The following is a 113,480-nucleotide window of genomic DNA, read 5'->3' as shown; positions in this document are numbered from 1 at the left end:
TGCCAGGTCGTTGAAGACGTCATAGCCGAGGCGAAGCGACTCCTCGTACTCGGTGCGGTTCTGGCTCGACGCAGGCAGACCCGTCGAGGGAATGACGCTGTAGGTGTTGTAGGTATATTGCGTAGCCGTTCCCTTCAGCTCGTAGAAGAAGCGGCTGAAATGTTGAAACAAGCCCAACCCAACCGGGATCGAGTTGACGACGGTCGGTGCCTGCGCGAACGCCACATTGGGCGTTCCGAGCGCCTGTGTCATGCGCTGGAAGCCGACGAGCCAGCGCGCGTAGAAGTCGGTGTAGATATCGATCTTTCCATCCGCCTGGAGCGTGAGGTTCTGATAGTTCTGCGTTGGCGCCGTGAGGTAGAAGCCTGCAATACCGCCCGCCAACAAGTGCAATTCGTGATTCGACCAGTTGGATCGCAAGTCGAATGTCGGAGCGACCGTGGTGTAGAAAGAGCCGGTCGTGCCCTGTGACACGTTCTGGGCAAAGACGTTGCTGTCCGCACCGGTATTCACTTCAAGCTGGGAGTAGAGCCGGAACGAGCCCAGCGTGATCCCCAATTCATCGCCACCAGGTCCCGAGCCGCCCCCACCGCCGATCGACGATTCGACCGGAATGCTTGTCCCGAACGGGGCATTCACGATTGTTGTCGTGTAGGACGGCAGGGATGTGACCTCGTTTACGGGGCCGCCGCCGGTGGTGGTGTTGATAGTGGACGCGCCAACGGACGATCCGGTATTCGACGGAGAGGTGATAGGCGGCAAAACAGTTGGCGGCGTGACCGAACTGTTTGTCGTCGTCGCGGACCTTACCGGCGAACTACCTCCGCCACCCGTAGCGGTTGTAGAGCCCGAAGAATCAGTCGACGTCACATCGGGAACAGGCAACCCAGTCAGCGGATCAATTGGCGATGGAGTCTGCGTTCCCGGCCCGACACTTTGTATGTCGACCGCCTGCGTGCCGACCGACTGCGCCAACGCGGCGCTCACGTCACCAGACAACAGCGCCCATCCCAGAAGCGGCGTCCAGATCCATTGAGTACGGGAGGCGTTAATCGACATGATTGGAACGCGCCATCCAGGCAGAGGTCCGAGGATAGGCTGGACAAATGTCTGCACGGGACGGGGTGGTCTGGAACTTTCGGTTTTTGCTCGTTACCACAGAGAAACCGTGGATCTGATCTGGCAAGATCGGCGCGTCGTCTCCTCGACGACGGCTTGGCTTCGTGAGCAACCCAACGATACGGCACCGCAGATCGACCCGCCGCAGTGAAGAGGCGTGAGGCGCCCAACACTCCGCGTTGAAAGTGCAATTTTTCTATCGATCAGGACCACCACATCCCCCGGAAACGCCGGCGTCCACTTCTTTGCAGCAAATCAGCGGCGTCAACTGCGGGGCACAGCAGCCGGCCCCCAATTCAACAATCTGCAGAGAAAAATACTGAAATGCGTTTCCAAAACCAAGCGGTATTAGACCTCTTGGATTTTGGCAGACCAACGCAATTAACAGTTCCCCATTGTGTAACTATCCCGCAGCAGTTCCTGCCCGGCAGACCGAGTCTGCCAACTCCTCGAGTGCGCTCGCGAACATTGCAGGATCACCGCAAGAAGTGCGCCAATAACGGACCCCGGAAGTGCGGGCAAGCAAGTCCACGTCGGACTCGGCGCTGCCGACGAAAATCAAAGGTCGACCGGACTCCAGGCAGGCATAGATCTTCGACGGCATCACGTAACCGACAAATCGGTCCTTCAACGTGACGAGGTGTGCGTGAGGGGCTCGAAGCAGGCCAGGGAGCCGCTCCAGGGGGACGGGCGCCGACCTGTGGAAGGGCAACTTCTCTTGCGTGAACCGGCGCACCAGCTCTTCTGTCCCCGCTCCAGAGGCACTGAGCCATAACCGGACCCGTCCGGTACCCTCGCGGTGGTGGCGGTGATAGCCTTCGGCCACCGTCTCGACTTCATGAGCGATACCGTAGTTGCCGGAGTAAAGCAGCACGCAGTGCCCAATCAGATCGGCGGGCAGCGGGTCTCCCTGACAGTTGGGCGGAAAGGAGACCGGCGACCCATCCCGGACCAGGGCGATCCGCGCAGCATCTACTCCGGTCGCGCGCAAGCGTCGGAGCTGATCCTCCCCTAGAACCTCGAAAGCATCGACGCGGCGGCGCCAGAAATTGGTCAACGCCAACAAGGCCTGCAAGCCAAGCGAGGGACGCTCTTGCGCAGCGATGAGGCATTCAGGGTGGAAATCTGTGATGCGATAGACGAGCCGCCCCTTCCAGAAGGGCTTCAGGGGCACCAGGAAATGGATAAGGAAGGGCGGCGAGCCCGTAAACAGGATGCCATCGGCCTGCCGGAGACGATCGAAGGCCCCGAAGACGAGTCGCAGATCGGTCCTGATCGTCCACGCCAAACGGCCCGCCAATGAACCGCGCGGCACCGGCCGAGCGGCCAATCGGATCTCCGTAAGCGACCCCTTGCCGATATGACTCTGTACGCGCGAAGCTTCCTTCGACGACAGGCCGAGCAACGTTACCTCGTGCCCCCGCTCCGCCAGCGACCGGGCGCGCATCAGCATGTATTGTCCGACGGCCCCGAAATCCGGCGGAAGCCAGTCGGCTATTATGACCAGCCGGCGCTCGGTCGAAAGGTCGAAGGGACTCTGCGCCAGAAGATCGATCATCGAACCATGCTCTTGCTGGTATTCGTCTGAAGGATGGACCGGTAAAGATCCTCCATTTGCTCGGCCACGGCGGGCCAGCCGTAATGAGCCACGACGTGGTTGCGGCCCGCCTCGCCCATCGCCTGCCGTTTAGCAGGATCGCACAGAATCGCATCCAGACCGGAGGAGATTGCCTGGGGGTTACCCTCCACGACGAGGCCGGCCTTTGCTTCTCGAACGATCTCCGACATTCCCACTTCGCGCGTGACGACAACAGGCAAGCCACGGCGCATGGCTTCGAAGGCGGCCAATCCGAAATTTTCGGACAGGGATGTCATGGCAAATGCGGCGGCATGGGCGAACAACGCTTCCTTGTCCGCGCCATCGACGTGACGGGAGAGAATGGTCACACGGTCGCCGACATCGGCTTGACGCGCCAGCTCCGCCAACATCGCTGCGTGACCTTCACGGTCCCCACCCGCGATGAGCAGTCGCGCCAACGGGACGTACGGCAACGCCGCGATCAAGCGGTCGAGCCCTTTCTCCCAATTGATGCGGCCCAGGGCCAGCACGTAGCCGCCCCCTGAGATTGCCGCAGCAACGTCGGGCGAGATGGTAGCATCGGCCAGCGGCTCAGGATCGTCCACGCCGTGAGGGATGATCCTGACAGGAGGCAAAGACCAACCAAGAGCGCGAAGATCATCGGCCTCGCCGGTAGACGTGGCATGGATCGCCGCTGCTTTTTCGAGATTTCTGCGCTCTATCAGAGCAAGCCAGGCCTCCTTGATGAGGCGGTTTTTCCGTCGGATCAGTTGCGGCGCCAGCATTCCGCGTGGGGATGAGACGTAGGGCACATGCGACGCACGAGCGATATGCGCTCCGGCCCACATCGGCCAGAGATAGATCGCATGCAGATGTACCAGGTCGAACTTCGGCAGGCTGGCCGTCAGGGCGCGATACAGAGGCGGCGACCAATAGAGCCGACGCAGCCAGCGGCTCTGGAAGTAGGTAACCTTGACTCCTTCGAGATCGACAACCTGCCCCAAAGGTACGTCACTGTCTCCGTCACCATCGACGCTGGTCGTGAAGACATGGACGTCGTGTCCCCGGGCCGCGAGCCCTCGACAGAGGGCGTGGACAGAGCGAATAGGTCCGCCATATCTCACCGCAGGCAAATAAGTCGGCACGATATGAAGAAGGCGCAAGAAACGTGGTCCATCCCGGCAAGGGCTTGCAGTTCGCCCGCAACTGATAGCATAGGTAGAATCCTGGACGCCGGGCAACCGGCAAGCAGCGTACGGCCCAGTCGAACGAACATCCGATGAAAGTCCGGCTTTTCTTCGCGCCGGCGCGCGCCGTCGCGCTGCTTGGAACTTTCGCGCTCCTGCTGTGTGCCGCCACGGTTTTTCTGGCACAGCCGCTATGCCTGTTCTTGCTGCCCTTCGCCGCCTTCTATCTCGGCCTGTTCGCACTATCTGCATGGGCGCTTGGCCGGATCATTGCGCTTGAGCATTGGATGGATTGGGACAAACCCCATCGGCTGCTCATTCTGGCCCCCCATGAGGACGACTGCGTCATTGCTGCCGGCGGGATTGGGATCCGCAACCACGCGCTTGGCGGCGCGACGCGCATTGTCTATCTCGCACCCGATCCGCTCCCGACGATGGCTGCAACACGAGCAGAAGAAGCGCGCGCGGCATGGGGTAACGGGGGTGTCGCTCCCGCCAGCCTCATGCATCTCGACCTCCTGCCCCCCTTGCGGCAACGTGATCCGCACAGGCTTCGCCTTGCGGCGACCAGACTGCGTTCGATCATTGATGAATTCAGTCCCACCGTACTGGTGATGCCCATGTTCGAGGGCGGTCACATTCATCACGACATGGTGGTTGGCCTCATCGGCTCGATCGTGACGGCCGAAGACAGGTTCGAGATCTTCGAGGCCCCGGAGTACAGCCCCTACGTTTCACTGCAATACACGCCTCACCGAGTTATAGCGCTATGCACACGGTGGCTTCTGGGGCTCGTTTCATACTACGGCCCTCCCGATGGCATCGACGGCCGGCCGGTACTGAAGGTTCGCTTGCGGCCAGACGAAATAGAGCGCAAACGCGGAATGCTGGGTGCGTTCGTGAGCCAGAATGCGGGCTCGCTGATGGAGACGCGCTGCTACCCTGACCGGCTCGTACGTTGGGATAGGACGCGGCGGCACCGTCGCCCTTTCGAATTCCGCGTTTCCTACGCGGCGTTCGCCCTGGCCGCGCAAAGATTGCTGCCCGCGGCGCTCGTCGGCCGATTGCTGCCCGGCGAACGTGGTACGATTGGACGAGATGGCTCCGTGACGGATTTGGACGACGAATTCGGCACCGGGCCCGACCGAGGTCAATAGCGGTACTTCTCCATGAGCCCGACATAGGTCTCAGCTGAGGCTTCCAGGGTCAGCTTCCTGTCGAGGATCATCTCTCTCGGCGCGAATGCATTGCCATTCACCCCCTGCCAGAAGGATGCGAAGGCTGGAACGAGATCAGCTGCATTGGTGAATTTGACGCCGCAGCGCTCGTCCCAATAGGGGACGGATGTGACCGGCCCGAAGCGCACGCCCCGCAACAAGTATTCGAGGCTCTGCCACTCGCCGCCCGGATCCCAAGCCAGAATGGGCACCCCTGCCGCCATCATCTGTTCAACGGCGATGCCCTGGGTCTCGTGATGGCTGAGATAGACCATCGACCGTGTCCGTCGACTGAGCGACAGCAATTCCGATTCGGCATAGAATCCGTATCGTAGATATTCGATCACGAGGCCGTGGCGGCGCAGTTCAGCCATCAACGGCTCGATCAACGTCTGCTGATACTCCTCTCGCCGGCGATAGATCTTGTCGTAGACGAGAATATCGACGTCCTTGGTCGCCGATGGCGACGGCGCCCATCGATGGGTGTCGATGCCGACGGGCCAGACCGAAACCAGGTTCGGCCATACGGTCGAGAACATGTTCTTGACCCATTCGCTCGGCACCAGGACCTGACGGATCAGATGGTGCGCCGGCAACTGCTCGTCGTCGATCGGATGATTGTAGATCGACGTTCCGAACACGATTGGCGTTTGCGGAGAGAACTTAGCCAGCAGATGCGGTTTGCCGATCAGGGAGACCAGATCCTCCGGATTGTTCCGCACATGCCGATAGTTGTTGAGGCGGTAAGGCGCTCCGATACGATCGAGCCCCGCCCTGAGGTTGAGGAACACACGCATTGCGCCGCCTGGCTTGCGGGTTCTCCCCATCAACTGACGGATCAGCCGCCGAGGATAGCGATCGAGCGGCACCCAGCGATCAGGATCGGGCTCCTCATAGAAGAGATTAAGTGGCTCTCTAAGCTTCACTACAGAACCGCCCGGCAAGCCCTCTTGAACGATCTCCGTTGCCCGCCGAGTAGGTACCACAGTTCAGCTTTGCCTCTTCACAAAATTCAGGCCTTTCCGGATCCTGTTGCAGGCAGCGACGCAACGCGGCGCGGATAATGGCTTATCGGCGGTTACTGCAAATTCCTTCCGGACGTCGGTCTCATGGCCGATCTGCCGGCATCCTGACGGTCTCGGCATGGCCAAGAGAGAGACGTCCGCCGATGATCTCTCGATATAGAACCGCCATTTCGTCGGCCACGTCGCCCATCGTCCTTGATGGCAGGATATTCGCCGTAAGCCTCTGCAAGCGACTTCTATCCTGTGCGGCTTCCCGCATAGCCACTGCCCAGGCGCGACTGTCATCGAAGGGCAGAAGCCAGCCGTCGATCCCATCGCGGACACGCTCCGCTATGCCCCCCAGGTTCGCGCCCATGACGGGGACACCGAAGGCATAAGCCTCGAGCACGACCAACGGGCCGGTCTCCATGTAGTTTGACGGCACGGCCAGAATGTCCACCTGGCGCAGAAAATCAGGTACCTGTTCGCGCGAGATACCGCCGCAGAATTCGATCCGCTTGTCGCTGCCCGCGGCCTGCTCCAGGGTTCGAAGGTAGGGCAACTCCGTGCCGGTCCCCGCGATCCGTAGCCGAATCGGCACGTCGCGCGGGATCTGCGCCATGGCCTCCAGCAGGATATGTGCACCCTTGTAATGCTCGAGCCGGCCAATGAAGCCGATCGTGAGATCCTTCTTGGCCGGCTCATGAGGCAGGCGTTGCGCTTCGACCGTCAGGGATCGCGACACGGCCTGGCGCGAAATCCGGAGCTTCTCGGGGGCGACGCCGTTGGCCAGCAGAGCCGAATAGACCCATTGGCTCGGGGCGACGATTCTCTCCGAAAACTCTGCCATACGATGCAGTTCGAGCGCCTGGACCACCGCGCGGGAACGGGCAGACAGCAGCGTCACCGCCTTCGATGAAATCCTCGACGTCCAGCCGCCGCTCCACGATCGTCTCGGCAAACTCGATACCGCATTGGCCAGTGCCGGCGGCAATCCGCGCGATGCCGCCCAGCACTGGGCACAGCGCTTGTCGTCGATCCGCCCGTCGCAGGCTTCGCGACCGTGCAGAAGCATCGTGCCGCGCAGGCACAAGGCAGACGGGACATGCATGGTGACCACGCAGGGTATGCCCAGCTGCGCGACTTGAGCCAAATGCGTAAGGCCCGCTCCGGACGTCCAGGAGTGCAGATGAAAAATATCCGGTGCGTTCTGGAGAATAAGCTCCTGAAACTTGCTCAGCCCGGCGCGCGAGCGCGCCGCCGAGTAGTCGCGGATTCCGGCCCAGTTACTGGGATAGCGGACGACAGGAACGCCCTCCCAGACATACTGCTCGAACGACTTGTCGGTCGCGGCGATGACATAGCCGTCGATCGACCTGTCCATCAGGGCCGCCCTCAAGTCCTGGACATAGACCTCGGTCCCACCCATGCCCTCGGGAAAGTAGAATCCGACGCAATGGGCAATGCGCAGCCGTTTGGAGCCAGTGTCAGATCCCTCGAGTGTCATGACGATGGTCCGGTTGGTGGCGGCTTGCGGAACAAGGCCCAGAGGCGAATCAGTCGTTCGGTCGCCCTGAACCCAAGCCACCTGTATCCAAGCAGGATGGGAGCCCGAACCGCAGGAACGAAGGCCGGGTCCACCTTCGCACTCCAGTCGGCCGCGGCCGCTGCCTCGTCGAGCTGCGTCTTGGCGAGATTGCGGATGACAGGCCAGATATACGATACGGCAGCGCGACGTTGCCGTGGGGAGACCTCCCCTTTCGCTTCCAGCAGGGCAATGGCCTTGCGATAGACCTCGATATTCGTCCAGTCCGCCAATGTCCGACGGAAACCGCTCGTCTTCTGCAGCCTTCCCCGACTGTGGTGACGATGGACGAAGGCCGACTTTCCATAGACCGCTAGGCGCGGATGACGGACCGCCACCTCGAGCATGAACATTCGATCGTCGCGCAAGGCGAACTCCGGTCGGTGCGGGACGTCCTGGACAAACGAGCGGCGGAACAGAAAGGCGGAATAGTGGGAAAACGGAACTTCCCCGAATTGTTGCGCAACGAAGTCGTCGCAATCGACCCACGGATGGGGCGCGAGGCGCTGCGAATCCTCAAAAAAATCGGTGTATCCGGCCACTACCACATCCGCCTCGGTTTCGTGCGCCAACCTCACCTGCTCGGCATTGGCGCCCGGCTCGAGCCAATCGTCGGAGTCCAGAAAGCGCACATAGTCTCCCCTCGCCACGGCCATCCCCGCCGCAACGGCCCAGCACTTGCCCCAATTGGCGGTTCGGATGCTGACGACATCCTTACGCTTCTGCAGCCAGTCCCAGGTGCCGTCCGCGCTGCCGTCGTCGATAACGATCACCTCGGCGGAACAATCCGCGGAGAAGCACGACTCCACCGCCTGTGGCAGTCCCCAGAGTCGATTGAAGGTCGGGATGATGATCGAAACGTCGACCATAGCGCTCGCGGCTCAGCCGCCTGTGCTGCCGGTATAGGCGGCGACCATAGGCCGGAGGTCCTCCGTCCTCACCCGGCCTTCGCTCTGGCGGCCGCACCGGACGAGTCCAGCCAGCGCACGATCTTGGGCGCGGCAAACCTGACAACCGTCAGGAAAACGATCATGAACATCAGGGCTGCGCCAAGGATCTTCGGCAAGGACACCTCGACGCCGTCGCGGGCCATGGTGAAGGCGAAAGCCATGGCGATGCCTTCGCGCATGACCAGCGGCAGGTTGAAGGACATCAGGATGCGAAGGCAGGTCGCGAGGATCAGTCCCAGGAAGGCGATCCCCACAAGCATGCCCGGAAAGCCGAGATCGGCATAATTCTCGCCCATATAGCCAACACTGATCGAAGTGCCCTGTGACACCTCATCCACCAGGTAGCGTTGCGTCAGACGCATATAGACGTCCGAGTCCGACAGTTCCGGCTTGTCGGGATACAAGAAACGCGGTTGGAAGACGTGCTCGAACGCCTCCTTCCACTGCCGCATGAAGATCGGCTCGGGCGACAGGGCGCGCACATCAATGACGGAGGCGAAAATATCGACATAGGCGAAGCGAGCGAGCAACTTGTAGGACGTCTCGCCGAAGTCCGTGTCGCCGAAGGTGAGCACCTTGTTGCCCAGATATGCCATGCGGTCGGACAGCGGCATCACGATCGCCTGCGAATCGGACGACTGCGAGGCGTATTCGCGATAGTCGGTCTTCACGGCGGTCCAGAACAGAGCCAGTGTCGTCAGGGCCACCAGCCCGGCAGCCAGCAACAGGCCGGTCGTGAACTTCCAGCGGATGCGGGCTGCTATGGCCGCGATGCCCAGGAAAACGAAGACGCCTCGGAAATCCGAAAGGAAGCCCGTAAAGCCGGTGCCGATCTCGAACAGCACCACCGCCAGCATGATCTTGGTGCCGCGTCCCGTCGACATCCCGTAAACGAACAACGTGAACAGGCCGACGATCTTGACGCGCGCCAGCGCCTCCATGGGCTGGGCAAGACCACCCCGGCCGAGAACCGCGGCCATCGTCGAAACGACGAAGGTCACCACGTAGAACATCACCACTTCGCGTGTGGCCCAACGGAAGTGCGCCGTGCGTTGAGCGGGTGTCGGCGGCTTCATGTTCGTCATCACCAGCCGAAACACGATCGCCAGCACGATAAGACTGGCCATCATGTACCAGTAGGCGTTGGTGACGTTCGGACCGCCCGTCCCGGCCGACATCGACTGGCCATCGACCCAAGCCTGCAGCACGCGGGCGAATATTTCCAGCCATTGCCAGATGAAGAGATAGAGCATCGCGGCCGGCATCGTCGGCGTATAGAGGATGCGCAGGCAGGCGAAGGGAACCATCGCCCCGACGGCGAACGGAACGGTGTCGGGCGTGAAAGGCGACAGGACCAGGCACAACCCGCCGAACACGGCCGATGCGTTCAGCACCAGCTTGAAATCCAGATAAACCGGAGCGTGGACGGACGAGACGGTGGCGGCAGTCATGGCTTGAACCGAAGCATTTACGCGGCTTTGGCGGCTTTGGCAAAACGCCGGGCCCGCACCGTCGCCGCCCCTTCCAGAATACCCGTCGCGGCCGCGGCCGGCGAGTAAGCTGCGATGCGCTCGGCGACGTTGCGCCGTTGCGCCGGCCGGTCGGCGTGCAACACGGTCTCGATTGCCTCGGCCAGGGCCGGGATATCGCCGAGCCGATGGACCGCGCCGGTCCTCCCCGTCTCCACAAGATCCGGCGCGCAGCCGACGGCATCGGAAACGATGGCCGGCAAGCCACAGGCCATCGCCTCGTTGACGACCAATCCCCAGGTTTCGATCCGGGACGGCAATACGATCACGTCGGCCGCGGCATAGATGGCCGGAAGCTGGGTCTGGTTCGCAAAGCCCAGAAATTGCACCGCCAGCCCCGCCGTCTTCGCGAAGTCCGCCAATTCGTCGGCAAGGTCACCGGATCCGGCAAACAGCACTTCCACCGCCACACCACGCTTCTGGAGCAATGCTGCAGCGCGCAGCAGGTCGAGGGGATTTTTGCGCGGGATGAGCTTGCCGACGAACAGCAGACGCGGCCTGTCCGAAGGTGGGGGCTCCGGCCGCAAGTGGCGCGCCGCCTCGCTGGCCTTCTTGAAGGCATCGTTGTCGACGCAGTGCGGCGAGAAGAACAGCCGCTCGGCGGGAACGCCATAGTGAATGAGATAGTCGCGATTCCTCTGGCCGACATAGAGAAATCCATCGAAGCAACGGAGAACCTGGGGAAATACAAGCTCCTTCACCAGGCGCATGACGCCCCCGCGCTGGGTGACCAATTGCGAATCGCCCCGGACCAGCACCGGCACGCCGTTGCGGCGGCAGGCGATGGTCGCTTGCCAGTAGCTCCACAAGGCCCAGCCCGGGACGATAAAGGCGTCGAACCTTCCGTCCGAAATCCTGCGCGCAATATCCGGCGTATTGCATCCCCAGAACGTGTCGGGCGACGGAGTCCCGGATATGTTGGACAGGAACTCGCTGCGATAGCCGGACAGCAGATCGAGATCCCACTCGAAGGCAACGCCGAAGCCGGAATCGGCCTGCTGTTCGGCGGTCTGCCGATGGGCGAAGTAGACCGTCAGATCGCAGCGCTTATCGAGTTCGCGAAACAGCGGTGTGAGATACTGGATCGGATGGCTGACCAGGAAGCCGATGCGCATCGCCATGTCAGGCCCACGCCGGCTTGAGACAAGCCCTGTCGAGCGCCTCGGCGAGTTGTCGCGTGGATTGGCGCGCCGACAAGGACTCGTAGGTGGCGGAATCGACGGCATCCGGGTCGTAGGACCTGTCCTCGAGAAAGCCGCTCAGAGCATGAGCGACAGCTTGAGGTGACGGCAGTTCGGTTTCGGTCAGCGTAAGCACTTGGCCCGCCTTCGCCGACCGGATCATGGTCACCGCCGTGCTCTCCGCATGAAGCATCGCAAAGATCGGTCGGCGCGACAGCATGCCCTGGAACACTTTCGACGGGGTGTAATGCCGCTCCGTCGAGCCCAGAACGAGAATGGCGTTGCTCTTGCCGAGATGGTTGAGCGTGTCGACATAACCGATGCGATGCGGATGCTCGGTGACCATCGCCTCGACACCCATCCTCCTTGCGCGCGGCAGCACCTGATAACCCTTGGGATCGTCGGGCGAGGTCCCGGTCCCGACAAAGTGGACCCTGATCCGGGCTGCGGCCTGAGGCTTCGTCTGCTGAAGGGCACCCAAGCCTGCGAGAAACGAGTCCAGCACGACGAATCCCGCCGGCAGCAGGGCTCCAGCATAGATCATGTGAAAGTGCCCGTCGTCCGGATCGAACAGGAAGGGCGATCGATCGAGGGCCCCTACGGCCTCGAAATCCTCAGGAGCGGTGCCCATCGGCATGAAGGCGGTGACCGCGTTACGGGCAACTTCAGGATTACGTTGCAGCATTCCCTCGACGTAGCCGGCCGCCATGCCGGTGATGAGCGCCGCGCCGCGGACCGCCCACGGCTCCAGCAAGCAGGCCAGACGATAGGAGGCCCAGGCCTTGGTGAAAGGGCGTTCGACGCCGGGCCAGGCGTTGACCCAGGGATCCTGGTAATCGATGCCGAATGGCAGGCCGTAGCGGAGATGAATGAGCCGACCGACCGGGGCCAGGAAGTTTGACGGGATCGTCACCAGGACGAAATCGATCTCGCGCCGCTTCGCCAATCCGGCCAGAACGCGATAGCAGCCGGCAAAGGCACGCACGCCAATATCACCGACAAGACGAACAGGCCGATTCGAGAAGGTCGGGGCATGGATCACGCGCAGCCCGGGTGCCACCAACCGTTCGAGCTCGGGATCCGGCCGCTCTTCGTAGCAGGCAGGATCTCCGGTCACCACGATCGGCGTCCAGCCGAACTCCGGCAGATAACGGGACCACAACCGCGCCCGCTGCGCTCCGACGAGGTTGCAGGGAACGAAATGCCCGCTGACCAAGGCGACCGTTTTCGTCACGTCGTCCTCAGGCCAGCCCGAACCTGCTGGTAAAGGTCGAGGTACCGGCCGACGACGACATCGGGCGCATAATGCTCCTCGGCGCGGCGCCTGCAGCTGGCACGGTCGATCGTGTGCAGCTTGCCCACCGCCTCGCACCCCTCCTCGATCGAGTTGATGAGGAAGCCGTCGATTCCCTGCCGGACGATCTCCGGCAGGGATCCACGCGGGCAGGAGATTATCGGCGTACCGCAGGCCAACGATTCGGCGAACACGATTCCGAACGGCTCGTTCCACTGGATCGGAACGACCATGGCCAGCGCCTGTCCCAACACACGGTTCTTCTGCGTATCGTCGACAGGTCCGACATACTCGATGCCGTCCCGGCCGATCCAAGGCTCGATCTCCTTGGTCCAATAGTCGCCTTCGGGACCGCTATCGGCATGATTGCCGGCGATCAGCAGCCGTCGTCCGGTTCGCCGCGCGATCTCGATGGCCCAGTGCGCGCCCTTGATGCTCTCGACGCGGCTCAGGAAGACCAGCGGCGCATCGGCCGCAACCGAGGGGCTGAACTTGAGCGAGTCCATGTCCGCGAAATTCGGAATACCGAGCCACGTCCCGCCCGTCTTGCGGCCGCACGAGGCGATATACTCGCTGCAGCCCGTGAAGGTGAGCACACCCGGGGCGGCAAGCTTCACGGCAAGGTTGACGGTACGCGGCGTCGGATCGCGCTGATAGGTCATGACGATGGGAATGCGGCCGCGCAGATGCGGCGTGAGATAGGCGATACGCGAAAAGCTGTGGATCACATCGGGCCGAAACGATCGGATAGCGCGACCAAGGGTCAAGGCATTGCGCACCGTATCGAGACGCGACTGCGACTTCTGGCCGGGCCAGGGCTGGAAGACATCGACCGGACAGGACGAGCCGGGTTTGGCAACAAGACAGATCTTGTGCCCTCGCGTCATAAGGCGTCGCGCCAGGCCATCGACGATCCGTTCGATCCCGCCATAAAGCTTCGGGGGGACCTCGATCTCGGGATCAGTGGACAGAAGAATGCGCATCAGCCGGCCGTTCTCGTGTCAGACGAAGCGGATAAGGGCTTGGCGCCGGAGAAAGCGGAGGCCACGGCCTCGACCAGAACCTTCTTCTCGACGTCCCAGTTGTAGCGCCGGCGCCCCAGATCGGCAGCCGCGGTCTTTGCCTCGGCAAGCGCCCCAGGCGTGGCTGCAAGCCCATCCAGCACCTTGGCCATTCCTTCCACATCAGTAACGGACACGACGGCCGCCGCCGGCCCCAACTCCGGCGCCAGGGCCTTTTGTGCAGGAGTATCGCTCATCATGACGGGCGTGCCGGCGAGGAGATAAGTGAAGATCTTGTTGGTGAGGCAGATGCGGCGATTCTCGGTGATCGGCATCTCAAGCGACAGGCCGAGATCATAATGCGCCGCCAGTCGCACCATCTCCTCTGGCGGGGCCATCGGCAGGAGCCGGACACGATCCCCTATTCCCAGGTCGCGGGCCATCTCCAGCAGCCTGTCGCCATACCCCCAGCGATTGCTGCCGCGAATGTCGAGCGTCACGCGGGTCCTGGCTCGAGCCATCGCCTGGACAAAGCCTTGCAGACCACGATCCAAGCCGATCGTTTGGGAGAACCAGTAGGCCTTCAAGGTGCCGGCTTCGTGTCGATGAGCGGCGTGGTCTTGAAGTGACGGAGCCATGGAGAGAGGGAACAGATTCAGTACCGTCGTCGGCTTCACCCCATAGCGGGCTGCATAGGCCTGACCGATCAGGGGTGATGCGGCCGTCATGTGGGCACACCGAGGAAGACAGGCTGCCTCGATCTGCTCCACCAGCCTGCTTTGGAAATGATCGGCCTGATCGTCCGGCTCCTCGCCCGAATGAAAGTCCTCGGCGTCGAAGCCCAGCAACGCGCCGCGCCGACGTGCAGCCTCAGCAGCGGCCGGCAGGGCCGGAACATAGTGCGCGATATAGAGATCCGCGCTCATGGTCCGGGTCACACCTCGCAATGCCCCTCCGGGGCCGCCGTAAGCGTGGACGGCAACCGCAAGCGGGATCGGCAGCCCCGCCCCAGACAGCGCGCGCGCCGCACGCCGAGCCGCCGTTGTGAAATACCTCTCGCTCCGCAAGCGCGGAACGCGGCGTACCGTCCAGGAAGCCTCGGCCGCAATCTCGTCGTCGAACGGTCTCAGCGCCTCGGTGTAGTCGCAGGAAATAGTCGTCACGGCGTATCCTGCTTCCTGTAGCGCTGCCGCTTCCTTCACCAGGCGGGGATTGGACGCAAGGTTGCCGGAACTGACGATGCATACCGTGCGCTTCATCAATCTCCTAACCCAGGCGCGCGTCGGACTGGAGACCAGGGAGTTCCGCGCTCGAGACGAGCTCGAACTGAAGCGGGCCGCTCGATCGCAGGGCCAGGGGCCCGAAACCCAGGTCCTGGCGAAAATCGAAGCCGAGTTCACCTGGGTTGCATGCATTCACGAAGAACTGGACCGCTCCGTCGACCCTGTGATCGACGACGATGGTCGTGCTCGTGGTCCTCAAATCGATATTGTAGCTGCCAGCGGCAAGGAACAGCGCATCGAGAGAGACAACGCACCGATAGCGGCCGGCCTTGGTTGGCAACGGGACATTGCCGAAGGCAGCGGACGAAAAGTAGCCGACCGGCACATTGTGCTGGTCGCGCAGGATCACGACTAGTGACATGCCGGGCATGCCCGTCGTCTCGACTTCGACCTCGAGCCGCAGCGGCATGCCGGGAACGAACTGCTCCGTCGGCCTGCCATCGGCGTCGAGGAGCTGGGCCGAAATCAGCGTGGCCTCCCTGCCCCGCCCCCAGTGCCGCACCTTGCCAAGCTTCCCGAGCGACGCCGTGTAATGCGCCAGACCGGCTTCGACCGGCCCATCGAAGGTAAGCTTGCCGCCCTCGAGCACGAGGCTTCGCCGCGTCAACGCCGTCACGGCCGCGAAATTATGACTCACGAACAGGACGGTCCGGCCGCTGCCGGCAACCTCGGACATGCGGTTGATGCAGCGCGCCTGGAACTCCGCATCGCCGACCGACAGGACCTCGTCGACCACGAGGATTTCCGCCTCCAGATGCGCGGCAACGGCAAAGGCCAGGCGAACATACATACCCACCGAGTAGCGCTTCACTGGCGTGTCGATGAACTTGCTGACGCCGGAGAATTCGACGATCTCGTCGAACCGGCGCCGCATCTCGATGCGGCTCATGCCGAGGATGGCGCCGTTGAGGAAAATGTTCTCTCGCCCGCTGAGTTCCGGATGAAAGCCCGTCCCCACTTCGAGCAGGCTGTTGACCCGACCATTGATCTCGACCCGGCCACGGGTCGGCTCGGTGATCCGCGACAGGATCTTCAGCAGAGTGGATTTACCCGCACCGTTGTGACCGATGATGCTGACCAACTCGCCGCGCTTGATCTCGAAGTTGAGATCGCGCAGGGCCCAGAACTCCTCCACCTCGCCCGGCGTATTGGAGACGCGGCCCTTGAAGAAATCGACACCCCTGCGTACCAGCGCCCGCGCGCCACGCGTCATGGCTTCCCGCAACAGGCCGTCGCGTTCGACCTTGTGGCCGATGATGAATCTCTTGGCGAGCCCTTCGGCGCGGATGACGGTGTCGTTCATGTCAGATCATGTCCGCAAAGCCACGCTCGATGCGTCGGAACGTCCTCACTCCCAGCCAGAGGAAGAACGCCGTCACCGCCAGACTCAGGATGAAGCCCGGCAGGTAGATCGGGCTTTCGCCACCCACGATGCACCAGCGGAACCCGTCGATGATGCCGACCATGGGGTTGAGATTGTACAGAAGCCGCCACTGCTCGGGCACGACAGAACTGGGAAATCCGACGGGAGAAACGTACAGCCCGAACTGCAGCACGAACGGGATGACGAAGCGGAAATCCCGATACTTCACCACAACGGCTGCCGCCCAGATTGCCGGACCGAGGCTGGCAAGCAGCGCCAACAGCACGAACAAAGGCAGCAGCAGGATCTGCCAATGCGGCACAACCCCGTACCAGATCATCAATCCCGCGAGGATGGACAGGCTGACCGCGAAGTCGATGACGACCACCAGCACCGTCGCCAGCGGAACGATGAGTCGCGGAAAGTAGACTTTGCTGATCAGGTTGGCATTGGCGACCACGCTGGCCGACGCTTCGCCCAGGACGGACGAGAACAGCGTCCACGGCAGCAAGCCCCCGATCACCACGATCGCATAGGGCACGCTCGTGTTGGTCTGCACTTTGGCAATGTGCCCGAACACCACGGTAAAGACGACCGTCGTCAGGAACGGTCGGATGAAGGCCCAGGCAATGCCGACTGCCGTCTGCTTGTACCGAACGGAAACGTCGCGCCAGGCGAGAATGAGCAGCAGTTCGCGATAGCGCCAGAGGTCCTGCCAATACTGGCGATCGGCGCGGCCTGCCTCCAGCACCAGGTGCGTTGAAACGGGGCGATCTAAAGAAGTCATGCAGCGCCCTTCATACGACGCGGATGGGCCATCAGGCGAGCAAGGAGTAAATTGGCAGCGGCTGCAAACCGGTCGCGACGGTATGGAGCAACGGCATCCGGGGTGGTTCTCCCCATCGCCAGCAGGCGAAGGATTGCGGCTTCTAGGGCCGTGCCGTCCGCCGGATCCACCAGCACGCCGATCTGTTCCCCGGAAACGGCATCTGCACTACCGCCACCGACGCCGCCCACGACCCGCAGTCCACAGCCAGCCGCCTCCAGGTAGACGATGCCGAACCCCTCCTTCGTACTCGGCATGACATAGAGATCAGCGGAACGGTAAAGATCAGGGAGGTCGGCTTCCGGCACGTAGCCCAAGAACCGCACAGCTGTACGATCGCCGCTCAGTTCGATGGCCCTGGCTTCCAGGCGAGCCCGGTCGTCGCCGTCGCCGGCAACCACATGCACCAGCGTGGGAAACTTGAGCCGCAGCGCCGGCAAGATCGCAAAGATCTGCTCGTGACCTTTGTATCTTTCCGACGCGGCCAGCCGGCCGACGGTCAGCAGGATGGGGCCTGCCCCAAGACCGAATCGTGCGCGCAGTGTCTCGGAACGCGGACCGGGAACGAACATGTCGCGGACCGTGTCCGGAAGAACCCGCACGCGTTCCGGTATGAGATTGGCCCAGGACAGCAACGTGTGCCGGGTTGCCCGACTGACGACGGTCACGAGGTCGGCTGCTTCGATCGCCGTTCGGGTCAAGCCGCCGGGAGCATCCTCGACCTCGACACCGTGAGCCTGCACCCAAAGTCGCGCGCGCAACAGCCTTGCCAGCATCCAGGCGAGTGGCGCCATGTAGAGGTGTCCGCAGAAGACGACATCGAACGGACCCAGGCGCAGGGCAGCAACAAGGGAATTGACCACATAGCGGAGCCGCCCGAATGCCGCCCTCTCCTGCCTGATCCCCGGCGGCAGGGCGATGGCACCCGCATCGCCATGCCGAGGGAGGATCACCGACTGCGCGCCGCCCTCGGCGAGCGAATCGAACAGGTCCTGGTTGTAGCGTGCAATACCGCCCTGCGCGCCGTAACCGTCGGTCAACAAGGCCAGGAGCCGGGGCTTTCGGGTCATCACGCCAAGACCGGGCCTGTCCATCCCACCTGCCAGACGTGTCGCAGCCAGTCGCGGGACGCAGCGGAGAATGACACAGCCGCCGCGGGAGCGGCGGCCTCGCGCAGCCAGTGACCGACCGGCGTCGCGAAACCAGTCTTGGGCCGTTGGCGCAGCGCATCGGGGAGCGGTGGTCGCGGTATATCAGCAATCGCCGATTTAGCGCCCGTCGCTTCAAGGACATCTCCCGGTGGCAGTGCCGCCAGAAAGAAGGGATCGACATAAGGAACACGAATCTCGATCGAGTGAGCCATCCCCGCCCAATCGGAATCGCGCAGCAACTGGTTGCGCATGTAAAGCGAGGTCTCGAGCGCGGCAACGCGATCGAAATCACCGAGCGGGTGATCGGCGTTCAATTCGCCGTCGATCCGATCGAACACGACCAACCGGCGCAGGCCCTCTTCGACGAGGTCAGGATCGAGAATGGCGTCAAGCTCCCACGGCATGAACACGCCACGACGCAGGAGATAAGCACCGGCCCAACTGCCACCATACTGGATCAGGCCTGCGGCCTTCGGATGCAATCCCAGGCGCGACCCCATACCGTGGGACAGCATCCAGCGGACCGCCTGTCCGAGGCCAGGCGCATAGCGGAAGGGACGCAGCAGACGAACGGCACGAGGCAACTCCCGAAACGAAGGATAGCCGCCGAAGCATTCATCGGCGCCCAAGCCGCTCAACGCCACCTTGATGCCGGCCTCGTGCGCCGCCTTCGAGACGAACCAGGTGTTGATTCCATCGATGGTCGGCAGGTCCATCGCGTCGAGGAGTGCTGGGAGATCGCGTTCGAACTCCGCTCGGTCGACCGTCCTTACGATGTGGCGAGCGCCATAGCGGGCTGCGACTTCCGCCGCCAGCGGCGTTTCGTCATTTGGGGTGCCTCGAAACTCCGCGAAGGAAAGCGTCACGGCCGATATATCGCGCAGTCCGAGCTCGGCCATGGTTCCAAGCAAGGCGCTGGAGTCGAGGCCAGCGGAGAGGAAGACGGCAACAGGGACGTCGGCGACAAGGTGATAGCGGACCGACTCATGTACTGCGGCACCCAGCCGTGCCTGCGCCTCCGAGGGATCGCATTTCGTCGACGCCCTACGGTCGAGCGCGTTCGCGACTCGATAATAAGGTGCCGGAATGTCCGGTCCCGCTGCATCGATCGTCAGCGTACTGCCAGCCGGGACGGAGCGGATCGACTGCCAGACGGTGAAAGGCTCGGGCACATTGCCGAAAAGATGAAACCCGACGATGCCGGCAGGATCAGGATCGCGTGAAACCACGCCTCCCGCCAGCAGGGCCTTTGCCTGCGACGCAAAGCGGAGAGTCCAACCGTCATCGGCGTAATAGAGGGGCTTGATGCCGAGTGGGTCGCGGGCCAGCAGAAGCGAATGCCGCTTCGAATCCCACAAGCCGAAGGCGAACATGCCACGCAGTGCCTCGACCATGGAGGAGCCGCGGTCGGCGTAGAGCTGCAACAACACTTCCGTGTCGGTCTCGGTCCGGAACGTATGTCCCTTTCGCTCCAGTTCGGCCCGCAGTTCGCGATAATTATAGATCTCGCCATTGAACGTGATGGTGAGCGTGCCGTCGGCGCTGTGCATGGGTTGAGCACCGCGCTCCGACAAGTCGATGATGGCAAGCCGTCGATGGGTGAATCCCACTCGACCGTCGGGCGAGAACCAATCGCCACTGCCGTCCGGTCCGCGGGGCGCCATGCGCGTATTCATGCGCGCCAGTTCGGCTCGATCGACGGGCGGCGCGACGTCGAGATAGGCAAATATGCCGGCTATTCCGCACATGATGGGATCAGGATGAAATCGGTCGAACCGGGTGACGGCACACTGCTCAGCGCGCGCCTGTGCCGCCGAAGATCACGGCGAAGGTCCGCAGGACGATCACGACATCGAGCCAGAGCGAGCAGTGCTTGAGGTAGTACAGGTCGTACTCGAGCTTGGAGCGCATCTCGTCGTGATCGTGGGCATAGCCCTGGTTTATCTGCGCCCAGCCGGTGACGCCGGGGCGCACGATGCCGCGCAAGGCGAAGTGGGGAATTTCGCGCACATATTGCTGATCGAGGGTCAGCGCCTCGGGCCGCGGGCCGACCCAGCTCATGTCGCCGCGGAGCACGTTGACGAGTTGGGGCAATTCGTCGAGCCGGCATCGACGCAGGAACCCGCCGATGCGTGTTACGCGTGGGTCTGCGGTCGTGGTGAAACTCGGACCGCCAGCGCCGTGATACATGGTGCGGAACTTGACCATGCGGAAGACACGCCCGCGCCGCCCGACACGTGGCTGCAGAAAGAAGATCGGGCCCGGACTGTCGAGCCGCACCACGATTGCAACGACCGCGAGCAGCGGCAGAAGCAGGGGCAGACAAAGGATCGTGAACACGATCTCGATGGCGCGCCGAACGAGGAGATACTGACGCGACGGCAGCAAGGCGCCGAACTCGTTCGGCGTAAGGCCGCCCAATGGCGTCCGCCCCGTCAATCCCTCGAGAATGAATCGCCGATCAAGCACGGGCACGCCGGCAATGGCCGCGTTGGCCAAGGCGGAGAGCTGGGCTTCCGTGAGATCGGCGCCCAGATCGGCAACGATTGCATCGACGCGAACGCCTCCCAACTGGACATCCTCGAAGGAATGCCATTTGCAATTTCCCAGTTCGGGCAGAGCGTCGACCAGAGATGCCGGCACGACCGCATAGTGCCGGGTGAGATAGCGCGCCCGCAGTTGGGCAATGGCCGCCATCCACACCATCGCCAACGCGCCGCTGCCAAACAGCTGGATGCGCGAATAGTCGGACCGCAGCAGGACGAGAACCACGGCAATCATCGCGTAGGCGAAGGTCGCAACCGGGGCGACGTAACTCAGATTGCCTTGCAGAGTTGCCCGCGGAAAGGCGTCGAGCCGACGGCCGGCATACCATACGACCGCATAGGCGAAAGCCGTGGCCAGGATGGTCTGCTCGGCTGCACCGAAGCCCGCCTTGAAGGGCTCGCCCGTTGCATAGAACGGGATGGGCACGACCACGCAGAACAGAAATCCGCCGATCGCATCAATCCAGGTCTCGATGAACCGCTGAGGCGCCGAGCGGATTTCCCGTGCCCGTCCTGACGGCTGTTCGGCCGCCGGCGACTCGGCTCCAACCGACATCGCTTTCCGCAAAGTCAATGCCCCCTCGACAGGACGTGGTAACGGCGCAGGCCCATCGCCGGATCAGCCGGCTCCACGTCGACCCCTTAGTGAATATTCTACTTCAAACCGAAGTGCCCGCACACAAACTACATCGAAACTGAATATAGTTTATCCATCGCGCTCCGTAAAGGGCCGCGGCTCGGGCTCCGACGGCGCGAAGGCCTGCGCCCATCCCATGCCGAGCAGAGCGCTGACGAAAAACCCGATCGCCGGCATCTGAAGGCTGAAATCGATTGTGGAATGCAGGATGGCGACGGCCGAGGCCGCAAAGGCTGCGGCCGGCAGATAGCGGTGGCGCCGGCGCCGCCATGCCGCCTGGCCCACGATCCACCAAGGCAGCAGCACGGACGCAATCGCGATCACTCCCCCGGGGATCCCAAGTTCGAGTATCGTTTCGAGCGGCGTTGAATGAGCCTTGTCGTTGGGCTGCGGGATCTGGGCCGGCTGCAGGACGCTGTAGATATCGGCGAAGCTGCCAAGGCCCCAGCCCAGCCATGGCGACTCCTGGATCGCCTTGAGCGTCGTCTCCCAGATGATGACGCGGTTGATGTTCCCCGACTCGGGCAGCCGCGACATCTTCTGAACGAAGGCACTTCCTGCCAGAACAAGGATCAGGCCGCCGACCGCCGTGCTGGCCAGAACCAATCGCCCCATTTGCCGGCGTGACCGCAATCGGCCATGCAGCAGGAACACCGCAAGGACGGCAAGGCCTGCCAGGGTCGCGGCGAATCCGGCCCGCGAGCCCGAAAGCAGCAAACCGCCGGCATAGATCAACGCCAAGGCCGCCATGGCCAGGCGGGGCAGCGTGAGCCATTCCAGCGGCTGCGCATTCTCGTCGAGATATTCGCCGTAGCGACGCCGTGAACGCTGGTTTCGGGAGATGAGAGCAATCGCGGCAACCAGCGCCATCCCCAGAAAGCACGCGAAGGAGTTGCTGTTCACGAAGGTGCCCGACATCAGGCAGTAGTCGTATTCCGATGAATAATCGCCTTCCTTCTTCAGATAATTTCCGACGAAGCAGGAATGATTCGCCGTTCCGAGGAAGGCATAGATGCTGACCAGCAAAGCGCTGACCAGCAGGGCCACCAACAGCAGCCGCGCCGTTCGGCGATCCACGCAGCAGGCGCGCGCGAAGGCGAAGATCAGCCCACAGGCCATGCATTTCAGCATGACATCGAGCGAGGCATCGATGGCGAGGGTCGGTACCGGTGCGTGGGCCGACCCGAGAATGGCTGCGGCTCGAGCATAGAAGGCCGCGCTCGCCGTCTTCGGAGCAAGCGTGGACATCTGCAGCGCACCGATACCCAGCATCAGCATGAAGCAGAGCGCCAGCAGCGCGAGCGGTCGCGCCTCTCCAGGCTGAACATCGATACCGCGACGCGTACCCAAACCGAACGCGCCGGCAACGGCAAGCGCGCCGACCACAATGGTCATGGGCGCCCAGGCCCAGTCCCGATTGCCACCCATCGGCAGCGGCGAAACCAGAAGCAAGAAGAGAAACAGGCCGATCACGCTTCCGTCCACGAGCCACCCAAGCAGGTCAAGCGGATGCCGCCGCGGTCGCCGCCTGGAACGCAGTCGCCTCGACTCCGACATCAGTGACGCATTTCTTGCTTGATCAACTTGCCGATCTCCTCCTGAGCGCCCGGCTCGTCACGCAGGAAAAAGCGCAGGATCAATTCGTCGGCCACGGAATGGATGGCCCAGGCAAAGAAGCGCCGGTCCTGAGCTGCTCGCCAGTTCTGTCTCAGATATGCGGTTATCTTTGCCTTCTGGGCATCGTCGAAATAGGGCCAGCAATCGAGAATGATCCGGAGCCTCGGGAACCATGTCTGCGGGATGAGCGGGGCGTAATCGATCGACAGGAAGAGCGGCGGCAAGACCTGACGCGACGCCCCCTCCAGGACCTCGATCATGGCCGCCAATCGAAGCCAGTCGATGCCCCGCGCCGGCGCATTCGCCAATCCCCGTCGAAGGTCGGCCTCGGCCCGGCGCAGCAACGCGGTGCGCTCTTCCTTGGACATCGCCAGGTTGTAGGTCAAGCCGGCGCCGCCCAGCAGTTCCGATCGCTCGAGGTAGCGGCCGGCGACGGGGTCGGCCGCCACGGCGCGGTCGAGATCGGCAATGCCAGCCTGCACGCGCGGTAGATCAAGAGGATGGCCGAGGCGCAGGTCCGTAACGATTCCGTCGGCCTTCTGCGCCTCCCACGCCCCACGCGCCACGGGCAAAGACAGAACCAGAAGACATGCGCCACCGCCCGCCATCAAGGCACGCATCAACCAACTCGGTATCGTAGACAGGCGCTTTCCCCCAAAACTCCGACGACCTTACTCCAGCGCTCCGGTCGCCCGATGTCAAAGGATTACGCGGCAGGCGTTGTCGTTGCAATCGCCGTGGCGTCGTCTTTGCTCTCGCACGACGACGGACTCGACGGCGGCAATGTCCGCACCTTTACGTCGACCAGCGTCTCGATGCCGACTCCGGCCGCGCCGGTGAAGGTGCCCTTGATCGGCATCGCCTGTTCGGGGTCGCGTCCGACCGCAACCCGAATCAGGCGTTCGCTGCCGACGATTCCATTGGTCGGATCGAACTCGACCCAACCGGCGCCTGGCAGATAGACCTCCATCCAGGCATGGGGGAAGGCGCTGTTCGGTCTGTTTTCCGCCTCGTCCTTGTCCAAGGCGGGATCGTAGAGATAACCGGTGATGAAGCGGGCCGCCAGGCTCAGCGACCTCGCCCCTTCCATCATCAGCAGCGCATAGTCGCGGCACGTGCCGCCGCCGGTCTCGAGGGTGGTGGCCGGCGGCTGCGTGCCGATCTCGAAGCGCATGGCATAGGTGAGGTTTTCCTGGATGCCTTTGCACATGCGCACGAGCGTGCCGAACGTGTCGCTGCCGCCCTCCCCTTCGAGGAATTGCTTGGCCCAGTTGCTCACCATCGCATTGGGATCGGGATAGTGCCGCTCGACATAGCGCGCGAGATCCGGCGCCTCCTCGGCCAGATAGCTGAAGGGCAAGGTGCGGGCATATTCCTCGATCGCCGGCTGATCCGGCGGCATGGCGAAATGCTCGAGATGAATGGTGCTCACGAACTCCAGGGCCTGGACCGGGCTGTCCGCGAATGAGGCGATGGCAATCGAATTGCCGAACGGATCGTGGATCCAACGCACCGTCGCTGCCGGTTCGATCGCCAGGCCTGTATGCAACAATCTCAGATCGTGGCTGTCCCGAGGTCGGAACATCAGGCGGTAATCGCCGAGCCTGACCGGTTCCGCATAGTCGTAGCGGGTACGATGAACGATCTCGAGCCTGCGCATGCGGGTCGATAATGCCCCATGATCGTGAAGGTTGCAGTAATGCAGGCCAGAGCCAGCTCAATGGCGAGCAGCGGCCCTCAGGCGAAAGGATAAGGCCCGGCAAACGCGCCGATCGGCAGAAAATGGGTGATCAGCCCGATAGCCGGCTGCCAATGATGGAGCAGCATGGCCGGCGGTTCCTCGAACGATGCGGGTTCCGCGTCAGGCTTCAGTCGGAGAGCGATGGCTGTCGCCGTCGACGGCGCCGTGCAGAGTATTGTACCGGCGAAGCGCAGTTGCATGTGGCGATGGACATGGCCGCAGACGATACGCTCGACCTGGGGATGGCGCGATACGATCGCAGCCAGACGATCCCCTTCCCGGCAAAGATAGGCATCGAGGTACGGGATGCCGCAGGCGAAAGGCGGCTGATGCATCATGAGAACCGTCGGCCGCTCGGGAGCCGCCGCCAACGCCTCTTCGAGCCACTGCGCGCCGACGTCGTCGATGACGCCGTGATGCAAGCCGGGCACGGTGACGTCGAGTGCGACCAGCCGCACCGGGCCGCAATCGTCCGCGACATAATTCATCGGCCCCGAACGCGGCAGATACGAATGCTCCGCGAAGGCCTCGGCGAAGGCGGTGCGCGAATCATGGTTGCCGGGGATGACCCGCAACGGTCTCTTCAGTCCCCGCAGCAAGCGACGCAGCATTGCGTACTCGGCCGGATCCCCCTCGTCGACGAGGTCACCGCTCAGAAGTACGAGATCGGGCCGAGGATCGAGCGCATTCACTTGGGCGATCGCGGCCGCGAACAACGCGTTGGAATCGACCACGCCCTTGTAGAGCACGCCGTCGGGACGGACATGCGGATCGGACAGCTGGGCGATCAGCATGGAAACCGCATCCTCATGGCGTCACCTCCCATCCGAACCGTGCCAGGCCGCGTTTGCCTTCCGGCGTGATCGTATAGATCCCGCGTTCCACCCGTTCGAACCAGCCATAGACGTCATCGCGCAGGATCGCGCCGGCATTGGGCGCATCGCAGGCTGCGCGTACTGCGGCTGCCTTCATCGGTCCGTTCTTCGCCAGCAGCGCCGCGCAACGTAACGCCGCCTGGCGATAGGCCGTCATGACGGGGACCCTGGTCGAAGACCCGCCGCGATTGGGGTCGCCGACACGGCGCGCATGTTCGCCCAGCAGGCGGCTCGCCTTGCGCTTGTTCTTGCGCGGCACATAGGGGAGCGGATCCACCACGACATCGACGCGCTCGGCCGCCACGATCATCAAGCCAAGCCCCAAGCGCCGGCACAGCTTCTTCACGGGGCGCATGTTCTTCGGCCAGGCGCCAACCGCCAGATAGACCGTGTCGGTGAGAGCCAACCGCTCCACGCCCTGCAAGACCAGCCCAAGGCCGAAGGTCTTCTTGAGTTCGACGATGACAGGCAACTCGGCACCGCGCACGCCCACGACGTCGCAGCCGCGGATTTCGCCCTTTACGCTGTACCCTTGGCCTTCGAGCAGCGCCTTCACCGGCGCATAGAGGTCGCTTTCCAACGACATGCGGCGGCACGATATCATGGTAAGAGGGAACAAATCCTGGGGAAGAGACATGACCGATTTGCTGGACCACGGTGCTGCCGCCATCGCTCGGGCGGTGCGCTCGGGCAAGGTGAAGGCCCGCCACATTGCCGAGATGGCAATTGCCCGGGTGGAAGCCCTCAACCCGGCCCTGACGGCTATCGTCGATTTCAATCCCGCCGAAGCACGCGCCTCGGCGGATGCCGTGGATGCGCGCCTCAAGCAGGGCTTCGATGGACCGATCCTCGGCGTGCCCTACACCGTGAAGGACACGACCTGGGTTGCCGGCCGGCGCGTGACCAACGGATCGCTGCTCTACAAGGATTTCATCCCGCCTCGCAATGCCGTGGCCGTGGAGCGCCTGAAGGAGGCCGGCGGCGTCTTCCTCGGCATGACCAACACGCCGGAAATGGCCGCCAAGGGCCACACGGAGAACAAGGTCTACGGCCCTACGCGCCATCCCCTCGATCACAACCTCACTCCGGGCGGCTCGTCGGGCGGTGCGGCCGCGGCCCTCGCCGCGGGCTTCAGTCCGATCGCCCTCGGCACCGACGGCGGCGGTTCCGGCCGCCGACCCGCCTCTCATTGCGGCGTGGTCGGTCTCAAGACCTCCGCCGGCGCCATCCCCAACCCGTTCGGCTTCGGCGGCGCCTATGGCCCCCTCTATGGCGTGACGGCGCCGATGGGCCGGACTGTCGCCGATGCCAAGGTCGCCTTCGAGGTCATGGCCGGTCCCGACCCACACGATCCGCATTCCGTGCCGACGCTCGATATTCCGCCGCCCGCCCAGCCGCGCATCGCCTTCAGCCCGCGTCTCGGCCTTGGCGTTGCGGTCGACCCGGATGTCATGTCGGCAGTCGAGGCGGCAGTCGAGAAGCTGCGCGCAGCCGGCTGGCGAATCGAACTCGCGGACATCGCCTGGCCCGAAGGGACCAACGAGGCAGCCTTTGGCGCGGTCAATGCCGCGGCCAGCGCCCTGCTCTATGGCGAACGCGAGCGTCAGGACAAGGCGCTGTTCGGCGACAACGTCACGGCCCTGATCGAGCGCGGTCGCACGCTCGCCGGCACCGAGGTGGTCGCGGCCTACCGCTTTGCCGACGCCTGCGCCCGCGCCGTTGCCGAGTTCTTCACGCGCTATGATTATCTGATCACACCGACCACAGCCTGCGTCTCCTGGCCGGTCGAACAGGTCTCCCCCAAGGTGATCGAGAACAGGGAGGTCGGGCCGCGCGGCCATGCCGTGTTCACGCCGCTTTTCAATCTGGCGCTGGTGCCTGGCATCTCCGTTCCCTGTGGCACCGGCCGCGCCGGTCTTCCGGTCGGCCTGCAGATCGTGGCGCCGCGCCTGCACGATCGCCCGCTTCTGGCCATGGCGCAACGCGCGGAAACGGCTCTGACGCAGTAGTGATCTCGCCGCGTCGACCGACTGTCACGACGCGGGCAACAAAGTCCGCGCCGGAAGGTGGATGTCGAGCCAGGCCTGGACCTGTCGCTCTGCCTCGTCAGGCCAATCTGAGCCGCGGGGCATGGCTTCGAGATGCAGGAAGCGGATCGTGTGGATGCCGAGCGTCCGCAATATCGCGTCGAGGTAGGGCGTAAGGAAGTCCGGCTGCCGGGCGCGCTCGCCGCTGATCGCGCCTCCCGTAGAGACGACGACATAGGTTGGACGATCGGCCAGCAACCCCACCTTGCCCGACGGCGTCGAACGGAAGGTCCGGTTCAGGCGGAGGACCTGGTCGATCCAGGCCTTCAGCACGGCCGGCACCGTGAAATTGTGCATCGGCGTGCTGATGATGAGTGTTCCGCTCTGCTCGAGTTCCTCGATCAGGCGCTCCGATTGCGCCAGCGCCTCTCGTTCGGCCGCGCTGAGCGCGGGCGGTGCGAGGTAGATCGCCTCGGTGAAGGCCTCGTCGAGGGGCATCAATGGCTCCGCGACGAGATCGCGCCGCAGGACATCGAGGCCTGGCCGAACGTCGGCCAGGCGCCCGATGATCTTCTCCGCCGCCATCCGGCTACGCGAAGTCCCAAAGCGCGGGCTCGCCTCGACCAACAGCACGGGCTTCATGTCAGCGCCTTGCCGAAATGCAGGGCCGTCGAGAGCATCCCCCACCGGAAGTAGAAGCGCTGGCCGAGGGCGTTGTTGAGCGCGGTATCGAGCGTCATCCAGGGATATCCCTCGGCCTTGGCGATTCGGGAAACCTCGTCGAGCAGGCGGGCGCCGAGACCGCCGCGCCTTTCGCTGTCGAGCACGACCAGGTCGTCGACATAGACGAACCGACCGCGGATCAGATTCTCCTGCATCCGGTAGCCGGCGGCGCCGACGGCGCGGCCGTCGCGCCACGCCGCCAGCAACCGATAGCCTTGCCGGCGCTGCCGTTGCACGCGCGCACAGAGCTCGGCGGGATCGGCAAGGTGCGGCCTGAGCTGGTGCAGGACCGGGAAGCAGGCCGCGATGTCCTCGTCGGTTTCGGCTTGCCGCAGCTGGAGAGCGCTCATGCCGCTTCGGCGCGCGCGATCGCCTGCTCCGAATACAGGCCGACGGCATAGCGATTCCAGAGATTGATCATGCCGATCAGGATGGTGAGATCGACGATCTCCTTGTCCGAGAAATGCTGGCGCAGGAAGCCGAAGTCCGGGTGCGCGTCGCCGCGCTGGGCCATCAGCGTCAAGGTCTCCGTCCACGCCAGGGCCGCCTTCTCCGCCGGCGTATAGAGAGACGATTCGCGCCAGGCATTGAGCAGGTAGAGCCGCTCCTCGGTCTCGCCGTGCTTGCGCGCATCCTTGCTATGCATGGCGAGGCAGTAGGCGCAGCCATTGATCTGGGAGGCGCGCATCTTGACCAGTTCGATCAGGCTGAACGGCAAGCCGCAATTGCGGACGTAGGTCTCGACGCTGCGCAGGGCGGCGTATCCTTCGGGCGCAGCCTGGGGGGCGGAAATGGGCTTGGTCTGCATGGCTCGCTCCTTTGTTGAACGGCCAAGACATGGCATCGCAATGGCCTATATGGATGGGCCAAGATCTGAGAAAATCACTGGGCCATGCCCGATGCCCGCAGATCCCTCGTCCGGCCCCTGTCCCGCTCCTCGCTTCCGTTGCAGGAGCAACTCTACCAGCGACTGCGCGATGCAATCACGGAGGGCCGTCTCGCCCCCGGCGAGCGCCTGCCCGCCGTGCGAACACTGGCAAGCGACCTTGGCGTCGCGCGCGGTACGGCCGAAAGCGCCTATGCCCGTCTCGCCGGAGAAGGCTATCTGGTGCCGCGCGGTCCAGCCGGCACGATCGTATCGCCCTCCCTGCGGCTGGAGATGCTGCGCCGGCCGACACCGCCGAAGGAGACGGCCCGGCCCGCCGAGAGTGATCTGCGCGAGCCGTTGCCGTTCCAACTCGGCCTGCCCGCGCTCGACCAGTTCCCCCGCACGCTTTGGGCGCGGCTGACCGCACGAGCCGGCCGGCGGCTTTCGGCTGCCCTGCTGGCCTATCAGGATGCGATGGGCCTTCCCGAACTGCGGCAGGCCATCGCCTCCTATCTGGCCGTTTCGCGCGGCGTCCGCTGCCAGCCGGGACAAGTCCTCATCACCGGCGGCTACCAGGCGGGTTTGGATCTGATCGTGCGCTTGCTGCTGACACCCGGCGATGAGGTGTGGTTCGAGGAGCCCGGCTATTTCCTGGCGCGACAGCAGTTGCAGGCCACGGGCATCGTGTTGCGTCCCATACCCGTCGACGAGGATGGACTCGATGTCGAGGCTGGACGCCGGCTGGCACCGGCGGCGAAGCTCGCCATCGTCACACCCGCACATCAGAGCCCGCTCGGCGTTGCCTTGTCCCTGCCGCGCCGGCAGGCGTTGCTTGGCTGGGCCGCCGAGACGGGCGCGTGGATCGTCGAGGACGATTACGACGGCGAGTTCCACTATGTCGGCCGCAAGCTGCCGGCGCTCAAGAGCCTCGATAGCGCCGATCGCGTCATCTATGCCGGCAGCTTCAGCAAAACGATCTTCCCGTCCCTTCGTCTTGGTTACCTGGTCCTGCCCATGGCGCTTCTTCAAGGGGCGGCGGCCGCGCGCCGCCGGACTCTCCATGGCGAACCCGTCCTCGGCCAAATGGTGACCGCGGACTTCCTCGCCGAAGGTCATTTCGGGCGACACCTCAAGCGCATGCGTACGCTCTATGCAGCCCGCCGGCAGGCTCTGGTCCGGGCGCTCGGCGACAGCTTCGGCGATCAACTGGAAATCGCGACGCGGCCCGGCGGCATGCAGCTTCTGGCGCGCTTTCCAACGTCCCAGGACGATCTGGTCCTGGCGCATCGAGCAGCGAGCCGGGGGTTCGCCGCGACAGCCCTGTCTTCGCAATACCTCGGACGCAAGCGGGAGCATGGTCTCCTGTTGGGCTTCACGAACATTCCGGAGCAACAGGCTCTCGCCATCGCCCATGCGTTGCGACAAGCGGTTTCGGATCTGCTTCCGCGCCCTTGAAAGCGAGGCCTCCCACGGTGAGACCGCAGCGGACTGGCAAGCATGACCACATGCGCGCCAGCTACTCCAACATCGCTCGGGAGGGTGGCAGGAATGGATTGGTCATAGCTGTACGGCTCCGACTGGGAGGTAAGGAAACGAACGAATCTGCGCGGCCTCCTGTCGGTCCCATGATAGATGCTTGGGCGACATGACAGATCGTCGGCACTTCCCCAGATGAAATCGCAGACGCTTTCCGCCGCCGCGGCGCGTCGCATCGCCCTGGCGGCCCAGGGCTTCACCGGCCCCCGCCCCTCGGGCGCCCTCAATGCCGGGACAGTGAAGCGCGCGGTCGATCGCCTGGGTCTGCTGCAGATCGATTCCGTGAATGTGCTGGCACGGGCACATTATCTGCCGCTCTTCTCCCGCCTGGGGCGTTACGACAGCGGGCTGCTCGACCGCCTGGCCTGGGGCCGTCGAAGCGAGCGCCGGCTGTTCGAGTTCTGGGCTCACGAGGCGTCACTGCTGCCGGTCGAGAACCAGCCGCTCTGGCGTTGGCGCATGCAGCGCGCCGCCTCGAACGCAGGCGACGGCAAGGGAAAGCTGCACACTTTCAAGAAAGAGAAAGCAGCCTTCATCGACGAGGTCCGACGCGAACTCGCGGATCGTGGCCCTCTTGCCGCTTCCGAGCTTTCCAATGGCGGCGAGCGGCGCGGGCCGTGGTGGGGCTGGAACGATGGCAAGCTCGCGCTCGAATGGCTGTTCTTCGCCGGCGAGGCGACGACGGCGACCCGCCGCGGGACGTTCGAGCGCGTCTACGATCTGACCGAGCGCGTCCTGCCGAGGTCCATTCTGGACCGGCCAACGCCGACGGCCGAGGAGGCCCAGCGCGAGCTGCTGCGGCTATCGGCGCGGGCCCTCGGAGTGGCCACCGAAGCCGATCTCCGCGACTATTTCCGGCTCGGTGTCACCGATACCAAGGCGCGGCTCATGGAACTGGTCGAAGCCGGCGAACTGACACCGGTCACGGTCGAAGGCTGGAGCAAGCCGGCCTATCTCGACCCCGCTGCGCGGCTGCCGCGCAGGATCGAGGCGCGCGCCCTGCTCGCCCCCTTCGATCCGCTGGTGTGGGAACGCGCCCGTACGCTCCGCATCTTCGATTTCCTCTATCGCATCGAGATCTACACGCCGGCCGACAAACGCAAGCATGGCTATTACGTGCTGCCTTTCCTGCTGGGCGACCGGTTGGTGGCGCGCGTGGATCTCAAGGCCGATCGACCCAACAGTCGACTGCTGGTGCATGCCGCGCATCTGGAATCGAATGCCGATGCACGGGAGATCGCAGGCCCCCTGCGCAAAGAACTGCGCCTGATGGCCGACTGGCTCGGACTCGACGATGTCCAGTTGCCTCGCGCCGGCGCTCTTGGCCGCGCCATGCGAACCTGATTGACGACCGGAATCGGCGTTTTGCAGGTCGCCCCGCTATAGTGCGGCAGCACCACCTGCAATCGGGTCCGGGCGCTCCGTTTTCTGGCCATTTATTTAATGGACGGAGGATCGGTTTCAGACGTCACCTATCGGGTATCACAAGGAATTGACCATGGGAGTTTACCGCTCATCCAAGACCACCGAAGGCAAGCGAGCGATGGCTGCCCGCGCCCTCTGGCGCGCCACCGGCATGACCGACGCAGACTTCGGCAAGCCGATCATCGCGGTGGTCAATTCCTTCGTCGAGTTCGTGCCTGGCCACGTGCATCTCAAGGATCTGGGGCAGATGGTGGCGCGCGAGATCGAACGCGCCGGCGGCGTCGCCAAGGAATTCAACACCATCGCCGTCGATGACGGCATCGCCATGGGCCATGACGGCATGCTGTATTCGCTGCCGTCGCGGGATCTGATCGCCGATTCGATCGAATACATGGTCAATGCCCATCGTGCCGACGCGATGGTCTGCATCTCCAATTGCGACAAGATCACGCCCGGCATGCTCATGGCGGCCATGCGCCTGAACCTGCCGACCGTGTTCGTCTCGGGCGGCCCGATGGAAGCCGGCAAGGTGAAGTGGAAGGGCCAGGAGATCCTGATCGACGTCGTCGATGCCATGGTCGTCGGATACAAACCCGACTCGACCGACGAGGACATCGCCAACTTCGAGCGTTCCGCCTGCCCGACCTGCGGCTCCTGTGCCGGCATGTTCACGGCGAATTCCATGAACTGCCTCACCGAAGCGCTGGGCCTGTCGCTGCCGGGCAACGGTACCGTGGTCGCCACCCATGCCGACCGGCGCGAGCTCTTCCTCGAGGCCGGCCGCCGCATCGTCGACATGGCCAAGCGCTACTACATCGAGAAGGACGAATCGGTGCTGCCGCGCTCGGTCGCCACGTTCAAGGCGTTCGAGAACGCCATGCGCCTCGACATTGCCATGGGCGGCTCGACCAACACGGTGCTGCATCTGCTGGCGGCCGCCTTCGAGGGCGAAGTGCCGTTCACGATGAAGGACATCGACCGGCTTTCGCGGGTCACGCCGCATCTGTCGAAGCTCTCGCCCTCCTCGCCCCTCTGGCACATCGAGGATGTGCACCGTGCCGGCGGCGTCATGGCCCTGCTTGGCATCCTCGACCGCAAAGGCATGATCCACCGGGACGCGCGGACCGTGCATGCGCCGACCATGGGCGACGCCCTGAAGCGCTGGGATATCGGCAACGGCGCTGACGAAGGCGTGAAGACCTTCTATCGCGCCGCTCCGGGCGGCGTGCGGAGCAAAGAGGCCTTTTCGCAGAACAAGCGCTATCCCGAACTCGATCTCGACCGTGCAAACGGCTGCATCCGCGATTTCGAGCACGCCTACAGCCAGGATGGCGGGCTGGCGGTGCTCTACGGCAACCTGGCACCGGATGGCTGCATCGTGAAGACGGCGGGCGTCGACCCGGCGTCGCTGACGTTCCAAGGCAGGGCTGTGGTGTTCGACAGCGAGAACGACGCGACCCGTGGCATTCGCGAGGGCAAGGTGAAGGAAGGCGACGTCGCGGTCATCCGCTACGAAGGCCCCAAGGGTGGCCCCGGCATGCAGGAGATGCTGGCCGCGACCGGAACCCTGAAAGCCGTCGGGCTGGCCAGCAAATGCGCGCTGATCACCGATGGCCGCTTTTCGGGTGCCACCTCCGGCCTATCCATCGGTCACATCTCGCCCGAGGCGGCGGCCGGCGGAACGATCGGGCTGATCGAGGATGGCGATCCGATCGAGATCGACATTCCCGGCCGCAGCATCAAGCTCGCCCTTCCCGAGGCCGAGATCGAGAAACGCCGGGCGGCGATGAAGGCCAAGGGCCGCGAGGCCTGGAAGCCGAAGCGCGATCGCAAGGTCTCTGTCGCACTGCGGGCCTATGCCGCGCTCGCCACAAGCGCCGCGACCGGCGCGGTACGCAATGTCGAGCAGGTCGGCGGGTAAGATCGAGCCAAGGCTCTCGCTACGCCGCGAGGGCCCACGCAATGACAAATGCAAAGCAGGAAAGATCGATGAACGACTTGGTGTTGAAAGGCGGGCGTGTGATCGACCCGTCACAAGGGCTCGACAAGGTGACGGATATCGCGTTCGCCGGCGGCAAGGTGTCGGCGATCGGAGATGGGCTCGCGGGCAAGGACGTGCGCGACGTTTCAGGCAAGGTCGTCTCGCCCGGCCTGATCGACCTGCATACCCATGTCTATTGGGGCGGTACCTCGCTTGGCGTCGAGGCGGAACTGCTGGCGCGCACCGGCGGGGTCACGACCTTCATCGATGCCGGCAGCGCCGGCCCTGGCAACTTCCACGGCTTCCGACGCCACGTCATCGAGCCGTCGCCGGTTCGGATCTTGCCCTATCTCAACGTCTCGTTCGCCGGCATCTTCGCGTTCTCGAAGGCCGTGATGGTGGGCGAAAGCGGCGACATGCGCCTGCTCGATCCGCGCGAGGCCGTGCGCGTGGCCCGCGAGCACAAGGATCTCGTGCTCGGCATCAAGGTCCGTGTCGGCAAATCCGCCAGCGGCGATTCCGGGATCGTGCCGCTCGATATCGCGCTCGACGTCGCGGAAGAGACCGGGCTGCCGCTGATGGCCCATCTCGATGCGCCGCCGCCGTCGCGCCACGAGGTGGTGAGCCGGCTGCGCAAGGGCGACATCCTCACTCACTGCTTCCGTCCCTTCCCCAACGCGCCGATCCGGCCCGACGGCCGAGTGCGCGAGGAGATCCTGGCCGCCCGAGCCCGCGGTGTGATCTTCGACATCGGCCATGGCGGCGGCTCGTTCGGCTTCGGGACGACACGAGGCATGCTGGCGGCCGGCTTCCTGCCCGACGTCATCTCTTCCGACGTCCATGCGATCTCGATCGAGGGCCCGGCCTTCGACTTGCTGACGACCATGTCGAAGTTCCTGTGCCTGGGCGTCGATCTGCCGACGGTGATCAAGCTGGCCACAGGCAATGCCGCGATGGCGATCCAGCGGCCGGACCTCGGCACGCTCAAGCCCGGCAGCGTCGGCGAGGCCACGGTCATCGACCTCAAGGTCGGCAGCTTCGACTATGCCGACTCGATTGGCGAGCGCATGATGGGAGACAAGCGGCTGTTGTCGGCCGGCGTGGTGCTGGCGGGCCGCTGGTGGCACCCATCGTGACCAAGGCACCCGAGAACCAACCAAGCTCCCCGGCCTGCCTCGCCCATGAGGCAGCCGATACGTATATGGGCTTCGCCAGCCGCGAGGAGATCGCGGCCTTCCTCAACGAGCTGCTCGAGGCCGAGCGCGCCGGCACCGGAGTCGCCCTCCGGAGCGCACAGGCTGCCCAAGGGACTCCCTTCGCGGACCTGCTCCATGACGTCCACCTCGACGAGGCGCGCTGGTGCGCCATGCTCCTGAAACACCTGAAGGCATTGGGCGCACCGGCGTCAGTGCGGGTCGGGCCCTTCCAGGAAAAGGCCCTGGCGATCGCGGACCTGCGCGAGCGCATCGCCTTCCTCAATCGCGGTCAAGGCTGGGTCGCGAGGAAGCTGCGGGAGATGCTGCCCAAGGTTCGCGACGACGGTCTGCACACCGACCTGCGGGCGATGCTGCAGGCGCACGAAGTCAATATCGCCCGCGCGCAGGCCACTTTGGACGGACCCAGCGATTCATCCCCTTGAAATATAGGGACTTTGGCGGGTTCAACTCCCGAACGAGGACGAGCCGGTGATGCTTTGCGAAACTTTCACAGAGTACCCGGCAACCTTTGTCGGGGACCTGGCGTTGGTTCTGCGCGGCCGGGTCTTTGGCGTCGCCCCTGCCCCCCGCTCAGCGATGCCACCCTCCCCGCCCGGTCGTTACCCGCCCGCCCTCGAGACACCTCGAGGGCGGGCAGCCTTATTCTGGGGCATGCCTTCAAGTGACAGTGAGATAGGTCACCGCAAACAAGCGGTCGGGATCGGTCCAGCTATGGGCAACCTTGAACCCGCCCTGCTGCGCCAGGGCGGCCAACCCGGCCTCGTCGTATTTGTATGAATACTCGGTGTGTATCCGCTCACCCTCCAGGAAAGGGAACGTCCTTCCCGCAACCGTCACCAGCTGGTCGCGCAGGCTCCGCAGATAGATTTCGATGCGTCCCTGCTCGGCATTGTAGAAGGCCTCGTGCGCGAACGCCTTCAGGTCGAAGCTTCCCTGCAGTTCGCGGTTCATGCGCCGCAGCAGGTTGAGGCTGAAGGCGGCGGTCACTCCCGCGGAATCGTTATAGGCCGCGTGCAGGCGAGCTGGATCCTTCTTGAGATCGGCGCCCAGCACCAGCGCGCCGTCCTTGCCCAACAGTTCCCTGGCCTTGCGAAAGAAGAGGACCGCCTCCTCCGGCCGCAGATTGCCGATGCTCGATCCCGGAAAAAAGCCGACACGGCGGGATGCCAGAGGTACATCGGGCAGGGCCTCGAGCGCCATGTAATCGGCGGAGATCGCCACGACCGCAAGGGATGGATAGTCCTTCTTCAGGCGGCCGACGGAACGGTCGAGATGTTCGCGCGAAATGTCGATTGGTGCATAGAAGGCGAGGTCCATGGCATCGAGCAACAGGCGCGACTTCACGCTCGATCCGCTGCCGAACTCGACCAGCCCGCAGTTCTTGCCGGCCAACGTCGCAATGTCATCTGCGTGGGCGCGCAGGATCTCAGTCTCGGTCCGCGTCAGGTAATATTCCGGCAAGTCGCAGATCTTGTCGAACAGGGCCGATCCACGGGCGTCGTAGAGGAACTTTGCCGGAATGGCGCGAGGTCGTCGTGACAGGCCGTTCAGGACAGCACGACGGAACTCCTCGCGATCGGCCGCCTGGGCTCGATCGCGCTCGAGGACGATGCCTTTCATCGAAGATCCTCTGCGAGCCGGATTCCACCGAACATCCAACGGGCGTCCGGCGGGAAGAAGTTGCGATAGGTCGTGCGGATATGGTCACGCGGCGTCACGGCGCAACCACCCCGCAACACCATCTGGTTGGCCATGAACTTCCCGTTGTATTCGCCGACCGCCCCCTCCGGCTCGCGATAGCCGGGATAGGCGACATAAGGGCTGGCGGTCCATTCCCAGACGTCCCCGATCATCTGCCGCAATCCGGGGCCGGCGACGGGTGCCGGATGCAGGACATGATCGTCCAGCAGATTGCCGGCGAGTTCGACGTCCGCAGCCGCCATCTCCCACTCGCCCTCGCGCGCCAGCCTCTTACCGGCCCATTTCGCATAGGCAGCCGCCTCGTAGGCGCTGACGTGGCACACCGGCTCGTGCGGCTGCATCGGCCTCAGGCCAGCGAGCGTAAAGACGGACCACGACGCGCCATCGCGTTCCCAGTAAAGCGGCGCTTCCCAATCGCGCTGCCTGACGCAATCCCACCCGGCCGAAAGCCACAACTCCGGCCGACGGTAGCCGCCGTCCTCGATGAAGGCCGCGTATTCGCCGCAGGTCACGAGACGTGTGGCGAGCGCGAAGGGCTCGATCCAGACGCGGTGCCGCGGTCCCTCGTTGTCGAAGGCAAAGCCGCTGCCATCGTGGCCGATTTCCGTCATGCCGCCCTCGAAGTCGATCCATCCGAGCGGCGCCGCCTCGGCTGCGGAAGCGGCCGGCGCCTTGGCGAGATAGGCAGGCTTCAAGGGGTTGAGCGAGAGCAGGTGCTTGATGTCCATGAGCAACAGCTCCTGATGCTGCTGCTCATGGTGGAGACCGAGCTCGACAAGCGACGCCCACGCGCTATCGGGTTGCTGGAGCAGTTCGAGCATCGCCGCCGTGACGTGTTGCCGGTAGGCAAGCACCTCCTCGACGCTGGGCCGGGTGATCAGTCCGCGCTGTGGTCGTGGGTGGCGCGGACCGACGGCCTCGTAGTACGAATTGAAAAGGTAGCTGAAGGCCGGGTGAAAGGGCCGGTAGCCGGCCTGGTGCGGCAGTAGCAGGAAGGTCTCGAAGAACCAGGTCGTATGCGCGAGATGCCATTTCGTCGGACTGGCATCCGGCATCGACTGCACGGTCTGATCCTCGGGCGAAAGCGGTGCTGCCAGCTGTTCGCTGAGAGCCCGGATGGTCTTGAAGCGAACCGCCCGCGAGATGTCGGACGCCTGAGGGATACGCGCTATCAGCTTCGACACGACACCTCCGCCGGTCTAACGCGCGTTGAGGATAGCCGGTTGCGACCACGCCGTCCCCTCTCCTTGTGGTACCTTGGCCTCACTCACCGAAGGGAAACACGTGCCGATTTGCGAAATCGATCCATGGCGCACGCAGTACTTCGACCGCGTGCCCTGCCCCGACCATGTGCTCATTCCGACCGAGGATAGCGATGCCTGGATATGGAACCCGCGCCATCGCTGGGTGTACGACAAGCTTGCGGTTGCCCAGAGTCAGGGACTGGCCGCCGCGCCACACGGAGTCACCCCTTCGGCCTATCCGGTCTTTTCCAAGCCGATCTACAACCTCAAGGGTATGGGCGTGGGAAGCCGCGCGCTGCATGGCGAAGCCGATTATCTTGCGGCCTATCAGCCGGGCCACTTCTGGTCGAGCTTGTTGAGCGGCGATCATGTCAGCAGCGACGTTGCTCTGGTCGACGGTGTGCCCCAGTGGTGGCGGCATGCCAGAGGGTATGCTGGCGATGGCGGTACATTCGACTATTGGGAGGTGCGCGCCGATGCCAATGCGGCGGTCGAAGACTGGGCGGCACCGTGGTGTCGGAAGCATCTCGCCGGTTATACCGGTATGGCCAATCTCGAGACCATCGGCGGCCGCATCATCGAGGTGCATCTACGCTTCGCGGACCAATGGCCCGATCTCTACGGTGGCGATGCGTGGGTCGAAGCCGTCGTGCGTCTCTACGAGATTGGCAAGTGGGTCTACACGGATATCGAACGTCGCAGCGGGTACAGCGTCGTCCTGTTCCTTCCCCATGGTCGCCGGTACCGGCATCCACCGCTACCGGTACAGCAGGAGATCGTCGCCTCGCCCTCCATCTCCAGCCTGCAGATCAGCTTCCACGAGGATTGGCCGATCGACCGTCATGCCATGCCGCCCGGGGGATTTCGGGCGGCAATCGTCAACTGCTGGGACCGCGCCGCGGGCGCGGCCGCTCGCGACCGGCTGAAGGCGTGGTTCCTTGCGTCGGACGATCAGAGCGGCCGGCGATAGGCCATCTCGCGCTGGACGCAGCGATCGTAGGACGGGGTGCCCTGGACCAACCCGTAGGACAGGCAGGCCGACTGGGAGTCCGCAATCAGGCTCGCCTGGGCATAGTCGGCTGCCATACGGCCACGACGCCGTGCAGCAGCCTCCCGCTCGACACAGATATTGTAGGCGGTGGTGCCCGGTGTGTAGCCGTAGACGGCGCACGAATCGTCGACCGGCTGAGCGGCCACCGTCCGCGTCTCCGAGTAGGAGCAAGCCGACGCCAGCGCGGCCACGGCGAGAACGGCAAGCACGCGAACAGACATGAAGACCTCCTTCATCCTTTGGCTATCGCTTCTGTCGTTGTCGACGGTCAGAGATTTCGACGTCTGAAGCCCATCACGAGGCTCACGACGAACAGGACCAGCGCAATGACGAACAGGATCTGCGCGATGCTCGCTGCCGTGCTGGCGATGCCGCCGAATCCGAAGACGGCCGCGACCAGCGCCACGAGCAGAAAGACCAGGGCCCAGTAGAGCATGGTTCGCTCCTTTGTACGGTCGGAAACAATGGACGCGGCCTGTTAACGGAGCTTTCACCGCCCGGTTCCTCGATCATGAAAGAACCGCACCAAACCGGCTCTGCAACCGGGCAACCGGCAGGACGACGAGGCGTTGGTTTTTGCTGAGTCCCCCTTGAACAAGCAACGGAGGCTCTCCGATGAAACGCGAGACGAGTCCGGTCGAGGCGCGCAGCGGCGCAGTTAGCGGCCGCATCTTCCTTGTCCTGGTCTCTTCATTCGTCGGCGCCGTCATCGCGCTCGGCTTGTGCTGGGCGTTTCTCCTTCCCCACTGATCATCGATTTTGTCGAATAGGCATCTGCTCATGAGTCCGCCCGCCCACAGACTGACCGATGCGGAGGGCGCGCTGCTGGACGAGATCGCCATTCTCTCCCGGCAGAGCGCCAGCGTTCCGATCAAGGATCTCGAGCTGCGACTCGAGGATCGCGGTTTCACCGAGATCCAGATGCGGCGCGCATTGATGTCGCTGTTGCGCCGTGGCCAGCTCGCGCTGGCAGGGGGAAAGTTCGTGGCCTGCAAGCCGAACGGCAACGCCGCCGGACAGGAGCACTCGCCCTCCGGCTAGCCGTCGGAATACTCGGGATGGCGACGCACGAAGTCGACGACGAAGCTGCAAGCGGGGACGATCTTGAACCCGTTCCGGCGGGCATCGTCCAAGGCCCCGCGAACGAGGCGCGAGCCGATTCCCTGGCCTTCGTCTTCCGGAGGGACCTCTGTATGGGTGAAGACGAGGCGATCGCCTTGCTGGCGGTAGACGGCGATCGCCATGCCGTGCTGCGTCTCCAATTCGTAACGGCTGAGGTCAACGTTGTGCTTCACTGGCATCCAGGATCTCCTTCGGAGCGAAGGATACGCCGCCGTTGTGGCGCTGCCTACGAAGCAAGCTAAGTCGGCGCCGTCACGGCACACGTCACCTGGTCGACGAAGACATCGAAGCGCGGGCCGCGCACCGGCACCCCAAGCCGTTCGCCCGGCCCCGCCGGCGGCACGATCACTTGGGTGTTCTGCACCGTCTGGCCGTGGTTCGTGAAATGGCAGCCAACGACCGCATCCACCGTGCTGGCGCTGTTGTTGGTGAGATAAAGGATCGACAGCCAGTACCGGCCCGGCAGGACCTGCAGCGATGGCACATCCAGCGTCAGCACGGGCACATTGGGGCCGGCCGTCATCGGCACTGTCCCCATCAGCGTGGCCCGGGGATGCTGGACTGTGGTTCCGCCGGGCACGACCGCCTGGGTGCGCGGGTCGAATGCCTTATCGGCATAGGACGAGGGAGCCGAAGCCTCTTCGTCGGTTATCTCCGGGGTCCACACCTTGCCAGTTCGGGTATCGCGAAGCTGCGGCGCCGCCTGGGCGAAAGCGAGACCGCTGCTTGCGGCCACCAGGACCGCTGCGGCGGCGACGCGGAAGGTCGACTTCATGCCCGCCTCCGCCGCCTACATGCTGTGGTATTTTTCTTCCCAACCGCTGACCTGAGCCTCAGCCTGCTCATGGCTGATGCCGTAACGCGTCTGGATCTTGCCGACGAGCTTCTCGCGTCGACCCTGGATCTCCATCAGATCGTCATCGGTCAGCTTGCCCCACTGCTCCTTTACGGCTCCCTTGGTCTGGGTCCACGAACCTTTGATCTTCTGCCACATCTCGTTGAAGTCCGGCTTCGAGACGGTGGTGGAATTCGTCGTGGTTGTGGTCGATTGGGCCTGCGCCGCAAGCGGCAGGACCGCGAGCGCGGCGGCGGCGACGAGGGCTATCGAGCGCATCCGAAACCTCCTAAGTTCAAGGCGCATCAGCATTAGTCGTGCTGCTAACGGGGGCGATGGGAAGAGGTTGCCCTGCTCCGCCTACAGCCAGAGCGACTTGACCAGGTAAGCAACCGGCACGGCGATCACGATCGCGGCGTAGACATCGAGCAGTTCGTCTTCCAGAAGGCCGCTGCTCTCGCGCTCACGATTACGGGGAACGGGGCCGGCCTCCCTCGAGAGGCGTCGACCGTCAGCGCCTGGCCTTGTGGGCATGCGTATCGTGAACATCCCGCTACCCCTCTTTGCGGTGTCCTACACACAACGCCGGCTCGGGTCAGCGGGTTGCCCAGTTTGAATTCCGTCAGCCGGAGGGGGTGATGTGGTCGAGATTCTCGAACGCCTGCTGGAGATCGATGGATGAATAAGGCTTGCTGATGAAGCGGATCCCCGGCGGCTGCGGTCCAGCCGAGGCGTAGCCGCTCGCAATGATCACAGGAAGGGACGGGAAACGCGCCTTTACCCTTTTCGCCAACTCCTCCCCGTTCATGCCCGGCAAACCCAGATCGGTCAGGAGCAGATCGAAGGCTCCGCCCCGATCGAGAACGTCCAGAGCTTCCTCGCCACTGCCGACCCCGGTGACGAAGCAGTCCAGCCGTTCCAGCATGTCCGTCGTCGACATGCGCAAGACCACTTCGTCTTCCACCAGAAGTACGCGACGCGGCCGTTCTCTTGGCGGCTCCGCCTCGCGACGAGATCTGTCGGCATTAGACGGGGTGGCGCCTTCAGCTGGCGACCCGGTCCGACTCGAGAGCACCGAGCGGACCTTGGTGGCGAGTTCCTCGCTCCGATAGGGCTTGGCGATCATCGGATAGTCCGGACCGTCCTTCTTCGGGATGAGGTCACGAGAAAAACCCGACGTCAGCAGCACGGCGATCTCAGGCTGAAGACGCCGTGCGAGCGCGGCAAGCTGGACGGCGGACATCGTGCCGGGCATGACGACATCGGTGAACAGCAGATCGTAGGACGAATCGCGTTCCAGCAGCGCCGCCGCCGCATCCGGACTTTCCGCTGCCGTGACCCGATACCCCCACCCGGACAGCATATCGACGACCGCGAGACGGACATCCGTGTTGTCCTCGACCACCAGTATCCGTGCTGTCCCTCCGGCCGGACTGGTCGCTTCGGACGCCGCATCGACCACAGGATCCAGAGTACGCGGCAGGTAGAGCTTCACGCTCGTGCCCTGGCCAATGGCGCTGTCGATGCGAATATGACCGTTCGACTGGCGCACGAAGCCATAGACCATGCTGAGTCCGAGGCCGGTCCCCTTTCCCTCCTGCTTGGTGGTGAAGAAGGGATCGAATGCTCGCGCCACGACCTCTGCCGGCATGCCCGTTCCCGTGTCGATCACATCGATCAGGACATACGAGCCCGGCGACACTTCCGAATGAAGCGAAGCGTAGCGGCGATCGAGCGTTGCGTTGGACACCTCGACCCGAACGGTGCCACCTTCGGGCATGGCATCGCGGGCGTTGATGGCGAGGTTGAGGATGGCGTTCTCGAGCTGGCCAGGATCGATCGTCGCGTTCCAGGCCTCCGCCGGCACCGCGACTTCGAGCGTTATGCGCTCTCCCAAGGCATGCCGGAGAAGGCCGGAGAGGTCGTGAACCAGCCGGCCGACATTCGTCGGCCTGGGAGCAAGCGGCTGACGCCGCGAAAAGGCCAGCAGCTGCTGGGTCAGGCGGGCGCCGCGTTCCGCTGCTGCGGAAGCGCTCTGCAGCCGCGACAGAGTCACCTCGTTGCCGACCATATCTTCCTTGATCAAGTCGAGGTTGGCCTGAACGATCTGCAGGATATTGTTGAAGTCGTGCGCCATGCCGCCTGTCAGCTGGCCGACCGCCTCCATCTTCTGCCCTTGTCGCAAGGCCGCCTCATCGCGCAGCTTGTCCGTGACGTCGACGCAGCGAATGACGGCACCCCCTTCCGCCATCCTCCCTCGGGACACTTCGTATTCCCGTCCGTCGCACGATGCCCGGGCCGTCGAAGCCTGGTCCGAGACCTCGGTCTCGAGCTTGAGGGGCGCGAGAAGGGAGCGCATGGCGGGAAACCGGCCACTGAGAAGATCATGCCGATTGAGTCTTGGCTCGCGCCTCGGATCCCATCCGGCCAGGCGAACGAACGCTTCGTTCCATGCAACGACCGATCCCCCGGCATCGAGTACGAATATGGGATCGCGCAGCGTCTCGAGCGTCGCCTGCAGCAACCGCGAGTGCGCCGACAGCTCGCGTTGGACCTGCTCCAGCCTCTCCCCGCTTCGCACGATGATGACCATGCCGGCCACCAGGCAGATGAAGGCTCCGCCCAGGACCAGAAGTCCGGCGAGATCGGCCTGATCCTGCTCGGAACGTACCATCGCCAGGCGCTTCGAAAGCTGGAGGCGCTGGCCCTCGACGAACGAGTCGGCCGTCTGGCGGATCCGCTCGCCGACCATCCGCCCGGACCCTTGCGGCAGGGTCGCCTCGCGACCGTAGAGCTGGTAGGCGACTATTCCCGCGTTCAGCTCATCGAGCTTCTCGTTCGCCGCCGATTTGAACGCCCCGATCTGGCGCAACGCCTCCTGATCGCTGTTGACCGTCGCCTCGATCTGCCGAAGCGCAGTCTCGACGCGCGGTCGCGCCTGCTCGTAAGGGCCGAGGTTCGCCACCTCTCCGGTCAGGAGATAAGCCCGCTGCCCGATCTCGGCGTCCTGCAGCACGATCAGCGCCGTTCGCATCAGGGCCATCGTCTCGTAGTTGCTGACGACGTAACGCTGCTGCTCCGCCGCCGATCTCGAATGACTGATCGTCAACAGCGCTCCCGCCGCAGCCAGGACAGCGATCGTCAGCCCCAGCACGATGCCGGTGGCGCGGGCGCCCCTCCTAGCCATCCGGGTTATCGTCGGCCGGCTTGGGGAAGGAGACCACGACGCGTGTGCCGCCGGCATCGCCGGCCGATATGCGGGCCTCCCCGCCAAGCTGCATCGCCAATCCGCGAATCAGCGTCAGACCGAAACTGCCGCGGCTGCCCGGACTGATCGAGCTATAGGCCGAATCGAGGCCATTATCCTCGATCATCAACTCCACCTCGTCGCCCTTCTCCACCGCCTCGATCCGAATCTCGGGCGACGCGACTGAACTGAAGTCGTGACTGAGTGCACTCCCCACGGCTTCGGTGACGATCAGTCCAACGGGAATCGCGATGTCGGGCCCGACCGCCATGATGGGCGCGCGGATATGGTAGCGCACGGACGGCCGTTCGAGCCCCGGCCGGGGAACGGAGATCTGCCGGACGAGGTCGCTGATGAATTGCTGGAAGTCGACCAGCGACCAGCTCGAGCGCTCGTACAGATGCCGATGGAGGATCGAAAGGGTCAATACGCGGTTCTGCGCATCTCCGAAGAAGCGGCGGATGCGCGGCGAGCGGATCTCTCCCGCCTGCAGGTTGAGCAGGCTGGATATCATCTGGAGATTGTTTTTCACGCGATGATGGATTTCGCGCAGCATGTGATCGCGCTGCTCCAGGCCGGCCTTGAGATCGCCTTCGCGATTAGCAATCGCCTCGGCCATCTTCTTCACGCCATCGCCGACCGCCATCAATTCCTTGGTCCAGGGTAGCAGCGGAGCAAAGCGCACGTCCTCGCCCCTGGCGACGCGTCCCGCGAAATCACCGATGTACCGCAGCGGCCGCACGCACCATCGGTCGGCTCCGAACCACGTGAGGACCAGCACGATGATCGCGGCCACGACGATCAGACCGAACCGCGCCAGTTCGGCCAGGGCCAGCGCCAGATCGTCAGACATGGGCATCGCGGCGACGGCGAAGAGTGTCTGCCCGGCAAGGGGAACGAGATGGAACTGATAGGACGAGCCGTCCTTGCCGTAATCGCGGAACCGGATCTGGCCGGCGGCGATAGCCGCCGCCAGTCGGGCGGCCACCGGAAGGGAGAAGATCATGTGCGCGTTGCCGCCGACGGGCGCGCCGGTCCGATCCACCAGGACCACGGGGATCGGCATGCCTCCGGGATTGGCCGTCGCCAGCTCCGAGAAAAGCTCGAGCGACACATCCAGCGAGCACATGCCCTTGAACTGGCCGTCGACGGTCAGCGGCGCGCCCATCGGAATCACCGTATGCGGCACGGTACGGCCCGCCGCGAAAGTTCCGATCGAAACGCCGGGCTTCTCGCGCACCAGTCGAAAGATCTCGCGGTCGGCAAAGCTCATGCCCACTTCCGGAGGCGAGGTGGAGCAACGGGCGGTCCCCGTCTCGTCGGTCACCATCATTGCCGTGTAGTCGCCGGGAAACTGCTGAAGAATGTCGGAGAGATATCCTTCGCAGGCATTCACGTCGGCCGTCGTCGCCGTCGATGCGATGGTCCGGCGCACGATGTCCGAGGTGCAGGCGGCTGCAACCAGGCGCCGCGACCCCTCGATCAACTCGCGATGTTGTGCGACGGCCTGCTCGAGCGAGGCCGATATCGCCTCCTCCCGCGCGGCTCGCGCGCCGGCGATGTCATCGTAGGTGCTCCAGCCAGCGAGCGCGACAACCGGCAGGAGCGCAGCGCCAACCGCCGCGACCAGCTTCGTGCGCAGCGACCATTCAGCCATGATCGGCCGCGCACTGTTCAGATCGAGACAGTGTCGAGCGCCTGGGCGATGGCCGCGCGAAGGAGGTCGGGATCAAAGGGCTTGGAAATGACGAACGCCGGCTCGACCTGCGTACCGGTGAGGAGGCGTTCCGGGTAGCCGGTGACGAAGATCACCGGCACGGACATGGAACGCATGATCTCTCTGACCGCGGAGATGCCGCTGTCGGCTCCGCGGAGCTGGATATCGGCAAGGACGAGATGGGGAGAATGCTTGCGGGCAAGATCGACGGCTGCCTTCTCCGTCGCCGCAATTCCAACGACCTCGTGGCCGGCGTTACGCACGATATCGGCGACGTCGAGCGCGATCACGGCCTCGTCTTCGATGACAAGGATCCTGACGGACGCCACGCGCTGAAGCTCACGCCTCGCCTCCTGCAGGCTGCGCTCGGCCGTATCGATGTCGATGTCGAGAATGTGCGCTGCATCGGCGACCGTGAAACCCTCCAGCACGGTCAGCAACAGCATCCGACGCTGCAGCGGTGCCATTTCGGTAAGCGATTCCTTCAACCGGCTGCTGACGGTCGAGGCTTCCGTCGCCTCGTCCAGCCCGCCAAATGGCTGTTGCAGGCGATGAAACAGCGCGAAGACACCGAGCTTCGTGTCGTCCATCTTGGCGACCAGATCAGGTTGCCTGACGGCAACCTCCGCGCAGAGGCGCACCCATTCATCGCCTCGCTGCTGTGAGCCTGTCACCGCTCTCGCGTAGCGACGCAGGAACGGCAACGTTCTCGTGATTGCTTCGGACATGTTCTTGGTGATTGCGGGCACGTCGGACACCTATCACCCCCTTCTCTGCCGTCTATAAGACTACGCGCTGCATTCCGGCTGACAACCAAAACGAAAGCCCCCGCCCCAGTGGGGCGGGGACTGCATCGCTTTCGCTGCACCAGCCACGACACGCAGGCCGACTGCTTGTTCAGTCATCCATCGCATCAGTAGTAGCGTCGCTCCGGTGTGGTCGCAGCACCGATTACTGCGCCGCCGGCACCGCCGACGATCGCACCGGCGACCGGCGCACCCATGGTCGAGCCGACGACTGCGCCGGTGCCCGCTCCGATCGCGCCTCCGGTCAACGCACGGTCCGTAGGGTTATTGCCGCATGCTGCCGTAATCAGACCGAGAGTGCCCAATGCCGAGATCGACATGACGTTCCTGATCGACATATTCCTGATCGACATGAAACCCCTCCATTGTCGTGCGTCGGCGCACCTCGTACAGTGCGCCGACGTTCACCTGATGGCGTCGCCGGCTCCAACGGTCGATCGTAAAGCCCGGCTGTAACGCCTTACACCGCCAAGGGTTCCCTCATTTTCTGGTCCAGGGCAGCCCTTATAGGCCGCCCACCCACGTGTTGACCTGCTTCTGCGCTTCGTCCTTGGCCAAGCCGTAGCGCTCCTGAATGCGGCCAATGAGTTGGTCCTGCTTGCCGTTGATGACAGTCAGGTCGTCCTCGGTGAGCTTGCCCCACTTCTCTTTCACCTTGCCGGAAAATTGCTTCCAGTTTCCTTCGACGCGGTCCCAGTTCATCTCGTCCTCCTCTTTGTAAATCGCGAGATTCGCACCGGTTAACGTCGGCATCTTCTGGCCGGTTGCCGGGGCGAAATTTCCTTTGCAGGCCCCTATCCATGCCCCACATACGTTGTTCGCTCGTTATCGTGTCGTGCAGCCGGAGCTATCACCCCGATGATTAGAGACGATATCGTGGCGTTGCTTCCGGATCTGCGTGCTTTCGCTCGCTTCATGTGCCGCGAGCGCGAAGCTGCGGATGAGTTGGTGCAGAACACCGTCTTGATGGCGCTGGACAAGCAGGATCAGTTCACCGAAGGCACCAATCTCAAAGGCTGGTTGTTCACCATCATGCGCAACCGCTTCTATTCGGATTTGCGCGCCCAGCGCCGAAGGCCGGCACCCATCGATGATACCGCGGCAACTCCGTTGGCCGCCGTCGACAATCCGGAAGCGACACTGGCATTGAAGGAATTGTCGGCCGCCCTTTGGGATCTCAGCCCCCAGTCGCGCGAAGCGCTGATCCTTATCGGCGCCGGCGGCTTTTCCTACGAGGAAGCCGCAGCTCTCTGTGACTGTTCTGTGGGTACATTGAAGGCACGGGTTTCGCGGGCCCGCAAACTCCTGGCCGGGAAGATTCGCTGACAAGGAAATGTCGCCAAATCAATGGGTTAGAAGAGAGGCGAGTCCTTCCCTGTAACCTTTTCATCTTTCAGGCATTGCTTCTGCATTGGTCCCATTACCGGAGAAGCTTATGGCCGCCGTTTCGAAAGCCCCCGTTTCGAAAGAAGTCGACAGCAAGCAGGACCTTCAAGATTTCCATGATCAACTCCGGGCGATCCTTCCCCGGCTCCGGGTGTACGCGCTGTCGCTCACCCGCGACCGCGACGCTGCGGACGACCTGGTCCACGATACGGTGATCAAGGCTTTGACGGGCCGCGAGAGCTTCCAGCCAGGCACGAATCTGTCGGCCTGGGTCTTCCGCATTCAACGCAACGAGTTCATTTCTGGATTGCGCCGTACGCGTCCTTCGGTTCCGGTCGACTCGGCCATCGCCGAAACACTGTCGCATCAGCCACACCAGGAGAGCCGCCTGGTAATGCGCGAGTTCATGTCGGCGTTCGGCAAGCTGGCGCCGACGCAGCGCGAAGCGCTGCTGCTCGCCGTGCTGGAAGGGCAGTCTTACGAAGTCATCGCCGCGCACACCGGCGTCTCCGTGGGCACGGTGAAGAGCCGCATTTCCCGGGCTCGCGACACGCTGGAGCGTCTGCTGTTGGAGGGCGATACCAAACAGCGTTCCTCTTCGACGCACGAACCCTCGACATCTGTCGGCCGAGACACCGGTCACGCCGGCCCCTCCGCCGAGCGCTGATCTTTCCAACCGGCCGTGGACGAAAGAGGCAAACATGGGCATTCTCGCCGAGAAACCTACATGCCTCGGACAGGAACCTGTGGGATGGGCCCCCTTCCGCGGAACAAAAAATATGGCGAATGACGACAAGCCGCTGAAGGAACGGGCACGGGAAGGCGCCCATGGGGAACCGAAATCCGCCAGCGAGCGGCCCTTCGATCTGTGGCTGCAGAAGCAACTCCACGCAATGTACGACGAAATTGCGAGCGAGCCGCTTCCGGATGATCTGCTGCGGCTGATCGAGCACGACGCGGCGCGCAAGGGCCCCGACCCGTCTGGTAAGAAGTAAGCGGAAGAAAGGCGGCGGCCTCGCGGTCGCCGCCATTCCCCATTCCACTGACGTCGGTCAGCCCGGCCGACGGGCAGCGAATGTCACTGATGTCCTGATCGAACGCTCCCAGACCGTACGCTCATGTGAGGCGCGTATTGCGGACGTAACGCCACGCCGCGTTTGCGGTTCCTCCCGCCTCCCCTTAGACACGGGGAAGCAGGAGGACTGACCATGGAGCTGTTCGATCTCTCGGGACGGGTTGCGATCGTGACGGGCGGAAATGGTGGCATTGGACTCGGCATGGCCAAGGGGATGGCCAGAGCCGGCGCGACCATCGTTGTTGCGGGCCGCGACTCCGCGAAGAACGCGGCCTCCGTCGAGGAATTGAAGGCGCTGGGCGCCAAGGCCACGGCAATCTCGGTCGACGTTCTCAAAGAGGACTCCTGCCGCGCCCTTATTGCCAAGGCATTGGAGGCTCATGGCCGGATCGACATCCTGGTGAACAATGCCGGCATGAGCATTCGCAAACAGCCAGAGGACTACACGCTGGCGGAGTGGCACACGGTGCTGGACAGCAATCTCACCAGCGCCTTCCTCTGCTGCCACGCCGTCTATCCGGCGATGAAGAAGGGCGGCGGCGGAAAAATCATCAATATCGGCTCGATGATGTCGATCTTCGGCGCTCCCTTCGCCACCGCCTACGCCGCCAGCAAGGGCGGCATGGTCCAAATGACCAAGGCCATCGCGACGGCCTGGGCCAAGGACAATATCCAGGTCAACGCCATCTTGCCCGGCTGGATCGACACGGCGCTCACCCGGCGTGCCCGCGAGCAGGTCGCCCATCTGCACGAGTCGGTGCTGAAACGCACACCGGCTGGACGCTGGGGCGTTCCCGACGACTTTGCCGGCATCGCCGTGTTCCTGGCTGCCTCGGCGTCGGACTTCATCACAGGCGCCGCCATTACCGTCGATGGCGGATATTCGGTGCAGGGTTGAGCCTGCCTGTCAGTTCGTCTTGCCCGACGGTTGTGGCAATCTGAGCGTCGATTGCGGGAAGAAGTTGGGATTGCGGCGGAGTTCGATGCTGCGCTCCGCCGGTGGCAGGCTTCTGAGCCTCATGAAGTAGGACAGCTGCTGCTGCGCGCGGGCTTCATCGAGGTCGTGGCGGCTGATCTGCAGGGCGCCCTCGAAATCTCCAGCCATGGCATAGGCGAGGGCCAGATTCTGGCGGACGCGGGCGTCGGAACCTGGTCCGCCGGCAACCGGGAGAAGCTGAGCGATCGCTTCCTGGGCCTGGCCGGATATCGCGAGAGACAGGCCCATGTTGCTGCGCAGCGCGACGTCGTTGGGCACGACCTGCAATCCGGCGAGATATTGCGCCTGGGCTTCGGCGTGTCGGCCCTGCATGTCGAGGGCGATCCCCATGACATTCATGGCCCGGAAGTCCCGGCTGTCCGTCTGCAAGGCCACTTCCGCCTGCTTCTCGGCCAGCGCCGGCTGTCCCTCCGCGATCAAGGCCGCCGCAAGCCCGCGCCGCGCCTCCACGTCCGACTCGCGGCGCAGCAGGACGTCGCGAAACTGCGCCGCTGCCTCGTCGCCCGCTCCCAGCGAGAGATAACACTGGCCCAGTCCGATCTTGGCCTCGATGCCTTGAGGATTTGCGCTCAGGGCGCGGCTGTAGAGAGCCAATGCAACGTCAAGATTTCCGGCTTTTCGGGCTGCATCGGCTTCTTGGACCGACGACGTATAACTGTCGCCCTGAGCTACAGCATTCGCACTCGAATTTGCTCCAACCGCCCCGATCGCTGCACAGCTCGTCAAGGCGAGCGCCATCCCGATACCAAGGATGGGTACCAGCTTTCTGCATCCAGACAAATTCGCTCCGCTTCGCCGACCTGTATCAAGGTATCAAAATCTTGGTGTCAGCTGCAACAAATGCTGCAACATCTTGAAGAATTAGGACCCCGAACCGGAGCCATACAGCACAGCTTGTGAAGTTGCGGTGAGGATCTTGGAGCCGAAGCCCAGGTAATTCTCGGCGAATGAAAACGTGTACGTCGCGGTGATCATCGTACAGGTCACCGTGCTGTTAGCATTGCAGTTCGCCGTGCTGGCATAGGCAACCGAGATATTGCTCCCGGCCCCGCCGATCATCTTTCCCTGCAGATAGGACGTGACCGTCGAGGTCGAGGCCGTGGGGTTCATGCTGTAGTAGCGCGCCGCCGACTCGGTGGCATATTCGAGCCCCTGCCGCAGGTAGAACATGCGGCCGAACTCCAGCGCCCCCAGCAGCATCGTCAGCAGGACCGGCAGGACGATCGCGAATTCGATCGCCGCCACCCCGTTGTCGGCGCCGAGCAAACGGCGGAAGACCCGTCCCCTCACCTCACGACCTCCTAGGGAACGATCATGGTAATGGAGGCCGACATGGAAGTGGGCGGCGTCCAGCTTCCGAAGGCGCCAAAGCTCAAGGTCGAGCTTGTCACGACCGACGAGAACGCCTTGCTGGTGTTGACCGTCACATAGCGCTTGAGAGTGCCCGAGCTGCAGGTCGTCGTGCAGGCCACCGCCGTGCCCGCAACGCACTCGCAGAAAAGCGAGTTGGTCGCCGTCACGCCGCTCAGCGCGGAGGCGTTCTGCGCCGTGGCGTTGACGTTGGCCGAGTCGGTGGAACTGGCGGTGGAGGCACCTGAATAGACCAGCACCCCATACTGCGCGCCCTGGCGAGCGCCCTCGAGAATGGCAGACTTCTGCAATGCATAGCGGCCGAGGTCCAACATGCCGCCCAGCAGCAGGAGCAGGACCGGCAGCGCCAGGGCGAACTCGATCAGGATATTGCCCTCCTCCCGTCGGCTGATTCGCGACCGGAGGCTGCGGAGAAATCCCATGGTCATCACTCGCAGATCTTGGCCTTGCCGGCGATCGTGGTCGTCGCCGTCGTCTGCATCGTCGCCCACTTGGTGCTGAAGGTGCCGCAGCCGGCGACGTAGTTGTTGTTGTACGACGTGAACTTGAGGTAGCGGCCGACCCACACCGTGCAGCCGTTGGTGCTGTTGCCGGCGTTGTTGAGACTAGAGATGTCGATCCGGTTGTTGGGGAAGTAGACCGCGCCGGAGAGCTTCGCATTGTTGAGCGAGGTCACCGTGAAGATCTTCGAGGTCGACGTCATCGTGCCGATCGGAGCGTTGCGATCCTGGTAGAAGAGCACGCCGGGGAACGGCTGACCGCTGCTCTGGGGAGGCGCGCTGAGCGTGACGTTGTTCTCGGACGAGATGTAGACGCCGCCGATATTGGAGTAGTTGCCCGTGGTCTGGGTCAGCACGAACGTGACGCCGGTCTGGCCGTCGACACAGGTCGGGCACGAAACATTGTTCACGCTCGTGATGTAGAGATCGCCGTTGGCGACATAGTAGGTGCCCGGGCTGAAGTAGACGTTGTTGACGCCGCCCCGGATGCTTAGCCCGCCGCAATAGGTGCCGGGAGTCAGGGTCACGGACGTACCGCTGGGATAGCTGAAGTTGGTGTAGGTGCAGGTGCCCGGCGACGGAGTCGCCAGGGAAGCATAGGGATCGACCACCGTTCCCGTCTGCATGGTCTGCGCGTTGCTGGGCAGCGGCGTCAGACTGCCATAGCTTTCCGCCGTGAAGGATCCGCGCGTCCAGATCTGCTGGAAACTGCCACTGTTGAACGAGGTCATGTAGATGGAGGCGTTCGACTCGCGGCCGGTCGCGACACCGTTCGAGACGAGCGCGCAATCCGAGGTGAAGTTGTTGAACGAGCTGAAATAGACGCCCTGCTCGGCCAGCGGCGTCAACGCCACCAGACAGCCCTTGTTCGTCGATGTCGCGGTCTGGGTGCTGCTCGTACTCGCCGCCTGCGCCGCGACGGAGCGGGCGGTCACCGTGAAGGTGCTGCTGGCCTTGCCGAGGAAGGCGTTCAGCACCGTCCCGAAAACGAAACTCTGCGACGACTTCTGGATGATGACTTCGACCGCTCCGTTGGCATTGATGAAGTTGCCGGAGGTCGGCGGCGAATTGACGGTGACGGTGACGTTGCTGGCGCCGTTGGCGAAGCCGTTACGGCGCGCCTCGTACAAGGCGTCGTTGGCGATGGTCGAGGTCGAGAGGCCGTTGATCCTGTCGATGGAGCCCGACAGCGCGGCATCGTCGGCCGCGTTCTGCATCTGCCGTTTGAGGCGATAGAAACTGCCGGTTTCGGCGCCGACCGCAACGACACCGGCCACGACCGGAATGGCCGCCACCAGGAGGCCGATCGAACCGGCCTCGTCCCGGACCAATCTGCGGGTGCTTGCACGCAAAACACCAAACGTGCGCGAAAACGCTCGCCACATGTCTGTCCCCTAAATTGTTGCGTGCCTTTGGCAGGCACAAAATGAATTTTCGACTAAACAATTAGAAATATGAGCTAACTCTAAGAAATTAATGTCAATTATGTCAAGTTCAGAGCCGACATGATGGCTGGGGCGAGAAGGACGGTGATGAGCGTGGGCAGGATGAAGACCATCAACGGCACGGTCATGAGGGCAGGCATGCGGGCCCCCTTCTCCTCGGCCTTCGCCACCCGGGTCTGACGGAATTCCGTACTCAGGATCTTCAACGAACCGGCCAGGGGCGTTCCGTATTTCTCGGTCTGGCGCAGCGCATTGACCAGCGCCGCGACAGCGGCCGAATCGGAGCGCGCGGCCAGGTTTTCCAGCGCCTGCTGACGATCCGGCAAATAGGTGAGCTCGATGGCGGTCATCTCGAATTCGCTCGCCAACTCGGGCATCGAGCCGGCCATCTCCTTCGCCACCCGGCGGAAGGCGGCGTCGATGCTGAGCCCTGCCTCGACGCAGATGGTCAGCAGGTCGAGCCCCTCCGGCAGCAGGTAGTTCAGGATCTCGCGCCGCTTCGTGGTGACGTTCTTGATGTACATCTCGGGCAGGAGGAACCCGGCCAGAACGGCCCCGACGCTCGCCGGCAGGACCATGTTGTCAGGAATGTCCAGAAGGTCGGTCACCGATGTCAGGAAGATCATCACGAAGCCGAGCGTCAGCGGCAGCGCCAGCTTGACGAAAACATAGACCACGGCCGCATCCCGCGACATGTAGCCGGCCAGTCGCAGCTTGCGCGTGGTCTGGTCGGCGGCGGCACCGCGCAGCAGATTGAGCCTGTCCGCGATCGTACGCATGAAGCTGAGCGAGGTGGCCTTGGGCGATGGACGGTTGCTTGTGGGCTGCTCGTTGCGCGTCTTCATGCGCCGCGTACCCAGCGCCTTCAGCCGCGCCTCGATCGGCGGCTGCCAGGTGATCGCGAACCAGACAGCCCAGAAGCTCGTCACTCCGGCCACCGCCGCGATGATCATGAAACTCTTCTCGAACGCGCTCGGGTCCATCGTCGCCTCACACCTTGATGGTCGCGATCTTGTTCATGATGAAGATGCCGAGCGCCATGCTGCAGCCGGCGCCGGCGGTGACCATGAGGCCGGTCGAGGTATTGACCAGCGGGCTGATATAGCCCGGCGTTATCAGGAACAGGCCGCCGCCCACCAGGAAGGGCAGGCCGGCCATGATCAGCATCGTCGCCCGCGCTTCCGAGGTGAAGGCACGGATCTTGAGGCGGAGCTGCTGGCGGGCGCGCAGCAACGCGCTCAGATTGGCCAGGGTTTCGGCCAGGTTGCCGCCGGTGTCGCGCTGGATCGACATGGCGACGATCAGGAAGTTGAATTCGTCCGTCTGAATCGCCTGGGCCGCGCGCCACAACGCCGTCTCGATCGGCACGCCGAGCTGCATTTCCTGCTGCGCCTGCCGGAAGGTCGAGCCGACCGGATCCTTGATGTCCCGGGCGACGTTGCCGATCGCCTCCTGCACCGGCAGGCCAGCGCGCAGAGCCCGGACGATCAGGTCCACGGCCTCGGGAAAGAGCAGGTTGAACTTCTGTGCCCGGCGCCGTACCCGCCGCCCGAGGATGACATTGGGGACACCCAGGCCCAACGCCAAGGCCGCAGCAAGGGCCACGAGAGGCGGCATGGCAAGGACGACGGAGAACAGAAACCAGGCGGCAACGGCGATCGCCAGACACCCGAATGCGAATTCGCCCAAGGAGAATTTGACGCCCGCCGCCAGCAGCTTGCGCCGGATGCTGCTGGCATTTGGGAATAGCCGCCACAGCAGCTTGTCGAAGCTGGCCAGGCGCCCTGCCCGTTCGGCCCGCCGCAGCGTCGCCAGTTCGATGGTGCGTGAGCCGGAGCGGCTGCGCCCATCGAGATCCTCGAGCCGGTCACGCAGGCGCCGCTCGGCGAAGAAGCCGCCGAACACCACGCCGAGGGCCACGAGAGTCATGCCGACGCCGGTGGCGATATAGACTGCCAGCGTATCGAGGCTCAGGCTGTGACCGACGGAGCCCATCAGGCCATCGCCTCCATCAGCACCTTGTCGAGTCCGTAATAGGCCGCGCGCGAGAGAAAATGGGGGCGCAGGCCAGAACTCTTGAAAGCCCCCACGAGCTTGCCGTCCGACGCTTCGCCCTTGAATTCGTAGGTGAAGAGATCCTGTGTGATGATGACATCGCCTTCCATGCCCATGACCTCGGTGATGTGGGTCACGCGCCGCACGCCGTCGCGCATACGGCTGATCTGCACGATCATCTGCAGCGATCCGGCGATCTGCGTCCGAATCGCCTTGGGCGGCAGGCTGGCCACGCCCATGGTCACCATGTTCTCCAGGCGCGTCAGCGCCTCGCGCGGCCTGTTGGCATGCAGTGTTCCCATCGAGCCGTCGTGGCCGGTGTTCATCGCCTGCAGCAGGTCGATCGCCTCGGGCCCGCGCACCTCGCCCAGGATGATGCGGTCGGGCCGCATGCGCAGGGCGTTCTTGACGAGGTCACGCATGTTAACCTCGCCGTTGCCCTCCAGATTGGACGGTCGCGTCTCGAGGCGCACAACGTGCGGCTGCTGCATGCGCAGTTCGGCCGCGTCCTCGATGGTCACCACGCGTTCGCCTTCATCGATCATGCCGGACAAGGCATTGAGCATCGTGGTCTTGCCCGACCCCGTGCCGCCTGAGACGACGATGTTCAGCCGGCAGCGCGCGGCGATGCGCAGCAGCGTCGCCATTGCCGGCGAGATATTGCCCTGCTGGGCCATCTGATCGAAGCCGATCTGCCGCTTTCCGAACTTTCGGATCGAAACCGAAGGGCCGTCGATCGCCAGGGGCGGAATGATGATGTTGACGCGACTGCCATCCAGCAGACGCGCGTCGCAGATGGGACTCGCTTCGTCGACGCGGCGGCCGATGCGACTGACAATGCGATTGCAGATGTTCAGGAGGTGGGCATTGTCCTCGAACGCGACCGAGGTCAGTTCGAGCTTGCCCTGCCGCTCGATATAGACCTGCTTCGGCCCGTTGATCATTATGTCCGTGATACCGTCGTCCTCGAGCAGCGGCTCGAGCGGACCCAGACCGAGCATGTCGTTGACGATCTGGTACACCAGATCGGCCTGCTCAGGTCGGTTGAGCTGCAGCCGATGCTCGGCCAGCAGTTCGGCGACAAGCTCCTCGAACTGGCGGGTCAATTCCTTCCGTGACAGGCTGACGGCTGCGGCGAGGTCGATCCGGTTCATGATCTCCGGCTGGATCGCTCGCCGTGCCTGATCGACCTTGCTGCGCGAAAGCCGGCCGCCGGATATCTCGACCGGCTCCGGCCGAGGCGCCGGCTCCGGCAGCCGCGTTATCGGGGCCGGCGTCCGCATCGGCGCCGCCGACGGAGAAGAGACGAGACGCGTGGACCCGTCGATTGGCGCGGGCGCCACTGCCTCCGCAACCGGTGGGGCAAGCCGCTCCTCGGCGCCTCCTGCCGATACGCTGAAGTTCGTCGCGGGCAGAATGGGGCGCAGCACGTCGGTGACGTAGCCCCGCAGCTCCAAGGGCGCGAGAATGACACCCTGATTGCGAAAATGGATCTGTGTCTGCAGTCCTGCCTGACGCGTCACCTCGCCGGCTGGCGTTCCACTTTTCAGGAGCGCGCGCAGTTGCGGCGCCACCGCGTCGCTCAGCGTTGCCTCGGCGGCCGCCAGCCGTGCCGCCCGATCCGCGCTGCCACGCTCCGGCGACTGTTCGGACAGGGCGCTTCGGCGCCCAATGCGATCGAGAGGCCCGGAGGCAGTCTCCTGAGCCGACGTCGAATTCCTGGTGCGCATCCCGAACATGCGCCGCCTACTTCTTTCGACCGCGTCGGTTCTTCAGGGACTGCACGACGCGCAGCAGCGCGCCGGCGGACCGAGCCGGCATTTCCTGTGCTGCAGCAGGCTCGTCGAGAGACGCGACCAGCGGCTTCAAGGCCTTGATGATCGCGCTGTTGGGCGCGGCTTCCGGCAGGGGCTTGCCGAAATTCACGGCCATCAGCGTTCCCGCGGCATCGGCCGGGACCTGGCAGGCCACCTTCTGCTTCAGGGTGCGTTCCACATCGGCGACTTTCACCGCCGAACGACGGGGATCGACAACGCCGCTTGTCGCCAGATGCAGGCGCGCCTGCGGCGCGACGTCGAGCACCAACTGCTGCAGCCGCATCGCATCCCGCACCCCCGGCAACGACAGATCCGTCAGCAACAGGACGTCGGTCGAGGCCTCGATCACCTGCCGCTGTATCACCGGATCGCCCCGCGGGACGTCGGCGACGATCCAGCGGAAGCGACGATGCACAGCCCGCAGAAAATCGTTGGCGGCATGGGGACGCGCCTGGAAGCCGCCGGTCGGCGCCTCCTCCGCCCCCATCGCGTACAGATACTCGCTCTTCTTCTGCGCCACCTGCTGTATGAACAGCGCATCGATGCGGTCGGGCTGGTCGAGCGCCTCGCGCAGCGCATCGATGGCTTCCAGATCGAGCGCCAGCATCAGCGATCCATAGTGCAGGTCAAAATCGACCAGCAGCACCTCTTCCCTGAGGCGCTTGCCCAGCAATCCGGCGATCGTGATGGCAAGCGTCGTCGCTCCGACACCGCCCCGAGCGCCGAGCACCGACAGGGTTCGAGGCTTGGCGTCGCGAGGCGAACTGGCTCCGGAGACGACCGCCGGATGCCGGTCACGCATTTCCAGGGCGCGCTCGACAGTGCGCTTCAACACGCCCTCACCCAGCGGCAACGCCAGGTAATCGTTGAAGCCAACGGCGATCAGGTCGCGATAGAGGGCGACGTCGTTGATCCGTCCGAGGCCGATGATGAGGCAATTGCCCGGGACCGCGGTCTTCAAAGCGGCCGCGTCGGCGACAGGGTCGGCGGCATCACCAAGGTCGACGACCAGCAGATCGAGGTCCCGAGGCCATTGGGTCAGCGCAAGAGCCGTATCGATCGATCCTTCGCGGATGACGGCCTTGCCCATCGCCGGGCCGAACAGATCGGCCGACACCCGTGCCTGGGTGACGGAATCGGTGATGAAGGCCATGGCGGCCAGGACCGCCTTTTCCTCTCCAGGGTTCGCGTACTGCGCCAGGGCGGGTGCGGAAGGCATGTGGTCCTCGTCAGTACGTGGAGGGCCCACTGCCGACGCCAGGACCGGCCCCGCCGGTGGCTCCGGTGGCGCCGGTGGTGGCGCCGACCACGCCGTCGGTGGTGGTCGCGGTCGGCGTGACGGTGCGGACCTTGCCTTCGCGGTAGCGTTGGATGGCGGCCGCATTGACCGTGCCATCGGCAGGTCCAGGATCGCGCCCGACCGCGGCGTCACGCGGACGCGCGAGCATCTGCCCCATGTTGTAGGCCGTGGTGCAGCCGAATCCGCCCATCACCGATTCCGTGTTGTTCCGGATGGTCGCCGGATTGTCGTCGGGACAGTTGCGCTCCCCCAGCCGATAGTCGGAGCGCACCACGACGACCTGATTGGGACCCATCGCCATGGCAGGTTCGACGGCGGAGCTGACCCATCGGGCGCCGGCACCGGACAGGCTCCGCATGACCTGCTGAGCCCGCGCCTGCTGGATCGGTCCGCCCGACCCGTCGGTCACGACCACGAATTCGTCGCGCTGCGCGGCGCGACCGGCGTTCACCATCGCATGCAACTCGTGCGCCTGATTCGGATCGATCTGCCCTGTCCCTGGACGGAAGCCGATGGCCAGTATCGTGTCGGCGCGGACCGGGGTCATGCGCATCCCCACCTTCGCCTCCTCGGCGACCGGATTGGGATTGTCGCAGGCGCAAAGCGTGCCGGCGGCAAGGAGAGCGAAGAAGACGGAACGCATGAAGCCCTCTAGTTCAGCTTGAAGCCGGCGCTCGGAGAGGAGGTCTGCTGCCCGACCGACAGGCGCTGCGGCGGCGTCGGATTGTTGAAGCGACCATAGACGATACGATCGGCATCGGTCGGCGGGACCCGTCCGCTCAGCGGCGTGCGCAGCTTGCCGTTCACCGGCTCGACGAAATACGGCGTGACGATGATCACCAGCTCGGTCTCGTCGCGCTGGTAGGCATCGGACTTGAACAAGGAGCCGAGGACCGGCACGTCGCCCAGCCACGGCACCTTCTTGACGTCCTGCACCGATGTCCGCTGCATCAGGCCGGCGATGGCGAAGCTCTGGCCGCTGCCGAGCTCCACGGTCGTCGAGGCCCGGCGGGTCTGGATGGCGGGGATGGTGATGGTGGCGGTGGGGGAGATTGCCACGCTCACTTCGCCGTTCGTGGTCAGCTGACTGACTTCAGGCGCGACCTTGAGGTTGATGCGCTCGCCAATGATGGTGGGCGTGAAGTTCAAACTGATGCCGATCTGCTTGTACACCACCGTGAGCGTGTTGGTGATGCCGCCCTGTGGCGTGACGACGGGGATCTCGCCGCCGGCGAGGAAGCTCGCCGTCTCGCCGGACATGGCGATCAGGTTAGGTTCGGCGAGGATGGTCGCCTCGCTCTGCGTCGCGAGCAGGTCCACCAGCGATGTGAGGCTGCCGTTGTTGCTCTGGGTCACGACCTGGGCGGACCCGGGAACGGCGCCGCCGACGGCCGTGATGGTCGAGGTGGCGAAGCCGGCCGTGATCGGTCCAAGGCCGAACAGGGCGATGTTGTTGATGTTCTGCCAGTTGATGCCGATGCGCTTGAGGGCCGACCGATTGACTTCCGCGACCTTGACCTGGAGCTGTACCTGCGTCGGCGCGTCGATGCGGATATTGTCGATCACCTTGTTGGGAGCGCCGACGTACTGCAGCGCCAGATGCCGCGCGTCCTCGGCGACCACGGCCGAACGAACCGTTCCGCCGAGCACGATCGAATCGCCCTGATTGTCGAAGGTGATGCCGTTATTCGGATGGATCGCGTCCAACGCGTCCTTGATGCGGCTGAACGGCGAGGTCACGCTGACGATCGTGTTCAGCAGCACTCGATCCTGGTCGTCGACCGCGTAAAGGACGGTGTCACCTGGCTTCTTGGCGAAGACGTAGATAAGGCCCGGTGACTTGACCTGCACGTCGGCGATATCCGGCGCGGCCACGAACACGGTCGAGGCCGGGCCCGGCAGCTTGAGGGCTGTGCCTTTGTTGACTTCGAGCTTGAGGGTCGGTTGCTGCGTCGACACCAGCTGGCTCTGGCCAAAGGCACGGCCGGGCGCGCCTGTCGGCGCCGGCGGATTGAGCGGCGGCGTCGCGACCGGCGGCTGGATCGGCACCGGTGCCGGCCTTTGTGCCTGCACCAACTGGCCGGAAACAAACGGCGCCGGCGATTTCGACAGCGGGAGCGATGCCGGCTGAATGGAATTGCCTTGCCCGATCGCGGCTTCCGGCGATCCACCCGTCGCGGACCCGACGTCCGTCAGGGACGCAGAGACGATCGGTGCCCGCGCCGGAATCGCGGCCGTCGTAGGCGGCTCGGAGTCGGTCGACGCGGCCTTTGCCATCGCCGGTGCCATCGCGGGCTGGATGTTCATCGCGGCCGGTGCGGCGGCCGGCGTCGAAGCCGTCGCCGCGGCAGCCGCCGGGACCGGCGCGGTGGCCGCCGTCATCTCGCGCAGGACCTGGGCCGCCCGCTCCGCCTCGCGGCGATTGAGGTCGTCGGACACCATGTCGGTCGGCGTTTGGTGGCTAGTCTTCTTGGCTGCCTTGCCGCGCGGCTTGGGCTTGGCCGGAGCATCGGCAGCCGGCCGGCCATCCGGCGACTGTGCCAACGACAGGCTGGGCTGCACGGCAAAAGCCAGCGAGGCCGAGAGCGCAAGACAGCTTCCGGCCCGACGCCACAGAGAAGCCAGGGATGCAAGGCGGATCATGATCATGGCGTCACGCTGGGGGTTCTGGTGAAAGTGGTGGTGCGCGCAGCTTTGCCGTCCGTGGCTCTGCCGTCGTCTCCCGGGACCGTCCCGGGCCCGGCAGTGCCGTCGATTTCCGGTTTGCCCTGACTGCTGCCCCGCAGGACGTAGACCACGCGGCTGGATTGCTTGGGCGGCGGCCCGTCGCTGATCAGCGGGCTCACCTGCACGTCGCGCGTATAGCTGTCGCCGGGCTGTGCCGGCGCGCTCTCGGCGGCGGTCGCGTCGGCGCCGTCATCGTTCTCCTGGAGGCTGCGCAGCACCAGGGAGAGATCGCCCATCTTCTCGGCAAGGGTCACGATCTCGCTCTGCTTCGGCGTCAGTTCCAGTGTCGCCGTCTTGGCGACATCCGGCTTGTCGGATGGTGCGGCATCGACCTTCTGGTCCATCGCGATGACCCGGGCATTGCGCAGGATCGTCTCCGTGGCCTTGTGCTGCCCGTCGGCCCCGTTCAGCGTGTGGGTCAGAAGAACATCGACCCGATCCCCGGCATAGATGAAGCCCGAGACGGCCGACGTTGCCGTGATGGAAATGCTGACGGCGCGGGTGCCGGGCTGCAGGACCGCGGACAGGAAGCTGCGCGTGCCGGGCGCGACCAGTTTGCCCTCGGTAATCGGCTCGCCGGCGCTGATGGAACGGCGGCCAACGGCGCCGACGAAATCGTTCAGAGGCCGCTTGCCCTCGATTATGTAGGTTTGCGCCAGATCACCGGCCGGCCAGGCCTGCCATCTCAGGTCGTCCGGTTTGACGATCTGGCCGATCCGAATCGGATTGCGCGCGACGAGGACTTTCTGGGCCGAAGATGCCGGCTTCTCAGGGCGATTGCTGGCGGCCAGGATCGCCGCCCGCTCGCCCTGCAACCAGGCTCGGGCAAGGAACGCCGTGCTACCGGCCACGATGACCGCGAGCAGCAGAAAGATGACGCGCTTGCTGTTCACTCCCCCGCTCCCTCAATCAGCTCGTCATCAGCGAGGCGGCGACCCAAAGGCCGCCCATGGCGATGGCCGGTCCATAAGGGAGCGCCTGCCGCAAGCGCTCCCGGGTCACGCCAGGTCCATCGGATTTCGAAGGCCCGAGGCGAGCGCCCGCGAGCGCGGCCAGCGCCAGGAGGCCACCGGCACAGGCGGTCACCGTCAGGAAATCGATCTGATGCGCCGGTCCCGCAAACAGGCTTGCCGCGGCGAGAAGCTTGACGTCGCCACCGCCGATGGCGCCGAGAGCGAAGCCTACCGTTCCGACCAGGAAGACAAAGAGGGCGCAGGCCAGCGACAGGCCGACCTGAACGGCCGCAACCCGGTCCAGCAGCACGCCGGCCCCGGCCCAAATGGCAAAGCTCGCGCCGATCCCGAGCGAGATGCCATTTGCGATACGCATGGTCTTCAGGTCCTGCCAACCGGCGGACACCAACAGGAGCGCGAAGACAGCCACGCAGCAAAGCTGCAGAAGCGCCAACAGCGACATCGGACCCCCATCCAAAGACCCGCCGTTTGCACGGCGTCGTCTCCTGCCCCTGAAATTCGTATTTCCCGCCGATTAAAGTATCTTAAGGAAAGTTATTAAGATTACTTCTTAAGCAAGGCCACAAATTGCATTCAAGGTAAGAAACAATAGTCAATAAGCTTACAAAGGATATCTTTCGCAATGCCTTAAATCAAGGCGATAATGTGTTCAATTTAAACGATGAATCGCAGAGCGACCGCAATGGAGGTCTGAAAGTGAAACGGGCGGCCTATCGAATAGGCCGCCCGTTTTCCAGGTCTTCCAGTCTGTGACTGTCAGGTCATGGGGACGCTGACATTGCTCAGGACGTTGCTGACTTTGCCGCCGACGGTTCGCATGGAGGCGATCGCCGCGACCGCGATGAGCGAAGCAATGAGCGTATACTCGATTGCCGTCGCACCATCGGTACTGGCCATGAGACGACGAAACAGGGACAGCATGAGGGGGATCTCCACCTTATTCTATTTTTGTCTTTTATTTCTGACGGTTAGAGACCTTACTTAATATGCCGACGACGGTCAACATCCGGACTGCAAGCTGCGCGAAAAAGACGCTTCAAGATATTGATTCAGAATGAGTCTTGGTCACCAGATGGTGGATTGGGCCGACCGACTGTCCTCAGCGACACGACGTCCCCGCCTCCGTAGCCCGTTCCGCCGTCGCGCGACGCCTGGCGCCGGTAGGCCAGCCAGCTGAACGGAATCAGGGACAGGTAGATGAGTCCAAGCAGGGAAAGACCGATCCACGGCGAACTTGCGATCACCCCCATCGCCAGAGCCGCGCCCAACAGCGCTGGGAGGACGAGATGGCGCGGGATCCTGCCCTTCTTGAACGAGAAGGTCGGCAGCCGGCTGACCATCAATCCGCCGACGACGACCAGTGCCGTGCCGACGACCAGCGGATGGCGGGGCCAGGCGACTTCGGCCTCAAAGCTCACCAGGAGAGGGATAAGGGCGAGGAGAGCCCCGGCGGGCGCCGGCACGCCGGTAAAGAACGACCCAGTCCAGGCCGGCGGCGGTTGATCCGCCAGCAAGGCGGTGTTGAACCGCGCCAGCCGCAGTGCCGAGCAGATCGGGAACATCAGCGTCACGACCCAGCCCAGCGCCCCGCCATCCTTCAGGGACGCCAGGTAAAGGACCAGTGCGGGCGTCACGCCGAAACACAGGAAGTCCGAGAGAGAATCGAGTTCGGCACCGAACTGGCTGGTAACGCCAAGGCGGCGCGCGACCCGACCATCCAGGGCATCGAAGATGGCGGCCACGATGATGGCAATCACAGCCAGCCGGAATTCCCCGTGCAGGCCGAAGCGGATCGCCGTCAGCCCGGAGCACAACGCCGCCAACGTCAGGACGTTGGGTATCAACCGGTTGATCGAGAAGCCCCGCAGCCCGCGGCGGCCCCGAAAGTCGCTATCCATGACGGTCCCCTGGCGGATCTAGAATTCGATGGCGGCGCGGGGTGTCGAAATCACGGGATCGAGCTCGGCAATCACGGTCTCGCCCCCGATCATGCGCTGCCCTGGCGCCACCAACAGCCGCGCCCCGGTCGGAAGATAAAGATCGGTGCGGCTACCGAACCGGATATGGCCAAACCTCTCCCCGGCGACAAGGGACTGGCCGGGCTTGATATAGCAGACGATCCGCCGCGCCACCCACCCGGCGATCTGCACGCAACCGATCAACCGCCCGTCCGGCCGGCGCAGCGCTATGGCCATGCGCTCATTGTCCTCGCTGGCCTTGTCGGTGGCAGCGTTCATGAATCGGCCGGGGCGATAGGCCACGACCTCGACCGTGCCGGCGCAGGGCGTCCGATTGATGTGGACGTCGAACACACTGAGAAAGATCGAGACCCGGGTGAGCGGCGCATCGCCGAGACCAAGCTCGGCCGGCGGGACCGCATCGGTCACCATCTGCACCAGGCCATCGGCAGGGGCGATCAGCACTCCGGCATCCTGCGGCACGGCGCGGGGCGGATCGCGAAAGAAATAGATGGACCACAGCGTCAGCAGCATCAGCGGCCAGAACAGCCAGGCGAGCCCGGTCAAGGCCGCGAGGAAGGTGACGGCGGCAAAGATCGCGATGAATCGCCAGCCGTCATCGAGAATGGGAATCAGAAAATTAGCCAACATCCGCGCACACTCTATTGCAGGCCGACCGGGCAGCCTCGCCTCAATTGACCTTCGGCAGGGCGAAAACCTGGCCGGGGTATATCAGATTCGGGTCGCGAATTTGGTCCTTGTTGGCATCGAAGATGACCGTGAACCGGACGCCCTCGCCATAATGCGCGCGGGCGATGTTCCACAGGTTGTCGCCGCGAACGACATGGAGCTGTCGATTGTCGCCCGCAGCCGATCCCGTCGCCTTGCGCTCGAACGGGACTTCCAGCCGCGCCGTCGGCTTGCCATCCGCGCCCAGCCTGTCCAGCCGCAGCGTGTGCTTGCCGGGAACGACCGAGGCCTCCGGCGTCAGGCGCCAATGGCCGTCTTTTCCGGCCGTCCCCTCTCCTACCATCCTGTCGTCGATATAGGCGCGGACATGCGCGCCGGCGGCCGCCTGTCCGGACACCGTCATCTGGCCACGTTCGTCATAGTCCAGTGTCGACAACTGCAAATCCCGTGACTTCGGCGTTCCGATCGCACTCGGTGGCTGGATCAGGGTGGCGGCCGAGCCGGGCGGCGCGATCATGACGAGCGTCTGGTCGCTGGATCCGGGGCCGGGTGTCGGCACGACCGCGACAACCACCTGTTCCGACGTCACGGGGGCGCGCCCTTCCAGATGCTGGACCACCCGCAGTTCGTGCTGGCCTGGCGTCAGCGGCGGTTCCTGAAGCAGAAGCACCCATTCGCCCCTGTTGTCGGCGTCGCCCTTGGCGATTTCCTTGCCGCCGTCGAGCAGCACGATTTTTGCGCCCGGAGCCGCCCGACCGGCGATGACGGCCCGTCCGTCCGGGTCGATTCGGGCCACGTCGAAACTCGGGGCCATCACCGCCGCTCCCGGGCTCGGGGTCTCCGAGGATGGGGACGGCGGCGGAGCCGGAGCCGACTGCGATGCCACCGGCGGCACGCCCTTGGCGCGATCGATGACCGCCTGATCGCTCATTTTTCTTTGCCAGGCGATCCCCAGGGCGATAGCGATGACTGCCGCACCCACCACCATCAGCGCGAATACAGTGCGAGACATGAAACTCCCAGCGGTGCGACGACCGACCGCTATTGGCGTCGCGCCCTTCTTCGGCGAAATGATATCCCTTCCGCAAAATGATATCATGTCGCGTCTGTCCGGAAAGGCGGTCGAGTCCCGTAAATGAACAGTCCGCCTGTCTCTGACCTCATCCCGAACTCTATTTGCGTGTTCTGCGGCGCCCGTTTCGGCAAGGAACCGGAGGCCCGCCAGCTCGCCACCGCCCTCGGCCAGCTGCTGGCCCGCGAGAAAGTGACGCTGGTCTATGGCGGCGGCGGCGTCGGCCTCATGGGGGTGCTCGCCAATGCCGCCCTGGACGGCGGCGGTCGTGTGGTCGGGGTCATCCCCCAGTTCCTGCTCGAGCGCGAGGCCGGACATCCCGAGTTGCACGAAACGATCGTGGTCGAGACCATGCATCAGCGCAAATTGCAGATGTTCGAGCGCGCCGATGCCTTTGTCGTCCTGCCGGGCGGAATTGGCACGCTGGAGGAGTTCTTCGAGGTCCTGTCCTGGCGCACCCTGGGACTGCATGCCAAACCGATCGCGATCCTCGATGTCGGGGGCTATTGGGAGCCGCTGGCTTCCCTCCTGCGCGGCGTCGTCGACGGAGGGTTCGCCGCCCCCACGCATCTCGACCATGTCGTGTTCGTGAACGACCTGAAGGACCTGCTGCCCGCCCTGGCCGCCATGCCCCGCGTCGCGGGCGCGGAAAAGGAGCTGGACCGGCTTTGAGCCCATCCGGCGGTCAGCTTGCCGGGCTGGCCCCGCTTCGCTAAAACCGCGCGCGCATTGAATTTTGGGGCTCGAAAGGAAGCACGATGGCGAAGATCAAGGTGAAGAATCCTGTCGTCGAGATGGACGGCGACGAGATGACCCGCATCATCTGGAAGTTCATCAAGGACAAGCTGATCCTGCCGTATCTCGACATCGACCTGAAGTATTACGACCTCGGCGTCGAATTCCGCGACAAGACCAACGACCAGGTGACGGTCGATTCCGCCAAGGCGACGCAGCAGTACGGCGTTGCCGTCAAGTGCGCCACCATCACGCCGGACGAAGCGCGCGTGAAGGAATTCAATCTCAAGGAAATGTGGAAGTCGCCGAACGGCACCATCCGCAACATCATCGGCGGCACTATCTTCCGCGAACCCATCGTCTGCAAGAACGTGCCGCGGCTGGTGCCCGGCTGGACCAAGCCGATCGTCATCGGCCGCCATGCCTATGGTGACCAGTATCGCGCCACCGACTTCGTCGTGCCGGGCAAGGGCAAACTCACGGTCAAGTTCGAGGGCGCCGACGGCAAGGTGATCGAGCACAACGTGTTCGACTATCCGGGCGGCGGCGTCGCCATGGTCATGTACAATCTCGACGATTCGATCATCGGCTTCGCCCGCAGCTCGTTCAATTACGGCCTGATGCGCGGCTGGCCGGTCTATCTCTCGACCAAGAACACCATCCTCAAGCGCTATGACGGCCGCTTCAAGGATCTGTTCGAGAAGGTGTTCAACGAGGAATTCGCCGACAAGTTCAAGGCCAAGGGCATCACCTACGAACATCGTCTGATCGACGACATGGTTGCCTCGGCCCTGAAGTGGCACGGCGAGTTCGTCTGGGCCTGCAAGAACTACGACGGCGACGTGCAGTCCGACACCGTGGCCCAGGGCTTCGGCTCGCTCGGTCTCATGACCTCGGTGCTGATGACGCCGGACGGCAAGACCGTCGAAGCCGAGGCCGCGCACGGTACGGTGACCCGCCACTATCGCGAACACCAGAAGGGCAAGCCGACCTCGACCAATCCGATCGCCTCGATCTTCGCCTGGACGCAGGGCCTCAAGTATCGCGGCACGTTCGACGGCACGCCCGACGTGGTGAAGTTCGCCGACACGCTCGAGAAGGTCTGCGTCGAGACGGTGGAGAGCGGCAAGATGACCAAGGATCTCGCGATCCTGATCGATCCCAAGCATCCCTACCTCAACACCCAGGACTTCCTCGACACGCTCGACGCCAACCTCAAGGCCAAGATGGCCAATTGGTAGTCGTTCCTTGATCGTCGCCGGCGCCGACGGCTGCCCCACGGGGTGGGTCGTCTGCCGCCGCGACGAGAGAGGCGTCCTCGATATTCAGGTGGTGAAGGCCCTCGCAGACATCTGCGAGGGCCTTTCCATTTTGGCCGTCGATATGCCGTTCGGGCTGCTGGACGTGCCGCGGCGCGGCGGACGTGATTGCGAGCAGGCGGCGCGCAAGCTGCTGGCCGGCCGCGCAAGCTCGGTCTTTCCCAGCCCCTGCCGGCCGGCGCTCGAGTGCGGCAGCTATGCGGAAGCAAATGCCATCAGCAAGAAGCTCGGCATCGGCCTCACCCAGCAGATGTTCAACATCCTGCCCAAGGTCCGTGAGATCGACGAATTGCTGCGCCAGCGCCCTGGGCTGCGCACTATCCTCCACGAAGCGCATCCCGAACTCGCCTTTGCCCGCATGAATGGCGGCAAGCCGCTCCCCAGCAAGAAGCGCAAACCGGAAGGATATGCCGATCGGCGACGGTTGCTGGTAGCGCATGGTTTCCCGGTCGAGATCGATCGACTGCCGGGCGCGGCCCGGGACGATATCCTGGACGCGGTCGCGTGCTGCCGCACCGCTCAGTTGATCGCAGAGGGCAAGGCAACATGCCTGGGCGCCACTGATGTTCGCGATCGCCACGGGCTGGCGATGAACATCTGGTTCTGAGGCAGATCCCGCGGCGGCCGACGAACTCGTCGCTACTCCGGCTTGATGCCCGCCGCCTGCAGCACCGGTCCCCAGAGCGGTGCCTGCACCGCCGTCCACGTGGCGAGTTCCTCGGGTGTCCCGCCCATGGCAACGAAGCCGCGCTGGCGCAGATCCTCGCGCATCGCGGGCGTCGCCACGGCCTCGTTCAAGGCCTCATTCAGCCGTGCCACCACGGCCGGCGGCGTCTTCGGCGGCGCGATCAGCGTGTAGACGATCGTGCCGTCCACGTCGCCAAATCCCTGCTCCTTGAATGTCTTGATATTAGGTTCTGATTGCGCCCGCTCCGGCGCCGCCATGCCGTAGGGCTTCAACCGTCCGCTCGACAGATACTGCGCCACGCTGGTGAGGCTCGACATGCCGAGCTTCACATGTCCGCCCAGCAAGTCCGTCACCAGCGGTCCGGTGCCGCGGAAAGGCACGTGCGTGAGGCTGATCTTGTTCAGGATCGCGTAGCGCTCGGTCGACAGGTGCATCGGCGTGCTGACGCCAGCCGTTCCGTACTGCACCTCGCCCGGCGCCTTGCGTGCCGCTTCGGTGATCTCTGCGAGATCCTTCCACGGCGCGTCGGCGCTGCCGACGAAGACCGACTCCTGCTTGGCAATGAAGCCGATCGGCACGAACGCCGCCGGATCGAAGCCGAGATGCGCGACCAGAAACGGGTACAGCATCTGGTTGTTGCTGCTCACCAGGACCGTGTAGCCGTCGGGCGCCGCCTTGGCGACGATCTCGTGGCCGAGATTGCCGCCGCCGCCGCCCCTGTTCTCGATGATGATGCTCTGGCCCAGCGCCTTCTGCAGAGGCTCCTGGATGGCGCGCGCCAAGGCATCGGTGCCACCTCCCGGAGGAAACGGCACGACCATATGAATGGGCTGCGATGGAAAACTGTCCGCCCGGACGGACGCGGCGCTAGCCAACGAGGCCAGTGAGCCAACGACGAAGCCGCGGCGCGATGCGAGTCTCATTGTTTCCTCCGGCCGGCCCTTTTGGCGGGTCCGTGCCGAGAGGAAGCCTAACGGGGTGTCGAGCGCGGGAAAATGCCCAACACCCTGCTCTTTCGCAGGCCGGTCAGATCATGCCGAGCGCGTGCTTGTAGGTATCCAGCAGGGCTTCCTGCTCGTCGCGGTCGGCAGCATTCATCTTCCGCAGCGACACGATCTTGCGCATGGTCTTGACGTCGTAGCCCACGCCCTTGGCTTCGGCATACACGTCGCGGATGTCGCTGCCGATCGCCTTGCGCTCTTCCTCGAGTTTCTCGATGCGTTCGATGAAGCTCTTCAGCCGGTCGGCGGCGACCTCTCCAGCCTTGACCTTCTTCGAAACAGCGCTCCCGTCCGGCATGTCCACTACTCCTTGATCCGACGGGCAGGACCATAGAAGCGACGACCGTGTCTGCTCAATGACATCGAGGCCCTGAAAGGTGGGGATAACGGGGAGACATCCTGCCGTCTCCCCTCGCTGCCGTATGGACGATCAGCCGTGCTTGTGCTGGGCCTTGTCGAAGGCCTTTTTCTGGTCGCCCGAGGCTTCCTTCTGGTACTTGGCCTTCCACTCTTCGTACGGCATGCCGTAGACGATCTTCCGCGCCTCCGGATCGGGCACCTCGATGCCCTTCTTGCCTGCTTCCTCGCGATACCAGCGCGACAGGCAATTGCGGCAGAAGCCGGCGAGATTCATCAGGTCGATATTCTGGACGTCGGTGCGCTCCTGAAGATGGGCGACGAGCCGACGAAAGGCGGCAGCTTCGAGCTCGGTGCGGGTCTTGTCATCCATGGGAGTCTCCATTGCGCCGATATAGGGTCAGGCCAAGGCGGCCGCAACGGCAGTGCGGATCGCCGGTGCCAGCCGCCGTCCCCAGCTTCTCGCCGCTTCCGGCGTGGCCATGAGATCCTGCCTTACCTCAAGCGAGCAATGCGGCAAGGCCCGCGGCCGCGCATGGGCCGTGAGCGTATATTCGTAAGAAGCACGGGCCGAATAGGGTTCGTTATCTCCCACGACCAGTGTGGGATCGCGCCGCAGCTCCGCCAGCAACGGATGCGGCAGACGCGGATCGTCGGTCCATAGCACGCCGACGTGCCAGGGGCGCTTGAAGCCCTTCATCTCGGGCGTGAAGCTGTGCACCACCAGCAAGCAGACCTTACGGCCGCCGACCGTCATGCGATCGAGCTGGCGATCGACCTCGTGATGGTATGGCCAGAAGCAGGCCTGCGCCCGGGTATCGATCTGCTCCTTGGTCAATCCCCGGTTCCCGGGCACGGGAGTGCCGTCACTCACTTCGGGCGTCGAGCCCTCGCCACCGGGCCAGCGATTGCAGTCGATCACCAATCGCGAATAGCCGGACGCGACGAGTGGCGCATCGAGCAGCGTCGAGAGTTCCTGGGCCGCTTCCAGCCCACCGATATCCCAGCCGATATGACGGGACAGTTCGCCTTCGGGCACGCCAAGCGTGCCGAGTGACCTGGGAACAGCCTTGGCAGCATGATCGCAAAGCAGCAGAAGTGGCGCTTCGCCCTTGAGGTTATGCACAGAAAAGGGCGGCGGATCGTCCGGCCCGAGCAACGGTTGCATCGCGCCCCTATAGTGCGAAGATTGCGCAAATGAAAGACGCCGACGCCCGCGCCCTGCTGCGTGACCTGTTCGATGCAGCGCTTGCCGCCGCTCGCCCCGCCACCTGCCTCGCTCCCTACATCGACAAGCTCCAGCCGCCCAAAGGCCGCACCATCGTCATCGGCGCCGGCAAGGCGAGCGCGGCAATGGCCCGCGCCGTCGAGGAGCGATGGCCTCATCCGCTCGAAGGGTTGGTGGTCACGCGTTATGGCTACGGTGAACCCTGCGAACGCATCGAGATCGTCGAGGCGGCCCATCCTGTACCCGATGACAAGGGCCGTGCCGCGGCTGGCCGCATACTGGAGATGGTGAAGGGGCGTTCCGCCGACGATCTCGTCCTGTGCCTGATTTCGGGCGGAGCCTCGGCGCTTCTCGCCCTGCCCGCCGCCGACCTGACACTGGCAGACAAGCAGGACGTCAATCGGGCGTTGCTGAAATCGGGCGCCAACATCGTCGAGATGAATACGGTGCGAAAGCACCTCTCTGCCATCAAGGGCGGGCGACTGGCGATCGCGGCCCAGCCGGCACGGGTATTGAGCTGGCTGATTTCCGACGTGCCCAACGATGACCCCGGCGTCATCGGTTCGGGACCGACGGTGCCTGACCGCACGACCTTCGCCGACGCCTTGGCCGTGCTCCGGAAATATCACATCGAGTCCTCCTCCGCGGTGCGTGCCCATCTCGAGGCAGGCGCCGCCGGCAGGATCGAGGAAACGCCCAAGCCGGGAGACCCGCGACTGGCACGCGTCGAGACGATCATGGTCGCCACGCCCCAGCGCTCGCTCGAAGCCGCCGCCGAGGTTGGCCGCCACCGGGGTTGCGAGGTCATCATGCTGGGCGACAATCTCGAAGGCGAGGCGCGCGACCTTGGTGCAGCGCACGCACACCAGGCGCTGGCGCTCGCGAAGGCGCAGGGCAAGCCGACCGTCATCCTGTCGGGGGGCGAGACGACCGTGACGGTGCGCGGCAAAGGTCGGGGCGGACGCAATGTCGAATATCTCTTGAGCGAAGCCATCGCGGCCGATGGTGCTCCCGAAATTTGGGGCTTGGCGGCAGATACCGACGGCGTCGACGGCGCGGAGGACATCGCCGGCGCAGTCTTCACGCCCGACACGCTCGCCCGTGCCCGGGCCAAGGGCCGCGATCCCAAGGCCATGCTCGACGACAATGACGGTCACAGCTTCTTCGAAATGCTAGGTGACAGCCTTGTCACGGGTCCGACGCGCACCAACGTCAATGACTTCCGCGCAACCCTGATCATGCCATGACCCTGTACAACGGCTCCTGTCACTGCGGCGCCATCCAGATCCGTCTCGACTCTCCGAAACAGCCTGACCAGATGCGCGTCGGCCGCTGCGCCTGTTCGTTCTGCCGGCGCCATGGCGCACGAACCATGGGAGATCCTGCATCGTCGGTCGAATTTCGCACCGCATCCAAGGACCTGATCCGTTATCGCTTCGGCCTCGGCATCACCGACTACCTTCTGTGCGCCCGTTGCGGCGCCTATGTCGGGGCTGTGATGCAGGACGATGGCCGGTCGATCGGCATCGTCAATGTCAATTCCCTCGACATGCGCGATGTGTTCGATGCTGCACCGCCGTTGCACGATTACGACGGCGAAGACGAGGAACATCGGCGTCTTCGTCGACGAAAGTTCTGGATGCCGGCAACCGTCATCGCCTAACGTCGTGCCATGGCCATTCTGGGAATCGTCGCCGACGACTTCACCGGCGCCACCGACATCGCCGGCATGCTGGTCAAGGGCGGCATGCGCACGATACAGACGATCGGCGTCCCCGTTCCCGGAGCCGTTCCCAGCGATGTCGACGCCATCGTCGTCGCGCTCAAGACACGCTCCATTCCGGCCCGTGACGCCGTCGCGCAATCGCTCGAAGCCCTGAAGGCACTGCAGGCTCTGGGCTGCGTGCGATTCTTCTTCAAGTACTGCTCGACCTTCGATTCGACGGATCAGGGCAACATCGGTCCGGTTGGTGATGCCCTGATCGATGCGCTGGGCACGAAGCAGGCGATCTACTGCCCCGCTTTTCCCGAGAATGGCCGGACGATCTTCTTCGGCCATCTGTTTGTGGGCGATGTCCTGCTTTCAGACTCGCATATGCGGCATCATCCGTTGACGCCGATGACCGATGCGAGCCTGGTGCGCGTGCTGATGCGTCAGACCAAGCACAAGGTCGGTCTCGTACCGTTGCGACAGGTGCAGGCAGGCTCCGCCTCCTTGCGCGCCGCGCTGAACAAGCTGGCGGCGGACGGCGTGCGCCACGTCGTTGTCGATGCCGTGGCAGACACCGATCTCGGCATCATCGGCGAAGCGATCGGCGACGATCTCCTGGTCACCGGTGGATCCGGCGTCGCGCTTGGTCTGCCGGCGGCCTATCGTCGCCGCGGTCTCCTGGCACACAAATCCGGTGCCGACGCCTTGCCGGCGATTACAGGTGCCTCGGCCATCCTGGCCGGTTCCTGTTCGGCCGCAACGCTTGGCCAGATCGTCGCCTTCAAGGGCCCGCACCTGGCGCTCGATACCGATGCCATCTGTCGTGGCGAACCTGTGGGTGATCAGGCACTCACCTGGGCCAGAGGCAAGCTCGGCAGCACGCCCATCCTGCTTTCGGCCAGCGACAAGCCGGAAGCGGTAAAGGCCCTGCAGGCAAAATACGGCATCGAGAAGTCGAGTCAGGCGATCGAGAGCACCATGGCAGCACTGGCGCGTGGCCTGGTCACGGCCGGAGTCGGGCGACTGGTCGTTGCCGGTGGCGAGACATCCGGAGCCGTCGTGGGTGCGCTGGACGTCAAGGCCTTGCGCATCGGCCCCGAGATCGATCCCGGCGTACCGTGGACGGCATCGATCGGCGCCAAGCCGCTTCTGCTGGCATTGAAGTCCGGCAATTTCGGTGCGCCTGACTTCTTCACCAAGGCCTTCGCCAGACCATGAGCACGGAAGCGAAATCCCGCGAGGCGATCTGCGCGCTGGGCGCCAAGCTCGCCGCGCGCGGCCTTTGCCCAGGCACCTCCGGCAATATCAGTGTGCGTATCGACGAGGGCTGGCTGATGACGCCCACCAACTCGTCGCTCGGCGAGCTCGATCCGGCGCAACTCTCCAAACTCGACGCCGGCGGCAAGCATGTCGGCGGCGATCCGCCGACCAAGGAGGCGCTGCTGCATCGCTCGGTCTACGACGTCCGGCCGAAGGACGGCGCCATCGTGCACCTGCACTCGACGCATGCCGTGGCGATCTCGTGCCTTGATCCTTCCTGCCATCACAATACCGAGTCGACGCTGCCGCCGATCACGCCCTACTTCGTGATGCGCGTGGGCAAGCTGCCGCTGGTGCCCTACTTCAAGCCGGGCGATCCCAAGCTGGCCGATGCGATCCGCGAATATGCGAAGGGCCATCGTGCGGTCCTGCTGGCGAATCACGGTCCGGTGGTCGCCGGCACATCGCTGTCCGCCGCCTCCGCCTCGATCGAGGAACTGGAGGAAACCGCCAAGCTCCATCTGTTGTTGCAAGGACTCAAGACCCGCACGCTTTCCGACTTCCAGGTCCGCGAGATCGAGGAAGCCTTTCCGTCCTGACCGGAGCCCGAATGCCCAAGCTCGCCGCCAACCTCTCGTGGATCTACCAGGAGGTGCCGCTCCTGCAGCGCTTCGGCGCCGCTGCCGCCCATGGCTTCCAGGCGGTCGAGATGCTGTTCCCCTACGAAGCCGCCGCCACCGACATCGCCGCCGAACTGAAGAAGCACAGACTGACGCAGGCTTTGTTCAACCTGCCGCCCGGCGACTGGAGCAAGGGCGAGCGCGGCATGGCCGCCCTGCCCGGCCGCGAGGCCGACTTCGCCGCCGCGCTCGAGAAAGCGTTGGAGTATGCGCAGGTGCTGGAGTGCCGCACGCTGCATGTCATGTCGGGCCTCGTCCCGCCCGGCGCGGACATGCAGGCGATGCATCGCACCTTCGTCGCCAATCTCAGCAAGGCCTGCGACCGCACCGCCAGGAGCGGGATCACGCTGGTGCTGGAGCCGATCAATCATCGCGACATTCCCGGCTACTTCACCAACACGACCGATCAGGTGAAGAAGATCATCGACGAGGTCGGTGCGCCGCATCTCAAGCTGCAGCTCGACCTCTATCATCTGCAGGTGACGGAGGGCGATCTCACGCGCCGGACCGAGCGCCTGTTCCCGATCACGGGGCATGTCCAGATCGCCGGCAATCCCGATCGCAACGAGCCCGACATCGGCGAGGCCAACCATCTCTATGTGCTCGATGTGCTCGATCGCCTTGGCTATGAGGGCTATGTCGGGCTCGAATACAAACCCAGGACCACCACGGCCGCCGGTCTCGGCTGGGCCGCCAAATATGGCATCAAGGTCTGATCCATGAGCGACAAGAACACGCCGGCCATCGCTTTCATCGGCCTGGGCTCGATGGGCCTCGGCATGGCCAAGAACCTGGTGAAGCACGGTCACAAGGTGACGGGTGTCGATCCGAGCGCACCGGCGCGGGAGGCCTTCACCGCCGCCGGCGGGACGATCGCCGCCACGCCGGCCGAAGCGGCGGCGAAGGTCGACGTGGTCGTGGTCGCCGTCGTGAACGACAAGCAGGTTGAGAGCGTGCTCTACGGTGACGGCGGCGCCATATCGACGCTGCGCAAGGGCGGCCTGGTGATGCAATGCGCCACCGTGCCGTCGGCCTTTGCCAAGTCGCTGGCCGAGCGCCTCGCCACAACGGGTCATGAGCTGCTCGATGCGCCGATGTCGGGCGGCCGCGCGCGGGCCGAATCGGGTGAGCTCACCTTCATGGCGTCCGGCTCGTCGCAGGCCTTCGCCACGGCCGAGAGCATCCTTGCCGCCACGTCGGCCAAGGTCTTCCGCCTGGGCGATGCCCCCGGCATCGGCTCGCTGGTGAAGACGGTGAACCAGCTGCTGGCGGGGGTGCATATCGCCACCGCCGCGGAAGCGATGGCGCTTGCGGCCAAGGCCGGCGCCGACACGCGGGCCGTCTACGACGTGATCTCGGCCAGTGCCGGCAACAGCTGGATGTTCGGCAATCGGGTGCCGCACATGCTCGACGACGATTACACGCCGCTGTCGGCCATCGAGATCTTCGTGAAGGACCTTGGTCTCGTGCTGGGCACGGGGCACGAGCATCGCCTGCCGCTGCCCATGGCCGCCGCCGCGCATCAACTCTTCCTCGCCGCCTCGGGCGCCGGCTGGGGGCGGCTCGATGACGCGGCCGTGGTCAAGGTCTACGAGCAGGCCGGTGACTTCAAAGTGTCGTCGCCAAAGCGTTAGACTGTGATCATGCGGCGCGAACGTTTCACCAAGATCGTTGCCACCCTGGGACCGGCTTCGTCGAGCCCGGAGCGCCTGCGGGCGCTGATCGAGGCCGGCGCCGACGTCTTCCGTCTCAACTTCAGCCATGGCGCACCCGAGGACCACAAGCAGCGCGTCGACCTGCTACGCTCCCTCGAGAAAGAGTACAAGCATCCGATCGCCATCCTGATGGACCTGCAGGGCCCCAAGCTGCGGCTGGGCGCTTTCGCCAAGGGGCCGATGGAGCTGAAGAAAGGTCAGAAGCTGCGCTTCGACCTCGACCCGGCGCCAGGAACCGTCAAGCGCATTCCCCTACCCCATCCGGAGATCTTCAAGGCAGCGCAGCCCGATGGCCTGCTGCTGATCGACGACGGCAAGGTGCGGCTGCGCATCCTGGCCCACGGCGAGCAGACGATCGATGCCGTGGTCGAGGTGGCGGGACCGATCAGCGACCGCAAGGGCGTGAACCTGCCCAATCTCGTCCTGCCGCTGTCGCCGATGACTCCGAAGGACAGGCGCGATCTCGACTATGGCCTGTCGCTCGGCGTCGATTGGGTAGCGCTCTCCTTCGTCCAGCGTGCCGACGACATCGCCGAGCTCAAGAAGCTGGTGGCTGGCCGGGCCGCGGTCATGGCCAAGCTCGAGAAGCCGCAGGCCATCGAGCATCTCGACGAGATCATCGAACAGAGCGACGGCATCATGGTGGCCCGCGGCGATCTCGGCGTGGAGATGCCGCCCGAGGCCGTGCCGCCGCTGCAGAAGCGCATCCTCGCCGCCTCGCGTGCGGCAGGGCGACCGGCCATTGTGGCGACACAAATGCTGGACTCGATGGTACACTCGCCGACGCCGACGCGCGCCGAGGCGTCCGACGTGGCAACCGCCGTCTACGACGGCACGGATGCCGTGATGCTGTCGGCCGAGTCGGCCTCGGGCGACTACCCGATCGAGGCGGTTACCATCATGGACCGCATCCTGAAGAGCGTCGAAGCCGATCCGCTCTATCGCCGTTTGATGGATGCCAGCCGTCGCGAGCCGGAGGCCACCACCGCCGACGCCATCAGCGCCGCCGCCCGCCAATGCGCCCACACGTTGGGCGCGGCGGCGATCGCCACCTTCACCAACACCGGCTCGACAACCTTGCGCGCGGCGCGCGAGCGGCCGGACGTGCCGATCCTCTGCCTGACGCCCAACCTCAACACCGCCCGCCGCCTGACGCTGGCGTGGGGCGTCCATGCCGTGCAGACCGAGGACGCGCACAGCTTCTCCGACATGGTTCAGCGAGCTGTAAGGATGGCGCGCAAGGAGAACATCGCGGCCCAAGGCCAGCGGCTCGTGATCACGGCCGGTGTGCCGTTCGGCACCCCCGGCGCGACCAACATCCTGCGCATCGCCTACGTTTGAAGCTGGTGTCTGAAGCTGGCGAGGGATGAATCCCGAGCCTCCTCCGTAGTCTCTTTCAAGAGCATTGCGTGAGGCATGTCGTGGAAATCAACAACCCCAAAGCCATTGCCCATCGTCCGCGGCGGGCAGCCTTGAACTGGGTGGATTACCTGGTCATCGCCGCGACTGCCCTGACCTTCCTGGCCGTCGTCGCCGCCAACAATCCGCACGCCGCGCGCGCCCAGTCGCGCACGTCGCTGCTGACATCGGACGATCTTCCCGACCAATCCACTCAGGCCGCCGAGGACGCGGACTTGATCAAGGCGAAGATCGGCTTGGCGTTAAGGCATTTGTAAGCAACCAAACGAACCGCGATCGGTCGAACCGGTCCGTCGTCCCCTCTCCTCTCTTTCCTGGCCCAACCTTCCGACACCGATATCGCCGAGCTGCCTCGCTCAGTCCTTGGTCCGGTGGTCGATGACGCGGCGGGCCTTGCCCATCGAACGCTCGATGGTGCCCGGCCCGACGATCTCGATCTCGGCGCTCAGGCCGCACATGCCCTTGAGCCGGCGCCCCAGTTCGATGTTGGCTTGGGCCAGCGTAACGCCGTCGAGCGCCGACCTGCCCTCGACACGCACCAGCAGATCGTCCAGCGCCCCCGAGCGGGAGATCTCGATCACGTAATGGCCGCTGAGAGCGGGATCGCGCAGGATCTGCTCCTCGACCTGGCTCGGGAACAAATTGACACCGCGCACGATCAGCATGTCGTCGCTGCGGCCGGTGATCTTGGCGATGCGCCGCATGGCCGTCATCGAGCCCGGCATCAGGCGCGTGAGATCCCGCGTGCGATAGCGGATGACAGGCATCGCCTGCTTGGTCAGCGAGGTGATGACGAGCTCGCCCGACTCGCCATCCGGCAAGGCCACACCGGTCTCCGGATCGACGATCTCGGGAAGGAAATGATCTTCCCACAGGGTCGGACCGTCCTTCGACTCGGCAAACTCGCCAGCGACTCCCGGCCCCATCACTTCGCTCAGCCCATAGCAGTCGATGGCATCGATCCCCATGCGCTGCTCGATCTCGGCCCGCATGCCTTCGGTCCAGGGCTCGGCGCCGAAGAAGCCGACCCGCAGCGGCGTCGCATGCGGATCGACGCCCAGCCGCTCGAACTCGTCGGCGATGGCCATCATGTAGGACGGAGTCATCAACAGGCCGTGCGCCCCGAACTCGGTAATGAGCCGCACCTGGCGTTCGCCGAAGCCGCCGGACATCGGGACCACCGTGCACCCCAGCCGCTCCGCCCCATAGTGGAAACCGAGGCCGCCGGTGAACAGGCCGTAGCCATAGGCATTGTGCAGGATGTCGCCCGGCCGCGCGCCGCCGGCATGGAGCGCGCGCGCCATCAGGTTGCTCCAGGTATCGATATCCGCCGCCGAATAGCCCACCACGGTGGGCCGCCCGGTGGTTCCGCTAGAGGCATGGATGCGCACGCATTTTTCCCGGGGAATGGCGAACATGCCGAACGGATAGGCGTTGCGCAGATCGGCCTTCTCGGTGAAGGGAAAGCGCCGGATGTCTTCCAGCGACCGCAGATCGTCGGGATGGACGTCCGCCGCTTCGCACTTGGCGCGGTACGGCGCTTGGTTGGTGTAGGCATGGGTCACCGCCGCCTTCAGCCGCTCGAGCTGCAGGGTACGGAGAGCATCGAGGCTCAGGCCTAATTCAGGGAAGGTCATGGTCCATTCGTTGAATTGGAGTCGAAGCCGACGCGACGATACACGAAACCCAGTCCCAGCAATGCCGCGCCCAGGCCCAGGAACGAGACGACCCGCAGCAATCCGTGCAGGCCGGACAGATCGATCAGGAACACCTTGACGATCACGATGCAGACCAGCGCCATGCCGGTATGCCGGAAGGCGGCCGATCGGCGGGCAAAACCGAACGCCAGCAGCGCGACGCCGAACAGCAGCCAGACGAACGAGTAGGCGTAGAGCTCGATCCCCTCCGCCTCCAGACCCGGCCGGTCGAAGCCCGGATCGAAGACGTGGCGGACTTCGAGCGAGACATAGACGAACGCCAGTATCCCCGCCGCCGCGCCGGCCAGCAGCGCCGCCGCGCGATCGCTCTGACCATCGATCCAGCGACGCGCCACCGCCGCCATGGCCGCAGGCAACGCATAGGCGATCAGCAAGCCGTTCACGATCGGCAGCCGTCCCACATCGGCGGAATCGAAGATCGGATTGGCGATCAGCACCTGCACGACCAGCGCCGTAGCGATCGACAGGCCGCCGGCCAGCCGCCAGGTCCACGTGACGACCGGATCGGGTCGCCACCGCGCCATCCACAGCGCGACCAATGCGAATACGCCCCAGACCACGACGTAGGTGGCCCGCTCCATGAAGGAGGAGTCGAAAGCCCGCATCGCCGTCGGCTGGAACAGGCTGCGGACTTCGAGTGTCCCCAGCATGAAGATCAGAAGCGCGATCGCCGCTTCTGTCGCCAGCAGCAATCGTTGGTCGCCGGAGGGCCGCAGCGAGCGCCAGCCGATGACCAGCGCCGCGATGGCGATGCCGTATCCCCACAGGATCCAGTTCAGGATCGGCGTGAGACCCAGCGGGTATTCCAGCACTTCGGGATTGAGCACGAAGCGCACCACCACGATCGCCAGAAGTCCCCAGCCGATGCGGCGCATGGCCACCAGATCGAGCCAGGCGGCGATCGCGACGACGGCCGCGAACTCGACCGCGTAGGCGACCGTGATCCATTCGCGATTGAGTTCGAGTGCGATGGCCGCGGCGATGAAGAAGGAAACGCCCGCGGCCAGCACGCCCAGCGCCTCGGTCGCGCCGGTCATGCTGGCACGCCAGCGGGCCAGCCGCTCCGCCCCCACCAGGAAGGGCACCGCAAGCCCGAGGCTGATCAGGCCCCAGGGCGCAGCGGTCTTGAGCGACCGCAGCACGTACCAGCACAGCAGGAAATGCGTGAGCGCCGAAGCGACCGACAGGGCCGCCCAGAAGCCCGGCCGCGAGGCGTTCCACATCAAGGCGAAGGCGCCGCCTGCGTACAGCAGGCCGAATAGCAGGCCGATCCAGGCAAAGCGGTCGGCATCCCAACCCAGACCTGCGGCCGACAGGTTTGCCCACCACACGACCAGCGTGGCCAGCGACAGCAGCGGCCCCAGCGCGGCGGCATACTGGAAACGCGGCCTCCAGCGCCCGAACGCATAGGTGCCCGCCCCCTGCACCGCGAGGGCGAGCCAGCCGGCAGACTGCTGCCCGTTATCACGCACGACCACGATCGACAGCAGCGCGCCGGTGATCGCCAGGGCGATCCAGACCAGCCCGGTGACATCGATCGGCGGATTCTCGTTCTCGCCCAGCCGCTTCCAGGTCGCCCACACGAACAGACCGGCGACGGCAACCAGGAAGGCGCATACCCAGGCCAGGCCATCGCTGGTCGTTGCTGCCCAGACGGCGGTCCAGAGAATGGCGCCCGCCAGGACGCCCCAGCCCAGCACCCACCAGCCGCGATAGCGAATTACCGCCAGCGTGCCGGCAGCGATTGCCAGCAGATAGCCGAACAGCACCGGCACGTTCGGTGTCTCGGTGCCGATGATGGCCGGGCTGACGAAGCCGCCGACGAACGCGAGCGCAGCAACGAGAATGCCGTGACGCAGTGAGAGGCTGATCGCGAAGGCCGTCAGCGCGGCAGCGCCGCCGCCGGCAGCGACCTTCGAAATCATGTCGTAGAGAGCGACCGCCGCGAACAGCGCGCCATAGAGCGCGGCGACGCCGGCAGCGGCCATGGCCTGGGCCACGCGGTCGTCACGGGGACGGACCTTCTCCGCGCCGGCGATCAGGCCGAAGCCGAACAGCGCCGCCAGGACGACCCGCACCTCGGGCGACAGATATCCTTCGTCGATCGAGTAACGGACCAGGAACACGGCGGCCAGGGCGAGCGTGACCGCGCCGACCCAGATGAAAGCGCGGGCCCCCAGCCGCTGTTCCCAACCGACCTTGGGGGGCGCGAGGCGAGTCTCTTCCTCGATGATACTGGCAGGCGACACCGGCGGCGCCGGTTCCACCTCGACTTCCGCAGGCACCGCGGGCTCGAACGGCGGCGGCAGTTCGGGCGCTTGTTCTCGTTGCTCGATTGTCCCCACTTCCGCCGGCAGTGCTGCCTCAGGCGCAGCCGGCACGGGGCGTTCTCCGACCTGCCGACGCAACGCAGCCAGATCGGCCGCCAGCCGCCTGTTCTCGTCGCGCAGGCTCGATGTCCGAGCCAGCGCAATGATAGCGATGAGCGGTGTGCCGAGCGCCCAGGCCAGCCCCAGCAGGATCAGCAGGACGTAATCCAAGGGCGACTCGGCTCCGTGCGTCTCCTGGCGCTATTCCGCGGCGACCCGGACAGCCGCGGCAGCGAAGGCCGCGCGATTGTCCTTGGCAACGATGCCGCGCTTCACCACGAGACGATGGTTCTCCTTACGCGCCGCCCGCTTGATATCGGCCAAGGCATCGCCGTCGCACAGCACGAAATCGGCCGAATTGCCTTCCTTGATGCGGCCCTGGTCGGCGAGGCGCACGAGGTCGGCGGCGCTGGCGGTCGCGAAGAACAGCGAATCGCGCGTCGAGATGCCGATCTCGCACATGAATTCGAGCTCGCGCGCATTCTCGCCATGCTTGTTGTGCGGCGTGCCGGCATCGGTGCCCATGGCGATACGCCCGCCCGCCTTGTAGTACATCTTGATCGAGGCGATGTGGCGGTCGAACACACGCCGCGCCTTCTCGATCACATAGTCGGGGATCGAGCGGTCGCCGTCGTCATAGCCCTTCAGGATGTTCTTCACGGCGGCCAGCGTCGGCACTAGCCACACGCCGCGCTCCTTCATCTCGTTCACGCACTCTTCGGTCATGAAGATGCCGTGCTCGATCGAATCGATGCCACCGCGAACGGCATTGAGGATGCCGAGTGCACCCTGCGCATGGCTGGCGCAGCACTTGTGGAAGCGATGCGCCTCCGTGATGCCGGCCTTCATCTCCTCGGCCGAATAGTGCGCATCCTCCGGATTGACGCCCGGGGTCATCACGCCGCCGGTGGCCATGATCTTGATCAGGTCCGAACCGGCATGGATCTGCTCGCGGACCGCCTTCACCACTTCTTCCGGGCCGTCGGCCACCCGACCGACGCGATTGCCGTGGCCACCGGTCATGCAGATCATGCGACCGGAGCAGCGCATTGTCGGCCCGAGAAAACGGCCGGTGTTGTATGCGTCACGGATGGCGAATTCGATGTAGTCCTTGCCGCCGCAATCGCGCACGGCGGTAATGCCGCCCTCGAGCGTGGCGCGCATGAACTCCATACCGCGGACCGTGAGCTGAGCGGCGCTCAGCCGATCCTGTGCCGCGCCGGGATTGCCTTCCGCGCCCGAGAGCGAATGAACATGGCAGTCGATCATGCCGGGGATCAGCGTGCCGCCGGTCGTATCGACCTTCTCGCCGGCAAAGCCCGCGAACTCTCCTGCCGGCGCCACGCGCTTGACCTTGCCGCCCTCTTCCAGCACGGCGTGGCCGTCCTGCACCTTCTCGCCGTCGAACACCCGGCCGCCGACATACAACGTCGCCATTACTCCAACTCCTGGATGAAAATTTTGCCGCACTATCGTCCCGCCGTGCGCTGGCCGCAACCCAGCGGATCGTCGGAAACGTCGTTGCCCGCCAAGGCCTTGAGCCGCGCGATCTCGTCGTCGATGCCGACGATGTGCGGATTGTACTTGCGCGCCAGCTCGAAGGCCGCGACCGCGCGGGCCGGCTCGCCCTGTTGCGCGCGGATCATGCCGAGGCCGGAATAGGCGCCGAAATGGCGCGGCTCGCGCTTCACGGTCTCGCAAATGTCGGCGATCGAGGCGGAAAGGTTGCCCACCAGCCAGTAGACGGTGGCACGCTTGTTCCAGGCTTCGGAGAGTTCCGGGGCGATCTCGATCAACTTGGTGAAGGTCGCGATCGCGTTCTGCAGCTCCTGCTGCTGCATCTCGGCAATGCCGCGCAGCATGAGCTGGCGCTGACCGGGATCGGGCACCATGGTCCACTGCTCCCAGATCGCCTGCTCCAGCGCCTGGGCCGCCAACGGATCAGCCGTGCTTTGCAGCTTCGCGAACAGGGTATCGAGCATGGCCGCCCTCCCATTCCCGCTGTCGGTGCCCTGCGCCAGGACGCCCGTCGCCAGCATCAGCATGAGCAGCCCCGCGAGGCAAGAGCGAAGGGCTGTCACGGAACCCTAACCCAGCGCCGCTGGCTTTGGACCTCCGGTCGCCCAGTCGAGCAATTCGACGGTATGAACAACCGGAATGCCGGTCCCGGAAGCAATGTTGCCGACGCAGCCGAAATTGCCCGCCGCAATCACATCCGGCCGCAGGCTCTCGATGTTTGCCACCTTGCGGTCGCGCAGCCGACGCGACAGCTCCGGTTGCAGCACCTGGTAGGTGCCGGCCCAGCCGCAGCAGAGATGACCTTCGGGCACGTCCTTCACCATGAAGCCCGCATCGCGCAGCAGCTTCTTCGGTTGCTCGTTGACCCTCTGGCCATGCTGCATGGAGCAGGCCGAATGATAGGCGACCGTCAGCGCCGGCGCGGTCGCGTTCGAGAGACCGATCTCGGCCAGGAATTCACTGACGTCCCGCGCCAGCGCCGAAACACGCCGGGCCTTGTCGCGCCACAGCGGATCGTCGGCCAGCATGTAGCCGTAGTCCTTGACCGTCGTGCCGCAGCCCGAGGCGTTGATCACGATGGCATCGAGTCCGGCACCATCGGCCTCGCGCAGCCAAGCCACGATGTTCCGCTTGGCCAACTCCAGTGCCTGCTCGTTGTCGCCGATATGCTGTACCGACGAGCCGCAGCATCCTGAGCCGGCAACGTTCACGACTTCCACGCCGTGACGAGCCAGCACTCTTACGGTCGCCTCGTTCACCTCCGGGGCCAGGACCTGCTGTCCGCATCCGGGCATCAACGCCACTCGCTTGCGGCGTGTGCCCTGCGCCGGAAAGACCTGCGGCCGATCGACCGGCGACGGCATCGGCACGCGGGGCGGCACCGCCTCGAGCATGGCCCGCAGGCGACGGCCGAACGTCGCTCCCCCAGGATCGCCGCCATGCGCCGGCAGAAAGGCCGCCAGGGGCTTGGCCAGCCAGGCCGCCATCGTGACCCACCGGAAGATATCCGGCCGTGGCATCAGGAAGGCCAGCAGGGCGCGCAGCGCGCGGTCCGGCAACGGGCGCCGGTACGTCTCCTCGATATGATGGCGGCCGTGATCGACCAGATGCATGTAGTTCACACCTGACGGGCAGGTCGTCATGCACGACAGGCAGGACAGGCAGCGATCGACATGACGCACTTCCTGCGCCGTCGGCGCGCGATCGCCCTCCAGCATCGCCTTGATGAAGTAGATGCGTCCGCGCGGACTGTCGCGCTCGTCGCCCAGCAGCACGAAGGTCGGGCAGGTTGCCGTGCAGAAGCCGCAATGCACGCATTTGCGCAGGATCTGCTCGCTGCGCGCCGTCTCCGGATCGGCCAACTGGGCCAGGGTGAAATTGGTCTGCATGGTCTGGTGTCAATCGCCACAGCGCCGGTTCAGATCATCACGCGCGATCCTAGGCTTCATGGCCGCCCGCCTTGGCTTCATTCCAAACCAGTTCCGGCCGGCCCTTGCGCTGCAACACGAGCGCTTCAGGTCCTCGCCACGCTTGGGGACGCATGTCGATTTCGATGCACACGCCGTCGATGAACAGGATCTTGATCTCGTCCCTCGATTCCTCGACCGAGTCGACCACGCGGCCCGCCAGATCGCCGACCAGGACCGAAGGCGGAACGATCCGCACACCCGTATCGATGGACAGGCTCACGTCCGAGTCGAACACGATCTGCATATGGTCGTGCAACGTGGACGCTTCGCTGACGATGCGGCCTTTGAGTTCGTGCAGGTGACTCATCCCAGCCGTCCAGGGTTGAAGAGGCCTTTGGGGTCGAAGCTGTCCTTCACGCGCTGCGCCAGCGCCAGAAGAGCCGCCGATTGTGGCTGGAAGACAGGCACTGCGGCCCGCACCGCCTCGGAGGCGCGGATCAACGTCGCGTGACCGCCGGTGGCGCCGAGCGCGGCCCGAACGAGGACGTGATCGCCATCCGCCGTGGGCGGCAACGCCAGCCAGATCAGGCCGCCGGACCAGTCGTAGAACGCCTTCATCGTCGGACGCTGGTTGCGGATACGGGCCACGACGCGTGGGCCTTCCGTCGGCGGACAGGAAATCCGCCAGATCACGGCGTCCGCATCGGCACCCAGTACCGTGACGTCGCGCACGTCGCGCCAGAAAGCACGGCTCTCCAGGGTACCGAGTTCGTCCATGGTAGCGCCGGTATCGCTCAGGAGATCGCGCAGTCCCGTCAATCGAGCCTCGACCGACGGCGCCACGCCCTCGACGCGCAAGGCTGTCCTGTCCTTGATGTGTGCCGCGCCTGACACTTCATGCGGACTGCCCATGGCTGCGCACAGCGCTTTCACCGCCATGGCATCGTCCAGGCCGTGCAGCAGCAGGGTGCGGGTCTGATCCGGTGCCGGCAGCACCTTCACCGACACTTCGTCGAGTACGGCGAGCGTTCCCCAGGATCCGGCAATCAGCTTGGAGAGATCGTAGCCCGTGACGTTCTTCATCACGCGTCCGCCCGACTTGAACCACTCGCCCCTGCCGTTGACGCCGCTGAAGCCCAACAGATGATCGCGCGCGGCACCGGCGGAGAGACGCCGCGGGCCGGCAAAGTTCCCCATGAGCGTTCCGACCAGCGTCCCTTCGCCCGGTTCGCGGCCCAGGAGCGGTCCGAGATCCGGCGGCTCGAACGCCAGCATCTGGTTGCGTTGCGCCAGCAGCGCCTCGACATCGCGCAACGGCGTCCCGGCCCGGACCGTCACGACGAGTTCCTCGGGCGCATAGTCGACGACGCCGGCAATGGCCGAGAGATCGAGAACCTGTTTGCAGGCTGTGGGCTTGCCCAGGGCCTGCTTGCTGCCCGTGCCGCGCACCTCGAGCGATTCGTCGGCGTTCAGCGCCCATTCGACCGCCTGCCGCAATTCCTGGGTGTCGCGCGGTCTGATCGTGCCGGTCATGCCGCCTCCGCGATCGCCCGGACCGTTCCATTAAATAAATGGAAAATAATGGAGGCCCCCGAAAAATATCGAACCGAATCAATCACTTGCATACCGCGCCCTGGTCGGAAAATGGCGGCTTGGAAAAGGCAGTGAAATCAATCACTTGGCGCTCCTGGACGGCCGGGGCTTTGCAATCACCATAAGCGGCTCTGGCCGGATCGCCTATTCCGGTCACCTTCAAAAGCGCGGAATGTCCGGAAACGGGATCTTGTTCTGGTGCACGACCAGGCGCCCCAGCTCCGCGCACCGGCGCAGCTTGGGGAAGACCTTGCCGGGATTGAGCAAATGGTCGGGATCGAAGGCGCACTTCACGCGCATCTGCTGATCGAGATCGATCTCGGTGAACTGTTCGCCCATCAGGTCACGCTTCTCGATGCCGACACCGTGCTCGCCGGTGAGGACGCCGCCGACACGCACGCACAGGCGCAGGATATCCGCGCCGAACTCCTCCGCACGCTTCAGCTCGTCGGGATCGTTGGCGTCGAACAGGATCAGCGGATGCAGGTTGCCGTCACCGGCATGGAACACGTTGACCACGCGCAGGCGATGCGTCTTCGACATCTGGCGCATCTCGGCCAGCACCTCGACCAGCCGGCCTCGCGGCACCGACCCATCAAGGCACATATAGTCTGGCGTGATCTGGCCGACGGCGGGAAACGCCGCCTTGCGGCCGGCCCAGAACAGCACGCGCTCCTGCTCGTCGCGGCTGACACGGCAGGTCGTGGCGCCGCGACCCTTGGCGATCTCCTCGACTCGCGCCACCAGATGATCGACCTCGACCGGCGGACCATCGAGCTCGACGATCAGCAGTCCCTCGGCATCGAGCGGATAGCCGGCGCCGACGTAATTCTCGGCGCATTTGACGGCATCCTTGTCCATCATCTCCATGCCGCCGGGAATGATGCCGGAGGCGATCACCGCCGCGACGCAGTCGGCCGCACCCGCTTCGGTCGGGAAGCCCAGCAGCACGGCGCGGGCCGTGGTCGGCTTGCGCAGCAGACGCACCGTCACTTCCGTGACGACGCCGAGCAGTCCTTCCGAGCCGGTCATCAGCCCCATGAGATCGTAGCCGCCGGCATCGAGATGCTTGCCGCCCAGCCGGACCACCTCGCCGTTCATCAGCACCATCTCGATGCCGAGCAGGTTGTTGGTGGTGAGACCGTATTTCAGGCAATGCACGCCGCCGGAATTCTCGGCGACGTTGCCGCCGATCGAGCAGGCGATCTGCGAGCTGGGATCGGGGGCATAATAGAAGCCCTCGCTCTCGACGGCCTTGCTGACGCCGAGATTGGTGACGCCCGGCTGCACCCGCGCGCAGCGGTTGGGATAGTCGATCTCGAGCACGCGATTGAATTTGCCCATGCCCAGCAGGATGGCATCGCCCACCGGCATCGAGCCGCCCGACAGCGAGGTGCCTGCGCCGCGCGGCACGACCTTCACCTTGTGGTCCTGGCAATAGCGCAGGATGGCGGAGACCTGCGCGACCGTATCAGGCAGGACGACGACCAGCGGCATCTGACGGTAGGCCGAGAGCGCATCGCACTCATACGGCCGCATGCCGTCGAGATCGTCGATCACCCCCTCGCCTGGCACGATGACCCGCAGGGCGGCCACGATCTCAGCGCGACGGCTGAGGATATCGGGATCGAGCGGCGGCATATGCATGCCCGATCCTTACGCCAAATAAAAAAGCGGCGGAAGCCGGAGCTCCGCCGCCTTTCGGAACGGGAAAAGTCCCGTCTTAGCCCTGGCGCGCCTTGAAGCGCGGGTTGGTCTTGTTGATCACGTAGACGCGGCCCTTGCGGCGCACGATACGGCAATCCTTGTGACGAGCCTTCACGGACTTCAGCGAATGACGGATCTTCATGGTCCCAACTCAACAAAAAGCCCCGGCGGCGCCGGGGTGAATTCCAAAAGCGGGCGGAAAATAGGGAGACAGGGACACGCCGTCAACCCCGATTCCACTCGAATCCGGGTGAAAATCCCAATGATTCAAGCCGCTTGCAGTGTTTTTAGCGCCGATTTGAGGTCCTTCACCAGCCCGGCATAGGCTTTGTGGCGCGCCGACTCGTCGGGCACGCGCAGGATCGACGAGGGATGCACCGTCACCATGCCGCGCCGGCCGTCCGGAAAGGTCAGTTCCTTGCCCCGCTCCCGGGCCAGGGTCATGGGGCGACCGGCCAGCGCCTCCGCGGCCGTGACCCCCATCGCCAGGACGAGGCCGGGCTTAACCAGTTCGATCTCCTGCGCCAGCCAGACCTTGCAGACCTCGACCTCGTAGCGATTGGGCTTCTTGTGCAGGCGCCGCTTGCCGCGCGGCTCGTTCTTGAAGTGCTTCACCGCGTTGGTGACGTAGACCTGCTTCCGGTCGATGCCGGCCTCGACAAGCGCCCGGTCGAGGATCTTCCCGGCCGGCCCGACGAAGGGATGGCCGGCGATGTCCTCCTGATCGCCAGGCTGCTCTCCAACGAGCATCAGCGTCGCGCCGACCGGCCCCTCGCCGAATACCGTCTGCGTCGCGTTACGGTAGAGCGGACAGCGCGTGCAGGCCCTCGCCTCCTGCGCGACCTTCGCCAACTTCGCGGCGCCAGGTTTGGTCGCCATGTCAGGCCTGCCCCAGCAGTCGCATCAGGGACAACGCGTCCTTCGGCGCCTGCAGCTTGTCGGTATTGTCGAAGTAGAGAAACACGTCGCGCGGCTTCGGCTTGGCGGGACGGCTATGGATGAAGTGACCGTCGGTCATCGGCTTGCCCTCCCGCCATGCGGTGATGCGGGCCGCCCACCGCTTGAGCGCGGGACGGCCGTAGGCGCTGCGATAGAGCTCGGTCGAGCCATGCAGCCGCACATAGACGAAGTCCGAGGTGATATCCATCAAGAGCGGCCAGTCGACGGTGTCGGCGCAGACCAGGGCGACATCGTGCTTGCGCAGGAGATCGATGAAGGCCGGATCGCGGAAGCTCTCGTGCCGAATCTCCATCGCATGCCGGATTTTCCGGCGGCTGTCCGTGCGCAGCCAGGCCGGCGCCTTCAGCCGATGGTCGTGCAAGCGCCCACACGCCGACGCCTGGTCGGTGTCGCGCGGCAGCAGCGAGAAGAAGGTCTCGAGCTTTTCGGCGTCGAACCGGAAGGTGGGCGGAAACTGCCACAGGATCGGGCCGAGCTTCCTTCCCAGCCGCAGCACGCCGGAGGCGAAGAAATTGCCGAGCGGCGCCTGAGAGTTCCGGAGCTTCAGCATATGCGTCAGATAACGCGGTCCCTTGACCGCGAATACGAAGTCGTCGGGTGTCGCATCGGCCCATTCGCCGAAGCTGGCGGGCCGCTGCATGCTGTAGAAGGTGCCGTTGATCTCGATGCTCCGAAACAGCGATGCCGCATGGGCGAGCTCCCGCTTCTGCGCCAGGCCCTTGGGATAGAAGACGCCGCGCCAGGGCTTGTAGGTCCATCCCGAGATTCCGATGCGGACGTCCGATGACATGGGCCGCAAACGCACCCGGACCGGCACTGGTTGCCCGCAAGCCGGGCGTCACACTGGAAGCCGCACCCATGCCATCCTATGGTTCGGCGCATTTTTTCGGAGAGGGACGATGTCCAGACTGACGCTGCTTCAGGCCAACAAGATCATCGAGGCCGCGCTGGCCAAGGCGCGCGAGATGAACATCAAGCCGCTGACCGTGGCCGTGCTCGACGAGGCAGGGCACGTGAAGGCGCTGCAGCGCGAGGACGGCGCCAGCATGTTCCGCAACGATGTCGCGATCGGCAAGGCCTGGGCCTCCGTCGGCATGGGCGCCGCCAGCCGTGTGCTGCTGCAACGCGCCAAGGACAACCCGCAATTTTTCGGCGCGCTGGCCGCGACCGCGCAGGGCAAGTTCCTGCCCCAGACCGGCGCGGTGCTGATCAAGGATCCCGAGGGCAATATTCTCGGCGCCGCCGGCGCCAGCGGCGGCACCGGCGACGAGGACGAGGCGGTCTGCATCGCCGGCATCCTCGCCGCCGGGCTCGTATCGGGCTGAGGCTCAGGCCGCCTTGCGCTGCTGGTGCCGGCCTTCGCGGATCTCCTCGATGATCTTGGGAACGAAGGCGCCGAGGTCGTCGGGCGAACGGCTGGTGACGATGCCCTTGTCGACCACGACGTCCTTGTCGACCCACTTGCCGCCGGCATTCTCGACGTCCTTGCGGATCGACTTGTAGGAGGTGAGCGTCAGGCCGCGCACCGCGTCGGCCTGGATGAGCAGCCAGGGCGCATGGCAGATGGCCGCTACCGGCTTACCCGAGTCGATGAACGTCTTCACGACCTTCATCGCCTCGGGATTGATGCGCAGCAGGTCGGGATTGATCTGACCACCCGGCAGAACCAGTGCCTGGTAGTCCTCGCACTTGGCGTCGGCGATCTTGAGATCGGCATCGGCCGTCTCGCCCCAGTCCGTCTTGTTCCAGCCGCGCACCGGCTTGCCGTCCGGCGTGGCGATATCGACCTTGGCGCCGGCCTTGCGCAGCTCGTCGCGCGGCACCGTGAGCTCGAGCTGTTCGAAGCCGTTCGCGGAAAGAATGAGCACGCGGGCGTTCTTGATATCGGTCATGACGATCGTCTCCTGAGCAATGGACCCAGCGAGCGAACGACCGCTGCGAACCCGCGGTTGCCGTCGGCGGAACAGGCGCATTGCCCGCTGCGTTCGTCCCTGAAGCCATTCCACGACAGGAGCGACACATGCCGCCAGCCGCCAGTGCGACGCTGCAGAAAGGGACGCTGCAGAAGGGTACGATCGGGTACATGCTCGCCCACGAACAATTCACCATGCCGCAACTGCAGGAGATCGGTATGGCCGCCGCCACGTCCGGATTCGGTCTGCTCGCGACCAGCGATCATTTCCAGCCGTGGCAGGCGAACGAAGGCCATTCGGGCGAGGCCTGGCTGACGCTGGCGGCGCTCGGCAGCCGCGTTCCCGGCGCGTGGATGGGCACCACCGTCACCTGCCCCACCCTGCGCTATCATCCCGCCGTGGTGGCGGAAGCCTTCGCTTCCCTGAGCCATCTCTATCCGGGGCGCATCTTTCTCGGCGTCGGCTCGGGCGAGGCCCTGAACGAACAGGCGGCGACCGGCGCCTGGCCGGCCTGGCAGGAGCGCTGGGATCGGCTGATCGAAGCCCTCACCATCATCCGCGCGCTGTGGAGCGGCAAGACCGTGAAGCACAAGGGCAAGCATTACGCCGTCGACGCCAGGCTCTACGATCCGCCGCCGCAGCCGATCCCGATCCTGACCGCCGCCAACGGTCCCAAGGCAATGCGGCTCGCCGGCCAGCATGGCGACGGGCTGGTCACCGATCCGCAGACCTGGAAGCAGCACAAGTCGGAATGGGACGCCGGCGCGCGTGCCGCCGGCAAGAATCCGGCCGACATGCCCGTGCTCGTCGAGCAGTTCGTCGCGGTCGGCGACAAGCGCGATGCCGCGCGCGCCGCCGAGCTCTGGCGCTTTCTGCCCAAGGCCTTCAAGGCCTATCACAACATCTGCGACCCGGCCGAGATCCAGCGCCGGGCCGAGGCCGAGCAGCCGATCGACAAGGTCACCGCCGACTGGCCCGTCGGCCCCGACCCCAAGGTCCATATCGAGGCCATCGAGAAGCTGTTTCAAAGTGGTGCCACGATCGTGAACATCCACAGCGGCGAGGCCGATCAAAAGCGCGCGATCGAGTTCTACGGCGCGAAGGTCCTGCCGCACTTCGCGCCGCGCGCCGCGGCCTAGGCACCGGCCGCGTTCCTCTGCACGAAAGTCCTCTGTTCGGAAGCGCCGTCGGCGATGTTGCGTCCATCGCCGTGCGGCCCTACTGCTCGACGGCCACAGTGGAAGGATCCATGTTCGAGCCCGCCGAGCGTCTGAAGAGCGTCAAGATTTCCGCCTCCGCCGCCATGACCCGCAAGGTGCGCGAAATGCGCGCCCAGGGGGTCAAGATCGTCGGCCTGTCGTCGGGCGAGCCCGACTTCGCCTCGCCGCGCCACGCCATCGAGGCGGCCTACAAGGCGGCGCTTGCGGGCGACACCAAGTATCCGCCGCAGGACGGCACGCGTGCGCTCAAGGAGGCGGTGCAGCGCAAGTTCAAACGCGAGAACGGGCTCGATTACGCGCTCGACGAGATCATGATCAGCAACGGCAGCAAGCAGATCATGTTCGGCGCCACCCTGGCGTCGGTAAATCCCGGCGACGAGGTGATCATCCCCGCCCCCGGCTGGATCAGCTACGCCGACCAGGTCAGGGTCGCGGGCGGCGTGCCGGTTTCCGTCTCTTGCCCCGAGAACAACCACTTCAAGCTGCGGCCAGCCGATCTCGACGCCGCCATCACGCCGCGCACCAAGTGGGTGGTGCTGAACTTCCCCAACAATCCGACCGGCGCCATCTGCTCGCGCGCCGAGATGAAGGCGCTGGCCGAGGTGCTGCTGAAGCACCCGCAGGTGCTCGTCATGGCCGACGAGATCTACGAGCACCTGACCTATGACGGGAAGGAGTTCTGCTCCATCGCCGAGGTCGAGCCGCGGCTGAAGGAGCGCACGCTGACCGTGAACGGTGCCTCCAAGGCCTATGCGATGACGGGCTGGCGCATCGGCTATGCCGGCGGCCCCAAGGCAATGATCGCCGCCATGATTAACATGCAGGGCCAGGCGACCGGCGGCGTCTCGACCGTCGGCCAGGCCGCCGTGGCGGCGGCGCTGGACGGCCCGCAGGACATCATCGCCAGCCACGTCGCCGATTACCAGAACCGGCGCGATCTCGTCGTGGGCTGGCTGCGCGAGGCCAAGGGCATCACCTGCCACCTGCCCGAAGGCGCCTTCTACGTCTTCCCCAATATCGCCGGCTGCATCGGCAAGACGACCAAGGGCGGACGCCGGATCGAGACGGATACGGACTTCGTCATGGCCCTGCTGGAGGAACGGCAGGTCGCGACCGTGCAGGGCGCCGCCTACGGCATGAGCCCCTACTTCCGCATCTCCTACGCCACCGACCTGGAAAGCCTGCGCGAGGGCTGCAAGCGCATCCGGGAATTCTGCGCCGACCTGACGTGATGCAGCCGTCTCACCGTCTCATGCCCTAAGGCGTGAGACGGTGAGACGGGCCGCAGGACCGCGAGCCATCGCCTCCATCGTCACGCCGAGCGAAGCCGCCGGGAGGCGGCGTAGTCGAGGGGCCTGGTTTTGGCTGCGCTCGTTCACTGACGACGTCGAAAAAAAGATCCCTCGGCTGCGCTCGGGATGACGGCACTCTTCGTCATAGGCGATCGCCCGAAGGAGCGAGGCACGCACGGTTCCGTCGTCTCAGCGTCTCATGCCCCAGGGCGTGAGACGGTGAGACGGCCCCATGGCTGGCCCCCGTGCCATCGTCTGGCAGGGACCAGATCATCATCAATGCAATTGCGTCCTTTGATCCATCAGACGGACAGCCACTGCCGATGACGCGATGAGACACCAGCCGCCGGATTGATCGCTCTATATCACGACCGACGGCAATCGTCGATTGTATCATGAACGTGTTTCTCCCGTCTCACTGTCTCATTCTCTAGGATGTGAGACGATGAGACGGGTGCAAAGGACGCAGCGCATCGGATATGGACGAGGCTCATCGGAGCGCGCCACTCCAGTGGCGCATCATGATCTTGAGCGCCACTTAAGCGCGGAGGCATCCGCGCGCAGTGGCGCGCTCCATTGAGTCGACCGTCTGGCAATCGCGGCGCTCGCCGTCACTCCTCCGGTTCGGTCGAGAAGGCGAGCGGATAGCCTTTCTGGCGGCCCATCTCGGTGCCTTCCGTCGCCTTGCTCTCGGCGATGTCGCGGGTGAAGGTGGCCACGACGCAGGCGCCCTTCTGGTGCGCCGTCATCATGATGCGATAGGCCTGGTCTTCGTTGGTCCGGAAGACCGCTTTCAGGACCTGCACTACGAATTCGCGCGGCGTGTAGTCGTCGTTCAGCAGGACGACCTTGTAGAGGCGGGGCTGCTCGATCTTGGGCTTGGCGATCGTCTCAGGCTTGAGGACGTCGATATCGCTCATAGGCTGCTCCTATGATGTCGCGGCCTCGATCCTAACCAGATCGTCCAGTTCGCGGTAGTCCGGCAGCGTCGTGTCGATCGCCTTGCCGTGCCGAATGACGACCCGGTCGGCCTGGAAACGTGCCAGCATTTCGCCGAAATCGCGCGCCCGTAACACCACGAGATGGGCCGGCCGGCCGCGTTCGACATGGCCGAATTGCGGAAGCTGCATGATGGCAGCCGGCACCGCCGTCACGGCGCGGATCCAGTCGTCGTAGGGATGGTCGAGATGGGCGATCTTCACCGCCTGGGCGAAGGTCTCGAGCATGTCGTGGTCGCCATAGGCGTAGAAGGGATCGCGCACATTGTCACCGCCAATCGCGACCCGCAGTCCGCAGGCCTTGAGTTCGTGCAGCACGGTCACGCCGCGCCAGCGTGGCGTCCTGCGCGGCGCATTGCTGCCGAACGGGCCCCGGCTCTGGAGATAGAGATTCACCGCCGGCAGGCTCACGATATCGATGCCCGCCTCCTTGCAGGCCCGCATCGTCTCCTCGATGAACTCATCGGTCTGCAGCGCCAGCGCGCAGCAATGGCCGGCCAGGATGCGGCCCTTGAAGCCGCGCTTCTCCGCCAGGCGGGCAATGCGGATGAGCGTGCGCGCCTCGGGGTCGCTGGCCTCGTCGACATGCAGGTCGAGATCGAGGCCGCGCTCCTCGGCCAGCGTGAAGATCCGCTCCATCGCCTGGTCGAATTCGGGCGGGACCAGCGAGGACATCGGCGTCACGAACTTGGTGCTGCTGCCGAGATTGCCGCCCAACTCGGCGACCCGATCGGCGAGCTGCGTCCCCTCCTCGCCCAGGAAGACATCGAGCGGCTGGATCGTGGAGGGCTGCAACTCGATGCGGCCAGCCCATTCCTCGCGCAGACGGCGGAAGACGGGAAAGGTGATCGACGGCTGCGGCGCCAGCGAGTCGAGATGGGTGCGGATCGCCACCACGCCCTTGGCATAGGCACAGCGCAGGCCGAACGACATGCGGCGATAAACGTCCTCGGCATGCCAGCGCGCCGCCCGATCCGGTCCGGTGACCGCGGCCGCGCCGAGAAGATCGCCGGTCCTGTTGGATGCGCGCGGCGCGATGTGCCCCTTGTCGAGATGCGCGTGGGCATCGAGCAGGCCCGGCAGCACCATCGATCCGTCGAGATCGGGCCCCAACTCCTCGGCCACCGTTCCGGCCGGGGTCACGTCGGCGATGCGGCCATCCTCGATCACGAGGTCGCACGAGACGATGTCGTCCAGCCCCTGACCCGGCAGCTTCGCGTCCGGCAACAGGCTTGCCGGCACATGGATGCGCCGCAGCGCATAGCGGGACGAGATGGGTGGTTCGAAGAATCCGGTGACCGGCATGACACGACCTTCTGCGGGAACGGCCCGGCGCCCAGTGCAAGAGCCAGGCCGTTTCCCTATCCAGAGGATCAGCCGGCGGGCATGGTCTCGGCAAGTGGCGGCAGCTTCACCACCTTGGCATACCAGGCTTCGAGCTTGGGATGTCCCGGCCGCCACGGCTCGTTGGCATACCGGTAGTCGAGATAGCCCAGGGCGCAGCCGAGCGTGATCTCCCCGATCGTGTCGAGAGCGCCAAGCGAGTCGGCTTCCTTCTCGAACGCTTCGAGCGCACGAGCGACCTTGCCTTGCTGCAAGGCAATGTAGCTCTTGCGACCATCGTCCTGCGGCAGCGTCAGCTCGCGACGGCGCGGCTGCGTGGCATCGAGGATGCCGTCACCCAGCGCCATCTGGGTGAGCGCCTTCCAGCGCGCCGCGCCCGCGGCCGGGAAGAGCTTCGGTGCTGACCCGACGCTGTCGAGATATTCGCAGATCACCGGGCTGTCATAGATACAGAGGCCGTCATCGGCGATCAGCGTCGGCACCTTGGACAGCGGATTGTATTGCAGCAGCGCGGGATCGGTGGTCGGGATCTTCAAGCGCTCGATCTTGTCGTCGATCCCGCGCTTGATGGCGCAGGCCGTGACCTTGCGGACATAGGGGCTGGCGGATGCATAGGCGAGCTTCATGGTCCATCTCCTGTAAGCGCCGGGGACTGTAGAGCGCGACACGCCAGACGCAGAACTATTTCGGGTCTGCGCAGTCCCTAGCTGCCCTCATGTCGCTCGCGCAGTCTCATGTGCCTCCGGAGATCGCGCCGCGGAATCGACCGCGATGCACCCCAAACCGATCAGCGTCGCACGCACGGCTTCGTCGAGCGGTGTGTGCGGTTCCTTGCCCAGGAACCGGACGAGACGTCGGTTGTCGAGGCGGACCGGCGTCTGCCACAGATAGCGCATCTCGCGCAGCTCGCGGAAAAGCGGAACCACCGGCGACGCGACCGACAGCAGCCACCACGGGAAGCGCTTGACGTTGAGATCGGGTCGGCCGACCGCGCGGCCGATGGCACCCACCATCGTTCGCCCGTCGCCGTCCCAATGTCCGCCCATATGGAACCGCGCGAAGGGTGCGAGATCACTCTCACGCTCGATCAAGGCCATCATCGTGGCCGCCACGTCGGGAAGATAGGCCCACTGATGGCCGACGCCCGGCGCGCCCGGGTTGGTCACGACCGTGACGGGCTTGCCGGGCTTCACCAGCCCCTGCGAGAACCAGTTGTTGGCGGCACGCGGCCCGAAGAAGTCGCCGCTGCGCACGATCAGGCTGCGCACGCCCTGCTCCGCCGCAGCGCGCAGACGCCGCTCCATTTCGACCCGGATCGCGCCCTTGCGCGAGGTCGGATTCTGCGGGGAGTCCTCGTCGATCAGCGGGAAGGCATCGGGACCGTAATTGTAGACCGTGCCCGGCAGCACGATGCGCGCGCCGCTGGCGCGCGCGGCGGCGAGTGTGTTGTCGAGCATCGGCAGGACCGTTTGCGGCCAGTTGCGGTAACCGGGCGGGTTGACGGCATGGACAATCAGCGAGGCGCCCTCGGCGGCGCCGACCACATCGCCCCGGCGCAGGGCATCGCCCTTCAATCCCTCCCAACCATCGGCGGCGCCAAGCCGAGCCGAATCACGGGTCAAGGCCCGCACCATCCAGCCCGCCGCCGTCAATTGCCGCGCCATCTCCCCGCCGATGCCACCCGTCGCGCCCAGCACCAGGGCCATCCGCCTTGCCATCAACGCCTCCAGTCGTCCTCGTCGGCGTTGATATGCTTCCAACTGCCCTCTGCGGAAATTGCCGAAAACTCTATTGGCGATATACAATTTCGTATGGACGACACGAACCCGAGCTGGGATCTCTATCGGACATTCCGGGCGGTGCTGCAGGAGGGGTCGCTTTCCGGCGCGGCGCGGACACTCGGCCTGACGCAGCCGACCGTCGGGCGCCATGTCGAGGCGCTGGAGCGCCGGTTGGGCGTTGCGCTCTTCACCCGCTCGCGCCATGGGCTCGCTCCCACCGATGCCGCCCTGGCCTTGCGTCCCCATCTCGACATGCTGGAAACGACGGCGGCATCGCTGCTGCGGACCGCCTCGTCGCGTGGGAGTGCCATGCGCGGCACCGTTCGGGTCACGGCAAGCGAGGTGATCGGCGTCGAGGTCCTACCGCCGATCTTCGCCACGCTGCGCCGGCAGCATCCAGAGATCTCGGTCGAGCTAGTACTGTCGAACGAGGTGACCGATCTGCTGCGGCGCGATGCCGACATCGCGGTTCGCATGATCAGGCCCCGCCAGGAGGCGCTGCTGGTGCAGCGTGTCGGCACCGTGAAGGTGGGCCTCCATGCGCATCGCCTCTATCTCGAGCGCCACGGCATGCCGGCGAGCCTCGACCAGCTTCAGGCTCACGCGCTGATCGGCTTCGACCGTGAAACGGCGACGATCCGGAGCATGCAACGCCGCCTCCCGGCCTTCCGCCGCAATCACTTTTCCTTCCGCGCCGACAGCGACCTCGCTCAGCTTGCCGCGATCCGCGCCGGCTTCGGCATCGGCGCCTGCCAGCTCGCCTTGGCCACCCGCGACGCCGCTCTCGTCCGCGTCCTGCCCCGAGCGTTCGAGATCGCCCTCGAGACGTCGGTCGCGATGCATGAGGATCTGCGCACGAACCGCGTCTGTCGGGCCGTCTTCGATGCGCTGGTCACCGGGATGACGGAACATGTCCGCCGCCAGGACCGCCGGCCGAGATAATCCGGCAATCGCCCTGTCGGCAAAATTCCTATCCGCGATAGAGCGACCGATCGGTCACGTAACCCGCCGCCAGGTCCGCCGCGAGGGCGGCCTCCGCCCGTTGCTGAGGATCGCCGTGCCCGCCGCCGCCGGGCGTGCCGAGGGAAACCGTATCGCCCTTGCGCAGCACATACTGCTTCTTCGGATCCGTCTTCTCGCCATTGATCAGGAGGATACCGGGCGCACCGTCCTTGCCGCCCTCGATGCCGAAGGCCGGGAAAACGGTCCGTTCGGCGAGGAAGGAAACGGCGATCGGCGTCTCGCTGCGGCTCTCGATCAGGATCTCCTGGCCGAGCCCGCCGCGGTGCCGGCCAGCGCCGCCCGAATCTGGACGCAGCTTCTTGTGATGGAAGCGCAACGGCGCGATGTGCTCGCTGATCTCGATCGAGGTCGACGACACGTTCGACGGCCATGACAGGCAGGTGATGCCGTCGCCACGCGTGTTGGCGCCCATGCCGCCATTATAGAAGAACATGTTGGCGTAGGGCTTGCCGCCCTCGCGGACACCCGACTGGTTCATGCCCCACATCGGCGAGCCGCAGGCCGCCATCACGCGCTCCGGCACGATCTGGCCCAGGCAGCCGAACACCAGCATCGGGATATAGTGGCCGATCAGCATGCGTGAGCCGCCCGAGGCCGGAAACACCGGGTTGACGATGCAGCCCGGCGGCGCTGTGAGCGTGATCGGCCGCCAGGCGCCCTCGTTGTTGGGCAGGTTGGGGCTGGTGCACACCTTCACCCCGTACATCGCCATGGCATTGGTGTAGCAGAGCGCACAATTGATCGCGCGATCGACCTGCGGATCGGTGCCGGCGAAATCCATCTCGATCTCATCGCCGCGAATGGTCAGCGCAAGCTTCATGGTGATGGGCTTGTCGTGCACGCCATCGGTCGTCAGCTCGCTGTGATAGGTCCCATCGGGCAGCGCGCGGATCGCGGCGCGCATCGCCGTCTCGCATCGTCCCTGGATCTCGCGCGCAAGATCGGTGAGATCGGGCAGGCCGTAGCTCTCCATCAAGATGCGCAGCCGATCTTCCATCAAGTCGAGTGCGACGATCTGGGCATAGAGATCGCCCATCGTCTGATCGGGCGTGCGCACGTTCTTGCGGATGATGGCGACCAGCGTCTCGTCGGTCCGGCCCGCGGCGATCATCTTCATCGGCGGGATCTGCAGCCCTTCCTCGAACACCTCGCGCGGCTCGGGGCTCCTGATCTTGCCGCCGATGTCGGGAGCATGCGCCGTGGTGGCGCTGAAGGCCACCAACCGGCCATCCTTGAAGATCGGCTTGGCCATCGTCACGTCGGGCAGATGGCCGGTCCCAAGCCAGATGTCGTTGGTGATCAGCACATCACCCGGCTCCAGCTTCTCCGGCGGGAAGAAGCGCAGGAAGTGCTTCACCGTCTCTGGCAATGTGCCGATGAAGCTCGGGATGCTTTCGGAGGCCTGCACCAGCGACTGGCCCGACGCATCGGTGATGACGCAGGAGAAGTCGTAGCTTTCGCGCACCAGCGTCGAGAAGGAGGTCCGCACCATGGCAGCGGCGGCCTCGTCGACCATGGAGATCAGCCGGCGCCACAGCAACTCGAGTTCGATCGGGTCGAAGGTGCGGCTCATTGCTTGATCTCCGCCAGGATGGAACCATCCGCCAGCAGGCGCGCGGTCGCGCCCGGACCGACGATGAAGGTGCTCTCGTTCTCTTCGAATACCGCAGGTCCTTCGATCTCGACGCCCGGCGTCAGGGCATAGCGATCCCAGACCCTGGTCTGCACTGTCCTGCCTTCGTCGGGAAAGAAGACCAGCCGGCTCCCCTTCTCGGCCGCAGCCGCCGCGTGACGCGTCAATTCGAGCTTGCCGCCCGTGCCCGGCATCGGGGCGGTGACGGACAGGCGCAAGGCTACGAACTGGATGGCCGCGCCCGGCGGCGTACGGGCGAACAGCGCCTTGTACGCCGCCTCGAAGGCGGCACGCACGGTCGCTTCGGTCAACGGCACCGGTATCGCAACCGTGATTTCGCTGCCTTGGCCGATATAGCGCATGTCTGCCAGCCGCGTCACGGCCCGACCGGAAACGTCGGCGCCAGTCTGGCGAAGCACGTCGAGCGACTCCTTCTCCAGCGCGGCGAACAGCCGTTCGGCGTCCGCCATGTCGGCGCCCGCCAGCGGCAGGGCGAAGCTCGCCACGCGATCGACGCGAGCGGGCGCCATCAGCATGCCGATGGTGCTGCCGGCGCCGGCGCCGGGCGGACAGACCACCCGCTTGACCCCGAGCTTGCGCGCCACGTGCCAAGCGTGGACCGGGCCGGCACCACCGGTCGCCAGCAGCGCGTATTCAGCCGGGATTCGCCCGCGCTCGGCAATCGCCACACGCGCCGCGCCTGCCATGTTCTCGTTCACCACGTCGTGCACCCCGAAAGCGGCGCGATCGCGCTCGACATCGAGCGCCGAGGCGAGCCGATCGAAGGCGGCCTCGGTCGCTCCCTGATCGATCTTCATCGCCCCGCCGAGAAAGAAGTCGGCGTTGAGGTAGCCGAGCGAAAGGTCGGCATCCGTCACCGTCGCCTCGGTGCCGCCGCGGCCGTAGCAGGCGGGACCCGGCTGCGCGCCGCTGCTCTCCGGACCGACATTCAGCGTGCCAAGGTCGCTCTTGTGGGCAATCGATCCGCCGCCGGCACCGATCTCGATCAGCTCGACGGTGGCGATCTGGATCGGCAGTCCCGAACCGCGCAAGAAGCGCTTCTCGCGCGCCGCCTCGAAGCCATAGGCCACGAGCGGTTCGCCGTCATCGACCAGGGCCAGCTTGGCCGTCGTGCCGCCCATGTCGAAAGCGAGCACGCGCTCCAGCCCGGCATTGCGCCCGAACCAGGCGCCGGCGAGTGCGCCCGCTGCCGGTCCACTCTCCAGCAATTGTACGGGGGCCCGCTTGGCCTCGCTCACATGCGTGAGACCGCCATTGGACAGCATCAGGAACAGGCCGCCGGTTATGCCTTCCCCACGCAAGGCCTGCTCCAGTCGCTCCAGATAGGCTTCGGCCAAGGGACGGACATAGGCGTTGCACACCGTCGTGCTGAGACGCTGATACTCGCGGATTTCCGGCGCGATATCGGACGACAGCGAGATCGACAGATTCTGGAAGCGCTCGGCCACCGCCGCAGCCAGCGCGCGTTCATGCTGTGGATTGGCGTAGGCATGCAGGAAGCAAATGGCGAGGCTTTCGACACCCTGCTCCACCAGCCAAGCCACTTCCGCCAATGCCGCCTCGATATCGAGCGCGATCTCCACCGAGCCATCCGGCGCCAGGCGTTCCTTAGCCTCGCGCCGCCATGGGCGCCCTACCAGAGGCTTGGGCATCTCGATGAAGAGGTCATAGAGCTCGTATTTGCGCTCGCGTCCGATCTCGAGCACGTCGGCGAACCCCGCCGTCGTGATCAGCCCGGTCTTCGCCCCTTTGCGTTCGATCAGGGCGTTGGTGAAGAGCGTGGTCGCATGGACTACGCGTCCGACTTGCTCGGCGCTTGCTCCCGCCTTCTCCAGAACCCGGCGCGTCCCTTCGAGGGCGCCGCGCGCCGGATCGTCGGGCGTGGTGCTTTCCTTCCAGATCACCGCGCGTCCATCACGCGGATCATGAACGACGAGATCGGTGAAAGTGCCTCCGATATCGATCCCGAGAGACAAAGGCGCACTCATTACGCTTCCTCTACAATCATTCGGCTTTGATATTGCCCTGCTTGACGACCTTCGCCCATCGTTCGCGATCCTTCACGATGGTGGCCTTGAACGAAGCCCCGTCCTGCGGAATTGGTTGAAGCCCCCGCTCGGCCATGACGGCCTGACTGGTAGGATCGTTGACCGCATCGAGGAACAACCGGGTCAACGCCCCGGCAATCTCCGGCGGCAGACCGGCAGGCCCTACCAGCCCGAACCAGTTGTTCACATCGAGCGACGGAATGTCCTTGGTCAGCAGCGGCAGGTCGGGAACCATGGGATTGGCGCGCGTCGAGGCAAGCGCGAGGGCGCGGACCTGACCACTCTTTATCTGACCGACGATTTCCGAGACGTTGCCGAAGAACATGTCGATCTGGCCGGCTGCGACATCTGCGACGGCAGGGGCTCCACCGCGATAGGGAACGTGGAGAAGCTTGAGCCCTCCCGCTTCGGCAGCGAAGAATTCCGCCGCGAGCTGGTTGGTCGAGCCGTTGCCCGTCGAACCATAGGAAACCTTGCCGGGATTCGCCTTGGCATAGGCGATCAACTCGGCAACCGTCTTGTACGGCGCATTGGGTCGGACGATCAGCGCCATCGGCACGCCGACAAGATTGCAGATCGGCAGGAGTTCCTTGTCGAGATCGAGCGGGATCACCGAACCGGGCACGACCGGCGCGACGGCAAGCGAGCCCATGATGCCGATGCCAACCGTATAGCCATCCGGAATCGCATTCGCGACGGCCTTCAGGGCAATGAATCCCAGCGCCCCGCTCTTGTTCTCGACGACGACGCTTTGCCCTGTCTTGCGTTGGATTGCCTCTCCGGCCAGTCGCGCCGCGATATCGGCGGTGCCGCCGGGAGCGAAGCCGACGAGGACGTGGATGGGTTGCTTCGGCGTCCAGTCGGCACGAGCGGCAGTGGCAGCGAGCACCAGCGGGCTCGCAAGCAGGGTTCGACGCAACATGCTAAACTCCCCCAATCCCGGCGCGCAGCGTCGAGCAAGCTCCGTGCCGGGTCAAGGCATCGCTCTTGAGATGAAGCCGACTTTGAGTAGTCTGCGCGCCGCATGGCCCTCAACAAACCCGCTGCCGACGTCTGGACCCTGCTCGCTGAATGGGGCGAGCAGACACCGGATGCACCGGCGCTTCTGCATGGCGAGCTTTCGATCACCTTCGGCGAGCTCGCGGAACGGTCGCTGCGCGTCGCGCAGGGCCTCGCCGACCTTGGTGTCGGCGCCGGCGATCGCGTGGCGCTGTGGCTGCCGAACGTCCCGGCCTATCTGCTGCTCTATTTCGCCTGCGCCCGGCTCGGCGCCATTGCCGTCGCGGTCAACACTCGATATCGCGCGGTAGAAGTCGCCGACATCGTCGGTCGCTCCGGCGCCAAGGTGCTGGCCTGCGCCCCGGGCTTTCGCCACATCGACTTCCTGTCGATCCTGGCCGAGGTAGAGCCGCAAGCGCTCGATTCGCTGACCGCGATCGTCATCGTCGGCGACGAGCCGGCAACGCCACCGCCGGCCATCCAGGCGGTACGGCGGGTTCCCTTCGACCGGCTGCTGACGCGCCCTCGTTGCAGCACCAACAATGCGACCGCCAGAGCGGCGTGCAACATCTTCACGACATCGGGCACGACCAGCCTGCCGAAGTTCGTCGCCCACCGCCAGGGTGCGATCGCGAGCCACGCCCAGCAGGTGGCAAAAGCGTTCGGCTTTGCGGCCAACGATACGCTGACGCTCAGCATTCTGCCCTTGTGCGGCGTATTCGGCTTCAACCAGACCCTGGCGACGCTTGCCGCCGGCAGGCCGTGCGTACTCGTCGAGTCGTACGAAATCGAGCAGATCGCGCGTCTGATCGAACACCATCGGCCGACCACCCTGTTCGGCAGCGACGACATGTTCGCCCGGCTGCTGGATCTGATTCCCGACAACCGTCCATTTCCCTCGGTCCGCTGGGCCGGCTATGCCGGCTTCAATACCTCCCTCGAATCGATCGCCGAGCGGGCGGAACAACGTGGCCTGATCCTGCGCGGCCTCTATGGCATGAGCGAGGTGCAGGCGCTCTATGCCATCCAGCCGGTCGATGCCCCAGTCGAGCGCCGCAAGAAGGGCGGCGGCATCCCGACCTCGCCGCTGGCGCACGTCCGCGTTCGCGACCCGGAAACCGGGACCCTGCTCGGGGTTGGCCAGCCCGGGATGCTCGAGTGCGCCGGACCGTCCCTCATGGTGAGCTATTGGGGAAATGAGGATGCGACCGCGACAGCAATGACGCCCGACGGCTATGTGCGGACCGGTGATCTGGCGGCGCTCGACGGGCATGGCGGCTTCACCTTCCTCAGCCGCATGGGCGACGTGCTTCGGCTCTCCGGCTTCCTGGTCAATCCACTCGAGATCGAAACGCACATCCAGAAGCTGGCCGGAATCGAAGGATGTCAGACCATCGCGGTCGCCCGGCCGGACGGGGTGCGTGCCGTGTCGTTCGTCACACTCGCGCCCGGCCAGGCATTCGACGAATCGGCCGTGATCGACCACTGTCGTCACGGCCTCGCCAACTACAAAGTGCCCCTGCGCGTCTTCACGATCGACGCGTTTCCCACCACGCCCTCCGCCAACGGATTCAAGATCCAGCGGACCAAGCTGCGCGAGAGGGCGGAGGAGCTTCTGCGCAGTTCCTGCTAGCTACCAGAGTTGCTTGCTGGCGATGGCCGCCCCCTGCGCCAGAGTCTCGAGCTTGGCCCAGGCGATGTCGCGATGGACGCGACCGCCGAGACCGCAATCGGTCGAGGCGATGACGCGGTCGCGGCCAACCAGCTTGGCGAAACGACCGATGCGCTCGGCCACCAGCTCGGGATGCTCCACGACGTTGGTGGCATGGCTCACCACGCCCGGCAGGATCAGCCTGTCGTCGGGCAGCTTCGTGTCCTTCCAGACAGACCACTCGTGCTCATGGCGCACGTTGCCCGCCTCGAAGGAATAGGCGCCGGCCTCGATCTTCAGCATCAGGCCGACGATGTCGCGCATGGGAATGTCGGTCGTATGCGGCCCATGCCAGCTCCCCCAGCAGAGATGGAAGCGGATACGGTCCTTGGGCAGGCCGCGCAGTGCATGGTTCAACGCCTCGATCTTGGGCGTGGTGAACTTGCGGTAGTCCTCGGCCGTCGGCTCCGGGTTGATCTGGTCGAAATTCTCGGCGATGGCCGGATCGTCGATCTGCAGGATCAGACCGGCATCGATGATTGCCTTATATTCCTCGCGCATGGCGTCGGCGCAGGCGAAGACGAACTCGTCGTCGCTCTTGTAGTAGTCATTGCCGATGCGCGAGCAGCTCGCCGGACCAATCGAGGTCATGAAGCCTTCGCTGACGCCATTGGCGGCCAGCGCCGCTTTGAAATGGGCGATGTCGGCGGCGATCGCCGCCTGGCCGGTATAGGTCAAAGGCCCGACACAGACCGGCCAGTCGGTCGCGCGGGGACCGGTCGTTATGCCGGACTCCGGATCCGAATAAGCAGTCGCGAAGCGCAGTCGATCGCGGCGGTCGCCGAAGGATGACAGCACGACATTTCCCGGACTCGAACGCCGCACCGGAAAGTCGTACAGGCCGAGACCTGCCACCTTGAGGCCGCCCAGCCGTTGGAAGGAGTAGCTCCACCAGGCGCGATAATTGACCTTGCTGCCCATCGACTTGCCGTATTCACCGTCGCCCGGCACATCGATACCGGCCGCCACCTGGCGCCTCACGACATCGGCAACGCCCTGCGTCAGCGCCTTCTGGAAGGTCTGCTCATCGGCCTTGCCGGACTCGCGAAGGCGGTTGGCCTCGATCAGCTCGTCCGGTCGCGGCAGGCTGCCGGCGTGGCTGGTCAGGATTCGATCGCTGCTCTTCCTCATGGTCACCGTCCCTTGAACTTGCCGGGTTTGCGCTTCTCGGCGAAGGCGCGTGCGGCTTCCTGGAAATCCTCGCTGAAATACAGCCGCTCGGGCGCGGTCTGATGCATGATCTCACGACTCAGTCGGTCCATGTACCAGCGCCGCAGGCGCACGGTGGATCGCACACTGAGCGGCGGATTCTTGATCACCTCGGCCGCGAGTTCTCGGGCGGCATCGAGATATTTTCCTTTAGGCGCCACGCGGTTGATCAGGTTGGCCTTGAGGGCTTCCTCGGCCGTGAAGAAGCGGCCGGTCAACGCCGCCTCCATGGTGAAGGCCCCTCCACCGCGGAAATGCATCAACCCCCAATACTTGCCGGCGCCCAGCCCGCGTGACGTCTCGGTGATCTGGAAGCGCGTCCCCTCCTCGGCAACGATCAGGTCGCATTCGAGTACGATGCCGACCGACAGTCCCAGTACATAGCCATGCGGCGCCGCGATCACTGGCTTCCAGTTCACCGCCTTGGTCAGGAGATCGGCCGAATGCGTGCCTCGTCCTTGCGGTCCGCCGAGCTTCAGGAATTCATCGCGGCTGCGAAGTTGGCGCTGGTGCACGTCGGCGCCGCTGGAAAAGGCGCGACCGTTGCCGTGCAGGATCGCGATCTCGGCTTCGTCATCGATATCGAAGCGATGCAGGGCCTCGCCCAGCATCCCGACCAGCTCGTCGCTGAACGCATTGAGCTTCTCGGGCCGGTTGAGGGTCAGGATGACGACCTGGCCCTCCCGCTCATACTCCACGAGCGCCATCGTTTCCTCCTTTACGGTCGCTTCATCGGCGACTTGCTGTCATGCTACCCGACAAAACCGGGAGGAAACCATGCCAACCATCCGCGTGGCGGTAGCGGCGTTCCTGTCAGTTGCGTTACTTGGCGTCCAGGCACAAGCGCAGAAGAAATACGATCCGGGCGCCTCCGATACGGAGATCAAGCTCGGACAGACGATGCCCTACAGCGGGCCACTTTCCGGATTCATCACGCTCGCCAAGGCCGAACTCGCCTACTTCGCCATGGTCAACGACCAAGGCGGCGTGAATGGCCGCAAGATCAATCTGATCTCGCTCGATGATGGATTTAGCCCGGCCAAAACCGTCGAGCAGACGCGCAAGCTCATCGAGGACGATCATGTCCTGGCGATTTCCGGGTCGCTCGGCACAGCGACGAACGCGGCGGTGCAGAAGTATCTGAACCAGAGAAAGGTGCCGCAACTCTTCCTCGCCAGCGGCGCCAGCCGATGGAACGATCCTCGCAACTTCCCGTATACGATGACGCTGACGCCGATCTATCAGGCCGAGGCCAGCATCTATGCGGCCTACATCTTGAAGCAGGTGGCCAATCCGAAAGTCGCGCTGCTCTATCAGAACGACGATTTCGGCAAGGACTTCCTGAAGGGCTTCACCGACCGGCTGGGCGACAAGGCGAAGACCGTCCTGACGCGAGCGGTGAGCTACGAGGTGACCGACGCCACGGTCGATTCACAGATGATCGATCTTGCCTCGACCAAGGCGAACGTCTTCCTCAACATCACGACGCCGAAGTTCGCGGTTCAGGCGATCCGCAAAGCCGCCGACCTGAACTGGAAGCCGCTGCAGGTCGTCGACAATCCCGCCGCCTCGATTGCCATCGTCATGCGGCCGGCCGGCATCGAGGCTTCGATGGGCGTGATATCGGCCGCCTTCGTCAAGGACCCGACCGATCCGCAATACCAGAACGACCCCGAGTTCCTGGCCTGGGTGGCTTGGATGAAGAAATACTTTCCCGCCGGAAGTCTCGAGGATCCGCAGAACGTCGTGGGCTATGTCCAGGCCCAGACGATGGTCCAGGTCCTGAAGCAATGCGGCGACACCATCACGCGCGAGAACGTGATGCGCCAAGCAGCGAATCTAAAGAACTTCCATCCGGCCATGCTGCTCAACGGGATCAACATGAACACCAGTCCCACGGACTATCAGCCGATGGAGGAGCTGGCGCTGCAACGATTCAACGGCAAGAGATTCGAACTGTTCGGCGGGCTGTTGAGCGCCCGTGTCGACTGATGGTTTCGCAACAGGAGAAAAGCGGAATGGCGAAGCGTAAGAGCATCAACTATCCGGGCTTCAAGCATGAGAACCCGATTCCCAATGCGAGCCTGATCGGCAACACCCTCATGTCGAGCATCATCACCGGTCGCGATCCCGATACCGGCAAGGCGCCGCCGGAACTCGATGCCCAGGTCACCAATGTCTTCAGGCAGATCAAGCTCTGCGTCGAAGCCGCCGGCGGCACGCCGGACGACATCCTCAAGATCAATTTCTGGATGAAGGACCCGGCAACCGGTCGCAAGGCGCTGAATGGTGAATGGTCGAAGATGTTTCCCGATCCCGAGTCGCGACCGGCGCGTCATACGCTGGCGCTGGGCGCGAACAACCCCAACCATCTGACCTGCGACTTCGTCGCGGTGATCGGCGGGTAATATCCCTTACCGGCCGGGCAAGTGCAGGTCGGCGACCGCGGAGCCAAAGAACATCTGGGGGCGCGATTCCCGTCGCACTCCCAGCCGGCGCTCCAGGGTCTCGACACATGACTTGGTTCCGAGCGCAACATCGCGCCAGGTTCGCGCACCGTCCAGCTGCTGCAGGAAGCACTGGTCGTAGTAGGTATAGTCGTCGTCGGCACCGCAGCCGAAGCTGGTCCGATCGGTGGCCGCTGCAGTCAGGATGATGCGGTTAGGCCGGCGGGTCTCGCTGTTGATGAAAGTCCCGCTATGGCAGGCCGAAACCACGACGACCGTGGGCGCCGCGCCGCACCCTTCCGTCAAGGCGCTGTTCAAGGCATCGGGCCCGAAGATGCGCCGGTCGGCCCGCAGGTAGAAGCCGCGCTCCTCGCCATGGCTCGTCACATAGACGAAGCACGCCTCGCCTCCGACGCTGCGCAGCCCCCTCAGAACGTTAGCGGATGTCGCCAGCGTCGTGCCGCTGGATGTGCCGGAGTATAGGCGAATGTCGCGCACGCCCATCGAGCCGAGGCGATCGCGCAGCGTATCAACGCCGTTATCGAAAGCCGGGCTGTTATTGTCGCCGGCCACCAGCATCGCGTGCCACCCGGCGGGGGGCACGGACGTCACCGGTTGGCTCGACGCCGGCCCGCTCGCTACCTGAGTCGACGGCAGTGTTTCTTCAGACGAGGGAACGCAGGCGGCAGTCAGCAGGGCGACAACGACGACCGCGATGCGCTGGAACATACACGAAAACTCCTGGCGTCAATTCGTCTGCGACTTGGCTCCGACCGACCGCAGCGCCATCTCGGCGTAGAGAGCTGCCATCTGGTCCTCGCTCAGCCGGCCGCCAGGACCGTACCACATCGAGACGTGCGTACACTGGTCCAGGAGCGCCATTGCCATCACTTTCAAATCCTCTTGACCATCGATGGTCGGAGGCGAAAACAGACCGCGCTCCAGCCCGCGCGAGAGAATACCGACCAGCACGTCGCGGATCGCCCGCCGGCTGCGACGAATCTCAGCCACCCGCTTGTCGTCGAGCCAGCCGATTTCCCGATTCGCGACCAGGGCCTCGACTCTCAGCCGGCAATGCCGTCTCACATAGGCGCGTACGAAAGCGGCCAACTGCGCCCGCGGATCGTCCCCGGCCTCCGTGACGGCATTCAGGCAGAGCCGCTCAAGCTCGGCCTGGGTCGAGGCGATGATGTCGTGCAGCAGTTCGTCCTTCGACCGGAAGTGATTGTACAGAGCCCCTTGGGTCAATCCGCAGGCCTTCATGATGTCGCGCACGGTCACGACCGGGTAACCACGCTCGGCGAACTGTTGGAAGGCGGCGGAGCGAATCGCCTCGACAGGCGGCCGCCCTTCTCGCTCGATCGCCGTGGTTGCGGCAACCAGAGGCCGAACGGTCTTTCGCTTGGTCATGGGCGGGTTCCTGCCATAGCGCGGACGACCTGCCAAGCGAGGTCGGCTGCAGGCCGCACAAGCTTGCCCGATTCGGCCGCGCGAACATTCGACGCGGTGCCGTCGAGAGAGCGGGCGTAAACTCCCTGCCGAATGCATGACACGCGAAACAAGTTGTAGGCCATGTAGAAATCCCATAGCGGCGCATCGGGCTCGCTGCGGCCGACGAGGTCGCAATAGTAGGCAGCCATCTGCTGCTCGGTTGGCAGGCCGAGGGCCTCGAGGTCATGCCCGTGCAGCCCGCCCCAATCCTTCGGCGTACGCCACAGCATGCAGAGATAGGAAAGTTCGGCCAGCGGGTCGCCCAGCGTGGAGATCTCCCAATCGATGATGCCGAGCACCCGCGGCTCCGACGCATGGAAGATCATGTTGTCGAGCCGATAGTCCCCGTGGACGAGAACGGTCCGGTCATCGGTCGGCAAGTGCGCCGGCAGCCATTCGAGCAGCCGTTCCATCGATTCGATCTGCTCGGTTTCGGAGGCCTTGTACTGCTTGCCCCAACGCGAGATCTGGCGGGCGACGTAGCTTCCGGGCCGCCCGAAGTCGCCGAGTCCCAGGGCGACGTAGTCCACCGCATGCAGTCGCGCCAAGGTTTCGAATTTCGCCTTGTAGATATCGAGCCGTGCCTCCTTCGGAACCTCGGGCAACAGCGGATCCCACAACACGCGGCCGTCGCAATATTCCATGATGTAAAAGGCCGTCCCGATCACGCTCTCGTCCTCGCACAACGCATAGGCGCGCGGTGTCGGAACATTGGTCTTGTTCAGCGCCGAGATGACACGGAACTCGCGATCGACGGCGTGAGCCGACGGAAGCAGCTTGCCCGGGGGCTTGCGGCGCAACACATACTGCCTGCCCTGCCCGTCCGTCAGGCGGTAGGTCGGGTTGGATTGGCCACCTTTGAACTGTTCGACCTCCAAGGGCGACACGAACCCTGTCACATTGGCTGCCATGAAGCGCTCGAGCGCCTGTGGATCGAAGCGGTGCTTCTCCTGCACCGCCATTGTGCCCACGTAGTCCTCGCCTTTTCTCGCCACCAAGAGCTCCTGAACGAGCGTTTACCTCGTCGGAGTTTGCTCGTCCGCCCGCAGCCGTGCAACACGAAGAGCCCCCGCCATCCGCTAAACAGAACCTTGACGGCGAGCACGTTCACTCCTCCTCGACAGACCGACCAGCTCGCCTTCGCACATGCAAAATTCCGCATCGATGGCTGTCAAATTCTGATGTCCGAACCAGAAGCCCACATCATCCTCAGAGCGGGTATAGCGTGCGAGTGGAGACGCAACTTGGCGCTTTGGCTTAGTGGCCGAAGTATGGTTATCTGCGAGTGGGGTTTGCCCGACGTTCCGGGCCCAAAATCTTGGCGATAAGAGTAGAGTGGGGAGGCATCGTTGAGCCGATTCCTGAGCAAGGACTTCCTGTCCGGGGTGATGTTTGTCGCCTTCGGGCTGGCGACGTTGTGGTTCGGGCGCAATCTGCAGCCGGGGACCACGGTACGGATGGGACCGGGCTACGTGCCGCACATGCTGGCCTACATCATGCTGGTCCTGGGCCTGATCATCAGCGCGGTCGCCCTCTATACCGGCGGCGAGATCGTCGAACGGCCGAAGTGGAAGCCGATCACCATGGTGACGATCGGCATCGTCGCCTTCGCCCTGCTGTTCGAGAGCACGGGCATGCTGCCCGCCCTCGTCGCCCTGATCTTCATCGCCTCGCTCGGCGGAGACGAGTTCAAGCTGACCGAGGTCATCGCCAACATGGTCGTGCTGACCATCCTGTGCATCATCGTCTTCAAGCTCGGTCTCGGGATGAACATCTCGGTCATCGAAGGAATCTGGTGAGATGGACATCCTCGGTAATCTCGTCCTCGGCATGCAGGTCGCGCTGTCGTTCCAGAACCTGCTCTACGCCCTCGTCGGATGCATGGTCGGCACCCTGATCGGCGTGCTGCC

At 64.6% G+C, this 113,480-nt stretch carries 114 protein-coding genes (1 of these 114 running past the window's edge); 33 read left to right on the top strand and 81 right to left on the bottom strand.

Translation table 11 applies throughout. The annotated features are described in order from the left end of the window. The 3 genes from B5D62_RS29405 to B5D62_RS33140 form a co-directional block, all read right to left on the bottom strand. Positions 1–1,059, bottom strand: the 5' portion of a protein-coding gene (locus tag B5D62_RS29405) for an outer membrane beta-barrel protein (RefSeq protein ID WP_085937651.1). It extends 585 nt beyond the left edge of the window; the window shows 1,059 of its 1,644 coding nt (coding positions 1–1,059); the start codon lies at positions 1,057–1,059; the stop codon falls past the left edge of the window. Positions 1,060–1,522: 463 nt separating this feature from the next. Beyond that, complete coding sequence (locus tag B5D62_RS29400) at positions 1,523–2,677, bottom strand: glycosyltransferase (protein ID WP_085937650.1); 1,155 nt, start codon at positions 2,675–2,677, stop codon at positions 1,523–1,525. Next, positions 2,674–3,822, bottom strand: coding sequence for a glycosyltransferase (locus B5D62_RS33140; RefSeq protein WP_231714987.1), 1,149 nt, complete (start codon positions 3,820–3,822; stop codon positions 2,674–2,676). The genes B5D62_RS29400 and B5D62_RS33140 overlap by 4 nt, the downstream gene beginning before the upstream one ends. A gap of 155 nt (positions 3,823–3,977) precedes the next feature. Here B5D62_RS33140 and B5D62_RS29385 point away from each other — a divergent pair, with 155 nt between their 5' ends. Beyond that, entirely contained in the window at positions 3,978–5,042 is a 1,065-nt protein-coding gene (locus tag B5D62_RS29385) for a PIG-L family deacetylase (protein ID WP_085937648.1), read from the top strand. On the opposite strand, the gene B5D62_RS29380 is transcribed toward B5D62_RS29385, so the two are convergent. From B5D62_RS29380 to B5D62_RS29295, 18 genes are all read right to left on the bottom strand, one after another. Next, the gene (locus B5D62_RS29380) at positions 5,036–6,028 is read right to left on the bottom strand and encodes a glycosyltransferase family protein (protein WP_139374153.1); all 993 of its coding nucleotides are present in this window, start codon (positions 6,026–6,028) and stop codon (positions 5,036–5,038) included. The genes B5D62_RS29385 and B5D62_RS29380 overlap by 7 nt on opposite strands. Before the next feature lie 181 nt (positions 6,029–6,209). Continuing rightward, entirely contained in the window at positions 6,210–7,613 is a 1,404-nt protein-coding gene (locus B5D62_RS29375) for a glycosyltransferase (protein ID WP_085937646.1), read from the bottom strand. Beyond that, positions 7,610–8,560 (bottom strand): glycosyltransferase family 2 protein, encoded by a 951-nt coding sequence (locus tag B5D62_RS29370; protein WP_085937645.1) that lies wholly within the window; start codon positions 8,558–8,560, stop codon positions 7,610–7,612. The genes B5D62_RS29375 and B5D62_RS29370 overlap by 4 nt, the downstream gene beginning before the upstream one ends. Before the next feature lie 68 nt (positions 8,561–8,628). After that, a complete protein-coding gene (locus B5D62_RS29365; RefSeq protein WP_085937644.1) occupies positions 8,629–10,092 on the bottom strand; it encodes a hypothetical protein in 1,464 nt (487 codons plus the stop codon). Between the two features lie 17 nt (positions 10,093–10,109). Next, positions 10,110–11,291 (bottom strand): glycosyltransferase family 4 protein, encoded by a 1,182-nt coding sequence (locus tag B5D62_RS29360; RefSeq protein ID WP_170921209.1) that lies wholly within the window; start codon positions 11,289–11,291, stop codon positions 10,110–10,112. Between the two features lies 1 nt (position 11,292). After that, complete coding sequence (locus B5D62_RS29355) at positions 11,293–12,585, bottom strand: glycosyltransferase family protein (protein WP_085937642.1); 1,293 nt, start codon at positions 12,583–12,585, stop codon at positions 11,293–11,295. Next, entirely contained in the window at positions 12,582–13,628 is a 1,047-nt protein-coding gene (locus tag B5D62_RS29350; RefSeq protein WP_085937641.1) for a glycosyltransferase, read from the bottom strand. The genes B5D62_RS29355 and B5D62_RS29350 overlap by 4 nt, the downstream gene beginning before the upstream one ends. After that, positions 13,628–14,905 carry a glycosyltransferase family protein gene (locus B5D62_RS29345; protein WP_085937640.1) on the bottom strand — a complete coding sequence of 426 codons (1,278 nt, stop codon included), beginning with the start codon at positions 14,903–14,905 and terminating at the stop codon, positions 13,628–13,630. Before B5D62_RS29345 ends, B5D62_RS29350 begins: the two co-directional genes overlap by 1 nt. 7 nt (positions 14,906–14,912) lie before the next feature. Further along, complete coding sequence (locus B5D62_RS33585) at positions 14,913–16,232, bottom strand: ABC transporter ATP-binding protein (RefSeq protein WP_170921208.1); 1,320 nt, start codon at positions 16,230–16,232, stop codon at positions 14,913–14,915. A 1-nt stretch (position 16,233) separates the two neighbouring features. Then, positions 16,234–17,079: an ABC transporter permease gene (locus B5D62_RS29335; RefSeq protein ID WP_085937639.1), complete on the bottom strand. Its 846-nt coding sequence runs from the start codon at positions 17,077–17,079 to the stop codon at positions 16,234–16,236. Further along, positions 17,076–18,161 (bottom strand): glycosyltransferase family 4 protein, encoded by a 1,086-nt coding sequence (locus B5D62_RS29330; protein WP_170921207.1) that lies wholly within the window; start codon positions 18,159–18,161, stop codon positions 17,076–17,078. Before B5D62_RS29330 ends, B5D62_RS29335 begins: the two co-directional genes overlap by 4 nt. Before the next feature lie 26 nt (positions 18,162–18,187). Next, complete coding sequence (gene asnB, locus B5D62_RS29325; protein ID WP_085937637.1) at positions 18,188–20,017, bottom strand: asparagine synthase (glutamine-hydrolyzing); 1,830 nt, start codon at positions 20,015–20,017, stop codon at positions 18,188–18,190. Between the two features lie 46 nt (positions 20,018–20,063). Next, positions 20,064–21,389, bottom strand: coding sequence for a sugar transferase (locus tag B5D62_RS29320; RefSeq protein WP_139374152.1), 1,326 nt, complete (start codon positions 21,387–21,389; stop codon positions 20,064–20,066). Positions 21,390–21,521: 132 nt separating this feature from the next. After that, a complete protein-coding gene (locus tag B5D62_RS29315) occupies positions 21,522–22,925 on the bottom strand; it encodes an O-antigen ligase family protein (RefSeq protein ID WP_170921206.1) in 1,404 nt (467 codons plus the stop codon). An 83-nt stretch (positions 22,926–23,008) separates the two neighbouring features. Beyond that, complete coding sequence (locus B5D62_RS29310) at positions 23,009–23,689, bottom strand: hypothetical protein (protein ID WP_085937634.1); 681 nt, start codon at positions 23,687–23,689, stop codon at positions 23,009–23,011. An 86-nt stretch (positions 23,690–23,775) separates the two neighbouring features. Further along, entirely contained in the window at positions 23,776–24,729 is a 954-nt protein-coding gene (locus B5D62_RS29305; RefSeq protein ID WP_085937633.1) for a transglutaminase family protein, read from the bottom strand. Positions 24,730–24,806: 77 nt separating this feature from the next. Next, entirely contained in the window at positions 24,807–25,604 is a 798-nt protein-coding gene (locus tag B5D62_RS29300; protein ID WP_085937632.1) for a phosphodiesterase, read from the bottom strand. 13 nt (positions 25,605–25,617) lie between these two features. Continuing rightward, positions 25,618–26,271 carry a DUF2161 domain-containing phosphodiesterase gene (locus tag B5D62_RS29295; protein ID WP_085937631.1) on the bottom strand — a complete coding sequence of 218 codons (654 nt, stop codon included), beginning with the start codon at positions 26,269–26,271 and terminating at the stop codon, positions 25,618–25,620. Between the two features lie 49 nt (positions 26,272–26,320). Here B5D62_RS29295 and B5D62_RS29290 point away from each other — a divergent pair, with 49 nt between their 5' ends. Further along, on the top strand, positions 26,321–27,694 hold the full coding sequence (locus tag B5D62_RS29290) for an amidase (protein ID WP_085937630.1): 1,374 nt from the start codon (positions 26,321–26,323) through the stop codon (positions 27,692–27,694). Positions 27,695–27,718: 24 nt separating this feature from the next. On the opposite strand, the gene B5D62_RS29285 is transcribed toward B5D62_RS29290, so the two are convergent. Genes B5D62_RS29285 through B5D62_RS29275 form a run of 3 tightly spaced genes read right to left on the bottom strand, consistent with a single transcriptional unit; the run spans position 27,719 to position 29,243 of the window. Further along, positions 27,719–28,354, bottom strand: a complete 636-nt coding sequence (locus B5D62_RS29285) for an FMN-dependent NADH-azoreductase (RefSeq protein ID WP_085937629.1) — start codon at positions 28,352–28,354, stop codon at positions 27,719–27,721. Further along, positions 28,351–28,785: a GNAT family N-acetyltransferase gene (locus B5D62_RS29280; RefSeq protein WP_085937628.1), complete on the bottom strand. Its 435-nt coding sequence runs from the start codon at positions 28,783–28,785 to the stop codon at positions 28,351–28,353. Before B5D62_RS29280 ends, B5D62_RS29285 begins: the two co-directional genes overlap by 4 nt. Next, entirely contained in the window at positions 28,782–29,243 is a 462-nt protein-coding gene (locus B5D62_RS29275; protein ID WP_085937627.1) for a carboxymuconolactone decarboxylase family protein, read from the bottom strand. Before B5D62_RS29275 ends, B5D62_RS29280 begins: the two co-directional genes overlap by 4 nt. 84 nt (positions 29,244–29,327) lie before the next feature. Between B5D62_RS29275 and pdxR the strand changes: the two genes are divergently transcribed. The 5 genes from pdxR to B5D62_RS29250 all read left to right on the top strand — a co-directional run bounded on the left by pdxR (position 29,328) and on the right by B5D62_RS29250 (position 35,884). Further along, entirely contained in the window at positions 29,328–30,758 is a 1,431-nt protein-coding gene (gene pdxR, locus B5D62_RS29270; RefSeq protein ID WP_085937626.1) for a MocR-like pyridoxine biosynthesis transcription factor PdxR, read from the top strand. A 216-nt stretch (positions 30,759–30,974) separates the two neighbouring features. After that, the gene (locus B5D62_RS29265) at positions 30,975–32,183 is read left to right on the top strand and encodes a winged helix-turn-helix domain-containing protein (RefSeq protein ID WP_085937625.1); all 1,209 of its coding nucleotides are present in this window, start codon (positions 30,975–30,977) and stop codon (positions 32,181–32,183) included. Between the two features lie 154 nt (positions 32,184–32,337). Beyond that, positions 32,338–34,185, top strand: coding sequence for a dihydroxy-acid dehydratase (ilvD, locus tag B5D62_RS29260; RefSeq protein WP_085937624.1), 1,848 nt, complete (start codon positions 32,338–32,340; stop codon positions 34,183–34,185). A 68-nt stretch (positions 34,186–34,253) separates the two neighbouring features. Continuing rightward, positions 34,254–35,381 (top strand): amidohydrolase/deacetylase family metallohydrolase, encoded by a 1,128-nt coding sequence (locus B5D62_RS29255; RefSeq protein ID WP_085937623.1) that lies wholly within the window; start codon positions 34,254–34,256, stop codon positions 35,379–35,381. 65 nt (positions 35,382–35,446) lie between these two features. Next, a complete protein-coding gene (locus B5D62_RS29250; protein ID WP_085937622.1) occupies positions 35,447–35,884 on the top strand; it encodes a DUF6306 domain-containing protein in 438 nt (145 codons plus the stop codon). Positions 35,885–36,119: 235 nt separating this feature from the next. Here B5D62_RS29250 and egtD read toward each other — a convergent pair whose 3' ends face one another. Together egtD and egtB are read right to left on the bottom strand one after the other, a co-directional pair. Further along, positions 36,120–37,082 carry an L-histidine N(alpha)-methyltransferase gene (gene egtD / locus B5D62_RS29245; RefSeq protein WP_085937621.1) on the bottom strand — a complete coding sequence of 321 codons (963 nt, stop codon included), beginning with the start codon at positions 37,080–37,082 and terminating at the stop codon, positions 36,120–36,122. Then, positions 37,079–38,347, bottom strand: coding sequence for an ergothioneine biosynthesis protein EgtB (egtB, locus tag B5D62_RS29240; RefSeq protein WP_231714984.1), 1,269 nt, complete (start codon positions 38,345–38,347; stop codon positions 37,079–37,081). The genes egtD and egtB overlap by 4 nt, the downstream gene beginning before the upstream one ends. Before the next feature lie 100 nt (positions 38,348–38,447). Between egtB and B5D62_RS29235 the strand changes: the two genes are divergently transcribed. Further along, positions 38,448–39,377 carry a hypothetical protein gene (locus B5D62_RS29235; protein ID WP_085937620.1) on the top strand — a complete coding sequence of 310 codons (930 nt, stop codon included), beginning with the start codon at positions 38,448–38,450 and terminating at the stop codon, positions 39,375–39,377. Here the strand turns inward: B5D62_RS29235 and B5D62_RS29230 are convergent. Further along, on the bottom strand, positions 39,359–39,679 hold the full coding sequence (locus B5D62_RS29230; protein WP_139374151.1) for a hypothetical protein: 321 nt from the start codon (positions 39,677–39,679) through the stop codon (positions 39,359–39,361). The two genes, B5D62_RS29235 and B5D62_RS29230, sit on opposite strands and share 19 nt — an antisense overlap. Positions 39,680–39,726: 47 nt before the next feature. Beyond that, positions 39,727–39,894 (bottom strand): DUF1328 domain-containing protein, encoded by a 168-nt coding sequence (locus B5D62_RS29225; RefSeq protein ID WP_085937618.1) that lies wholly within the window; start codon positions 39,892–39,894, stop codon positions 39,727–39,729. Positions 39,895–40,073: 179 nt separating this feature from the next. Here B5D62_RS29225 and B5D62_RS34235 point away from each other — a divergent pair, with 179 nt between their 5' ends. Together B5D62_RS34235 and B5D62_RS29220 are read left to right on the top strand one after the other, a co-directional pair. Next, positions 40,074–40,208 carry a hypothetical protein gene (locus B5D62_RS34235; protein WP_269435139.1) on the top strand — a complete coding sequence of 45 codons (135 nt, stop codon included), beginning with the start codon at positions 40,074–40,076 and terminating at the stop codon, positions 40,206–40,208. 30 nt (positions 40,209–40,238) lie between these two features. Then, entirely contained in the window at positions 40,239–40,499 is a 261-nt protein-coding gene (locus tag B5D62_RS29220; RefSeq protein ID WP_085937617.1) for a hypothetical protein, read from the top strand. On the opposite strand, the gene B5D62_RS29215 is transcribed toward B5D62_RS29220, so the two are convergent. The 9 genes from B5D62_RS29215 to B5D62_RS29175 form a co-directional block, all read right to left on the bottom strand. Further along, positions 40,496–40,759 (bottom strand): GNAT family N-acetyltransferase, encoded by a 264-nt coding sequence (locus B5D62_RS29215; protein WP_085937616.1) that lies wholly within the window; start codon positions 40,757–40,759, stop codon positions 40,496–40,498. The genes B5D62_RS29220 and B5D62_RS29215 overlap by 4 nt on opposite strands. A gap of 59 nt (positions 40,760–40,818) precedes the next feature. Further along, positions 40,819–41,355, bottom strand: coding sequence for a hypothetical protein (locus B5D62_RS29210; protein WP_085937615.1), 537 nt, complete (start codon positions 41,353–41,355; stop codon positions 40,819–40,821). 15 nt (positions 41,356–41,370) lie between these two features. After that, positions 41,371–41,574, bottom strand: coding sequence for a CsbD family protein (locus tag B5D62_RS29205; protein WP_085937665.1), 204 nt, complete (start codon positions 41,572–41,574; stop codon positions 41,371–41,373). A 201-nt stretch (positions 41,575–41,775) separates the two neighbouring features. Next, the gene (locus tag B5D62_RS33580; RefSeq protein ID WP_170921205.1) at positions 41,776–41,949 is read right to left on the bottom strand and encodes a hypothetical protein; all 174 of its coding nucleotides are present in this window, start codon (positions 41,947–41,949) and stop codon (positions 41,776–41,778) included. 88 nt (positions 41,950–42,037) lie between these two features. Continuing rightward, positions 42,038–44,602: a response regulator gene (locus B5D62_RS29195; protein ID WP_170921204.1), complete on the bottom strand. Its 2,565-nt coding sequence runs from the start codon at positions 44,600–44,602 to the stop codon at positions 42,038–42,040. Then, positions 44,595–46,319, bottom strand: coding sequence for a sensor histidine kinase (locus B5D62_RS29190; protein WP_085937612.1), 1,725 nt, complete (start codon positions 46,317–46,319; stop codon positions 44,595–44,597). The genes B5D62_RS29195 and B5D62_RS29190 overlap by 8 nt, the downstream gene beginning before the upstream one ends. A 17-nt stretch (positions 46,320–46,336) precedes the next feature. Further along, entirely contained in the window at positions 46,337–47,137 is an 801-nt protein-coding gene (locus B5D62_RS29185; protein ID WP_085937611.1) for a response regulator, read from the bottom strand. A gap of 155 nt (positions 47,138–47,292) precedes the next feature. After that, a complete protein-coding gene (locus B5D62_RS29180; protein ID WP_085937610.1) occupies positions 47,293–47,538 on the bottom strand; it encodes a hypothetical protein in 246 nt (81 codons plus the stop codon). A 151-nt stretch (positions 47,539–47,689) separates the two neighbouring features. Next, positions 47,690–47,887, bottom strand: coding sequence for a CsbD family protein (locus tag B5D62_RS29175; protein WP_085937609.1), 198 nt, complete (start codon positions 47,885–47,887; stop codon positions 47,690–47,692). Positions 47,888–48,067: 180 nt separating this feature from the next. On the opposite strand from B5D62_RS29175, the gene B5D62_RS29170 reads away from it, so the two are divergent. The 4 genes from B5D62_RS29170 (at position 48,068) to B5D62_RS29155 (ending at position 50,544) form a co-directional block, all read left to right on the top strand. Further along, a complete protein-coding gene (locus B5D62_RS29170) occupies positions 48,068–48,511 on the top strand; it encodes a sigma-70 family RNA polymerase sigma factor (protein WP_231714983.1) in 444 nt (147 codons plus the stop codon). A gap of 109 nt (positions 48,512–48,620) precedes the next feature. Then, entirely contained in the window at positions 48,621–49,238 is a 618-nt protein-coding gene (locus tag B5D62_RS29165) for a sigma-70 family RNA polymerase sigma factor (protein WP_085937607.1), read from the top strand. Between the two features lie 34 nt (positions 49,239–49,272). Continuing rightward, positions 49,273–49,566 (top strand): NepR family anti-sigma factor, encoded by a 294-nt coding sequence (locus B5D62_RS29160; RefSeq protein ID WP_231714982.1) that lies wholly within the window; start codon positions 49,273–49,275, stop codon positions 49,564–49,566. Positions 49,567–49,773: 207 nt separating this feature from the next. Continuing rightward, positions 49,774–50,544, top strand: coding sequence for a glucose 1-dehydrogenase (locus B5D62_RS29155; RefSeq protein ID WP_085937663.1), 771 nt, complete (start codon positions 49,774–49,776; stop codon positions 50,542–50,544). 9 nt (positions 50,545–50,553) lie between these two features. On the opposite strand, the gene B5D62_RS29150 is transcribed toward B5D62_RS29155, so the two are convergent. From B5D62_RS29150 to B5D62_RS29075, 16 genes are all read right to left on the bottom strand, one after another. Further along, positions 50,554–51,381, bottom strand: a complete 828-nt coding sequence (locus tag B5D62_RS29150; protein ID WP_085937606.1) for a tetratricopeptide repeat protein — start codon at positions 51,379–51,381, stop codon at positions 50,554–50,556. A gap of 123 nt (positions 51,382–51,504) precedes the next feature. After that, positions 51,505–51,933, bottom strand: coding sequence for a TadE/TadG family type IV pilus assembly protein (locus tag B5D62_RS33575; RefSeq protein ID WP_170921202.1), 429 nt, complete (start codon positions 51,931–51,933; stop codon positions 51,505–51,507). An 11-nt stretch (positions 51,934–51,944) separates the two neighbouring features. Next, on the bottom strand, positions 51,945–52,442 hold the full coding sequence (locus B5D62_RS29140; RefSeq protein ID WP_085937605.1) for a TadE/TadG family type IV pilus assembly protein: 498 nt from the start codon (positions 52,440–52,442) through the stop codon (positions 51,945–51,947). Then, positions 52,442–53,845 carry a pilus assembly protein TadG-related protein gene (locus tag B5D62_RS29135; protein WP_170921201.1) on the bottom strand — a complete coding sequence of 468 codons (1,404 nt, stop codon included), beginning with the start codon at positions 53,843–53,845 and terminating at the stop codon, positions 52,442–52,444. The genes B5D62_RS29140 and B5D62_RS29135 overlap by 1 nt, the downstream gene beginning before the upstream one ends. Positions 53,846–53,997: 152 nt before the next feature. Further along, entirely contained in the window at positions 53,998–54,942 is a 945-nt protein-coding gene (locus tag B5D62_RS29130; protein ID WP_085937603.1) for a type II secretion system F family protein, read from the bottom strand. Positions 54,943–54,949: 7 nt separating this feature from the next. Continuing rightward, the gene (locus B5D62_RS29125; protein ID WP_085937602.1) at positions 54,950–55,954 is read right to left on the bottom strand and encodes a type II secretion system F family protein; all 1,005 of its coding nucleotides are present in this window, start codon (positions 55,952–55,954) and stop codon (positions 54,950–54,952) included. Beyond that, a complete protein-coding gene (locus B5D62_RS29120; RefSeq protein WP_231714980.1) occupies positions 55,954–57,753 on the bottom strand; it encodes a TadA family conjugal transfer-associated ATPase in 1,800 nt (599 codons plus the stop codon). The genes B5D62_RS29125 and B5D62_RS29120 overlap by 1 nt, the downstream gene beginning before the upstream one ends. 7 nt (positions 57,754–57,760) lie before the next feature. Next, on the bottom strand, positions 57,761–59,050 hold the full coding sequence (locus B5D62_RS29115) for a CpaE/TadZ family protein (protein WP_139374149.1): 1,290 nt from the start codon (positions 59,048–59,050) through the stop codon (positions 57,761–57,763). A 10-nt stretch (positions 59,051–59,060) separates the two neighbouring features. Then, entirely contained in the window at positions 59,061–59,774 is a 714-nt protein-coding gene (locus B5D62_RS29110; RefSeq protein ID WP_085937600.1) for a CpaD family pilus assembly lipoprotein, read from the bottom strand. 8 nt (positions 59,775–59,782) lie between these two features. Continuing rightward, positions 59,783–61,774: a type II and III secretion system protein family protein gene (locus B5D62_RS29105; RefSeq protein WP_139374148.1), complete on the bottom strand. Its 1,992-nt coding sequence runs from the start codon at positions 61,772–61,774 to the stop codon at positions 59,783–59,785. Positions 61,775–61,776: 2 nt separating this feature from the next. Beyond that, positions 61,777–62,751: a Flp pilus assembly protein CpaB gene (gene cpaB / locus B5D62_RS29100; RefSeq protein ID WP_085937598.1), complete on the bottom strand. Its 975-nt coding sequence runs from the start codon at positions 62,749–62,751 to the stop codon at positions 61,777–61,779. Between the two features lie 16 nt (positions 62,752–62,767). Next, positions 62,768–63,274, bottom strand: coding sequence for an A24 family peptidase (locus tag B5D62_RS29095; RefSeq protein WP_085937597.1), 507 nt, complete (start codon positions 63,272–63,274; stop codon positions 62,768–62,770). Positions 63,275–63,588: 314 nt separating this feature from the next. Next, positions 63,589–63,753 carry a Flp family type IVb pilin gene (locus B5D62_RS29090; protein ID WP_085937596.1) on the bottom strand — a complete coding sequence of 55 codons (165 nt, stop codon included), beginning with the start codon at positions 63,751–63,753 and terminating at the stop codon, positions 63,589–63,591. Positions 63,754–63,881: 128 nt separating this feature from the next. Beyond that, positions 63,882–64,730, bottom strand: coding sequence for a CDP-diacylglycerol--serine O-phosphatidyltransferase (pssA, locus tag B5D62_RS29085; RefSeq protein WP_085937595.1), 849 nt, complete (start codon positions 64,728–64,730; stop codon positions 63,882–63,884). An 18-nt stretch (positions 64,731–64,748) separates the two neighbouring features. Then, complete coding sequence (locus B5D62_RS29080) at positions 64,749–65,441, bottom strand: phosphatidylserine decarboxylase (protein ID WP_085937594.1); 693 nt, start codon at positions 65,439–65,441, stop codon at positions 64,749–64,751. Positions 65,442–65,481: 40 nt separating this feature from the next. After that, positions 65,482–66,492, bottom strand: a complete 1,011-nt coding sequence (locus B5D62_RS29075) for a LysM peptidoglycan-binding domain-containing protein (RefSeq protein WP_170921200.1) — start codon at positions 66,490–66,492, stop codon at positions 65,482–65,484. A gap of 123 nt (positions 66,493–66,615) precedes the next feature. Between B5D62_RS29075 and B5D62_RS29070 the strand changes: the two genes are divergently transcribed. From B5D62_RS29070 to B5D62_RS29060, 3 genes are all read left to right on the top strand, one after another. Further along, positions 66,616–67,224 carry an LOG family protein gene (locus B5D62_RS29070; RefSeq protein ID WP_085937592.1) on the top strand — a complete coding sequence of 203 codons (609 nt, stop codon included), beginning with the start codon at positions 66,616–66,618 and terminating at the stop codon, positions 67,222–67,224. Between the two features lie 86 nt (positions 67,225–67,310). Further along, on the top strand, positions 67,311–68,528 hold the full coding sequence (locus B5D62_RS29065; RefSeq protein ID WP_085937591.1) for an NADP-dependent isocitrate dehydrogenase: 1,218 nt from the start codon (positions 67,311–67,313) through the stop codon (positions 68,526–68,528). A 7-nt stretch (positions 68,529–68,535) separates the two neighbouring features. Continuing rightward, complete coding sequence (locus tag B5D62_RS29060) at positions 68,536–69,213, top strand: DUF429 domain-containing protein (RefSeq protein WP_170921199.1); 678 nt, start codon at positions 68,536–68,538, stop codon at positions 69,211–69,213. Between the two features lie 32 nt (positions 69,214–69,245). On the opposite strand, the gene B5D62_RS29055 is transcribed toward B5D62_RS29060, so the two are convergent. The 4 genes from B5D62_RS29055 to B5D62_RS29040 all read right to left on the bottom strand — a co-directional run bounded on the left by B5D62_RS29055 (position 69,246) and on the right by B5D62_RS29040 (position 71,820). After that, positions 69,246–70,217 carry a Bug family tripartite tricarboxylate transporter substrate binding protein gene (locus B5D62_RS29055; RefSeq protein WP_085937589.1) on the bottom strand — a complete coding sequence of 324 codons (972 nt, stop codon included), beginning with the start codon at positions 70,215–70,217 and terminating at the stop codon, positions 69,246–69,248. A gap of 103 nt (positions 70,218–70,320) precedes the next feature. Beyond that, positions 70,321–70,593 carry a DUF2312 domain-containing protein gene (locus B5D62_RS29050; RefSeq protein ID WP_085937588.1) on the bottom strand — a complete coding sequence of 91 codons (273 nt, stop codon included), beginning with the start codon at positions 70,591–70,593 and terminating at the stop codon, positions 70,321–70,323. Between the two features lie 132 nt (positions 70,594–70,725). Further along, a complete protein-coding gene (locus B5D62_RS29045; protein ID WP_139374146.1) occupies positions 70,726–71,025 on the bottom strand; it encodes a DUF1244 domain-containing protein in 300 nt (99 codons plus the stop codon). Positions 71,026–71,052: 27 nt separating this feature from the next. Continuing rightward, positions 71,053–71,820 (bottom strand): N-formylglutamate amidohydrolase, encoded by a 768-nt coding sequence (locus B5D62_RS29040; RefSeq protein ID WP_085937586.1) that lies wholly within the window; start codon positions 71,818–71,820, stop codon positions 71,053–71,055. 29 nt (positions 71,821–71,849) lie between these two features. Here B5D62_RS29040 and B5D62_RS29035 point away from each other — a divergent pair, with 29 nt between their 5' ends. The 8 genes from B5D62_RS29035 (at position 71,850) to B5D62_RS29000 (ending at position 78,922) form a co-directional block, all read left to right on the top strand. Next, complete coding sequence (locus B5D62_RS29035) at positions 71,850–73,127, top strand: glycerate kinase type-2 family protein (RefSeq protein ID WP_085937585.1); 1,278 nt, start codon at positions 71,850–71,852, stop codon at positions 73,125–73,127. Continuing rightward, a complete protein-coding gene (locus B5D62_RS29030; RefSeq protein ID WP_085937584.1) occupies positions 73,124–73,543 on the top strand; it encodes a GFA family protein in 420 nt (139 codons plus the stop codon). Before B5D62_RS29035 ends, B5D62_RS29030 begins: the two co-directional genes overlap by 4 nt. 9 nt (positions 73,544–73,552) lie before the next feature. Then, a complete protein-coding gene (gene otnK, locus B5D62_RS29025) occupies positions 73,553–74,809 on the top strand; it encodes a 3-oxo-tetronate kinase (RefSeq protein ID WP_085937583.1) in 1,257 nt (418 codons plus the stop codon). Then, complete coding sequence (gene otnC / locus B5D62_RS29020) at positions 74,806–75,450, top strand: 3-oxo-tetronate 4-phosphate decarboxylase (RefSeq protein WP_085937582.1); 645 nt, start codon at positions 74,806–74,808, stop codon at positions 75,448–75,450. The genes otnK and otnC overlap by 4 nt, the downstream gene beginning before the upstream one ends. Positions 75,451–75,461: 11 nt before the next feature. Continuing rightward, complete coding sequence (gene otnI / locus B5D62_RS29015) at positions 75,462–76,247, top strand: 2-oxo-tetronate isomerase (RefSeq protein WP_085937581.1); 786 nt, start codon at positions 75,462–75,464, stop codon at positions 76,245–76,247. 3 nt (positions 76,248–76,250) lie between these two features. Next, positions 76,251–77,165 carry an L-threonate dehydrogenase gene (gene ltnD / locus B5D62_RS29010; RefSeq protein WP_085937580.1) on the top strand — a complete coding sequence of 305 codons (915 nt, stop codon included), beginning with the start codon at positions 76,251–76,253 and terminating at the stop codon, positions 77,163–77,165. A 9-nt stretch (positions 77,166–77,174) separates the two neighbouring features. Further along, a complete protein-coding gene (gene pyk, locus B5D62_RS29005; protein WP_085937660.1) occupies positions 77,175–78,587 on the top strand; it encodes a pyruvate kinase in 1,413 nt (470 codons plus the stop codon). 80 nt (positions 78,588–78,667) lie between these two features. Beyond that, positions 78,668–78,922 carry a hypothetical protein gene (locus B5D62_RS29000; protein WP_139374145.1) on the top strand — a complete coding sequence of 85 codons (255 nt, stop codon included), beginning with the start codon at positions 78,668–78,670 and terminating at the stop codon, positions 78,920–78,922. Between the two features lie 99 nt (positions 78,923–79,021). On the opposite strand, the gene B5D62_RS28995 is transcribed toward B5D62_RS29000, so the two are convergent. The 11 genes from B5D62_RS28995 to B5D62_RS28945 all read right to left on the bottom strand — a co-directional run bounded on the left by B5D62_RS28995 (position 79,022) and on the right by B5D62_RS28945 (position 91,239). After that, positions 79,022–80,302: an AMP-binding protein gene (locus B5D62_RS28995; RefSeq protein ID WP_085937578.1), complete on the bottom strand. Its 1,281-nt coding sequence runs from the start codon at positions 80,300–80,302 to the stop codon at positions 79,022–79,024. Beyond that, on the bottom strand, positions 80,299–82,923 hold the full coding sequence (locus tag B5D62_RS28990) for a DUF2339 domain-containing protein (protein WP_085937577.1): 2,625 nt from the start codon (positions 82,921–82,923) through the stop codon (positions 80,299–80,301). The genes B5D62_RS28995 and B5D62_RS28990 overlap by 4 nt, the downstream gene beginning before the upstream one ends. Positions 82,924–82,953: 30 nt before the next feature. After that, on the bottom strand, positions 82,954–84,189 hold the full coding sequence (locus B5D62_RS28985) for a metal-dependent hydrolase family protein (RefSeq protein ID WP_085937576.1): 1,236 nt from the start codon (positions 84,187–84,189) through the stop codon (positions 82,954–82,956). Between the two features lie 32 nt (positions 84,190–84,221). After that, positions 84,222–84,833 (bottom strand): tetratricopeptide repeat protein, encoded by a 612-nt coding sequence (locus B5D62_RS28980; protein ID WP_170921198.1) that lies wholly within the window; start codon positions 84,831–84,833, stop codon positions 84,222–84,224. Positions 84,834–84,839: 6 nt separating this feature from the next. Then, positions 84,840–86,159 (bottom strand): heterodisulfide reductase-related iron-sulfur binding cluster, encoded by a 1,320-nt coding sequence (locus tag B5D62_RS28975; protein ID WP_085937574.1) that lies wholly within the window; start codon positions 86,157–86,159, stop codon positions 84,840–84,842. A gap of 49 nt (positions 86,160–86,208) precedes the next feature. Then, positions 86,209–86,547, bottom strand: a complete 339-nt coding sequence (locus tag B5D62_RS28970) for a hypothetical protein (protein WP_085937573.1) — start codon at positions 86,545–86,547, stop codon at positions 86,209–86,211. Further along, positions 86,544–87,713: a glycolate oxidase subunit GlcE gene (gene glcE, locus B5D62_RS28965; RefSeq protein ID WP_085937572.1), complete on the bottom strand. Its 1,170-nt coding sequence runs from the start codon at positions 87,711–87,713 to the stop codon at positions 86,544–86,546. Before glcE ends, B5D62_RS28970 begins: the two co-directional genes overlap by 4 nt. 219 nt (positions 87,714–87,932) lie before the next feature. Continuing rightward, the gene (locus tag B5D62_RS28960) at positions 87,933–89,420 is read right to left on the bottom strand and encodes an FAD-linked oxidase C-terminal domain-containing protein (protein ID WP_085937571.1); all 1,488 of its coding nucleotides are present in this window, start codon (positions 89,418–89,420) and stop codon (positions 87,933–87,935) included. Between the two features lie 76 nt (positions 89,421–89,496). Then, positions 89,497–89,622, bottom strand: coding sequence for a type B 50S ribosomal protein L36 (gene ykgO, locus B5D62_RS28955; protein ID WP_020695336.1), 126 nt, complete (start codon positions 89,620–89,622; stop codon positions 89,497–89,499). Between the two features lie 125 nt (positions 89,623–89,747). Continuing rightward, the gene (locus B5D62_RS28950) at positions 89,748–90,359 is read right to left on the bottom strand and encodes a UdgX family uracil-DNA binding protein (protein ID WP_085937570.1); all 612 of its coding nucleotides are present in this window, start codon (positions 90,357–90,359) and stop codon (positions 89,748–89,750) included. A gap of 1 nt (position 90,360) precedes the next feature. Then, positions 90,361–91,239, bottom strand: a complete 879-nt coding sequence (locus B5D62_RS28945) for a DUF72 domain-containing protein (protein WP_419188826.1) — start codon at positions 91,237–91,239, stop codon at positions 90,361–90,363. A gap of 100 nt (positions 91,240–91,339) precedes the next feature. Here B5D62_RS28945 and B5D62_RS28940 point away from each other — a divergent pair, with 100 nt between their 5' ends. Beyond that, complete coding sequence (locus tag B5D62_RS28940; protein ID WP_085937568.1) at positions 91,340–91,765, top strand: GlcG/HbpS family heme-binding protein; 426 nt, start codon at positions 91,340–91,342, stop codon at positions 91,763–91,765. Positions 91,766–91,768: 3 nt separating this feature from the next. Here the strand turns inward: B5D62_RS28940 and B5D62_RS28935 are convergent, their stop codons facing one another. Further along, on the bottom strand, positions 91,769–92,332 hold the full coding sequence (locus B5D62_RS28935; RefSeq protein WP_085937659.1) for a type 1 glutamine amidotransferase domain-containing protein: 564 nt from the start codon (positions 92,330–92,332) through the stop codon (positions 91,769–91,771). Positions 92,333–92,460: 128 nt separating this feature from the next. Here B5D62_RS28935 and B5D62_RS28930 point away from each other — a divergent pair, with 128 nt between their 5' ends. Further along, a complete protein-coding gene (locus B5D62_RS28930; RefSeq protein ID WP_139374144.1) occupies positions 92,461–93,492 on the top strand; it encodes a TIGR03557 family F420-dependent LLM class oxidoreductase in 1,032 nt (343 codons plus the stop codon). Positions 93,493–93,602: 110 nt separating this feature from the next. Beyond that, positions 93,603–94,805, top strand: coding sequence for a pyridoxal phosphate-dependent aminotransferase (locus B5D62_RS28925; RefSeq protein WP_085937567.1), 1,203 nt, complete (start codon positions 93,603–93,605; stop codon positions 94,803–94,805). Between the two features lie 671 nt (positions 94,806–95,476). On the opposite strand, the gene clpS is transcribed toward B5D62_RS28925, so the two are convergent. From clpS to B5D62_RS28905, 4 genes are all read right to left on the bottom strand, one after another. Continuing rightward, positions 95,477–95,785, bottom strand: a complete 309-nt coding sequence (clpS, locus tag B5D62_RS28920) for an ATP-dependent Clp protease adapter ClpS (RefSeq protein WP_085937566.1) — start codon at positions 95,783–95,785, stop codon at positions 95,477–95,479. 9 nt (positions 95,786–95,794) lie between these two features. Further along, on the bottom strand, positions 95,795–97,168 hold the full coding sequence (locus B5D62_RS28915; protein WP_085937565.1) for a cytosine deaminase: 1,374 nt from the start codon (positions 97,166–97,168) through the stop codon (positions 95,795–95,797). Between the two features lie 68 nt (positions 97,169–97,236). Next, positions 97,237–97,833, bottom strand: coding sequence for a glutathione S-transferase family protein (locus B5D62_RS28910; protein ID WP_085937564.1), 597 nt, complete (start codon positions 97,831–97,833; stop codon positions 97,237–97,239). Between the two features lie 87 nt (positions 97,834–97,920). After that, positions 97,921–98,925, bottom strand: a complete 1,005-nt coding sequence (locus tag B5D62_RS28905) for an SDR family oxidoreductase (RefSeq protein ID WP_085937563.1) — start codon at positions 98,923–98,925, stop codon at positions 97,921–97,923. A 93-nt stretch (positions 98,926–99,018) separates the two neighbouring features. Here B5D62_RS28905 and B5D62_RS28900 point away from each other — a divergent pair, with 93 nt between their 5' ends. Beyond that, the gene (locus B5D62_RS28900) at positions 99,019–99,930 is read left to right on the top strand and encodes a LysR family transcriptional regulator (RefSeq protein WP_085937562.1); all 912 of its coding nucleotides are present in this window, start codon (positions 99,019–99,021) and stop codon (positions 99,928–99,930) included. A 28-nt stretch (positions 99,931–99,958) separates the two neighbouring features. Here the strand turns inward: B5D62_RS28900 and B5D62_RS28895 are convergent, their stop codons facing one another. Genes B5D62_RS28895 through B5D62_RS28885 form a run of 3 tightly spaced genes read right to left on the bottom strand, consistent with a single transcriptional unit; the run spans position 99,959 to position 104,635 of the window. Beyond that, positions 99,959–101,584: a hydantoinase B/oxoprolinase family protein gene (locus B5D62_RS28895; RefSeq protein ID WP_085937561.1), complete on the bottom strand. Its 1,626-nt coding sequence runs from the start codon at positions 101,582–101,584 to the stop codon at positions 99,959–99,961. Beyond that, complete coding sequence (locus B5D62_RS28890) at positions 101,581–103,653, bottom strand: hydantoinase/oxoprolinase family protein (protein WP_085937560.1); 2,073 nt, start codon at positions 103,651–103,653, stop codon at positions 101,581–101,583. The genes B5D62_RS28895 and B5D62_RS28890 overlap by 4 nt, the downstream gene beginning before the upstream one ends. Before the next feature lie 16 nt (positions 103,654–103,669). Next, on the bottom strand, positions 103,670–104,635 hold the full coding sequence (locus B5D62_RS28885; RefSeq protein WP_085937559.1) for a Bug family tripartite tricarboxylate transporter substrate binding protein: 966 nt from the start codon (positions 104,633–104,635) through the stop codon (positions 103,670–103,672). Positions 104,636–104,737: 102 nt separating this feature from the next. On the opposite strand from B5D62_RS28885, the gene B5D62_RS28880 reads away from it, so the two are divergent. After that, positions 104,738–106,345 (top strand): AMP-binding protein, encoded by a 1,608-nt coding sequence (locus B5D62_RS28880; RefSeq protein ID WP_085937558.1) that lies wholly within the window; start codon positions 104,738–104,740, stop codon positions 106,343–106,345. On the opposite strand, the gene B5D62_RS28875 is transcribed toward B5D62_RS28880, so the two are convergent. After that, positions 106,346–107,554, bottom strand: coding sequence for a cobalamin-independent methionine synthase II family protein (locus tag B5D62_RS28875; protein WP_085937557.1), 1,209 nt, complete (start codon positions 107,552–107,554; stop codon positions 106,346–106,348). Between the two features lie 2 nt (positions 107,555–107,556). After that, positions 107,557–108,339 (bottom strand): enoyl-CoA hydratase/isomerase family protein, encoded by a 783-nt coding sequence (locus B5D62_RS28870; protein ID WP_085937556.1) that lies wholly within the window; start codon positions 108,337–108,339, stop codon positions 107,557–107,559. 70 nt (positions 108,340–108,409) lie between these two features. Between B5D62_RS28870 and B5D62_RS28865 the strand changes: the two genes are divergently transcribed. Further along, entirely contained in the window at positions 108,410–109,624 is a 1,215-nt protein-coding gene (locus B5D62_RS28865) for an ABC transporter substrate-binding protein (protein WP_085937555.1), read from the top strand. A 26-nt stretch (positions 109,625–109,650) separates the two neighbouring features. Continuing rightward, positions 109,651–110,040, top strand: a complete 390-nt coding sequence (locus tag B5D62_RS28860; protein ID WP_085937554.1) for a RidA family protein — start codon at positions 109,651–109,653, stop codon at positions 110,038–110,040. A 6-nt stretch (positions 110,041–110,046) separates the two neighbouring features. Here the strand turns inward: B5D62_RS28860 and B5D62_RS28855 are convergent, their stop codons facing one another. The 3 genes from B5D62_RS28855 to B5D62_RS28845 are packed head-to-tail and all read right to left on the bottom strand — an operon-like array spanning position 110,047 to position 112,532. Next, a complete protein-coding gene (locus tag B5D62_RS28855) occupies positions 110,047–110,808 on the bottom strand; it encodes a C13 family peptidase (RefSeq protein ID WP_085937553.1) in 762 nt (253 codons plus the stop codon). Positions 110,809–110,826: 18 nt separating this feature from the next. Continuing rightward, entirely contained in the window at positions 110,827–111,489 is a 663-nt protein-coding gene (locus tag B5D62_RS28850; RefSeq protein ID WP_085937552.1) for a TetR/AcrR family transcriptional regulator, read from the bottom strand. After that, positions 111,486–112,532, bottom strand: a complete 1,047-nt coding sequence (locus B5D62_RS28845) for a phosphotransferase (protein WP_085937551.1) — start codon at positions 112,530–112,532, stop codon at positions 111,486–111,488. The genes B5D62_RS28850 and B5D62_RS28845 overlap by 4 nt, the downstream gene beginning before the upstream one ends. A 387-nt stretch (positions 112,533–112,919) precedes the next feature. On the opposite strand from B5D62_RS28845, the gene B5D62_RS28840 reads away from it, so the two are divergent. Continuing rightward, positions 112,920–113,369, top strand: a complete 450-nt coding sequence (locus B5D62_RS28840) for a tripartite tricarboxylate transporter TctB family protein (RefSeq protein ID WP_085937550.1) — start codon at positions 112,920–112,922, stop codon at positions 113,367–113,369. Positions 113,370–113,480 lie beyond the last annotated feature (111 nt).

The sequence above is a fragment of the Enhydrobacter aerosaccus genome (assembly GCF_900167455.1).
Taxonomy (GTDB): domain Bacteria; phylum Pseudomonadota; class Alphaproteobacteria; order Reyranellales; family Reyranellaceae; genus Reyranella; species Reyranella aerosaccus.
The sequence above is the reverse complement of the archived record's forward strand: the minus strand, read 5'-3'. Positions and strand labels throughout refer to the sequence as shown.

Coding starts and splice junctions, on each gene's coding strand:
- B5D62_RS29040 (WP_085937586.1), bottom strand. CDS start 71,820: ATGCAACCGTTGCTCGGGCCGGACGATCCGCCGCCCTTTTCTGTGCAT.
- B5D62_RS29190 (WP_085937612.1), bottom strand. CDS start 46,319: ATGGCTGAATGGTCGCTGCGCACGAAGCTGGTCGCGGCGGTTGGCGCT.
- B5D62_RS29265 (WP_085937625.1), top strand. CDS start 30,975: ATGAAATCGCAGACGCTTTCCGCCGCCGCGGCGCGTCGCATCGCCCTG.
- B5D62_RS29255 (WP_085937623.1), top strand. CDS start 34,254: ATGAACGACTTGGTGTTGAAAGGCGGGCGTGTGATCGACCCGTCACAA.
- B5D62_RS29370 (WP_085937645.1), bottom strand. CDS start 8,560: ATGGTCGACGTTTCGATCATCATCCCGACCTTCAATCGACTCTGGGGA.
- B5D62_RS29230 (WP_139374151.1), bottom strand. CDS start 39,679: ATGTCTGTTCGCGTGCTTGCCGTTCTCGCCGTGGCCGCGCTGGCGTCG.
- B5D62_RS29385 (WP_085937648.1), top strand. CDS start 3,978: ATGAAAGTCCGGCTTTTCTTCGCGCCGGCGCGCGCCGTCGCGCTGCTT.
- egtD (WP_085937621.1), bottom strand. CDS start 37,082: ATGAAAGGCATCGTCCTCGAGCGCGATCGAGCCCAGGCGGCCGATCGC.
- otnI (WP_085937581.1), top strand. CDS start 75,462: ATGCCCAAGCTCGCCGCCAACCTCTCGTGGATCTACCAGGAGGTGCCG.
- B5D62_RS28970 (WP_085937573.1), bottom strand. CDS start 86,547: ATGAGTCACCTGCACGAACTCAAAGGCCGCATCGTCAGCGAAGCGTCC.
- B5D62_RS29275 (WP_085937627.1), bottom strand. CDS start 29,243: ATGCAGACCAAGCCCATTTCCGCCCCCCAGGCTGCGCCCGAAGGATAC.
- B5D62_RS29080 (WP_085937594.1), bottom strand. CDS start 65,441: ATGTTGGCTAATTTTCTGATTCCCATTCTCGATGACGGCTGGCGATTC.
- pyk (WP_085937660.1), top strand. CDS start 77,175: ATGCGGCGCGAACGTTTCACCAAGATCGTTGCCACCCTGGGACCGGCT.
- B5D62_RS28855 (WP_085937553.1), bottom strand. CDS start 110,808: ATGTTCCAGCGCATCGCGGTCGTCGTTGTCGCCCTGCTGACTGCCGCC.
- B5D62_RS33585 (WP_170921208.1), bottom strand. CDS start 16,232: ATGAACGACACCGTCATCCGCGCCGAAGGGCTCGCCAAGAGATTCATC.
- B5D62_RS29210 (WP_085937615.1), bottom strand. CDS start 41,355: ATGAAGTCGACCTTCCGCGTCGCCGCCGCAGCGGTCCTGGTGGCCGCA.
- B5D62_RS29305 (WP_085937633.1), bottom strand. CDS start 24,729: ATGCGCAGGCTCGAGATCGTTCATCGTACCCGCTACGACTATGCGGAA.
- pdxR (WP_085937626.1), top strand. CDS start 29,328: ATGCCCGATGCCCGCAGATCCCTCGTCCGGCCCCTGTCCCGCTCCTCG.
- B5D62_RS29160 (WP_231714982.1), top strand. CDS start 49,273: ATGGGCATTCTCGCCGAGAAACCTACATGCCTCGGACAGGAACCTGTG.
- B5D62_RS29195 (WP_170921204.1), bottom strand. CDS start 44,602: ATGGCTAGGAGGGGCGCCCGCGCCACCGGCATCGTGCTGGGGCTGACG.
- B5D62_RS29295 (WP_085937631.1), bottom strand. CDS start 26,271: ATGTCGTTGGAAAGCGACCTCTATGCGCCGGTGAAGGCGCTGCTCGAA.
- B5D62_RS28885 (WP_085937559.1), bottom strand. CDS start 104,635: ATGTTGCGTCGAACCCTGCTTGCGAGCCCGCTGGTGCTCGCTGCCACT.
- B5D62_RS34235 (WP_269435139.1), top strand. CDS start 40,074: ATGAAACGCGAGACGAGTCCGGTCGAGGCGCGCAGCGGCGCAGTTAGC.
- B5D62_RS28915 (WP_085937565.1), bottom strand. CDS start 97,168: ATGCCGGTCACCGGATTCTTCGAACCACCCATCTCGTCCCGCTATGCG.
- B5D62_RS29030 (WP_085937584.1), top strand. CDS start 73,124: ATGACCCTGTACAACGGCTCCTGTCACTGCGGCGCCATCCAGATCCGT.
- B5D62_RS29365 (WP_085937644.1), bottom strand. CDS start 10,092: ATGACTGCCGCCACCGTCTCGTCCGTCCACGCTCCGGTTTATCTGGAT.
- B5D62_RS28905 (WP_085937563.1), bottom strand. CDS start 98,925: ATGGCAAGGCGGATGGCCCTGGTGCTGGGCGCGACGGGTGGCATCGGC.
- B5D62_RS28875 (WP_085937557.1), bottom strand. CDS start 107,554: ATGAGGAAGAGCAGCGATCGAATCCTGACCAGCCACGCCGGCAGCCTG.
- B5D62_RS29110 (WP_085937600.1), bottom strand. CDS start 59,774: ATGCGTTCCGTCTTCTTCGCTCTCCTTGCCGCCGGCACGCTTTGCGCC.
- pssA (WP_085937595.1), bottom strand. CDS start 64,730: ATGGATAGCGACTTTCGGGGCCGCCGCGGGCTGCGGGGCTTCTCGATC.
- B5D62_RS28895 (WP_085937561.1), bottom strand. CDS start 101,584: ATGAGCCGCACCTTCGACCCGATCGAACTCGAGTTGCTGTGGCGCCGG.
- B5D62_RS29130 (WP_085937603.1), bottom strand. CDS start 54,942: ATGGACCCGAGCGCGTTCGAGAAGAGTTTCATGATCATCGCGGCGGTG.
- B5D62_RS29045 (WP_139374146.1), bottom strand. CDS start 71,025: ATGGATGACAAGACCCGCACCGAGCTCGAAGCTGCCGCCTTTCGTCGG.
- B5D62_RS29090 (WP_085937596.1), bottom strand. CDS start 63,753: ATGCTGTCCCTGTTTCGTCGTCTCATGGCCAGTACCGATGGTGCGACG.
- B5D62_RS29205 (WP_085937665.1), bottom strand. CDS start 41,574: ATGTGGCAGAAGATCAAAGGTTCGTGGACCCAGACCAAGGGAGCCGTA.
- B5D62_RS29050 (WP_085937588.1), bottom strand. CDS start 70,593: ATGCCGGACGGGAGCGCTGTTTCGAAGAAGGTCAAGGCTGGAGAGGTC.
- B5D62_RS28935 (WP_085937659.1), bottom strand. CDS start 92,332: ATGACCGATATCAAGAACGCCCGCGTGCTCATTCTTTCCGCGAACGGC.
- B5D62_RS28860 (WP_085937554.1), top strand. CDS start 109,651: ATGGCGAAGCGTAAGAGCATCAACTATCCGGGCTTCAAGCATGAGAAC.
- B5D62_RS29065 (WP_085937591.1), top strand. CDS start 67,311: ATGGCGAAGATCAAGGTGAAGAATCCTGTCGTCGAGATGGACGGCGAC.
- B5D62_RS28910 (WP_085937564.1), bottom strand. CDS start 97,833: ATGAAGCTCGCCTATGCATCCGCCAGCCCCTATGTCCGCAAGGTCACG.
- B5D62_RS33580 (WP_170921205.1), bottom strand. CDS start 41,949: ATGCCCACAAGGCCAGGCGCTGACGGTCGACGCCTCTCGAGGGAGGCC.
- B5D62_RS29120 (WP_231714980.1), bottom strand. CDS start 57,753: ATGTTCGGGATGCGCACCAGGAATTCGACGTCGGCTCAGGAGACTGCC.
- asnB (WP_085937637.1), bottom strand. CDS start 20,017: ATGTGCGGAATAGCCGGCATATTTGCCTATCTCGACGTCGCGCCGCCC.
- B5D62_RS29115 (WP_139374149.1), bottom strand. CDS start 59,050: ATGCCTTCCGCACCCGCCCTGGCGCAGTACGCGAACCCTGGAGAGGAA.
- B5D62_RS28900 (WP_085937562.1), top strand. CDS start 99,019: ATGGACGACACGAACCCGAGCTGGGATCTCTATCGGACATTCCGGGCG.
- otnC (WP_085937582.1), top strand. CDS start 74,806: ATGAGCACGGAAGCGAAATCCCGCGAGGCGATCTGCGCGCTGGGCGCC.
- B5D62_RS28950 (WP_085937570.1), bottom strand. CDS start 90,359: ATGGCGACCAAACCTGGCGCCGCGAAGTTGGCGAAGGTCGCGCAGGAG.
- B5D62_RS28850 (WP_085937552.1), bottom strand. CDS start 111,489: ATGACCAAGCGAAAGACCGTTCGGCCTCTGGTTGCCGCAACCACGGCG.
- B5D62_RS29075 (WP_170921200.1), bottom strand. CDS start 66,492: ATGTCTCGCACTGTATTCGCGCTGATGGTGGTGGGTGCGGCAGTCATC.
- B5D62_RS28960 (WP_085937571.1), bottom strand. CDS start 89,420: ATGCATATGCCGCCGCTCGATCCCGATATCCTCAGCCGTCGCGCTGAG.
- B5D62_RS28930 (WP_139374144.1), top strand. CDS start 92,461: ATGCCGCCAGCCGCCAGTGCGACGCTGCAGAAAGGGACGCTGCAGAAG.
- B5D62_RS29300 (WP_085937632.1), bottom strand. CDS start 25,604: ATGCTGATCGCCCAGCTGTCCGATCCGCATGTCCGTCCCGACGGCGTG.
- B5D62_RS29250 (WP_085937622.1), top strand. CDS start 35,447: ATGGGCTTCGCCAGCCGCGAGGAGATCGCGGCCTTCCTCAACGAGCTG.
- B5D62_RS29280 (WP_085937628.1), bottom strand. CDS start 28,785: ATGAGCGCTCTCCAGCTGCGGCAAGCCGAAACCGACGAGGACATCGCG.
- B5D62_RS28940 (WP_085937568.1), top strand. CDS start 91,340: ATGTCCAGACTGACGCTGCTTCAGGCCAACAAGATCATCGAGGCCGCG.
- B5D62_RS29175 (WP_085937609.1), bottom strand. CDS start 47,887: ATGAACTGGGACCGCGTCGAAGGAAACTGGAAGCAATTTTCCGGCAAG.
- ltnD (WP_085937580.1), top strand. CDS start 76,251: ATGAGCGACAAGAACACGCCGGCCATCGCTTTCATCGGCCTGGGCTCG.
- ykgO (WP_020695336.1), bottom strand. CDS start 89,622: ATGAAGATCCGTCATTCGCTGAAGTCCGTGAAGGCTCGTCACAAGGAT.
- B5D62_RS29220 (WP_085937617.1), top strand. CDS start 40,239: ATGAGTCCGCCCGCCCACAGACTGACCGATGCGGAGGGCGCGCTGCTG.
- B5D62_RS29140 (WP_085937605.1), bottom strand. CDS start 52,442: ATGACCATGGGATTTCTCCGCAGCCTCCGGTCGCGAATCAGCCGACGG.
- B5D62_RS29070 (WP_085937592.1), top strand. CDS start 66,616: ATGAACAGTCCGCCTGTCTCTGACCTCATCCCGAACTCTATTTGCGTG.
- ilvD (WP_085937624.1), top strand. CDS start 32,338: ATGGGAGTTTACCGCTCATCCAAGACCACCGAAGGCAAGCGAGCGATG.
- B5D62_RS29400 (WP_085937650.1), bottom strand. CDS start 2,677: ATGATCGATCTTCTGGCGCAGAGTCCCTTCGACCTTTCGACCGAGCGC.
- B5D62_RS29225 (WP_085937618.1), bottom strand. CDS start 39,894: ATGCTCTACTGGGCCCTGGTCTTTCTGCTCGTGGCGCTGGTCGCGGCC.
- B5D62_RS28995 (WP_085937578.1), bottom strand. CDS start 80,302: ATGACCTTCCCTGAATTAGGCCTGAGCCTCGATGCTCTCCGTACCCTG.
- B5D62_RS28880 (WP_085937558.1), top strand. CDS start 104,738: ATGGCCCTCAACAAACCCGCTGCCGACGTCTGGACCCTGCTCGCTGAA.
- B5D62_RS29285 (WP_085937629.1), bottom strand. CDS start 28,354: ATGAAGCCCGTGCTGTTGGTCGAGGCGAGCCCGCGCTTTGGGACTTCG.
- B5D62_RS28865 (WP_085937555.1), top strand. CDS start 108,410: ATGCCAACCATCCGCGTGGCGGTAGCGGCGTTCCTGTCAGTTGCGTTA.
- B5D62_RS28975 (WP_085937574.1), bottom strand. CDS start 86,159: ATGCAGACCAATTTCACCCTGGCCCAGTTGGCCGATCCGGAGACGGCG.
- B5D62_RS28845 (WP_085937551.1), bottom strand. CDS start 112,532: ATGGCGGTGCAGGAGAAGCACCGCTTCGATCCACAGGCGCTCGAGCGC.
- B5D62_RS29310 (WP_085937634.1), bottom strand. CDS start 23,689: ATGCGTGCCTTGATGGCGGGCGGTGGCGCATGTCTTCTGGTTCTGTCT.
- B5D62_RS28890 (WP_085937560.1), bottom strand. CDS start 103,653: ATGAGTGCGCCTTTGTCTCTCGGGATCGATATCGGAGGCACTTTCACC.
- B5D62_RS29105 (WP_139374148.1), bottom strand. CDS start 61,774: ATGATCCGCCTTGCATCCCTGGCTTCTCTGTGGCGTCGGGCCGGAAGC.
- B5D62_RS28870 (WP_085937556.1), bottom strand. CDS start 108,339: ATGGCGCTCGTGGAGTATGAGCGGGAGGGCCAGGTCGTCATCCTGACC.
- B5D62_RS29360 (WP_170921209.1), bottom strand. CDS start 11,291: ATGGCGATGCGCATCGGCTTCCTGGTCAGCCATCCGATCCAGTATCTC.
- otnK (WP_085937583.1), top strand. CDS start 73,553: ATGGCCATTCTGGGAATCGTCGCCGACGACTTCACCGGCGCCACCGAC.
- B5D62_RS29035 (WP_085937585.1), top strand. CDS start 71,850: ATGAAAGACGCCGACGCCCGCGCCCTGCTGCGTGACCTGTTCGATGCA.
- B5D62_RS29290 (WP_085937630.1), top strand. CDS start 26,321: ATGACCGATTTGCTGGACCACGGTGCTGCCGCCATCGCTCGGGCGGTG.
- clpS (WP_085937566.1), bottom strand. CDS start 95,785: ATGAGCGATATCGACGTCCTCAAGCCTGAGACGATCGCCAAGCCCAAG.
- B5D62_RS29335 (WP_085937639.1), bottom strand. CDS start 17,079: ATGACTTCTTTAGATCGCCCCGTTTCAACGCACCTGGTGCTGGAGGCA.
- B5D62_RS28925 (WP_085937567.1), top strand. CDS start 93,603: ATGTTCGAGCCCGCCGAGCGTCTGAAGAGCGTCAAGATTTCCGCCTCC.
- B5D62_RS29375 (WP_085937646.1), bottom strand. CDS start 7,613: ATGACACTCGAGGGATCTGACACTGGCTCCAAACGGCTGCGCATTGCC.
- B5D62_RS29180 (WP_085937610.1), bottom strand. CDS start 47,538: ATGTCGATCAGGAATATGTCGATCAGGAACGTCATGTCGATCTCGGCA.
- B5D62_RS28985 (WP_085937576.1), bottom strand. CDS start 84,189: ATGGCGACGTTGTATGTCGGCGGCCGGGTGTTCGACGGCGAGAAGGTG.
- B5D62_RS29345 (WP_085937640.1), bottom strand. CDS start 14,905: ATGAAGCGCACGGTATGCATCGTCAGTTCCGGCAACCTTGCGTCCAAT.
- B5D62_RS29350 (WP_085937641.1), bottom strand. CDS start 13,628: ATGCGCATTCTTCTGTCCACTGATCCCGAGATCGAGGTCCCCCCGAAG.
- B5D62_RS29215 (WP_085937616.1), bottom strand. CDS start 40,759: ATGCCAGTGAAGCACAACGTTGACCTCAGCCGTTACGAATTGGAGACG.
- B5D62_RS29165 (WP_085937607.1), top strand. CDS start 48,621: ATGGCCGCCGTTTCGAAAGCCCCCGTTTCGAAAGAAGTCGACAGCAAG.
- B5D62_RS29125 (WP_085937602.1), bottom strand. CDS start 55,954: ATGGGCTCCGTCGGTCACAGCCTGAGCCTCGATACGCTGGCAGTCTAT.
- B5D62_RS29150 (WP_085937606.1), bottom strand. CDS start 51,381: ATGGCGCTCGCCTTGACGAGCTGTGCAGCGATCGGGGCGGTTGGAGCA.
- glcE (WP_085937572.1), bottom strand. CDS start 87,713: ATGACCGGCACGATCAGACCGCGCGACACCCAGGAATTGCGGCAGGCG.
- B5D62_RS29055 (WP_085937589.1), bottom strand. CDS start 70,217: ATGAGACTCGCATCGCGCCGCGGCTTCGTCGTTGGCTCACTGGCCTCG.
- B5D62_RS29095 (WP_085937597.1), bottom strand. CDS start 63,274: ATGTCGCTGTTGGCGCTTCTGCAGCTTTGCTGCGTGGCTGTCTTCGCG.